Source organism: Balneolaceae bacterium (genome assembly GCA_034521495.1).
In the GTDB taxonomy this organism is placed as follows: Bacteria; Bacteroidota; Rhodothermia; order Balneolales; family Balneolaceae; genus Rhodohalobacter.
Map to the genome: position 1 here is coordinate 173,015 of JAXHMK010000022.1, position 90,508 is coordinate 263,522.

82 protein-coding genes (1 of these 82 only partly in view) are annotated in these 90,508 nt (G+C 41.9%); 54 read left to right on the top strand and 28 right to left on the bottom strand.

From position 1 onward, the window contains the following. Positions 1–125, bottom strand: the 5' portion of a protein-coding gene (locus U5K72_20160) for a DUF1572 family protein (protein ID MDZ7721147.1). 436 nt of this gene lie to the left of the window's left edge; 125 of the gene's 561 nt are visible here — the first part of the coding sequence; it begins with the start codon at positions 123–125; the stop codon falls past the left edge of the window. Positions 126–255: 130 nt separating this feature from the next. Here U5K72_20160 and U5K72_20165 point away from each other — a divergent pair, with 130 nt between their 5' ends. Then, complete coding sequence (locus tag U5K72_20165) at positions 256–516, top strand: hypothetical protein (GenBank protein MDZ7721148.1); 261 nt, start codon at positions 256–258, stop codon at positions 514–516. 222 nt (positions 517–738) lie between these two features. Continuing rightward, positions 739–957 (top strand): cold shock domain-containing protein, encoded by a 219-nt coding sequence (locus U5K72_20170; protein ID MDZ7721149.1) that lies wholly within the window; start codon positions 739–741, stop codon positions 955–957. 116 nt (positions 958–1,073) lie between these two features. Here the strand turns inward: U5K72_20170 and U5K72_20175 are convergent, their stop codons facing one another. From U5K72_20175 to U5K72_20190, 4 genes are all read right to left on the bottom strand, one after another. After that, positions 1,074–1,508: a TraR/DksA C4-type zinc finger protein gene (locus U5K72_20175; GenBank protein ID MDZ7721150.1), complete on the bottom strand. Its 435-nt coding sequence runs from the start codon at positions 1,506–1,508 to the stop codon at positions 1,074–1,076. 216 nt (positions 1,509–1,724) lie between these two features. Continuing rightward, the gene (locus U5K72_20180; GenBank protein ID MDZ7721151.1) at positions 1,725–2,681 is read right to left on the bottom strand and encodes a sugar phosphate isomerase/epimerase; all 957 of its coding nucleotides are present in this window, start codon (positions 2,679–2,681) and stop codon (positions 1,725–1,727) included. 158 nt (positions 2,682–2,839) lie between these two features. Continuing rightward, complete coding sequence (locus tag U5K72_20185; GenBank protein ID MDZ7721152.1) at positions 2,840–3,688, bottom strand: aminotransferase class IV; 849 nt, start codon at positions 3,686–3,688, stop codon at positions 2,840–2,842. 593 nt (positions 3,689–4,281) lie between these two features. Then, complete coding sequence (locus U5K72_20190) at positions 4,282–4,770, bottom strand: metallophosphoesterase (protein MDZ7721153.1); 489 nt, start codon at positions 4,768–4,770, stop codon at positions 4,282–4,284. A 275-nt stretch (positions 4,771–5,045) separates the two neighbouring features. Between U5K72_20190 and gatC the strand changes: the two genes are divergently transcribed. Then, on the top strand, positions 5,046–5,336 hold the full coding sequence (gene gatC, locus U5K72_20195; GenBank protein ID MDZ7721154.1) for an Asp-tRNA(Asn)/Glu-tRNA(Gln) amidotransferase subunit GatC: 291 nt from the start codon (positions 5,046–5,048) through the stop codon (positions 5,334–5,336). Between the two features lies 1 nt (position 5,337). Continuing rightward, positions 5,338–7,827, top strand: a complete 2,490-nt coding sequence (locus U5K72_20200) for a YfhO family protein (GenBank protein MDZ7721155.1) — start codon at positions 5,338–5,340, stop codon at positions 7,825–7,827. A gap of 15 nt (positions 7,828–7,842) precedes the next feature. Here U5K72_20200 and U5K72_20205 read toward each other — a convergent pair whose 3' ends face one another. Further along, positions 7,843–8,664, bottom strand: coding sequence for a sulfotransferase family 2 domain-containing protein (locus tag U5K72_20205; GenBank protein MDZ7721156.1), 822 nt, complete (start codon positions 8,662–8,664; stop codon positions 7,843–7,845). Then, the gene (locus U5K72_20210; GenBank protein ID MDZ7721157.1) at positions 8,661–9,491 is read right to left on the bottom strand and encodes a glycosyltransferase; all 831 of its coding nucleotides are present in this window, start codon (positions 9,489–9,491) and stop codon (positions 8,661–8,663) included. Before U5K72_20210 ends, U5K72_20205 begins: the two co-directional genes overlap by 4 nt. Before the next feature lie 292 nt (positions 9,492–9,783). Between U5K72_20210 and U5K72_20215 the strand changes: the two genes are divergently transcribed. The 6 genes from U5K72_20215 (at position 9,784) to murI (ending at position 15,838) form a co-directional block, all read left to right on the top strand. Beyond that, positions 9,784–10,644, top strand: coding sequence for an ATP-grasp fold amidoligase family protein (locus U5K72_20215; protein ID MDZ7721158.1), 861 nt, complete (start codon positions 9,784–9,786; stop codon positions 10,642–10,644). Continuing rightward, the gene (locus U5K72_20220; GenBank protein ID MDZ7721159.1) at positions 10,641–11,459 is read left to right on the top strand and encodes a hypothetical protein; all 819 of its coding nucleotides are present in this window, start codon (positions 10,641–10,643) and stop codon (positions 11,457–11,459) included. Before U5K72_20215 ends, U5K72_20220 begins: the two co-directional genes overlap by 4 nt. Positions 11,460–11,488: 29 nt before the next feature. Next, a complete protein-coding gene (locus U5K72_20225) occupies positions 11,489–12,430 on the top strand; it encodes a glycosyltransferase (protein MDZ7721160.1) in 942 nt (313 codons plus the stop codon). A gap of 137 nt (positions 12,431–12,567) precedes the next feature. Continuing rightward, entirely contained in the window at positions 12,568–14,046 is a 1,479-nt protein-coding gene (locus tag U5K72_20230) for an oligosaccharide flippase family protein (GenBank protein ID MDZ7721161.1), read from the top strand. After that, positions 14,043–14,912, top strand: coding sequence for an NAD(P)H-quinone oxidoreductase (locus U5K72_20235; GenBank protein ID MDZ7721162.1), 870 nt, complete (start codon positions 14,043–14,045; stop codon positions 14,910–14,912). The genes U5K72_20230 and U5K72_20235 overlap by 4 nt, the downstream gene beginning before the upstream one ends. A 122-nt stretch (positions 14,913–15,034) precedes the next feature. Then, entirely contained in the window at positions 15,035–15,838 is an 804-nt protein-coding gene (gene murI, locus U5K72_20240; protein MDZ7721163.1) for a glutamate racemase, read from the top strand. Between the two features lie 156 nt (positions 15,839–15,994). Here the strand turns inward: murI and U5K72_20245 are convergent, their stop codons facing one another. Next, entirely contained in the window at positions 15,995–16,588 is a 594-nt protein-coding gene (locus U5K72_20245) for a hypothetical protein (protein MDZ7721164.1), read from the bottom strand. Positions 16,589–16,616: 28 nt separating this feature from the next. Then, entirely contained in the window at positions 16,617–16,946 is a 330-nt protein-coding gene (locus tag U5K72_20250) for a hypothetical protein (GenBank protein ID MDZ7721165.1), read from the bottom strand. Between the two features lie 108 nt (positions 16,947–17,054). Here U5K72_20250 and U5K72_20255 point away from each other — a divergent pair, with 108 nt between their 5' ends. The 3 genes from U5K72_20255 (at position 17,055) to U5K72_20265 (ending at position 19,287) form a co-directional block, all read left to right on the top strand. Then, on the top strand, positions 17,055–18,521 hold the full coding sequence (locus U5K72_20255; protein ID MDZ7721166.1) for a PAS domain S-box protein: 1,467 nt from the start codon (positions 17,055–17,057) through the stop codon (positions 18,519–18,521). 126 nt (positions 18,522–18,647) lie between these two features. Continuing rightward, positions 18,648–18,896 (top strand): CopG family transcriptional regulator, encoded by a 249-nt coding sequence (locus tag U5K72_20260; GenBank protein MDZ7721167.1) that lies wholly within the window; start codon positions 18,648–18,650, stop codon positions 18,894–18,896. After that, positions 18,877–19,287: a PIN domain-containing protein gene (locus U5K72_20265; protein ID MDZ7721168.1), complete on the top strand. Its 411-nt coding sequence runs from the start codon at positions 18,877–18,879 to the stop codon at positions 19,285–19,287. Before U5K72_20260 ends, U5K72_20265 begins: the two co-directional genes overlap by 20 nt. Positions 19,288–19,332: 45 nt before the next feature. Here U5K72_20265 and U5K72_20270 read toward each other — a convergent pair whose 3' ends face one another. The 3 genes from U5K72_20270 to U5K72_20280 all read right to left on the bottom strand — a co-directional run bounded on the left by U5K72_20270 (position 19,333) and on the right by U5K72_20280 (position 20,530). Then, complete coding sequence (locus U5K72_20270) at positions 19,333–19,497, bottom strand: hypothetical protein (GenBank protein ID MDZ7721169.1); 165 nt, start codon at positions 19,495–19,497, stop codon at positions 19,333–19,335. A 609-nt stretch (positions 19,498–20,106) separates the two neighbouring features. Beyond that, positions 20,107–20,376, bottom strand: coding sequence for a DUF6036 family nucleotidyltransferase (locus tag U5K72_20275; protein MDZ7721170.1), 270 nt, complete (start codon positions 20,374–20,376; stop codon positions 20,107–20,109). After that, on the bottom strand, positions 20,324–20,530 hold the full coding sequence (locus U5K72_20280; protein MDZ7721171.1) for a hypothetical protein: 207 nt from the start codon (positions 20,528–20,530) through the stop codon (positions 20,324–20,326). Before U5K72_20280 ends, U5K72_20275 begins: the two co-directional genes overlap by 53 nt. A 138-nt stretch (positions 20,531–20,668) precedes the next feature. On the opposite strand from U5K72_20280, the gene U5K72_20285 reads away from it, so the two are divergent. Further along, positions 20,669–21,268 (top strand): hypothetical protein, encoded by a 600-nt coding sequence (locus tag U5K72_20285; protein MDZ7721172.1) that lies wholly within the window; start codon positions 20,669–20,671, stop codon positions 21,266–21,268. Then, positions 21,171–23,606, top strand: coding sequence for a hypothetical protein (locus U5K72_20290; GenBank protein ID MDZ7721173.1), 2,436 nt, complete (start codon positions 21,171–21,173; stop codon positions 23,604–23,606). Before U5K72_20285 ends, U5K72_20290 begins: the two co-directional genes overlap by 98 nt. Positions 23,607–23,794: 188 nt before the next feature. On the opposite strand, the gene U5K72_20295 is transcribed toward U5K72_20290, so the two are convergent. Further along, positions 23,795–24,178 (bottom strand): hypothetical protein, encoded by a 384-nt coding sequence (locus U5K72_20295; protein MDZ7721174.1) that lies wholly within the window; start codon positions 24,176–24,178, stop codon positions 23,795–23,797. A 376-nt stretch (positions 24,179–24,554) separates the two neighbouring features. On the opposite strand from U5K72_20295, the gene U5K72_20300 reads away from it, so the two are divergent. From U5K72_20300 to ggt, 4 genes are all read left to right on the top strand, one after another. Further along, complete coding sequence (locus tag U5K72_20300) at positions 24,555–24,710, top strand: hypothetical protein (GenBank protein ID MDZ7721175.1); 156 nt, start codon at positions 24,555–24,557, stop codon at positions 24,708–24,710. A 680-nt stretch (positions 24,711–25,390) separates the two neighbouring features. Next, positions 25,391–31,996, top strand: a complete 6,606-nt coding sequence (locus U5K72_20305; GenBank protein ID MDZ7721176.1) for a lamin tail domain-containing protein — start codon at positions 25,391–25,393, stop codon at positions 31,994–31,996. A gap of 162 nt (positions 31,997–32,158) precedes the next feature. After that, the gene (locus U5K72_20310; GenBank protein MDZ7721177.1) at positions 32,159–33,382 is read left to right on the top strand and encodes a DUF6051 family protein; all 1,224 of its coding nucleotides are present in this window, start codon (positions 32,159–32,161) and stop codon (positions 33,380–33,382) included. A gap of 27 nt (positions 33,383–33,409) precedes the next feature. After that, entirely contained in the window at positions 33,410–34,945 is a 1,536-nt protein-coding gene (gene ggt / locus U5K72_20315) for a gamma-glutamyltransferase (GenBank protein ID MDZ7721178.1), read from the top strand. Positions 34,946–35,185: 240 nt separating this feature from the next. Here the strand turns inward: ggt and U5K72_20320 are convergent, their stop codons facing one another. Continuing rightward, complete coding sequence (locus U5K72_20320; protein ID MDZ7721179.1) at positions 35,186–36,043, bottom strand: transglutaminase-like domain-containing protein; 858 nt, start codon at positions 36,041–36,043, stop codon at positions 35,186–35,188. Between the two features lie 561 nt (positions 36,044–36,604). Here U5K72_20320 and egtB point away from each other — a divergent pair. The 13 genes from egtB to U5K72_20385 all read left to right on the top strand — a co-directional run bounded on the left by egtB (position 36,605) and on the right by U5K72_20385 (position 56,112). Further along, positions 36,605–37,912, top strand: a complete 1,308-nt coding sequence (egtB, locus tag U5K72_20325; protein ID MDZ7721180.1) for an ergothioneine biosynthesis protein EgtB — start codon at positions 36,605–36,607, stop codon at positions 37,910–37,912. 176 nt (positions 37,913–38,088) lie between these two features. Then, positions 38,089–40,041 (top strand): glutamate-cysteine ligase family protein, encoded by a 1,953-nt coding sequence (locus U5K72_20330; GenBank protein ID MDZ7721181.1) that lies wholly within the window; start codon positions 38,089–38,091, stop codon positions 40,039–40,041. Between the two features lie 18 nt (positions 40,042–40,059). Continuing rightward, positions 40,060–41,961, top strand: a complete 1,902-nt coding sequence (locus tag U5K72_20335; GenBank protein ID MDZ7721182.1) for a CBS domain-containing protein — start codon at positions 40,060–40,062, stop codon at positions 41,959–41,961. Next, positions 41,948–43,105 (top strand): succinylglutamate desuccinylase/aspartoacylase family protein, encoded by a 1,158-nt coding sequence (locus tag U5K72_20340; protein ID MDZ7721183.1) that lies wholly within the window; start codon positions 41,948–41,950, stop codon positions 43,103–43,105. The genes U5K72_20335 and U5K72_20340 overlap by 14 nt, the downstream gene beginning before the upstream one ends. 106 nt (positions 43,106–43,211) lie before the next feature. Beyond that, complete coding sequence (gene scpB / locus U5K72_20345) at positions 43,212–43,937, top strand: SMC-Scp complex subunit ScpB (GenBank protein ID MDZ7721184.1); 726 nt, start codon at positions 43,212–43,214, stop codon at positions 43,935–43,937. A 48-nt stretch (positions 43,938–43,985) separates the two neighbouring features. Continuing rightward, entirely contained in the window at positions 43,986–44,354 is a 369-nt protein-coding gene (locus U5K72_20350) for a hypothetical protein (protein ID MDZ7721185.1), read from the top strand. A 572-nt stretch (positions 44,355–44,926) separates the two neighbouring features. Continuing rightward, the gene (locus U5K72_20355) at positions 44,927–45,376 is read left to right on the top strand and encodes a MerC domain-containing protein (GenBank protein ID MDZ7721186.1); all 450 of its coding nucleotides are present in this window, start codon (positions 44,927–44,929) and stop codon (positions 45,374–45,376) included. Then, complete coding sequence (locus U5K72_20360; protein MDZ7721187.1) at positions 45,363–45,695, top strand: hypothetical protein; 333 nt, start codon at positions 45,363–45,365, stop codon at positions 45,693–45,695. Before U5K72_20355 ends, U5K72_20360 begins: the two co-directional genes overlap by 14 nt. Positions 45,696–46,297: 602 nt before the next feature. Next, complete coding sequence (locus U5K72_20365; protein MDZ7721188.1) at positions 46,298–46,969, top strand: response regulator transcription factor; 672 nt, start codon at positions 46,298–46,300, stop codon at positions 46,967–46,969. 111 nt (positions 46,970–47,080) lie between these two features. After that, positions 47,081–47,347 (top strand): hypothetical protein, encoded by a 267-nt coding sequence (locus U5K72_20370; GenBank protein MDZ7721189.1) that lies wholly within the window; start codon positions 47,081–47,083, stop codon positions 47,345–47,347. A gap of 15 nt (positions 47,348–47,362) precedes the next feature. Further along, complete coding sequence (locus U5K72_20375) at positions 47,363–50,245, top strand: triple tyrosine motif-containing protein (protein ID MDZ7721190.1); 2,883 nt, start codon at positions 47,363–47,365, stop codon at positions 50,243–50,245. A gap of 822 nt (positions 50,246–51,067) precedes the next feature. Next, positions 51,068–54,244: a S41 family peptidase gene (locus U5K72_20380; GenBank protein MDZ7721191.1), complete on the top strand. Its 3,177-nt coding sequence runs from the start codon at positions 51,068–51,070 to the stop codon at positions 54,242–54,244. A gap of 89 nt (positions 54,245–54,333) precedes the next feature. Then, the gene (locus U5K72_20385) at positions 54,334–56,112 is read left to right on the top strand and encodes an SLC13 family permease (GenBank protein MDZ7721192.1); all 1,779 of its coding nucleotides are present in this window, start codon (positions 54,334–54,336) and stop codon (positions 56,110–56,112) included. An 8-nt stretch (positions 56,113–56,120) separates the two neighbouring features. Here the strand turns inward: U5K72_20385 and U5K72_20390 are convergent, their stop codons facing one another. The 7 genes from U5K72_20390 to U5K72_20420 form a co-directional block, all read right to left on the bottom strand. Then, positions 56,121–56,564: an RES family NAD+ phosphorylase gene (locus tag U5K72_20390; protein ID MDZ7721193.1), complete on the bottom strand. Its 444-nt coding sequence runs from the start codon at positions 56,562–56,564 to the stop codon at positions 56,121–56,123. After that, entirely contained in the window at positions 56,564–57,013 is a 450-nt protein-coding gene (locus tag U5K72_20395) for an antitoxin Xre/MbcA/ParS toxin-binding domain-containing protein (GenBank protein ID MDZ7721194.1), read from the bottom strand. The genes U5K72_20390 and U5K72_20395 overlap by 1 nt, the downstream gene beginning before the upstream one ends. A gap of 71 nt (positions 57,014–57,084) precedes the next feature. Then, a complete protein-coding gene (gene fetB, locus U5K72_20400; GenBank protein MDZ7721195.1) occupies positions 57,085–57,876 on the bottom strand; it encodes an iron export ABC transporter permease subunit FetB in 792 nt (263 codons plus the stop codon). Between the two features lie 10 nt (positions 57,877–57,886). Further along, entirely contained in the window at positions 57,887–58,504 is a 618-nt protein-coding gene (locus U5K72_20405) for an ABC transporter ATP-binding protein (protein MDZ7721196.1), read from the bottom strand. A gap of 92 nt (positions 58,505–58,596) precedes the next feature. Further along, entirely contained in the window at positions 58,597–58,947 is a 351-nt protein-coding gene (locus U5K72_20410; protein ID MDZ7721197.1) for a GntR family transcriptional regulator, read from the bottom strand. After that, complete coding sequence (locus tag U5K72_20415) at positions 58,947–59,714, bottom strand: hypothetical protein (protein ID MDZ7721198.1); 768 nt, start codon at positions 59,712–59,714, stop codon at positions 58,947–58,949. Before U5K72_20415 ends, U5K72_20410 begins: the two co-directional genes overlap by 1 nt. A gap of 7 nt (positions 59,715–59,721) precedes the next feature. Next, positions 59,722–60,558, bottom strand: coding sequence for an ABC transporter ATP-binding protein (locus U5K72_20420; protein MDZ7721199.1), 837 nt, complete (start codon positions 60,556–60,558; stop codon positions 59,722–59,724). A gap of 468 nt (positions 60,559–61,026) precedes the next feature. Between U5K72_20420 and U5K72_20425 the strand changes: the two genes are divergently transcribed. Next, entirely contained in the window at positions 61,027–63,120 is a 2,094-nt protein-coding gene (locus U5K72_20425; GenBank protein ID MDZ7721200.1) for an APC family permease, read from the top strand. Positions 63,121–63,151: 31 nt separating this feature from the next. Here the strand turns inward: U5K72_20425 and U5K72_20430 are convergent, their stop codons facing one another. Next, a complete protein-coding gene (locus tag U5K72_20430; GenBank protein ID MDZ7721201.1) occupies positions 63,152–63,580 on the bottom strand; it encodes a hypothetical protein in 429 nt (142 codons plus the stop codon). 136 nt (positions 63,581–63,716) lie between these two features. Next, entirely contained in the window at positions 63,717–63,971 is a 255-nt protein-coding gene (locus U5K72_20435; GenBank protein MDZ7721202.1) for a hypothetical protein, read from the bottom strand. Between the two features lie 42 nt (positions 63,972–64,013). Between U5K72_20435 and U5K72_20440 the strand changes: the two genes are divergently transcribed. Continuing rightward, positions 64,014–65,219: an anhydro-N-acetylmuramic acid kinase gene (locus U5K72_20440; GenBank protein ID MDZ7721203.1), complete on the top strand. Its 1,206-nt coding sequence runs from the start codon at positions 64,014–64,016 to the stop codon at positions 65,217–65,219. Between the two features lie 95 nt (positions 65,220–65,314). Beyond that, entirely contained in the window at positions 65,315–65,527 is a 213-nt protein-coding gene (locus tag U5K72_20445; protein MDZ7721204.1) for a DUF2442 domain-containing protein, read from the top strand. Positions 65,528–65,596: 69 nt separating this feature from the next. Here the strand turns inward: U5K72_20445 and U5K72_20450 are convergent, their stop codons facing one another. Continuing rightward, a complete protein-coding gene (locus tag U5K72_20450; GenBank protein ID MDZ7721205.1) occupies positions 65,597–66,496 on the bottom strand; it encodes a 3-methyladenine DNA glycosylase in 900 nt (299 codons plus the stop codon). A gap of 328 nt (positions 66,497–66,824) precedes the next feature. Between U5K72_20450 and U5K72_20455 the strand changes: the two genes are divergently transcribed. From U5K72_20455 to trmB, 7 genes are all read left to right on the top strand, one after another. Further along, positions 66,825–67,715: a UbiA family prenyltransferase gene (locus U5K72_20455; GenBank protein MDZ7721206.1), complete on the top strand. Its 891-nt coding sequence runs from the start codon at positions 66,825–66,827 to the stop codon at positions 67,713–67,715. A gap of 25 nt (positions 67,716–67,740) precedes the next feature. Further along, positions 67,741–68,370, top strand: coding sequence for a thioredoxin family protein (locus U5K72_20460; protein MDZ7721207.1), 630 nt, complete (start codon positions 67,741–67,743; stop codon positions 68,368–68,370). 6 nt (positions 68,371–68,376) lie between these two features. Continuing rightward, positions 68,377–69,567 (top strand): aspartate aminotransferase family protein, encoded by a 1,191-nt coding sequence (locus U5K72_20465; GenBank protein MDZ7721208.1) that lies wholly within the window; start codon positions 68,377–68,379, stop codon positions 69,565–69,567. Positions 69,568–69,700: 133 nt separating this feature from the next. Then, positions 69,701–70,177, top strand: coding sequence for a nucleotidyl transferase AbiEii/AbiGii toxin family protein (locus U5K72_20470; protein ID MDZ7721209.1), 477 nt, complete (start codon positions 69,701–69,703; stop codon positions 70,175–70,177). Between the two features lie 262 nt (positions 70,178–70,439). Beyond that, on the top strand, positions 70,440–71,486 hold the full coding sequence (locus U5K72_20475) for a PA0069 family radical SAM protein (GenBank protein MDZ7721210.1): 1,047 nt from the start codon (positions 70,440–70,442) through the stop codon (positions 71,484–71,486). 112 nt (positions 71,487–71,598) lie between these two features. Next, on the top strand, positions 71,599–72,177 hold the full coding sequence (locus U5K72_20480) for a thioredoxin family protein (GenBank protein MDZ7721211.1): 579 nt from the start codon (positions 71,599–71,601) through the stop codon (positions 72,175–72,177). A gap of 14 nt (positions 72,178–72,191) precedes the next feature. After that, positions 72,192–72,851, top strand: coding sequence for a tRNA (guanosine(46)-N7)-methyltransferase TrmB (gene trmB, locus U5K72_20485; GenBank protein MDZ7721212.1), 660 nt, complete (start codon positions 72,192–72,194; stop codon positions 72,849–72,851). A gap of 310 nt (positions 72,852–73,161) precedes the next feature. Here the strand turns inward: trmB and U5K72_20490 are convergent, their stop codons facing one another. Next, complete coding sequence (locus U5K72_20490) at positions 73,162–74,628, bottom strand: alpha-L-fucosidase (protein ID MDZ7721213.1); 1,467 nt, start codon at positions 74,626–74,628, stop codon at positions 73,162–73,164. A gap of 190 nt (positions 74,629–74,818) precedes the next feature. Here U5K72_20490 and U5K72_20495 point away from each other — a divergent pair, with 190 nt between their 5' ends. Together U5K72_20495 and U5K72_20500 are read left to right on the top strand one after the other, a co-directional pair. Continuing rightward, positions 74,819–75,406: a TetR/AcrR family transcriptional regulator gene (locus tag U5K72_20495; GenBank protein ID MDZ7721214.1), complete on the top strand. Its 588-nt coding sequence runs from the start codon at positions 74,819–74,821 to the stop codon at positions 75,404–75,406. A 12-nt stretch (positions 75,407–75,418) separates the two neighbouring features. After that, positions 75,419–77,917 carry an acyl-CoA dehydrogenase gene (locus U5K72_20500; GenBank protein ID MDZ7721215.1) on the top strand — a complete coding sequence of 833 codons (2,499 nt, stop codon included), beginning with the start codon at positions 75,419–75,421 and terminating at the stop codon, positions 77,915–77,917. Positions 77,918–78,019: 102 nt separating this feature from the next. Here U5K72_20500 and U5K72_20505 read toward each other — a convergent pair whose 3' ends face one another. The 3 genes from U5K72_20505 to proC form a co-directional block, all read right to left on the bottom strand. Next, positions 78,020–78,157 (bottom strand): hypothetical protein, encoded by a 138-nt coding sequence (locus tag U5K72_20505; GenBank protein MDZ7721216.1) that lies wholly within the window; start codon positions 78,155–78,157, stop codon positions 78,020–78,022. Positions 78,158–78,351: 194 nt separating this feature from the next. Continuing rightward, the gene (locus tag U5K72_20510) at positions 78,352–78,552 is read right to left on the bottom strand and encodes a hypothetical protein (protein MDZ7721217.1); all 201 of its coding nucleotides are present in this window, start codon (positions 78,550–78,552) and stop codon (positions 78,352–78,354) included. Positions 78,553–78,613: 61 nt separating this feature from the next. Beyond that, on the bottom strand, positions 78,614–79,423 hold the full coding sequence (gene proC / locus U5K72_20515) for a pyrroline-5-carboxylate reductase (GenBank protein ID MDZ7721218.1): 810 nt from the start codon (positions 79,421–79,423) through the stop codon (positions 78,614–78,616). 366 nt (positions 79,424–79,789) lie between these two features. Between proC and thrA the strand changes: the two genes are divergently transcribed. The 10 genes from thrA to U5K72_20565 all read left to right on the top strand — a co-directional run bounded on the left by thrA (position 79,790) and on the right by U5K72_20565 (position 90,303). Then, on the top strand, positions 79,790–82,264 hold the full coding sequence (gene thrA / locus U5K72_20520; GenBank protein MDZ7721219.1) for a bifunctional aspartate kinase/homoserine dehydrogenase I: 2,475 nt from the start codon (positions 79,790–79,792) through the stop codon (positions 82,262–82,264). A gap of 157 nt (positions 82,265–82,421) precedes the next feature. Beyond that, complete coding sequence (locus U5K72_20525) at positions 82,422–83,375, top strand: homoserine kinase (protein ID MDZ7721220.1); 954 nt, start codon at positions 82,422–82,424, stop codon at positions 83,373–83,375. Positions 83,376–83,503: 128 nt separating this feature from the next. Beyond that, the gene (gene thrC, locus U5K72_20530; GenBank protein MDZ7721221.1) at positions 83,504–84,811 is read left to right on the top strand and encodes a threonine synthase; all 1,308 of its coding nucleotides are present in this window, start codon (positions 83,504–83,506) and stop codon (positions 84,809–84,811) included. A 397-nt stretch (positions 84,812–85,208) separates the two neighbouring features. After that, a complete protein-coding gene (locus tag U5K72_20535) occupies positions 85,209–86,078 on the top strand; it encodes a hypothetical protein (GenBank protein MDZ7721222.1) in 870 nt (289 codons plus the stop codon). A gap of 131 nt (positions 86,079–86,209) precedes the next feature. Then, positions 86,210–86,737: an RNA polymerase sigma factor gene (locus tag U5K72_20540; protein ID MDZ7721223.1), complete on the top strand. Its 528-nt coding sequence runs from the start codon at positions 86,210–86,212 to the stop codon at positions 86,735–86,737. A gap of 6 nt (positions 86,738–86,743) precedes the next feature. After that, positions 86,744–87,145, top strand: coding sequence for a hypothetical protein (locus U5K72_20545; protein ID MDZ7721224.1), 402 nt, complete (start codon positions 86,744–86,746; stop codon positions 87,143–87,145). Continuing rightward, the gene (locus tag U5K72_20550) at positions 87,114–88,097 is read left to right on the top strand and encodes an outer membrane beta-barrel protein (GenBank protein ID MDZ7721225.1); all 984 of its coding nucleotides are present in this window, start codon (positions 87,114–87,116) and stop codon (positions 88,095–88,097) included. The genes U5K72_20545 and U5K72_20550 overlap by 32 nt, the downstream gene beginning before the upstream one ends. Positions 88,098–88,405: 308 nt before the next feature. After that, positions 88,406–88,879: a cytochrome c gene (locus U5K72_20555; GenBank protein ID MDZ7721226.1), complete on the top strand. Its 474-nt coding sequence runs from the start codon at positions 88,406–88,408 to the stop codon at positions 88,877–88,879. A gap of 19 nt (positions 88,880–88,898) precedes the next feature. Beyond that, positions 88,899–89,462: a YceI family protein gene (locus tag U5K72_20560; protein MDZ7721227.1), complete on the top strand. Its 564-nt coding sequence runs from the start codon at positions 88,899–88,901 to the stop codon at positions 89,460–89,462. Then, positions 89,452–90,303 carry a DUF5777 family beta-barrel protein gene (locus U5K72_20565; protein ID MDZ7721228.1) on the top strand — a complete coding sequence of 284 codons (852 nt, stop codon included), beginning with the start codon at positions 89,452–89,454 and terminating at the stop codon, positions 90,301–90,303. The genes U5K72_20560 and U5K72_20565 overlap by 11 nt, the downstream gene beginning before the upstream one ends. The last annotated feature ends 205 nt before the right edge of the window (positions 90,304–90,508 follow it).

Sequence of the window (90,508 nt, forward strand, 5' to 3'; positions counted from 1 at the left end):
TGATTTTTTTGAATCTGTTCGTGAATCCGATCATTTGAAATTTGGTTGATCGATTTCTCAGTTAGTGATTTGTAATATTGAAATAGTTGAATAGTGCCATCCAGTCGATGTTCATATTCACTCATAATATTCACCCTTTTTATTGAAAGATTTCCAGTACTATACAATAAGTAATTTGTTTGAGAGTATAATAAAGTAGAAGTTCTCAAGCAGAAGCTGATTTAAAGCAGATATTTATCCAAAGCAATTATTCAGATGATTACACTACACCGATATAAAGATGATGAACGAGCCGAAAAGATCGAGGAAAAATTACAAGATCTAATTTTGGCTTACAATATTGAAGATTTAGAGGATGAACAAGCGGAATCTTATATAGAGGATAGCGGGAAAAAAATTCGCGGAGAGGAGGAACTCGAAGCCTGGTTCAGAGAACTTGAAGATGAATTAAATTGGCAACGTTCAATTAGCGGAGATGGCTGTTATATTCACCCCGAATCAGGTAAAATTTGTTAAATGATTATTTCAGGAAGACTTTGAAAAACGTTTTTTAAAAAATTAATTTTCAGGTTTGTTTGCAATGCTTATAGCATTTGGTAAACAGAACTTATATATTCGCAATAACATAACACCTTAGTAAAGCCCTTCTCAGGACGAGTGAGTAAACCCAACTCAAGTTTTTTGAATCTTTTCTTGGGTGCAATCAACAATACATAATTTAATATCTAAGTAATAACAATGAGTCAACAAGGAAAAGTAAAATGGTTTGACGCTGAGAAAGGATTTGGATTTATCCAGCCAGACGACGGCGGCAAAGATATTTTTGTACACAGAAACAATGTAGAGAACTTAGGACCCAACCAAGGTCTTGAAGATGGAGAAGAAGTAGAATTCGATGTTGAAGAAACACCGAAAGGACTGAGTGCCGTAGAAGTACGTAGTCTTACCTACGAATAATTTTTTAAGTCAATTAAAAAAGGAAAGCCCGCCTCAATCCGAGACGGGCTTTTTTTTATTTCCGGAACCCCTGCCGGAATATTTCTTCTCGTTGATTTTTTCTCTCTTTTTGTACGTTAGGACATTACAACTCTCTTGTCTAATCCACTGTTTTTAGCAGCAATACTGTACCTGGTGTGTGGTGCAAATTCAAGGCGTTCCTTTTCAATAGGTTGCCCGGTTGCCCGGCAGATTCCATAGGTTCCGTTATCAATTCTCTCAAGTGCTCTGTTTAGCTGACCGATAAATTTTCTATTTCTCTCGATAAGTCGGTTTGTAAGATCTACGCTCTCTTCAATGCTCCCCATGTCGCTCATATGATGATCAATAGAAGATGCATCATCTGTTTCTGATGAACGTTGCTCTTCAAGTGAATTTAAAAGGTATTCCAGTTCATCCCGGGCCTCTTGTCTTTTACGAATAATCAGTGATTCAAAGTATGCAAGTTCTGTTTCGTTGAGAACAGTTTTAAGGTCTTCTCTTGTCTGAGGAAATTTATGTGCTTCCATCATCTTAGGGTTATGTAGTTGTTAATTTGTTTACATAACAATACCAAAAATGACTATACACAGTAATAAGGGAATCCCTTAATGCAGCCTGAGTGTAAGTATGACAGAGGGGTCTTTAATTACTTTAACGATTTGTTATCTGATTGAGCAGCCAGAATAAAGGTGAAAGAGATAAAACCCCGCCTGAATAGACGGGATTTACTTTTTTTGCCACTTCGTTCAGGCAGTTTTTCTCGCCGCTTTTGCAAGATTGTTTTCTATCAAATAGTCAATACTTTCTCCGGCGGCCTGGAATACATCGATCTCGCTTTCATCCAGTTCAACGACCATCCAGGTGTGAGAGTCGCCGCAAGCCTGGACTATCTCTTCAAAATTCTGTGTTCCCTGTCCAACGGGTACCATCGGATCATGAGGGCCTTCACCCAAATCTTCAGACCATTCGGCATCCCCATCTTTTATATGGAGAAACTCCACACGGTCGCCATATTTTCTGATGATATCCGCAGGATCCTGCCCGGCCGTTTTTACCCAATAAGTATCAATCTCAAAAAATATATCGTCGCTGATATAATTCACAAGCGTTTCAAACGGATAGGTGCCATTATCGCCTACTTTCATTTCCCACCAGTGGTTGTGCAGGCCAAACTGCAAGCCGTTGGATTGCAAAAACTCACTGGCTTCATTGTAAATTTCAGCAAGTTCTTTAGTTCCATCTTCGGTCTGATAGCGTTCATCTTCAGGCCAGCCGTGCCAAATAACCTTATCATTACCATAAGCTTCAGCTCGTCGCAATGCCCGTTCACCCACTTCACCGACCGGTATCTGGCTGTGCATAGAGCTTACCGAGAGGCCGGCATCCCTTAGCATTTGTCCTACTTCTTCATAGTTCATCTCTTCTGAAAAATCATAGGTTTCAACATATTTGTATCCCAGATCTGAAATTCGCCGGAGCGTTCCCGGAATATCTTCATTCAGTTGGTTTCGAAATGTGTACAGTTGAACGGAAACTGTATGCAGCGGATCGGATTGAGTCACATCTTGATCCATTTGAGCCGAGTCTCCCTCCCCGGAACTGCATGCGCTTAGCAAATAAGATGAGCCAAACAGTGCCGATACACTGCCAACCCCAAGATTTTTCAGAAATTTTTTTCGGGAATATTCTTTTTTGGATTTCATAGGTATGGTTTTTTAGAGGGTCAATTGCACATTGAACAGATCATTTGACCGTTCAGAGCACAACAATCAAGCTGATAGTTTTGCAATACGAAACAAAAAATGTAAAATAGATTCTCAAAGCAACCCGAGAAAAAAAGTAGAACTGGAATACTTTCAGACTATGCATGTAACAACTTCCAGTGTTCTTCCTGGATCGCTTTAACAACGGGCCCAGGTTTACCGGTACCAAGATTCTTCCCGTTAATTACAGTTACCGGTTGAATGTCCGTAGTCGTACCTGAGAAAAAGAGCTCATCAAGTTCAAACAGTTCTTCCTCGCGGATTGGGTTCAAGTGAACGGGAATGTCCAGTTTATCGGCAATTTCCAGAACAACTTGTCTTGTTATTCCACTCAAAATATAGTTTGATTCCGGATAGGTATAGAGTTCCCCATCTTTCACTCCAAAAATATTGGCATTCGGGCTTTCGGTAATCACTCCGTCGCGAATCAACAGTGCACTGTTTACACCTGCATCCTGAGCCTGTTGCTTGGCAAGGGTATTGGGGAGAAGCTGTACTGTTTTGATATTACAACGCGTCCACCGAACATCTGCAAGAGTAATGACATCCACACCGGTTTCATGCAGTTCGGTGTGTGGTGTAAACGCACTGGCTGATAGATAAATAGACGGTTTTACGGCAGGATTTGGAAATGTGTGAGTGCGTGGCCATGCTGTACCGCGCGTAATTTGAAGATAGATGGCTGCCTCTCCTTCAAGCAAGTCATTTTTTTCCAGGAGTTCACGGCTGATCTTCGGAATATCATCAAGAACAGAATGATTAATATTAATTTTAAGTGATTTTAATCCCTGCTCTAATCGTTCAAGGTGCTCCTTTTCCCGGAAGGGTTTACCATTTATAATTCGGGTTACTTCATAAACACCATCTCCAAAAATAAAGCCGCGATCAGCGACAGAAACTTTCGCTTCATTATGTTCAACAAATGATCCGTTTAAATATACCTGCATCGTATTATTTTAATTTGATATTGACTTGCAATGATAAATCTTTTCAGTCAAAATTGGTATTTAAATCCTGTATTAATCAAATAAAAAGACTGATATGAGCTTCTCCGGCCTCAACAAACAAGTATACTCATCTGATGATTTGTGGGTTAAGTTAGTAAGACTCGCCAGCCCAAAAACCCAATGAGCAGGCGAGGCAATGTACGCCGGACAGCTTGCCCGGCACGACAGATTTAGTATTGGCAACGTCCAGGTGTGCGTTTTAATAGATAATTCAGACATCCTGCTTCACCCGCATCAATAGTTTTGAGTTGATGAGTAACGAGCTGGCAGCCCGTTGTACATGTACGCCAGACAGCTTGTCCGGCACGATACTTAAAGATTAGGATAGAGAAAGTTGATGTAGGTTGTAGATCAACAAACAGGGATTCAACCCAGCGTATTTACCAATAATTTGGGATGGTCAGTAACGGGCAAGCTGCCCGTTGTACATGTATGCCGGACAGCTTGTCCGGCCACTGATTATTAAAATAAAATTTGTAGAAACGGATAGAGTCTGTCCCGAACACTTTGAGGGCTGCCCGATGCACTTTAAATTATCCCAACTCCTTAAACCGAACTTTTCGTGTTTCGGTATCAAATGTGGCAACCATAGGATCTGCATCGAAGCCATTCACACTTCCCGGGTTGATTGAAAGAGTATCACCAATGGTGTCCACCTTAGGCTCGTGTGTATGGCCGGATATCACAACATCATATTTTCCACACAACTCCAGGCTCTCCGTAATTTCCGGATATGTACCATGATAGACGCCGAATGTTATCCCGTCCTCTTCAATTCTGGAGAAATCACCGTAAAGTGTACCGTTGATCATATCAAATTTTTTCATCAAAAGGTATTTGTCACCATCATTGTTTCCAAAAACACCGTGCAGATCTAATTCCTCAAATAGGGGAATGATAAACGGACTGCAATAATCACCGGCATGAATTACCCGTTTGATCCTATTCTCCTTAAAAAAGGAAACTGCTTTTTTGACATGTTCTATGTGATCATGTGAGTCTGAACAGATACCTATTTTCATGATAATCGGGGTTTCTAAATTAATACGAATAAGAGTTTAAAGAACAAATCCACGGATCTTCATGAAGAATCACGCTTATGCTTTTATCAAATCTTTATTAACTTGTCCATTCAATTTAAAAGTACCAAAGACTTCCGAAGTCTGTGTAAACTTTTTTAAACTGATAAACGCAAATCAAAAAATAAACCGTTTTTAAAGAATCTGGAGACTTCGGAAGTCTGTTTTAATTAAATATAGCAACACAATTTTTCAACCAAGAATTTAGATTTCTGATCATGTCCGTAACAAAAGATGATGTACAATATGTAGCCAATCTTGCACGGCTGCAACTCACCGATGAAGAGGCCGAGAATTTCAAAGAGGATATGAATGATATTCTTGGATATATCGATCAACTGAATGAGTTGGATACAGAAGATGTGGAACCTCTGGAGCACGTGACGGAAATTACAGCCAGTAAATTCAGAGAAGACGAAGCCAAAGAGCCTATCAGCCACGAAGACGCCCTGAAAAACGCCCCGGACGCCGATTCTGACTATTTCCGTGTTCCAAGAGTCATAGAATAAAATGGCAAGACGTAAAGGAAAACAGGGTGGGCCGGAACCGGATTTTTGGGATAAATTGTCCACAGGAAAACAGCATCTGCTGGCTCTTGGATTTCTGTTTCTGCTGCCTTTCTTTTTACATTTTTCTTCCACTCTGGGCGGTCAGCAGTATATGGGGAGTGATGTTATTCAATGGCGTGCCGGTGCGGAGAGTTTAATTGAATATAAAGAGGAAACCGGAGAGATAGCCCACTGGGCTACCAATATGTTTTCGGGAATGCCGGCGAACACCATCTCCCATCCGCCGAAGGTGATGAACCTGGACAACACACTTCTCAGCTTTCTTGATTTTATCTACCCGGCCGCGCAGATGTGGATTTTGCTGGGTGGTGCCTATCTAATGTTTATTATGTTGGGCAGCCGTCCTCTCTCAGCTGTTTTCGGGGCGATTGCCATTGGGTTTACAACGTATGTTGCATTGATTATCGGTGCCGGCCATAAGGCAAAATTTGTGGCATATATCTATATTCCATGGCTCTATGTGGGATATCTGATGATTACCCGATCACAGAAAAACAGGTGGATCTCATTTTTTATATTTGCACTGGCGCTCACACTTCACCTTCGTGCATACCATCCCCAAATAACTTACTATTTCCTGTTTCCGCTCGGAACTCTTTTTATTTACGATTGGGTAAAAGCCATTAAAGAAGATCAGTCAAAAAAATTCCTGAAATATTCAGGGTGGCTTGTAGGAGCTGGTATTGTAGCTATTTTCATCACATTTCAGATGTACTGGAGTACACTGGAATATTCCCCCTACAGTATGCGCGGAGGAACGGCGGCGGCAGGTACAGATGGCTTGGCCAGGGATTACGCGTTTGGATGGTCGCAGGGTTGGGGGGAGCTTTTAACACTGCTGATACCCGGAGCTTACGGCGGATCTGAACTTTACTGGGGACCTAAATCATTTACCAGTGGTCCTCACTATTTTGGTGCGTTTGCCTTTCTCTTTTTTATGTTTGGTTTGATGAAATCTTCCCACAAATTTAAGCACCTTTTCCTCTGGCCGGGAGTTGCAGCGGTTCTCTTTTCACTTGGTGAACATTTCGGCCTGTTGAACAACCTGATGTTCGGGTTTTTCCCTTTGTTTGATAAATTCCGGGTTCCGGAAACCTGGTTAATCATGGCAATTTTCTGCTTTTCTGCAATTTCCGTTTTTGGCCTGGACTGGCTTATTACTGAGATCAGGAAGCGCATGCAGAAAGGGAACTGGAAGATGCCGCTATTTATCAGTTCTGCTATCGCTCTGGGTGCTATTTTGATTGCATTACAAGGACTCTCCTTTGAAAAACCGGGAGAACGCCAACAACTTGAACAGAGGGTTGCAGTTCAGAATAATGTTTCTGTAGATGATCCGAGAGTCTCTCAAACGGTATCGAATCTGCTTCAAACACAAATAATCCCCGAACGCAAAGATCTGGCTCAGAAAGATGCGATTCGATTTGCATTGCTGTTTGTGATCGGGGCTGGAATTATATGGGCAATGGGAGCCGGTAAAATACCGATCTCTGCCGGCGCCATTTCATTATGTGTGATTCTTGCATACGATTTAATGAGCGTGGACAAACGCTACATGAGTGAAAGTGCATTGGTTGATGATGACACATCGCGTGAGGAAGTCATACAACAGCGCCAGCGCGGACTGGACCAATTCGTGTCCGAGAATGTATCCCACGAAGAGGGTTGGGAATACAGGGTCTTTCCTATTCTCGATAACCCGTTTAATAATGCAATTCCCGCTTATTTTTATCCGTCGGTTGGAGGATATTCGGGAGCTAAATTGGGCTATTACCAGGATTTGATTGATAGATATTTTCGGGATTTTATTGGCCAGATGTACAGATCGGGGGCAACAAATGCCAATACCGGTGTTTTAAATATGCTGAATGTAAAATACGTGACCGCTCCACAACCGTTTTCTCCGCCGGGTTTTGAGGTTGTACATCCAACTGATCAGGGAGTGGTGATGGAAAACTTGAATGTACTCCCCAAAGCCTTTTTTGCGGATTCTGTGGCTGTGATGGAAAATCAACAGGAGGTTTTGAATCAACTAACGGGTGATTTCGATCCAACTAAAACTGCATATGTTACACAAGAATCTTCGTTGAATATTCAAGCGGATAGTACCGCCTCTGTTACAGTTACTGAATATAATCCAAATTATATTTCACTGGATATTTCCCGTTCTGAACCCGGTTTTTTAGTGCTTAGCGAAATCTGGTATCCCCCGGGCTGGACAGCTACTTTGAATGGAGAAGAGATGGATATCATCAGAACGAACTATGTGCTTCGGGGATTTGAAATTCCCGCTGGTAATCATACTCTTGAAATGACGCTTGAACCGGTTTGGTATACCACAGGAAAATGGATAGCGCGATTTGGGAACCTGCTTTTGTTTGGTATGGGGGCGATTGGGATATTTATATTCTTTAGAAATAGAGATACTTAAGTGAAGTAGTAATTCTTATTTCGTAGAGTGTTCAGTTCTATATCGTTTTAAAACGTCTTCACTTGAATAGAACTCGCTAAACAATTCGTAATCCTTTTTATAGAATTCAAGAAGGAACTGTAGCGAGGAATGACTTAAATCAGATAATTGAAATTTGGGTCCGCCTGATTTCCGGCTTTTCATTACGAGAGTGCTATCGTAACTATTCAGCATGTTTTGCAGGGAATTTAACTCTTCAAATGGGAAAGTCTTATCCGCGTATTCCAGTGTGCCTCCTAAAAGATTAGATTGCAGCTCGGTGTGGTGCCGGATACCGGGATTCATACGCCGGTATTCAACTAAGTTCAGTGCAAAAGTATCCAGGTCAGGTTCAGAAGAAAGCCCGATTCGATCGAGTTTATTTCTGCTTTTTTGAAGATCTCCCAGCTGTACAACTCTGTTTCCATAGCACGACAGAAACCGGTCAATGGGATCGCGAATGACTGTAAAACAGAATGCATTGTGTTTTTTTAATGCCTCAATACCAGTAAATGCGTCCCTTTGCTTATTATAAAAATCGTGCAAACTTTGATATCCATACTTTCGATAATTTGAGAGATCAAAAGATTCATGATACTCAAGGTAGTGCATGGCATGTTTTAAAGATGTACATGCATTTTTTGGTATAGGAATATAAATCAAATCAAGATTTTTCAGATAAATCTGGTGGACTTGATATCCGGATAAACCAAGTTTTCTTGCTGCCAATCTAAATATGTGGCGAATATTCAGATACAGACGAACTATTTGCTGTCGTATTCTTCTATGTAAGGAATGGATATTGCGTTTTCTGATCATAAAAGGTACTTATTGGCAACCCAGCGCTTCAGTTCTTTAAATAGTTTTTTTGGAGGAACCCAACCTAAAATATCAAAAAAAGACCTGATCTTTCCCTGGGCCAGCCGAATATTGTAGAGTTGATATCTCCGCTGATCCCGGTTCATTTTTGATTTGTGCTTTTGGTAGACCGAAAGATAACCGTGAAGCTGTGATTTAGAGTTCGAAATTCGCTCGGTTGATTTTCCCCGATGAATGGTTTGCAAAGGTTTTTGAATGACCTTAACAGGCCCAAATTTCTCACAAAGCCGAATCCACAAATCATAATCCTGGGCGGCCTTCAGGGATTCATCAAACCCGCCAATCTCCATCAATCTCACTTTTTTGGCGAGAACCTGATTACCTACGTAATTGGAATAAAGCAGATCATTCAAAGTAATCTTCTTTTTTTTGTGCCAGACGACAGAACGGTTTGACGAGACCATTTTATCATTTGATGTGATACATGCAAAGGAATCATCGTAGTTTTCTAACAGCAGGGTTATTCGTTCTGGATGCCACTCGTCGTCATCATCCAAACCGGCTACAAATTCTCCCTGTGCCCGTTCAATTCCCTGGTTTCGTGCCCTGCAGGCCCCAACGGATTCCTCATTTCGAATCAGAATGATGGAGTGTTCTTTTTGATATTCTGCAATCACGGCTGCAGTATCATCTGTTGAGCCATCATCCACCACGATTATTTCAATATTTTTATAGGTTTGATTGAGAACCGACTCAATAGCCCTCGGCAGTAGATCTGCCCGGTTTTTGGTAGTGATAATTGCAGAGACAAGTGGTTGGGAGTTCATGATTATTCAGTAAAAAAATTACTCTTATGAAGCCGTCCAAAAAGAATGACATTCTAAACTTGATACTCCAAAGGAGTCCTTGGGACAGAATCTCCAATCATTAATAAAGTTTGGAGATACCGGATCGTGATCCGGTAGAATAAAATTGAATTTATTTACTTAAAGTGCATTTTTTTGGACTTCCTCGAAGAGGCTGCGGACATTTGAAGGTTTTTAAACCAACATTCATAATGGATTATAATACTTCATTCTGTATCCATAGAATAATTACCTTTGGGATGGTATGAAAAAAATGGTCAAATATTTACTTAGAAAACTGTTTTGGGGATTTTTTCGCCACTTGCTGCCGGATGAACTCTACCTGAAGATTCGCTATTGGATAGAACTGGACGAGTGGCCGGACCTGAATCAACCCAGAAAATTCACTGAAAAGATTCAATATCTGAAATTGCATGAACAGTCCGGAGTTCGCAAAAAAGTGGCAAACCGAACCACTGCAAGAGAGTATGTCAAAGAAAAAGTTGGAAGGGACTATCTGATCCCTCTGATTGGAATTTACGATGAACTGACCCGCGAAATTTGGGATTCTCTGCCGAATCAATTTGTGCTCAAAGCCAATCATGGAAGCGCAATGTTAAAGATTGTGTTTGATAAAAGTCAGGAGGAATATCATGATCTGTATCATCAAACCGAAAAATGGAAAAAGTTCGATTATGCTGAGTTCGGTCGCGAAAGAGTATATGATGGCATTCCCCGAACCATTGTTGCTGAGAAGCTGCTGCTGGATAAAGATGGAAGTATTCCGCCGGACTATAAATTTTTCTGCTTTCATGGCCGTGTGGAGATTATCCAGGTAGATATCGACCGGTTCAACAATCAAAAAAGAAAATTAGTAGATCGGGATTTTACGGAGATCAAAGCAACTATTTTACATCCGAAATATAAAGAGGATTTAGAGTGTCCGGAAAATCTTGATGAAGCGATTGATCTGGCCGAGAAGTTGTCAGCTGATTTTAATTTTATCCGGGTGGACCTGTATCTGCTCGAGAATAAGATCTATGTTGGCGAGCTTACAAATTATCCGGGAAATGGATTCCAACCGTTCCAGCCCGAGTCGATGGAATACAAAGTAGGAGATTTGCTGCAATTATGAACCAGATACATATCGTAGGAGTGAGCCCCAGATCGGGTACAACATTGCTGGCTGAAGCGATGAAAACCTGTTTTAACATAGATTATTGCACTCCGCATGAAGATCGCCTGTTTACTCGTCCACCGTTCAGAACGGATGTATTCTTGACTAAACGCCCCAGGGATATAATGATAGCAGGGCCAAGCTTAAAGGTGGATCCGAATTTTTATGTGATCTGCCTGATCCGCGACCCTCGTGATATTATCTGCAGTAACCATCAAAAAGCCCCCGACCAATATTGGACCGGCCTGAAATTCTGGAAGATATATAGTAAAAAAGTAAAAGAGCTTGAAAAATTTTCCCGATTTACTGCCATTAAATATGAAGAGTTGGTATCTGACCCGGATCGAATCCAGGAACGATTAATGGAAAAAATTCCGATTCTGGAGAAAAAGATGAATTTTAGTGAATACCATCTGGCGGCGTCCGTTTCCGATTCTTCAAAAGAAGCGTTGAAAAGTGTTCGCCCTATCAAACCGACAAGCGTGGGAAAGTGGAAAGAGCATAAAGCACGGGTGGCGGGGCAGATTCAATTGCACGGATCAATCGCAGAAGATTTGATCCGGTTTGGTTACGAAGAGGATGAAGAATGGCTGAAAGAGCTTAGTGGTGTGGAGCCGGATCTTTCTGAAAGTTATCGCAGCGAGTTTGTTACATTGAAAGATCGAATCGGTTTCAGGGCCGGAAAATATGCCGAGGCCGCAAGACGAATAATCGAACGATTTCTTGGAACAAGAATACGGATTACACATCCCAAGAAGTGGTTTAAACCATAAAATTTTATGATGATTGACTAAATCCATTCATGCCAAAAAGACCTCAAATAACAATTGCAATTTGCACCTATAACCGTGCCGGCTACCTGAAAGACACGCTTGATGATCTTGCCACACAAAACGTGAGCCCCGGCAAGTTTGAAATACTCGTCGTAAACAACAACAGCAAAGATGGAACGGAAACAGTTTGTGAGATTTTTTCAAAAACGCAGCCGGAATACAATTTTAGATATGTATTGGAAAAACAGCAGGGGCTCTCGTTTGCCAGAAACCGTGCAGCAAGAGAAGCTGAAACCCCGGTATTGATTTACATTGATGACGATGTAAAACTCCCTCGTGATTTTGTAAAAACGGCAATTGATTATAGTAAGAAAAGGCCTTCAACGATGTGTGCCGGTGGCCGGATTCATGTAACATTCGACGGTGCAGATCCCGATTGGATTCCCGATGAACTGATGCCGATGTTTGGCCTACACGACCTGGGGGATGAGGATAAATTTTATCCGCCATCGAATTTTCCGAGAGGCGGGAATATGATGATTCGAAAATCTATTTTTGATGCATTCGGCTGGTTCGATACTCATTTGGGCCGAAAAGGTACTCAACTACTTGGAAGCGAGGAGAAGCACTACTTTGAAAAGTTGAGAAAGAACGGGGTTGAACTTCATTATTGGGCCGATCTTGAACTTACACACAGAATTGGCTCCAACCGGCTGGAAAAGGAATACCTGGAACAACAATCTGTAGGTATTGGCCGAAGTGAACGGATGAGAGTATCGGAAACAGAATTTGGAACGCTGAAAAAACTCGGAACTGAATTGGTAAAATTTTTGGGAAGTTTGTTATTGGCTGTTGGATATCTTGCAAAGGGAAAAACCAGGGCAGCGGGATTTATCATTCAGTTTCGGATTTGGGTATTAAAAGGATTTCTAACACCCGATCTTACGAAAATGAATCGGGATAGCAGTTAGAGCATCAGATCTTTTTTTCAAAAAGTGAAAAGTTGCAAAACCATCATCAAACAGCCTACCTTCAGGTTAATCCAATTACATAAATAGTGTCTCTTAGGACACGATGAGTTTTCTTACAAACACTAAAGAGCTGAATTTTGGGAATCATTGTTCGCCAGAGCATTTCTAATACTATAATTGCCTATGTGGGAATTGCCCTGGGGTTTGTACTTACAATCTTAATGTTTCCGCACATTCTTACTCCTGATCAGTACGGGCTGACCAGAGTCCTTATTTCAGCTTCGTTTATCAGCTCACAGTTTGCACATCTGGGCTTTCAAAACCTGGTGATTCGCTACTATCCGTTTTTTAAAAAAGCCGCTCCCAAACGCCATGGATTCCTGTTTTGGATTATCACGATTCCTGTTGCCGGGTTTATCCTTTTTACAATTATCTATCTGCTTGCCAGCGATACTATTATCCAATATTACAGAGAGCGTTCTCCCCTGTTTGTAGACTACTACCTTTGGGTGCTGCCTCTTACGTTATTTATCATCTATTTTGAGGTGCTCAACAACTATTTACGATCCCTTCGAGATTCCACAACAGGTTCGTTTGTAAACGAAATTCTGCAGCGTTTTATATCCATTCTAATACTTGCTGTTTACTTTTTTGAGTGGATCGGATTCCAGCAGTTCATAGCATTATTTATTTTCAGTTATCTTATTCAGCCATTAATTATCGGCATTCAAATTTGGCGGAAGAGAGAATTACAACTGACTCCTAATTTTTCAATCATACGAAAAAAACTGGTGAAGGGAATGGCCAGTTACAGCCTCTATTCCATGCTCGGTGGGCTCACAACGGTTTTTGTCTGGAATGTTGATATTATGATGCTCGGTTCTATGGCCGGTTTGGATGATACTGCCGTATATTCTATTGCATTCTACATTGTCTCAGTGATTACGGTTCCGCAGCAGTCAATTCATAAAATTGCGGCGCCTCTTATGTCCGATTTTATAAAAAAGAAGCAGTGGAAAGAGGTTGAATCCATTTACAAAAAATCTTCCCTGAATCAGCTTATTCCCGGTCTTCTCATTTTTGGTTTGATATGGATACATCTCGATAAACTATATATGCTTCTTCCCGAGGTATATGCCGCCGGTGTATGGGTGGTTTTTATTGTTGGAATCGGGAAACTTACAGCAATGATCAGTGGATTAAATGGAGTGATACTATCGAACTCAAAACACTATCGTGTCAGCTTTTATACCAATATTATCCTGGTAGCCATAACAATCATCGCCAATTACCTGCTGATTCCGACATATGGAATTGAGGGAGCGGCACTTGCTTCGGCGATGGCAATCATCATCTACAACGCCGTAAAGTATTTATATGTACTGCTAATAATGGGATTGCAACCGTTAAGTTCAAAAACTTTCTGGATACTGTTATTAGGAGCATCTACCATCTATATTACACATGTTTGGGTTGATTTTTCCTTCATTTGGCTGGATATAGCTATAAAATCGATCATTTTTCCCTTCACATTTATGGCGCCAATCCTTTACTTTAAGGTTTCTCCAGATATCAATAAACTTTTAGAATCGCTTCGGTCCTATTTAGCTCGATGAAAGCACTACTGATTGATAAGGATTCAGATCAGCCGGTGATGAAGGTTGGTGAATTTCCTGATCCCCATCCGGAACCCCATGAGATTCTCGTGAAGGTTGAAGCAACTGCACTCAACCGTGCTGATCTCCTCCAGAAAGCGGGAAACTACCCTGTTCCCGAAGGCGCTTCGCCAATACTTGGATTAGAGATGGCAGGTGTTGTAGAAGAGACCGGATCAGAAGTCACAGAATTTAAACAGGGAGATCGTGTATTCGGACTGCTACCCGGCGGCGGATACGCTGAGTATTGTACGATTCATCAGGATATGGCAATGACCATTCCGGATGAGCTTTCCTTTGAAGAAGCTGCTGGAATCCCTGAAGTTTTTTTGACCGCTTTCCAGGCAATTGATTGGCTGGGAGAATGTTCAAAAGAGGAAACGATTCTGATTCACGCCGGTGCCAGCGGAGTGGGAACGGCTGGTATACAACTGGCTAAGCATTTGTTTGATGCACGCGTCATCACAACGGCCGGAACGAGTCAAAAGAACGAACTGTGTGAAAGTTTGGGCTCTGATCTCTCCATCAACTATAAAGAAGAGGATTTTTCTGATGTGATTGAATCGGAGTTTGGAGAAAATTGTGTGGACTTGATTATCGATTTTGTGGGGTCGCCTTATTGGGAGATGAATATCAAAATTTTAGGGTTGGATGGGCGTTTAGTCTATCTGTCGATGTTAGGCGGAGCGAAAGTCGATCAGATGAATTTGGTGCCGATTTTGAGAAAACGATTGACGATCAAAGGCTCAACCCTTCGAAACAGAAGTGATGAGTATAAGATCAAACTCACAAAAGAGTTTAAACAAAATGCGCTCGATCTATTTTAAGGACGGAACAATCAAGCCGATTATTGACTCTGTGTTTGATTGGAGCGATGTTGAGGACGCTCATTTGAGAATGAAGAATAACCTTAACGCGGGAAAAATTATTTTAACGGGAATGTAAATTCATGAATTACAGTAAGGAAGCACCGATCGGGATTTTTGATTCCGGTCTTGGTGGGTTGACAGTTGCGAAAGCGGTATCCGAGGCTCTCCCCAATGAGGATATCATTTATTACGGAGATACAGCACGGGTACCGTACGGCATCAAATCACAACAAACCATTCGAAATTATTCGGTTGAGATCAGCCGGTTTCTGCAGGCGAAAGGGGTAAAGATGATTATTATCGCATGTAACACAGCCTCAGCTGCAGCCTACCACGGAGTTTGTGAAGCAGTTGGCGATATCCCCGTGCTGAATGTAATTGACGCCGGAACCATCTCGGCTATTCGATCCGAAAAGAAGCATATTGGAGTGATTGGCACGCTGGGAACCGTTGGATCGGGAGCGTATGAACTTTCACTGAAAAGAGCGAATGAGGAGCTGATCGTAAAATCACAGGCTTGCCCATTGCTGGTGCCATTGGCAGAAGAGGGATGGACCGATAACTCAATCGCAAAACAGACGATTGAGATCTATCTCCAGCCATTTCGAAACAATGGAGTGGAGGCACTTATTTTGGGTTGTACCCACTATCCGCTATTCAAAGAATCGATCCTGGAATATTTTGCCGGCAAACCGATTGAGATTATCGATTCGGCAGAGGCCGTCGCCGAAATGGCAAAGAACAAACTCTCGGAACTAAATATTTTAAATTCGTCGGAGAAAAAGGGTGAGTTGACATGCTATGTAAGTGATCGCCCTCAACGGTTCCGGGAACTGGCAGAACGGTTTATTGGGCGGGAGATTGATATCAAGACAGCGGATTGATTGAATATTCGCATAAATTATAACATGATAGCGCCCCGAAGCCGGGGTGCTCTACATCACGGGCACGAGCGGGTCTACTACGCCAAAGGCTTCGTTGACCGAGGACGCTCGCGCCCATCTGATCGCACAAGTTACAAACTTGCGCGAGTACCAAAATTAATCCTTCGCCTTTTTCTTTTTTGAACTGATGATATAGTTCACAAACAGGAACTCAATCGCGGCGGATTCATAGCCATTCCAGCTTTCGATCATCGATTCAAATTCCTCTTGGCTTGTATTTGAGGGATCGCCCCCGTAGCTCATGATAATCCATTTTCGCAGTCCCTTTTCTTCTCCTTTCGTCATATTACTGGGAAAAACGGCATCCGTTCGTTCACGGAAGAGCATCAGGTCCTGTCCCGTAGTGGGTCCAATACCCCTGATTTCGGAGATTTTGTCGTAGAATTCTTGCGGTTCAGCTTCTTTGTCCAGGTATTCAAGATCAACCTCTCCGGCCAGAATATCCTGTGCCAGTCCCACCAAATATTCTCCCTTTTTCAGCGTAGGTCCGAGTTTTCGTATTTGAGCGGGATTAGCCTTTGCCAATTGAAACGGACGTGGCCAGGCCGGAATATTTTTTCCTTCATGAACCAGATGCGTTCCATAAGCGTCGCGGACTTTAAACACCATCTTTTTAGCAGTGGGTTTATGCGAAAGCCTCATCTGCACAATACGGTTGATGATATCTTCCAGCAAATTGCCGCGAGCCATCCGTTTCAACCCATAAAATTCATTTAGCTTAGGTTCCGAGCACGGGATCTTCTGAAGCCTGATCATACAATGGCCGCAGATCAATATTGGTGCCAAGAATTCGGGCTAAAACGTGATTGGCCTGTTTAATTTCGTCTTTCGAGAGACTCTCAGTTGTTTCAACATTGAATTCAGGATTTTCAGGATCTCCGTTAAAGAATACCGATGCGATGATATCCCTGTCATCCAATGAAAGTGGCCGGGTAAAACCCTTCTCAAAAATTTTCTCGGGGTCATGTTCGTGATCGAAATATGGATCAATATCGAGGCAGATAAACCAGTCGTGGGGCGGTATCGATGGCAATGACCAAATGGACATAAAGAAACGATTAACAAAGTAAGATTAAAGTTTTGTTTCTATAGATTTTGTAATACATCTTTGATGCGAAAATTAGTGATGATTTGAACCTTGATAAATATATCTAATATGAATGAATATCTAAGATCTATTATTAACGCTTTTCAGGATTTAATTTTCATTTTTGATGAGGATGGTACCATAATCGAGTATTTGCCACCAAACCAAAGAAGTGAATTGATTGCGCCACGCGAAGCCTATGTAAATAAAAAATATCAGGATGTACTCCCATCAAGTATCATTAAAGAACTGAGTCTTGCATTTGAGAAAATCCGGAATGGAGTACCAAGTGTTGAATTTGAATACTCAATTGTTAACAAAGACGAAATATATTGGTATTCGGCAGTTATCTCGAGTATGATTGAGGGTAATAATTCCCGCTTCCTCTGTGTGGTTCGAAACATTACAAAAAGAGTACGATCTGAAAAAGCGTGTAAAGAGAGTGAAAAAAAATATCGACAGATTTTGGAGAACGCTCTTGATATTTTCTATCAACTTGATAAAGAGGGAATTATACGTGAGATAAGTCCCGCTGTAGAACGCTATTTAGGTTATAAACCGGAAGATGTGATTGGCAAGCCCGCAGTGATTTTTCATCAAAATGAGGAGGTATGGTTTCAAGGTTTGGAAATGTTGAAAAAAGAAGGCGAAGTCATTGATTTTGAAGTTCAGCTTCAAACCAAATCGGATAATTTGATTTATGGCTCAATAAATGCTCATACAATGTATGATGATGCTGGCAACATTAAGGGCATACAAGGTTTTATCAGGGAAATTACCAAGCGGAAAAAAGCTGAGGAAGAGTTGATGAAATCTAACGAGGAACTTCAAAAACTCAACAGGCAAAAAGACAAACTCTTTTCAGTGATTGCACATGATCTGAAGAATACTGTAACAGGACCTTTGGGCTTGTATGAACTTATTTTCAATGATTACGAATCGCTTTCAAAAGAAGAGTTACTCGAATACTTGCAAATGCTCCGCAAAAGTACAATCAATCAGTCCGATCTTTTGAATGATCTTCTGATGTGGTCCAGGAATCAGTTTAAGGATAATAAAGTAAATCCGGAAAAAGTGCACCTTGCAGAAATTGCAAATACCGTTTTAGAGCATATGGAAACCTCAGCAACCGATAAAAACATAAATATTGAAAACCACATTGGGGATGATATTTTTATTTATGTAGATCCAGATATGTTAAAAACAATTCTGAGAAATCTTGTAAATAATGCAATTAAATTTTCACATACCGGTGGATCTGTCCAGATTAATGCCCAAGAAAAGGAAGACAAGGTGAGCGTTTCGGTATCAGATAACGGAGTTGGAATGAGTGACGAGGCCGTTGAAAAAATCTTCAACAAAGACGTTCATTATACAACTCCCGGAACAAAGGGCGAAAAAGGATCAGGACTTGGCTTGGATCTCTGTGTAGATTTTGTTGAGAAACATAATGGATCAATTCATGCAAATAGCCAACCGGGTGAAGGGACGACTATTACATTTACTTTACCACAAAAACAATTTGATAAACAGTAAATTTACCGAATATCCGTACCCCTTTTTTCAAGAGTGCCTGTTGTAAAACCCATAATAAATTCAATATTTGCAAACGAAATATAATTGTATTACATTATGTAACACACATGAATAAATACAAAAGCTATGCGTTCCGTTCGATTATCAGAAGATATTGAAAAGGAGTTAAAGTCTCTCTCAGATCAAAAGAAAGTATCCCGCTCCAATATTATCAAAGAGGCGTTGGTAGAGTATATCTCAAAAGAGAAAGAATACAACCGGCCTTTTGAAACCGGTAAAGAGTACTTCGGCAAGCGGGGAAGTGGGGAGAAAGACAGGTCTGTCACCTATAAATCAAGAATAAAAGAGAAAATCCGTGAAAAACAGCCTGATTGACGCTGGTCCCGTGATTGCCCTGTTTGATAACAGCGATCAATATCACTTAAAAGTGTTGAATTTTCTGAGAGAGTACGAGGGTCGACTCATCTCTACATGGCCGGTACTTACCGAAGTCTGTTATATGTTGGATTTTAGTACCAAAACCCAACTCGATTTTTTGGATTGGGTTCGAGACGGCGGCATTGAAATTCATAATTTAGAGCAATGGCAGATTGGCGGAATTCGGGAGAAGATGGATACCTATGCCGATCTCCCGGCCGACTTTGCTGACACCAGCCTGATGGAAGTCGCAGAATCAAGAGATATTGAAAACATCATTACGATTGACAGAGATTTTAGTATCTATCGCTTATCGGGAAATAAAACATTTACGAATCTTCTGAGATAAAATTACTGAGTCATTAAGATATACGCGTGAAATGTAATTTTTAAATCAATCGAGTTTGTCGAGATCTTGCTGATCAGAGTTTCTGCCGGTAGCTTTCTTATTTTTTTGGAATTCCGCCTTTCCTATAAAATAAACCATTTGATCGCCATAGGGTCCCTCTACTTTATGATTCCACGCTTCCTGGAACGTAACACCTGAAATTGAAGTCAAGAAATCAACGCGGTAGGGACAGAAGTTACCCTGAAATTTTTACTTATTAATCCATAAACTAAATAATATCAACAAATTGTAGAGTCTTATAAGTGGAAACTGGGAAAATGAAAACGAATGTACCTTGATACAACATAAACATACCTACAGCATTTCTTCCCTATTACTTTTGTACCGGCAAAAGTAATCAAAACCTCTCGGCTGTGAAGAATCTGTGGCGGCTGATTGTTCAGCGCGGCACCCTTCGAATGGTCCATCTCGGTTGTAAGTAGAATCAAGTGTATCACCGGTACCGAAGGCTGCCACAGCGCTTCACAATCCAGCCTGTTCCCACAGATTCTTCAAGGCCGAATATATTGACTACCTATCATCGATCAATCAAGGGTTGCGGGAATAGTGGGAAAGCCTTTGGAAACGGTAAAAAAAGAAGTGAAAGCAAATCACAGTTTAAAACTATAAACCGTGAAAATCTCTATTCTCGATGCGTTCTTCGTCCCTTTTTTCGCATTAAAAAAGGGACTACCACAAAACGTGATATATTTCGGATGAACAATGACAAGCAGAGCACTTGGGATTAGGTTCTGTAAGGTGGAGTAAAAATGGGGTAACTCATCGGTAGGGAGGGTTACCAATTTGGATTACTTGATCCGGTTCCAGAAAATCATTTACAGATAACTGTAGAGAAGAAAAACCAAACTCATCAAGCGTTTGAACAATCTTCTGAGCATTTTGAGGATCTCTTTTTATGAATAAATCTAAATCCTTTGTAAATCTTGGTTCAACATGTATTGCAAATGCATAACCTCCGACTACCAGATAGGAGACTTCATTTTTGTTTAACAGTTCGAATAATTCTTCGAAGTCTTTGTTTATCTTCATGATGATTTGGATAAAGTCCTAATTTAATGGCATCCTGCCGTAAAGATTCAAGAATTTCAATTTTGTGTTCAAATGATTGATTATCCCAGTACTGTTTATCGTCAATCTCTTGTTGATTATCATTTAGATGATATTTTTTTAGAACCTTATCCATGAAGAGCTAATTTGTTTATTGAATTTGGATATTACAATATACGTTTTTTGCTGATTATCTGATAAATTCGTCAAATATCGGTTTTAGTTTATAAAGCTTGAAAAAATTAGAATCTATTTCTAAACATTATTTTTAAAGATGAAAAAAACTCTTCAAATAGTACTGTTTATCTTCTTTTTTTCATCTGACCTTTTTGCCCAAGGCTTTAACATTTTCAACAGCCGAAATCACCCTCACCTGGATTGGCAGGTTGTTGAAACGGAGCACTTTAAAATCATCTATCCCGATCGAATATCGGGGATTGAAACACTTGCCGGAACGATTGCAGAAGAATCCTACGATGCACTTTCCAAAAATATGGGCGTAACCTTTACAGAGAAGGTTCGCCTTTATCTTTCGGATGAAGACGAAATTGAAAACGGATTTGCTAATCCTATCGGCCGGGGATACTCCATGATGTGGGTGAATGTGAATGGATTCAGAGCGGGTAGAAACGGAAGTGTAAAATGGTTGAGGCATGTGATTTCTCACGAGCTCGGCCATATTTTTCATTATAAAGCAGTATGGTCCGGTATGGGAATGCTGCAATACATCATTGCAACCCCTATCGAGCGGCATTGGACGGAAGGCCTGGCACAGTATGAAACAGAAGAGTGGAATTCGCAGCGGGGCGACCGCTGGCTGCGGAAAGGCGATTTTCGACAGCCGCCCGAATTTTCGGGATGGAAATTCAATTGAAAATGGCGCGTTGATGTATGCCGTTGGAAATTCGCAACTGCGCTACTTCACGGAAAAATATGGCGACAGCACCTTGGTTGATATGCTCTCCTGGCGGGATAAAAAACTGGGACTACTTGAATATCACGATTTTGAAGAGTCGTTTGATGAATATGTAGACGGTGGTTACGATGCGTTTTACGAGGATTGGCGTAAACACATGAATATCTATTACAACACGCTCGCCTCAGGTATGGAAAGAATCGATTCGTTGGACACAGATTCGTTTGAATTACCGGGCCAGTTCTATCTGGATATGAGTGTTAGTCCTGATGATAGCCTGATCGCAGTTCAATCCCTTCAATCACTGGCCAGGCCGGTCCGATCGCTTTATATCGTAAAGAACGATTCAACAAAAGAGAGTCGGAAAGTAGCTGAGGGAAATATAAACTACGATATGAGATGGAGTCGTGATGGCAGCTCACTTTATTATTCTCGCCTCTCAAGGGGAGAGTATTCATCTTTGTATAATGATGTGTATCGGTTAAATATCGAAAGCGGTGAGGAAGAGCGGATCACCAAAAGCCGAAAAGCAGCCTTTCCCGCTCCGGGGCGGACCGGGGAGGAGATTGCCTACATTGTAAATGAGGAGGGCACCGGGAATCTATTTGTCAGAGACCTGACGACGGGCAAGGAGGCACGAATCACAAATTACCAGGCCGATATTCAACTCAGTTGGCCAACCTGGTTAGCAGACAAAAACCGCTGGCTTCTCTATAAGTTTGATGAGGATCTGAATCGTCAATTTATTTTGTTGAATCCTGAAAATGGAGAGGAAACCGTTCTTTTGGATGATGGAAAGGGCGATAATCACCGACCGATTGTAAGCCCAGACCATCAACAGTTTGCCTACAGTTCATTGGAAGATGAGGTGCCGAATGTTTTTGTGTATGATTTTGAATCCGATTCATCCCGGCGCGTTACGAACCTCTTTACGGGCGGAGACCTGTACGGCTGGATTTCAGAAACCGATTCAGTGGATCACGAGCGCATCTTGATTGAGGCGAGCGAAACCAAGCGTCGCGATCATGCCTACTGGATTGATGTGAATCGAGAACCGGCATCGCAACCGGTTGAAGTTCCCGAAGCCTATTCAAGCTGGCGGTTAAAAACTCCCCCTAATGTCATTCCGTTTGATATAGAGGAAGATCCGTCTGTGGTAGTAAATCAGTATGAGTACCGGCCGTTTCGTAACATCACGCATGCAGCGACAATTGCCCTTCCATATTATGCCGGGCCGGATCACTGGGGAATTGGCGGAACCACGAATTGGCTCGAACCGATTGGAAAGCATCTGTTTACGGCTTTTGGATCGCTTTCATTTCCTAATACTCAGGAAAATTCGTACGGTGCCATCAATTACCAGAACAACCAGCTTTACCCGAGTCTTACATTTTCGGCGTATAATCTTCCTGCAAATTCGCGCTTTTACGGCAGCCGCTATCTTGTAGAAAAACTAATTGGAGGAGAGGTCTCCGCAACTTGGCCGATCGATTATTTCAGTAAGTCGTATCAATCTTCATCTTTTACTGCTCGATTTCGTCATGTTCTTGTCAATCCGATCGATCGAGAGAAATTCGAAAACGGACCTCTGCTTCCAACGCCTGTAAAAGGACGCCAAACTGATCTGAAAATTGAATGGTCACTTCAAAAACAGAAACCGTGGAGAAATAATACCATTCATCCATTGGATGGATATGGAATAAAAATGAGCCTGCTTGGGGCTGACAAAATATTGGGCTCGGATGTTCGCTATCTCGAAGCGGATCTCAATACGTACGCAACGCTGCCTTCCATCGGAACTCAACGACTTTATCTCCAGGCACGATATCAACAGCAATGGGGAACCCCGTTTCCGCAAAATGATATTGGGTTGAGCCGGTACGACAACATCACCATTTCGCTGCCAGACCAGGTATTCGTTCAGTTTTTTAACGATTCGGAACGGGTTCGCGGTTATCGCAAATATGTGGCAGGAAATCGAGTGCTGTTTGGGAGTGCTGAATACCGAATGCCGTTTATTCCATCCCTTCAAACCGAAATACTTGGGTTGATTCGGTTGGGAGCCACATCACTGACTCTGTTCACAGATGGCGCCATTGTTGGCGATACCATTCAAGAAGATGGATCAACCAAGACCATTGATCGATGGGGAGCTGGTGCAGAGATTAAAAATGAGTTGCAAATTTTCGGGTTGAGCTTTGCACATTCTGTCGGTGTTGCACAACCGGTACATAATCTGTTTGAGGATGATTTTGTTGATCTATATTACCGGGTAAAAGCAGTGGTTCCGTTTTAGTCAGGTATGAGTACTGAGATATGAGATCCATAGAGCGATTTTCTCGTTGTGAGATAGCGCGAGCGTCTCGCTCGTGCTCTGAAAATAGTCAAAAGCGAGATGACTTCGCCTCATGCATCTGAGATCAGATAGTACCAATCGCCAGCCGAGAATCAATCTCATATCTCACATCTCAAATCTCAACTCTGTCATTCATCAAGCTTATCCAACTTGTATTCAGAAAGTGCTACCCGGGCAGAACTGATTGATTGTTCTGCCTGATCCCTATGCTTTCGTTTTATTTTCAATTCACAACGCCCTTGTTCAGATTCGGGTAGCTGTTCAAACGTTCGCATGGAACTTCCCTCGATTTTAACCGATGCCCCCCAAAGTCCTTTTTTGTAAGTAAGTGATTCAATTTCATCAAATGGAATATCGATCTCTTTCAAATCCGATTTGATAAATCCACCAAAGGCATCTTTGATCTCAAATTCAAGAACAAGTTTATTCTTTTTGATATGAATCAACCCCTGAGCTTCAGCAAAGCCGTGATTGACATTAGAGATATGAAATGGGATCGGCTTTTTCTGCAAAATTTTAGAAACTGAAGTTAATATTGAGAGACAAAATAATTTTTTTTAAAGAAAAGTGAGAAAATTTTGTAAGGTTTTCCGCATTTATGGTTCATACTACTGAGAACACGAACACAAAGAGAAAATTGAGAAGTGATTGAGCACACTTCTCAAGTCCTTCCGGGAGTTGTGGTGGATAACCGCAACTCCTGATTTTTTCGTTGAGTCATTTCTTCATTTATAGTATGTTAATGTCAGATTTAACGATGTGTACCTGACTTTTTTGGGGGCTAAAACTGATTGATTTTTCTTTGATTTGGGTGTAGGCCCGGATTGATCAGTTTTTTTGCAAAACGCGTATAGAATCTTTTCATCAGTAACAACTTACAGATCTGTTTTGAATCGAGGCGCTACTTTTCGAAGAATATTACTTTTCATTTCGGTCATGCTGCTTGTTGGAGCAAACGCTGCCGCTCAGCAAACTGTATTAGAGGATGATTTTGAAGACGAAGACCTTACCCAAAATCCGGCATGGACCGGGGATGTTGGATGATTTTACTTACAGATGAAGATAATGGGAATAATCTTCTAAGATTGAATTTGTCAGACGAAGGTACTACTCCATCTACGTACACAAATCAGACCACCATCATAGCGGCGCTTGGGAATTGTTTGTTGATCTGAAGTATCCAACCATCAGGATCTTTCAACCGTGTTTACGTGAAATTTTCTTGATCGCAGATCAGACGGACTGAATATTCTGATGACGAGATGTAAATGGTTACGCGATAAGATATGGAGAAGGTGGATCAGACGACCGTTTCAGACTTCTGAGATATACAAACGGAAGTGATGTTACAGAAATTTTGGCAGGAACATCAGACATATCATTGGATGGACCAGGATATCAGGTCAGAGTAACCAGAGAGCGACATCTGGTGACTGGGAATCTGTATTAGTCTTCAGTGATATGGCTAGTAGTTCAACACAGTTTGGCTGATTCGTAAACGGCAATTGATAACACTCATACAGACCTCAAGTTATTCTGGAATTTTATCTGCGAATACACTTCCGCTCGATGCCGATAAATTTTTCTTTGATGATATATGCTATCAGAAAGTTCAGAAGCCTTTTGCAGTGTAGCGTCTGCACACAGTAGCATCCGCAACCGAAATAGATGTCACCTTCAACTACCAAATCGATGATGGAACTATTGAGACGGGTGATTTTTCAGTGGATGGCGGGCTTGGAAATCCCACATCAGTTAGTCTGGAAGACGATTTTACGGTTCGGCTTTCGTACGGATCTGTTCTGCCGGATGGCAGCTATACCGTAACGGTCAACAATGTAGATAACATTTACGGCGGCACGATTCCTGCCAATTCAGGAGCGAATTTTTCAGTCTCCAATCCATTTGATGTCGCTTCTGTTGATGTGGAAACAGCCAGTCGCATCTCTGTTGAGTTTACAGAACCACCGGATGAAACGTCATGGAGTTTAACTGATTTTGAGTTAACTGAAGACGGAACTACCACGGGCGGTATCAACCCAACCTCTATCGACTACGATGATACCTCCGAACCCAACACCATCTACCTGAATTTGAGTTCTTCGTTAGCTATTGGTGATTATGATCTTTCCATTCAGAATGTAACGAGCGCCAATGAATGGCCCATCGCTGGTCCTACGGAATTCGATTTCACAGTCTCGAATCCATTTTTCGTCACAGATTTTGAATATCTAAGCCGCTCCGAGTTCGACATCACATTCTCGCAGGATGTAGATAATGCAACTCTTGATGAGGAGGATTTCGAAATCACAGATTTTGGTTCACCCAATAGTGTAAATCGTGAGGAGCCAAATCGTGTACGAATAATATACAGCGCGCCGATTGATGTAGGTGATCAGGAACTCATCATAAATAATGTATCAAGCACTTCGGGCTGGGAAATTGAAACCAATACATCCGTAGAATTTACACTGTTTGATGAGTTTGAAAGCGGAGATCTGGTTATCAGCGAGTTTTATTATCGTGTTCCCATCAGTTGGAGAACTTCTACATACGACCGCCCGCAGTATGTAGAGATCTATAACCGCGCGGATAAACTGCTGAATCTGCGGAATTTTACCATCAACGATGAGAATATCAGTATTGATAAAGATCTGCCGATTGAATCCGGCGAATACCTTGTCATAACGCGAGGGGTTCCGGTTTTTGAGGATCAGTTTGGCGAGCGAAATTTTATAGAGGCTGATGAATTTCCAGAACTTGTTTTAACAACCTCGGATGATATTATTCTTGAAACGAATGAAGACGAAGAGGTAGAATCCTTGACTTATGATGCCGGTGAATGGGGTGGGAATGAGATTTCGCTGGAGCGTTTTTCGTTTGATGTACCCGCTTCTTTTCGGGATAACTGGGCCGAATCGGAAGATGTTCTGACCGGCTCGCCGGGTCTGCCGAATACCATCACAGAACCCACCAATCCTCCCGAAGCGGTTGAAGCTTCGTTTCCCGCACCGCAAACGTTGCAAATCACATTTTCCAGAACACTTGCAGAAGATGCGGTTGACAACCTCGCCAACTTTACCCTGAACAATGGAGAAGTGATCAACAATGCAGAATTTACCTCAGATCCCCGAACGCTCGAATTTGATCTGGATGACACGATGGAAGATCAGTTCGAATACACATTCAGCTATCAAAACGTAGAGGATATTTTTGGGAATGAAGTCTCAGGCACACAGGAGTTTAATTTTACGTTTGAAAATCCATTTCGAATTCTGTCCGCTGAAGTGGAAAATGACACAAATGTTCTTGTTCAATTTACACTTCCACTTCAGGTTTCAACTGTTCAGCGTACTGATTTTGAATTAGGTGACGGAACCGTTCCGACAAGTCGTGATTTTGTTAATTCAGAAACTGTTAGGCTCACCTTTAGCGATTCGTTCTCAACCGGCAGTTACGAAATTGTAGTCAACAACTTGGAGAGTTTAACGGAGGGCTGGCAGATAGAGAATAATTCCACGGCCGAGTTTTTCCGGTTTGATGAGTACCAGGACGGCGACATTTTGATAACCGAATTTATGTACAATCCACCGAATGAATATCCTCAATATGTGGAGCTGTACAATCGGTCGAGCCGGTTTCTAACAATCAAAGATTTTGAACTTCTTCGGGCGGAAGGTTCAACAAGTTTAGGCGGAGCAATTACTGAATTCGACCAACCTATTGAGCCGGGCGAATATCTCGTAATCACGGAAGATTCAGAACTTTTGGAGGATCAGTTTGGCTCGGGGCCTTGGTTTGAAATGACCGAATTTCCGGGATTTACACAAACTGTATCAGACCAAATTCGTTTGCTTGATCCCGATGGAGATCCGGTAGAAACAATCGAATACGATCCGTCAACCTGGGGTGGTTCTGACATTGCTCTCGAACGGCGCAGTAATAGTGCTCCGGCAAATAATCCGAACAACTGGGGCGAATCGCTGGATGAGGATCTGGGCACTCCCGGCGAGGATAACACAGTCAGTCCGGATGATGGGCCGGCTCTTGTATCCGCGGCGTTTGTGGATGCAGAAACGGTTTTGGTCACTTTTACCGGATCGCTGGACACGGATGCAATTTCAACAGGAAATTTTGACATCAACAGAAGTCCCTCCATCAATGGAGTGACATTCATCAACTCAACACAGGCAGAACTTTCTTTGGATGAGGAGATGAATTCAGGGCAATCCTACACAATTACGGTCACCAATATTCCCGACATTTTTGGCAACGAACTGGATGAAGATCAGGCCTCTTTCACCTACTATTTTGTGGAGACTGCCGGTCCGGGAGATATTGTTATTAATGAGTTTATGTACGATGAACCGGATGGTTATACGGAGTATGTGGAACTTTATAATGTGAGTGATAAGGTATTCAATCTTTCCGGTTGGCAACAGGCGAATGATACCGGAACACGCCGGGTGCTGACCGAAGAGCAGGTCTATTTCCCGCCCGGATCATATATGGTAATTTTGCCAAATGAAGAACTGCTCAGCATTTTTCCTGATATCGATTTTCTCAATGCAGGGAGCAGCTTGCCGGCACTGAAGAACAGTGGGGATGAGATTGTAATTACCAATGCCGAGAATGTAACGCTTGATTCACTCCGATATAGCTCAGAATGGGGCGGAGATGAAGTGGCGCTCGAACGTATTGATACCGATGCAATCAGCTCCGATATTAACAACTGGGACGAATCTCTGGCGGTACTTAAAGGGACTCCGGGTGAAGAGAACTCTGTAGATGTCGATACGGATGGCCCGCAGCTTCTGAGTGCCGATTTTATCAACCAGGAAAGTATCAGGGTCAGCTTTTCCGGCGCACTTAACCGATCAGAAATTTCAAGAGGAAACTTTGACCTCAGCGGCGGTATTTCCATTGATGAAGTCACATTTACCAGCAGTACGGAAGCCGTTCTGTTTTTGGATGAATCCCTGAATTCAGGTCAGACCTACACCGTTTCGGTCAATGATATTCCCGATATATTTGGCAATGAACTGGAACAAGCATCCGTCTCTTTCACCTACTATCTGATTGAAACAGCTGAACCGGGCGATGTCGTGATCAACGAAATTATGTACGACGAGCCGGAAAATTACACCGAGTATATCGAGTTGTATAATGTGAGTGATAAAGCAATTGATCTGGCAGGCTGGCAGCAGGCGAATGATACAGCGACGAGAAATACGCTCACAGAAGAGCAAAAAATACTGCCGCCAAATTCCTACATCGCCATTCTGCCGAATTTCAATCTCCTGAATATCTTTCCTGATATCCCTCACCTCAATGCCGGTACGGGACTCTCAACCCTGAAAAATGGTGGGGATAATGTGGTGGTTGCTAATGCTGACGGTGTGATTATTGACTCTTTACGATACAGTCCGGAGTGGGGCGGCGATGACGTTTCGCTGGAGCGGCGGCGGGCCAATCGATCCTCACTCTATTCAGAAAACTGGGCTGATTCACCAAGCGATCAATTTGGAACACCTGGAATGCCGAATGAAGTAGAGAGCGATTTCAATTTTACAGCGACAGATGTTCGGGCGTTATCACCAACATTGGTTCGGGTTGAATTTAATGCAAATGTAAGAGACAGCGATGTTGACCCCGCATTTTTTGCAGTAGACGGCACCAATCCAAATTCAGTTTCTGAGGAAACGAATCGAATTCTACTCCTTGAGTTTTCTGATCCGCTGGAAAGTGGTCAGCAAACGTTGGAGATTGATGATGATTTGAGATCGGCGAGTGGATTTTCAGTCGGTGAGACATTGGAAATTCAGTTTACGGTTTTCGATGCATTCAGTGGTGGAGATATTGTCATCAACGAATTTATGTATCGCCCACCATCCGGCTATGTGCGGTATGTGGAACTGGTGAACACTTCAAACAAACTGCTAAATCTTAGAAACTGGCGGTTACAGCGCAGGGATGTTTCCGGGGATTCGGAGCGGATTATATCTGAGGATGATTTGGCACTGGAACCCGGTGAACTGGTTGTATTGTCTGAAGATTCGGAGGCTCTGGAAGAGATTTTTGGTGAACGAAATTTCTTTGAACTTTCCAGTTTCCCGAGTCTCACAGTGACCGTGGCCGATCAAATTCGTCTTTTTACAAACGAAGATGCCCTTGCCGATTCACTTCAATATGAACCTTCGGAGTGGGGAGGAAATGGAGTAGCTTTGGAGAGGTTGAGCCCAAATGTTTCGTCCACCTTTCAGGAAAACTGGGCCGAATCACCCAATGAATTACTGGGAACACCGGGACTGCCGAATGAAGTAGAGCTCGATTCAAGTCCGCCTGAAATTGTGAGAGCAGTTCAGTATCAGGACCAGGGATTTGTGCTGACCTTTAATGAGCGCCTCAACAGCAACCAGGCAACAGACGATGAAAACTACAGTATCACACCAAATTTGCCAATCTCAATGATTGCACTGGATCAGAACGAAGTGATTCTCTTTGCCGGAGAGGAATTGGTGAACGACCAGATATATGAGATTACAGTCAGCGGAATAAGCGATATTTTTGGAAATGAGATTGAATCTGTAACCGTATCCATTCGATATCTCGAATTCGGAGATGTAGCACCTGGTCAGGTTGTGATTAACGAAATTATGTATGAACCGTCCGATGGATCGGGTGCAGAATTTATCGAGATATTCAATCGAACAGATGCAAATTACGATTTGACCGGCTGGCTGTTGGGAGATTCAACAGATGAAACCGAAATACCTCGGGGCGTTTTGATTCGTGAAAATGAAACTTTGGTGTTTACCGATTCTCAATCGTTTGCATCCGAATCCAACAAGTTCGTTTTCATTTCAAATTTTCAATCGCTCAACAACAGCGGCGATGCTGTTATATTGAAAAATACAGCTGGTATAGTGATTGACAGCCTGTTCTATCAAGCCGACTGGGGAATTGATGAACCCGGAATTTCACTGGAGAGGAAAGATCCGGCGGGCCTGTCAACCGACCCCGGAAATTGGGCATCCAACACCTCAGAGAGGGGTTCCACACCAGGCCAGGAAAACAGTGTGTTTGAAATTGATGAAATGGCCCCGGAAATCATCTTTGCCAATTTTATTCATCCCGATTCGATTGAGGTTGAGTTCAACGAATATGTGGAAATTACATCGAGTGAAGGCGATCAAATGGTGAAAGGGGGAGGGTTTAAAAAACAATCACAAACCAACGCACAATTTCTTTTGAATGGCACGCCGTCGGATCTACTTTTTTACGATGAAGATTCAGGAGACCGTGTCATCCTGGACGGATCGGTCGTTTCCCAGGGAGAAGAAATTACTGTAAGTGTAGAAAATCTGGGTGATTACAAAGGCAACATCGCAAACCGTTTGGAACAGTCGATAGCCCAGCCCATTTCTGAGGGAGATATCATTTTTAATGAAATTATGTTTGATCCGATTTCTGATGAGCGCGACGGTTTGCCGGACCAATCCCAGTATATAGAAATTTATAATCGTCGACCCTATGCTATTTCACTCGAAGGATTTGTTCTGCATGATGAACCGGATGAAGATGGTGATATTTCTATTATTGAGCCGATCCGAAGTAATCGTCAGTGGCTGCCGGCAAATGGCTACGCGCTGATCTATCCCGAACCGGATGATGTTCCGTTTTCGAACAGCCGGGCTGCAGAGTTCTTTGATCTGTCCGGTGAGATGGATCAGTTTGCCATTCAAATCGACCGAACCACTCTGAGTCTGACAAATACCGGCCGCCAGATTTACCTGGCTGACAGCACTTTGCAAATCATTGATATGGTGGATTATGTCCCCGAATGGCACAACCCGAATATCGTGGATACAAAGGGAATCGCGCTCGAACGGATCAACCCAAATTTTGAAACCAACGATGAAGCTAACTGGGGATCCAATTCTACGCCGCTTGGTGGTTCTCCCGGATCAGAAAACTCCATCTACCAGGGTTCAGAACAGACGATCTCCGGGAATGATATCGCCTTCAGCCCGAATCCATTCTCTCCCGATGATGATGGATTTGAAGACAACCTGCTGATCAACTACTCTTTTGATGAACCCGACTATCTAATTAAAGTGCGAATTTATGATCGCTACGGCCGTCTGGTTCGGAAACTGGCCGAGGCCAAACGAGCCGGGTTTGAAGGATCCCTGGTCTGGGATGGCAAAACCGATGACGGACTTCGAAATCGGGTGGGAATCTACATTGTTCTGCTTGAAGCTTACAATAGTGCCAATGGAAAAAATCTCTCCTTTAAAGAAACGGTGGTGATTGCCCGGAAGTTTTAAACTATATAGAAATCTGTAAAGTTTAGCTCTCCTTTATACGTTCTACTTGTTTAATTTGTAGATAACAGATTGTAGTTTTTTGAATCGGTTTTGAATGCATGGTTCCAGGTTAAGAAGTAAAAAATCATTGTTCCTGCATTCTGAATAATTGAAGCAATATTTATGGATTATATTGACTCTTACACCAAACTGCGAAAAGTTTTCTCTGCCGTTGATTCTGAAACCACATATGGAAATCTTTCAATTCACAAGATCGGCTTTCGGTCGGGGTTTTATAATCTTTTGCCAGGCAATACCAAATACCGCTGTGAACGGCACAATTTGGAATTTGATTCTCTTTCCAACTACTATAACGATGTTGGTACAATTCAAGATGATGTACACCAGGAGGATTTTTTAGTAGAGGAAAACCGAAATTTTAACTATTTCATCCTCAAGCCGCGAAAATCCGAGAACATTCAAAAAGTAACTTTTCTTTTTCACGGATTTAACGAAAAAAATTGGGATAAATATTTTACATGGGGAGAAGCTATTTGTGAAAAAACACAAAGTGCAGTCGTTTTTTTCCCCATTGCCTTTCACATGCAGCGCGCTCCGGAATATTGGAGCAATCCCCGTAAGATGTACCAGTTGTGTGAGAAGCGGAAAAAGAAATTTCCAAATATCATAAAATCTACATTGTTCAATGTGGCTATCAGTATGCGCCTGCAATCGATGCCGCAGCGATTTATTTGGTCGGGTTTGCAAACCTATTATGACGTTATTCAGTTTGTAGAGGAATGTAAAAAAGGAGAAAATCCCGTCATCGATAAAAATGCAACGTTCGATATTTTTGCTTTTTCCATCGGCGGATTGTTAGCAGAGATACTCAAACTTTCCAATTATCACAATTATTTCAGCGATTCTAAAGTATGTCTGTTCTGCAGCGGAACGGTTTTTAACCGCCTCTCTCCGGTGTCTAAATTTATATTAGACAGTGAAGCCAGTGTGGCTCTGTACTCATACCTTATAGAACACTTCGATAGTTTTCTGAAAAATGATGATCATCTTCGCCACTATATTGAGGAAGATCATTTTGAAGGGGAAATTTTCCACTCAATGCTGGAATATCAGAAAATGCGAGAATTTCGGGAAGAACAGTTTAAAAAAGTAGAAAACCAGATTTATGCGATACCCCTGAAACAAGACACTGTTATCCCTTCCTTTGAGGTGGTCAATACGTTGCAGGGAGCTTTCAGAAATATTAATATTCCTGTGGATGAGATGGATTTCAATTATGAATATATTCACGAGAATCCATTCCCGCTTAACCATAACGAACCCCGAAAAATAAATAATGCCTTTAACCGGGTTTTCGATAAAGTAGGTACTTTTTTTGAAAGCTGAGTTTTTCAATTCTGAACAAAACAGTTAATGAATCATTATAAAGGAGCGGTATCGGCAGGTCACCAAACTACAGCGGAAACGGCTGCCCGAATTCTAAAAGCGGGCGGAAATGCATTTGATGCTGTTGTAGCTGCACACCTGACCGCTTGTGTTGTGGAGCCAGTTCTGACATCCTTCGCCGGAGGTGGATTTTTATTAGCCGAAACCGGAGATGGTAAACAAACACTTTACGATTTTTTCGTCCAGACTCCATATAAAATCAAAAAGAGAAATGAACTGTCCTTTTTTCCAATATCCGCCGATTTTGGATATGCAAAACAAGAATTTCATATTGGGCCTGGATCTGTTGCCACTCCGGGAACCGTAAAAGGACTGTTTGAAATTCATCGTGATCTCTGTTCCATGCCATTTCCCGTTCTTGCTGACTCTGCAATAAAATTGGCAAGAGATGGTGTGAAGATGAACTCCTTCCAAGCCGGTGCCATCCAGATTACGGAGCCGATTTATGCATCAAATCAGGAAGCTTCAGAGATTTTTAGCAGCCGAAAAGAAGATGGAATGTTTATTTCTGAAGGGGAATGGCTCACGCAGCCTCAACTTGCGAATTTTATACAAGAATTGGCAAGTGACGGGGAATCCTTTTTTTACGAGGGAGAAATAGCTGATAAAATTTGCAGGATTTGTGAAGAGGAGGGAGGGCATCTCACCCATGAGGATCTGGAAAATTACAAGGTTGAGAAGAGAAAACCACTTCATTTGGAGTATAAGGGTAATTCTCTGAGTATAAATCCGCCTCCGAGTTCCGGCGGTCTGTTAATTGCATTAGCACTGAATCTGATGGAATCTCCGGGGCGTGATTTTTCCGATAAGTCCTTTTCAGAACTACTTGTAGAAGCTCAGGATATGGCTCACAGGTCACGAATTGAGAATGTAATAGAAAACCGAAATCCTAAAGGGATACTTCATGAACCTTTTGTTGAGATGTACAAAAAGCAGGTGCAAAATCGGAGAAAGGCATCGAGGGGTACCACACAGATTAGCGTGGCGGATGCCAAGGGAAATATGGCAAGCCTAACAACCAGCAATGGATCGGGCAGCGGGGTGATGATTCCCGGCACCGGTGTGATGATGAATAACATGCTGGGCGAAGAAGATCTCAATCCGGAAGGATTCTACAACTGGCCCACAAATCAGAGAATCAGCTCGATGATGGCACCGGCAATTCTTCGATTCAAAGATGGGAAAAAAGTGGTTCTCGGTTCCGGCGGATCAAACCGAATTCGTACGGCGATCTTACAGGTTCTGCTGAATTTGATTGATCATGGAATGGACTTGGAAGAGGCGATTCAGTCTCCCAGAATCCACTATGAAAATGATTTTCTGAATATTGAAAAAGGGTTTTCTGAGGAGATTATAGATCTATTGACTCAGAAGTATAAAGATCATAAAACCTGGGAGCCGGGTAACCTGTTTTTCGGAGGAGTTCATGCCGTTTTGGAAAAGAAGGGTGAGTTTTCGGGATTTGGCGATCCGCGGCGGGGTGGTGTTTCGATGACATTGTAAATCGGCTCGCCGAACCGATAAGATGAATGGGAGAGTTTAAATGGCAAATGGTGCGAGCATCTCGGTCGTGTTCTTCATATGTAGCACAAGCAAGATGCTTGCGCTATCACATGTCTGGTGTTGAGGTTTTGAGGATGGCGCGAGCGTCCCGCTCGTGACCTTCGTAGACGTAGCACAAGCGAGACGCTTGCGCTATTTCATATCGAAATACTTTCCCGGCTCAGCAAGCCGGACTACCATTTATCCATCCAACTCTGCCATATTCAGCAATTTTCTCAGGTCGTCTACTCGTCTCTCATCTTGCAATTTAGCATAGCTGTGTATCAAATTTCGAATACACCGAACCAGAATTTCCGATTCATCCGCTTTTTGGAGATGTTCGGGTTTCGGTTCAATTCCGTTCTTTTTCAGGAAATAGCAGCACTGATTGTATGTAACAATCGTTCCGCCGTCAAAAGGATCGATCAGAATTTCCTGGTTGTGAGTTTGGTACATCAGCATAAAATGGATCGGCATGTTTACACCATAGAATGGAAGGTCCAGCCGACGTGCGATAAACATCACTATGCAACTCAACATAATGGGCAAGCCCTTTCTTCGATCAATCACACGATCCAGATAGGCATTATCCGGATGATGATAATCGCTTGAATCCCCCCGGAATCTCAAATCCTGAAAAATATATTGCAGCATAATCTTCATTTTTTCATTGATAGAGGGCGTATAGGCAATATCACTTCCAATTTGAGCAGCAAGATCGTCCAGTTTTTTTCTGTACTCCCGGACCCGAAGAGTTGGATTTCCAAATTTACAAAGTATTAAAAGGGCGTTCTCAAGTTGATTGCGGTCATATATACCCTGCTCAATAATTTCAGCAAACTCTTCAATAACCGTACCAGCAGTAATATTGTAGATGATATTGTTGATCGTTTCTTTTTCGGAGTCTTTAACCGACTCAGATCGAAATTGATCTAACATGGGCACGGCATGCTCACCTAACTCTTTGAATCGTTCCTTTACGCCATACTGCACTTCCGGATCGGGATCGTCCAAAAGATAGATTAACGACTCTATTTCTCGTTTGTTTGATTTCTTCATCTGTAGATTTTTTCCATTTTTTGCATAACAGAATAAGTGTTCAATTTATTCCGCAATATTCATTTTTATAAATGGAGTTTAAAAAACTGGTCTTCCAATGAAAATATTGTATCAAATTACAAGGGTACAGCTACTCAATGAAGATAACAACTTACAATTGTTATTCATTTAGGTTTGATGGGTAAAATCTTGGATGGTGCCATTGTAGTGGCTGTGTTCAATCAGAAGGTCCGGTGTGCGCCTGCGAGTTATTTTTCGGTTTTAATACAACACGTTGAATCAACCAGGCGTACCCTGCGAAACGCATTTAGTTGCGATCACTTGTTAGGGTTACCAACCAGATGCTCGCAAAGCATGGCAAACAGGAAATTTTCAGAGAGGATTGGTTTTTGAAAAAAACTGTCTTTAGATGCATCCATGTGAGGTTATGTGTACATCTTGAAACGGTTTGGACAGTACTGTTGTAAGATATTGAAACGGAGATGCATCAGTTTAAAGAAATGATATTTTCTTTACATTCATTATATAAGTGTGTGATATTAAACAAGAAAAAAAGATGAAATGAGTACAGAAAGAGCTCTGAAAACACCAAAGATTGATGATCTCAACGCTGCAAAAAACCGAATTAAAAAGAGGTATGATGAGGTACGCTCCCAAACTGAAAAATTAACGGAGCCGCTCGAAACGGAAGATTTTGTAATTCAGGCGATGGAAAATGCCAGTCCCACAAAATGGCATTTGGCACATACAAGCTGGTTTTTTGAAACATTTATACTGAAAAAAGCGGATGAGGATTTTGATTCTCTCCATCCTCAGTACGGATATATTTTCAACTCTTATTACGTTCAAACCGGTGATCCGCATTGCAGGGATAAGAGGGGGAACCTGTCTCGCCCGACTGTTAAAAAAGTGTTCGAATACAGGGACTATATCAATAAAAATATGCACCAGTTTATTGATAGTCTCGATGAAGAGCAGCTCGGGGAGTGGCTGCCGGTTATAGAAGTGGGTATTCATCATGAACAGCAACACCAGGAACTGATGCTGACCGATATGAAGTACATGTTTGGTCAGAATCCGCTCTATCCTATCTATAAAGAAACGAAACGTCCCAAACGATCCTCCATACCGGGAATGAATTGGATAAAATTTGACGAAGGTGTTTATGAAATTGGCCATAAAGGCGATGGTTTTGGTTTTGATAATGAATTTCCATCGCATAAAACCTATATCAACAAATTTGAGATGGCAGACCGTCTTGTAACCAATGGCGAATATGCGGCATTTATTGAAGATGGCGGGTATACAGATCCCAAATATTGGCTGGATGAAGGATTTGCTACCGTTGAAAATGAGGAGTGGAACTGGCCACTCTACTGGGTAAAAAGAGATGATGAATGGTATCATTTTACTCTGAGCGGATTGGAGAAATTAGATCCTAACGAACCGGTTTGCCACATAAGCTATTTTGAAGCCGATGCGTATGCACGCTGGGCTGGATCTCGTTTGCCAACTGAGCAGGAGTGGGAAGTAGCAGCGAAAGAACTGCCCGTTGAAGGGAATTTTGTTGAACAGGAATATTATCATCCGGCCTCTTCAGAAAAACAATCAAAAAGTCTGAAACAGATGTTCGGGGATGTTTGGCAGTGGACCCGCAGCTCTTATTCGCCTTATCCGGGGTTTAAACCTTTCCCGGGTAAATTGGGTGAATACAATGGGAAATTTATGGTCAATCAGTATGTGTTGAGAGGTGGGTCGTGCGCTACTCCAAAATCCCATTTCAGGAAAACATACCGGAATTTTTTCCATACAGATGCCCGATGGCAGTTTACAGGAATTCGGCTTGCGAAAGATAGAGATGTGAAGTAGATAAACAACGATTTATCCGGTTCAGACCCTCTCCCCAAAGAACTGTTTGCAATACCATCTTGTAAAAAAATCATTTTAGATTGAGATTTCCGTGTTTGTTCCGTTTCAATTAATTTGGTATTAATAGGGCGGTTCCCGTTTCGGGTCTGAATTCAAATTATCTGAACCAAAAATCTATGGGTGTTGAAACAGTAAAACTGGCAGAAAACAGAGAACAAACCCAGGAGTTTATCAAGTATCTCTTGAATGACATCCGTGCAATGGAAAGGATGTTGAATAATGACCTGTTTGAAAAAGACACCGTTCGCATTGGCGCTGAACAGGAACTTTGCCTGGTTGACAGGTACGCTAAACCTGCTCCTATTTCCATAGAACTTCTCGAAGCTCTCGATGACGATAAATTTACAACGGAGTTTGCAAAATTTAACCTGGAGACAAATTTAGATCCGTTGAAATTTGAGGGAGCGTGTCTCTCAAAAATGGAACAAAACATTGTTCGCCAGTTGGATAAAGTCCGGGAAACAATCCGGGAATTTGACGGCGATATTGTGCTGACCGGCGTCTTGCCAACTATCCGGAAATCTGACCTGGACATAGAAAACCTTACACCACTCCCACGCTATAAAGCGTTGTGTGCAGCTATCAATAAACTTCGGGGTGATGAGTACGATTTGCGAATCCAGGGAATGGATGAGTTATTGATGCGCTTTGATACTCCTCTTTTGGAAGCTTGTAATACCGGATTCCAGGTGCATATGCAGGTATCGCCCGAAGAGTTTGTACACAAATATAACTTGGCACAAGCTATTACCGGGCCTGTATTGGCCAGCGCAGTGAACTCTCCTCTTCTTTTTGGAAAACGACTTTGGTCGGAAACAAGAGTAGCTCTTTTTCATCAATCCGTGGATACCCGGAAAGTGGGAGGTCATTTGAGGGAAAGCAGTCCGCGTGTGACATTTGGGAATGAATGGCTGAAAGACAGTATCCTGGAGATCTATAAGGAAGATATTGCGCGCTACCGGGTAATGCTCAGCTCAAATATTACCGAAGATGTCGATGAAATCCTGGATAAAGGAGAGATCCCAAAATTGATGGCGTTGCAGGTTCACAACGGAACGGTGTATCGGTGGAATCGGCCCTGTTATGGAATCAGCAATGGCGTCCCTCATCTTCGAATTGAGAATCGGATCTTCCCCTCCGGTCCAACTGTAATTGATGAAATTGCAAATGCTTCATTCTGGCTGGGCTTGCTGAATGGATTGGATGAAGCCTACGATGACATCACAGAAAAACTGGATTTTGATGATGCACGCATGAACTTTTTTGCGGCCTCAAAACTGGGCCTTGATACAAAGTTTAAATGGGTGGACGACAAGCGGTATTCAGCCGTGGAATTAATCACAAAAGAGTTACTGCCGCTGGCCAAAAAAGGGTTGGAAAATGCGGGTGTGGATGACGGGGACATTACGAGTTATCTCGATATTATTGAGGAGAGAACAGATGTGGCTCAAACCGGCAGCTACTGGATGGTAAAATCATACAACTCCCTGATGAAAGATATAAGCCGGGAACAGGCATTAACGGCTGTGACCAATGCGATGATCAAAAATCAAAAGAAGGGAGAACCGGTGCACAAGTGGGGCTTGGCCAAGCTGGATGATATGGAGATGTGGCAGCCGTCGAGTTTACTGGTGGAGGAGTTCATGACAACCGATCTTTTTACTGTTCAAAAAGATGATATTATTGAACTGGTGGCAAACCTGTTTGAGTGGAGGCGGATCCGGTATATACCCGTTGAGGATGACAGCAAACACCTGGTTGGGTTGATTACCATGAGAATGGTGTTCAGAGAGTTTAGTAATATCATTCATAATAAAGGATCGTCCAGTAAGTCGGTGGAAGAGATTATGATTAAAAATCCTATTACCATACATCCGGAAGCATCTATTTTGGAAGCGATTGATATTATGGACAGTCAGAAAATTGGGTGCCTTCCGGTTGTAAAGAATAATCGGTTGGTAGGAATTATTACCGAGCAAAATTATATGACGATAACTTCACGGCTGTTGAGACGTTTACACAGTGATGATGATAAAAGTAAATCTGAATCTGGGAAATCAGACGGATAATATTGAGTTAGAATAGCTATGGGAACGCAGAAGTTATCAATTGCAAAGGATCCGGAATCGCGAAAACAGTTTTTGAAGCATCTGTTGCATGATGTGGAAGCGATTGACAAGATGCTGCAAAGCAAACAGATTGAATCTGGTATTACAAGGATAGGGGCGGAGCAGGAATTTTGCCTGGTTGATAAGTATTTCAAGCCATCCATGAACGCACTTACAATTTTGGAGAAGGTTAATGATGATCATGTAACACCCGAGCTGGCCAAGTACAACCTGGAGATTAACCTCGATCCCATTGAACTGAGCGGGGACTGTTTTACACAGTTTAAATTGCAGCTAAGCCAGATCTTAAACAAAGCAGAAAAGGCTGCAAACAGCCTGAATGAAACGATTATACTCAGCGGCATACTGCCATCAATCGATTTTAGAGCCGTTCAGATGGAGTATATGACACCCAAACAGCGATACGAAGCGCTGGCAAATATTATTTATGAACTCAGGGGAGGAGAGTTTGAACTGAATATTACAGGTGTAGATGAACTGATACTTACGCACAACAATATTCTGTTTGAAGCTTGTAATACCAGCTTTCAGTGTCATTATCAAATAGAGCCGGATGATTTTACCGATATGTATAATTGGGCTCAGATGCTTTCGGGGCCGGTACTTTCGGTGGCTTGTAATTCACCGCTTCTGTTTGGAAAGCAGTTGTGGGCAGAAACACGAATTCCGTTGTTCCAGCAGAGTATTGATACGCGGGGGAAAGGGTATCACCTGAGGGAACGCGAGCAGCGGGTTACATTTGGAAACCGGTGGATTAAAGGCGTTTCGGATGTTTATAAAAATGATATTGCCCGGCACACACTGCTGTTTCTTACAGATATTGAGAAAGACTCTTTGGAAACACTTGAAAAAGGTGATATTCCAAAATTAGAAGCATTGCAACTTCATAACGGCACCATCTATAAATGGAATCGCCCATGTTACGGGATGTTAGACGGAGTTCCCCATCTGCGAATTGAAAATCGATATCTGCCGTCTGGCCCAACTATTAAAGATGAAATTGCAAATTTTGCATTTTGGGTGGGATTAATGAGCAACCTGCCTGAGAAATACCGCAATATCTGGGAACGTATAAATTTTGACGAGGTGAAAGAAAATTTTTACAAAGCAGCTATGTGGGGAATCCAAAGCGGTATGGTTTGGGATGGTAAGCTGATGTCGGCCCGAAGACTCATACTGGAGGTTCTTATTCCGATGGCTCGCGAAGGCCTCCAAAAAAAGGGAGTGGATGAAGAAGATATCAACAAGAATCTTAATATTATACGTGCCCGTGCAGAAAATCACGCAACTGGTTCCCGCTGGACTGTAGACAGTTATCGAAAGTTACGGGAGCATTTAGATCGGGGTGAATCGGCAGTGGCTCTTACAGCAATTATGCACAAACGGCGTGCTACAGATCAACCTGTTCACGAGTGGAAACTGGGGGACTACAGTGAGGTAGAGGGGTTCGAAATTCAGTACGACATGGTGAGTAACATCATGACGACGGATCTTGTGACTGTTACCGAAAACGATATTGCAGAACTGGTACTGAAAGTGATGGAATGGAGGAATATACGGCATCTGCCTGTAGAAGATAGTCGCGGAAAATTGCAAGGAATCATTACAAAAAATCGGTTGGTTCGTTATCTTGATGATCCTGAAAAAGACGGCCTTGCAACGGCTGCTGATGTGATGGATAAAGACCCGATTACAATCAGCCCGAATGATGATATTAAATATGCCATGCTATTAATGATTGATAAAGAGGTGAGCTGTCTGCCTGTTGTTGAAAAAGATGCACTTGTTGGCATTATTACAGATAAGGATACGCAGGATATCTGGAATAAGATGAAGAAACGTACGGATGCAAAAGACTAAAATCGAGACAAAAGAAGAAAAAAAGATAAATCGTATACGATGGTCGAAAACCGGAAATCAAGAGGGAGCTGTCATTGTATTTTTTGTTGGAATTCACGGCAATGAACCCGCGGGAATTGATGCAGTTGATCGAGTAGCTGAAAAATTTACAGCTGGAAGTAATGAAATCCAGGGATCTGTATATGCAATTACAGGGAATATAGAGGCTGTAAAGCTGGGAGTTCGTTTTCTGGACACCGATCTGAATCGTCTGTGGGAGCGGTTTAATACCAACCAGGATTTTTCCTTTCGTAAAGCCGAAAACAGACCGGTGGAATACCGGGAGAGCCTGGAGATCAAAAAAGCTGTTGATCACATTATCGACAAACATGCAGGTACGGCAAGTGAGTTTATATTTATAGATCTCCATACCACCTCTTCGCAAAGCTGCGCATTTATTCTTTTGAATGATACTCTTGCAAACCGTAATCTTGCACGTAAATTCCCGGTTCCCCAAATACTGGGAATTGAGGAAAATATTAAGGGAACGCTTCTCAGCTACATCAACAACCTTGGTTTTAAGGCGATCGGTTTTGAGGCCGGTGCCCATGAAGCCATAATCTCTGTAAAACGTTGTGAAGCTTTTATTTGGCTGGTTCTACATCGCCAGGGATTTTACGAATTGACGAAAGAGGAAGTGCGGCAGAAAGAGGAAATATTGAGAAACAGTAACGGAGTGCCAGACACGTACTACGAAGTGATTCATCATAAAATTGTAGAGGATTCACGCAAGTTTGATATGATCAGTGGATTTGAGAATTTTAATTTTGTCGAAAAAAATACCCCCCTTGCATATGAGAATGACCAACTGATAAAAGCTCCTGTATCGGGACGAATTTTTATGCCCCTTTATCAAAAAGAAGGACGCGACGGATTTTTGATTGTTCGGGAAGTGCCGGAATTTTGGCTTACACTTTCGGGCTATTTGAGGCAAAGCTTTTTCCATAATTTACTTAAATATCTACCGGGTGTGAGTAAACTCAGTGATAACAGCTTTGAAGTGGATACGAATACAGCTCGATTCCTGGTGAAGGATATTTTTCACTTGCTGGGATATCGTGTTACGCAAAAAGACGAAAATACGTTAATATGTTACCGGCGTTAAGAGAACTTAGTCATCGGATGAGTGTTCTGTATCGGAATATTGATAGTGCTGAGCACACTCATCCGATGACTGTAACGAGTTAATTTTAAACTGTTTTAAAACCTGAATGTTAGATTACCGATTTGTCGACGGAACCCGACTCACTTCTGTGATTGAGGCTCTAATATTTGCCAGTCCTGAGCCAATTTCCTGGGAGAAATTGGCCGATATTATCAAAGAGAGCGAGGAAGAACTGGAGCTGGATCAAACAGTGATTCAAAAAATTGTGGATCAGCTCAATTCCCGGTTTGAAGAGAACGATCTTTCATTTCGGATTGAAGAAACCGGTGGCGGATATACATTTGTAACTCAACCAAGATATCATCCGTGGCTTAGTATATTTCAGCATGAGAATGCGTATCGGAAACTGTCTCAGCCCGCTATTGAAACACTGGCCATTGTGGCATATCGCCAGCCCATTACCAAACCGGAAGTGGATGGAATACGAGGTGTGGATTCAGGATACATTCTTAGGCAACTATTAGAGAAAATGCTGGTAAAGGTGTCGGGCAGGGCAGACTCACCCGGAAAGCCATTACTTTACAAAACAACCAGTTACTTTTTGAAGCATTTTGGGATAAATTCTGTAGATGAACTTCCTAAACCGCGTGAGATTGACGAAATTCTGAAAGATGACGATATGGCTGAACATCGCCGGTTGCTGATGGAGCGGCAGATGGAACTTGAAGATGAGGAAGCCCGTGAACTGTTTGAAGATTTTGCTGAAGAGATTGATGAGACGAATGAAAATGGCGAGGATGGGGAAGAAGACTCAGAATCTGCCAAAGAATGAGTTTGCCGAATACTACCAATAACAAAAACGAAAAATAGAGATACAGATATGAAGAAAAGTATTTTAATACTTACTACAGTTATTTTTTCAATAGTAACGATTGGCAGTTTCCAGGTCATGGATGGCCTTTCGGGAGCCTGGGCGTTTAACGTAGAACAGACAATGCCTGAATACCGTAAGGGAAAAGTTGTATTTGAAGAGGGAGAAGAGGAAGAGTACACCGGCAGAATTGAATTTGATACCGGCCGGGTAATTAGCATCAGTTCTGTAGATGTGGAAGCTGACACCGTTACATTTAGAGCCTACGTAGATGGTGGATTGGTTACAACAATTTGCACAATTGAAGGGAATGAATTGATTGGTTCGGTGCGCACGCCGGATGGAATGTTACCCTTTGAAGCGACAAGGGAAGAATAAGAAAATCAATTCGTTTACTTGTCTGACCGCTTTGATACCTGTTTAGCGTGTTTGATGGTTGAACGGGTAGTCTTGTTGATCCTGTATATTCGCGTCAGTTTGCCCGCTGCACATACCGATTTTTAACACCAGCAGCAAAGTTTCGTCCGCCTGCCGGATTTGGTCTTTAGACAAAATAGCGTGCAGACAGTAGTATGATTTTTGGCCAATTATTTCAAAAAAGTGTTCATTTGATCATTAAGCCGGAGCCACTTGGAGAAGGCAGAAACAGAAAGGCTACATAGAACCCAAGTCCCATTTTACGGGACGACAGGCAGTAGCCCTCGGTTTTTAACCGAGGGTTTATGTCAATGCTACCTACCAAAAGTCCGCCTGGCGGACGACACCTGATCCTCGCCATAACATGCTTACAAGCAGTGCCGTACTAATTTTTACCACAGTTGTATCTTTTTAATCATGCTAAACAGATACCCGCTTTGATCGGTCTGACGGGTAGCCAGACACTTCTCTTGATCGGTGTGTAAATAGTGTGTACTTTAATACACACTTTAAAACGCTTAATGAAATTCGCTTTGTCAGAAAAAAGTTTTACAGCATCAGCTCTTTGGGATAGGCTGGGAATCGGCATCTCAGGAATGTGTGCCATTCATTGTCTTTTAGTACCGGTGCTTATAGCCGTTCTTCCTTTATGGGGGTTTACCACTGTAATGCACGAATGGCTGCACCCTATATTTATAGTACTCATTTTACCGACCATATATTTCGCCTCAAAACGGAGTCATTTTGACAAAAAGATCACGCGTCTTTTGTCGGGCGGATTTTTACTGGTTTTGATAGGCTGGTTCCCCGGGCATTTTTTTATCGGACTCTGGTTCGAAACCACTTTAACTGTTATTGGGAGTGGATTGTTAATAGCCGGACACTGGTTTAACTATCGCCATCATCAAACCTGCGATGTAAAAAAGCATAATCACCATCCCATCCTGGAAGAAGAAAATCATCCGCATCATGAAACGTCTTAACTTTACACTTGATAATACTACAGTTGGCCTGCTTCAGGAACTCGCTGATAAATTTTACAGCGGCAATAAATCTCAAACCGTGCGAGCGGCATTGGAAAGCCTTGCTTCTCACCAGGGACACGACGGCTGGGTGATTACCGGATATACACCACTTCGGATGGACCACGAGGTTAGCTGTCATACCTGTGGTAAAGAACATGATGAAGGAAAAGTACTTTTCAAACCTGTTTTTGAGCGAGGCAACAGTCCCAAGGCGATCCAGCACATTCCAAGTGAAGAGTGGGTTGAGTGTACCGCGTGCGTTGAAAAAACTTCTTGATAATCACCTGTACCTAATTTTTGATTAACCCTATAAGGAACCGAACTTAATAAATTCCTGCCATTTTGAACTTGATTCAGAATCTCCAATTGTTAATCAGTGTGGAGATACCGGATCGGGGTCCGGTATGACAAAAATGAGAATATTGATTTTCCTTACATCCTTTTTGACAGTCTCGATTCAGAGATTTGACCATTGAAGAAGCCCGAATGGGGTTTCCCAAGGGATGTCTTTGGCGCAATAAATACCCAATTATTTCTCAATAATGAATATTTGATCCATTCGGGGTCTCTCGGAATTCGCCTGCTGCCACCCCGTATTTCATGCAGGACTATATACATTCAAACCTCTTATCATGGGTTTGGGGATTCAATTCAGGAACCCTATAAAACTGTTCCTGGCGCGTTAAAAAGAACGATTCTTCTTAATTTTTAAAATGGTTAGGACAGCTGTGAGTTAGAATATTTAATATGCTCAGACGGACTTTGAAAATTTGAAAAACGTGAGACTTGAATTCCACTCCAGTTTGGATTATCTAAAAGAAACTACATACCCATGTAGTGAATGGCTTTCAAATGATAGCCATTTTTAAATAAAAACTGATGGAAGAAAACGGACAAGAACCGAAACTGATACGTGTCGTCATTGTAGAGGATAACCAATATATTCGCGAGGGATGGGAGACCATTCTGGATAGCGATTCTCAAATCGTGGTAAAGAATACATTTCGCGATTGTGAGTCGGCTCTTGAATCCGATGATATTGCCTGGTGTGATATCATTCTTTTAGACATTCAGCTTCCGGGAATTTTGGGTACAGAAGGCGTCGAGAAGTTTTTAGAGATCAATCCTAAACTCTCCATCATTATGATTTCGGTGATGGAAGATTCCCAGCATATCTTTAAAGCTCTGCAGAACGGGGCTATTGGGTATCTCATCAAAAAAGTGGGACCGGATGAACTGATCCAGGCGGTAAAAGATGCGTATGAAGGAGGTTCTCCCATGTCTCCGATTATTGCCCGAAAAGTGATCGCTTCTATGCAGACTCAACCCAAGAAAAAGAAGAAACTGGATCTTACCGACCGGGAGCAGCAGGTCTTGCGATTGTTGGCAGAAGGTAATTCCTATTCAGCTATTGCCGATAAAATCTATCTGTCTGTGGATGGTGTAGGCTATCATATCCGAAATATTTACCGGAAACTACAGGTAAACAGCAAAGCGGAAGCGGTGGCAATGGGGCTTGCAAATGGCCTAATAACGATGGCCAGGGAATAATTGTAAACTAACTGCAATTATTATTTTTTAGAAGTACTAAAAAAATGGTACTCTCTAACGGGATTTCTATTCAACACAACATGGTAAACTAAAAAAGAACAGGTGTACATCGTGAATCCAATCGTTAAGGCTGTAGAAAATAAAACGGATGCTGAGCTCATCATTAAAGACAAAACCAAAGCGAAGTCAGAATCTGTTTCTCCCCATTCAAGGAAAAAGCTTACAAATGAAAACCTGTTCGACTTAACTTTTATATCAGAGACAAAAAGCCCCATATATATTCGAATTAAGTCTATTCCCCGAGATAGTGATCTCGGAGACGGAAATGATCCTGTAATTGTTGAAGCAGGAGATCCGGAAGAAGTTGAAGATTTATAACCAAATGGTTTATTAATGATCAGGTGGATAAGCGTTGTTCTGCTTACTCTTCTTTATCCTTTAAGTGTATGTGGACAGGGTGTGCCTCTTATCCACCATTACAGTTCAGAAGAGATCGGTACCCATCCTCAAATTTGGTCTGTAACACAGGATGATTCCGGGTTTCTCTATTTTGGAAGTCAGGGAGAAACGATACAAGAATTTGACAGTGTAGATTGGGAGAGCTTACAATATAAACCCGATACAGGGGCTATTCGGTCGCTTCAGTTGTTTAATTCAAAGATCCATTGGGGCGCTGTTGGAGATTTTGGATATCTCGAAAGCGATTCATTAAATAAGTTTAGATTAGTTTCCCTGAAAAACCAGATTGACTCTACTCGCCGTTCGTTTGCTGATGTTTGGCAGATAGTTGAGTTTGATGAGAAGCTGTATCATCGCACATCGGATGCTATTTTGATATTGGAACAGGATACGGTAAAAGTTGTGGAGAGCGAAGAGAGACTCCGGGGAATTTTTAAAGCAGGCGATGAACTTTGGGTTCAACGAGAAGCCAGCGGATTAAACCGGATGGTGAATTACCAATGGAAACCCATTGAAGGGTCTGATCCATTTACCGATGATCGATTGATCGAAATACTCAAATACCCCGATTATAAACTGTTGATATTCAGAAATCACGGTTTTGTGAAATACCAAAATGGACGCTTTACTGATCTGTCCACCGGTGCAGATGACTATTTACAGGAACATTCTCTTTATAGGGCAACTGCTATCAATGAAACGGATATTGCACTGGCGTTTCTGAATGGGGGAGTGGTGGTGATGAGTAATGATGGTACGATTCAACATATTCTAACCGAAGAAAATGGACTTCCCACAAATGTAATTTATGAGGTTTATAAAGACCGGGAAGGGACACTTTGGGCAACATCATCAGACGGAGTTATAAAAATCCTGGCTAATAATCCACTTACCGCTATTCAAGAGCAAAATGGGTTTGATGGCAGTACAAAATTTATAGAGTCCTTAGAGGGTACGGTATATATTGGGTCGACCCATGGATTATTTCTTCTTGAAGATGAGAATGAAGTTCATAAACATCCCGGTATAGATGAATTGGTGTATGATGCTATTCAACTAAACGGGACTCTCTATGCTTCGTTTCCGTCCGGCTTGTTTCGAATTTTGGGTAATGAGTCTGAAAATATTCTTAAGGAGGGCAGCTACAGAAAACTGGAAATTCCCGGTAACAGCGGAAATACTTTTTTTGGAGCTCATCGGAATTCCATCGAACAGATTACCATAAGTGAACAATCCGTTGATCGTTCGGAAGTGTTATACAGCGAATCAGAAATTCGCCAGTTTTATGCAGATATCGATGGAATTTGGGCCGTTACTTTTCAAAATGAAGTTCTGTTTACCTCATTAGATGGTAATCAGACAAGAAAATACATCCCTGATATTGAGGGTGAATATTCCACCATCAGAAATATCTCTTCGATAAATGATAAGATAAGCCTGGCGACAGATGGCGGGCTATATATATTTGATAAAGAATCCGATTCATTTTTGCCAGATACCAGTTTTAATTTGTATGAATCTCCTTCCGGTAACTCAAATATTGTGACATCCCAGGTCTTTTCATTTGAGCAGTGTTCAGATGATGAAATTTGGTTTATAAGTGGCCATAAAATCAAAAGGGCGATTCGTGTAAATCATTCATGGGAAATTATTGAAAAGCCGTACAGTCTGATTGGAAATGAGGGTTCAATACAGGAGATTCATTGTAATTCTGATGGAAGTCTCTGGTTTGGCGGCTCCGAGGGGCTGTTCCATCTGTCTGATACTGATTGGAGTTACGAATCCGATTTTAACACAAACATTACCGGTGTTTTTATGCCCAACGATTCATTGATCTATGGCGGGCACGGGGAACTCCCAGATATACCAGAGTTTACATATGAAAACAATGATCTTCGTTTTACCTATGCCGCAGCCAGTTATATCGATCCGGCGCTGAATACTTATAGAATAAGGCTGCAGGGATATGATGACCAGTGGAGTGAATGGACGGAGGAAATGCAGAAAGATTATACATTTATACCGGAAGGTACCTATACATTCCAGGTTCAGGGAAAAAATGTATATGAAAAGGCCGGGAGTATCGATTCATTTACGTTTACCATTCTGCCGCCCTGGTACAGAACCATCTGGGCGTATATAGGATATTTGTTGATTGCAGGCGGAATTATTTATGGCGGCTATCGAATACGATTGAATGCCATATTAAGAGAGCAACGAATTCGCGATGGTATCGCACGGGATCTTCATGATGAATTAAGTTCAACGCTCAGTAGTATAAATTTTTTCGCGGATGCCATCAATTCCAGGAAACTTGGAGAAAAAGAGAACAATCGATTTCTGTCATTAATCACAAAATCATCCCGCGAGGCGAAAGAAAAAGTCAGTGATATTGTATGGGTTATCCACTCCGAAAACGACGATTGGACGAACCTGTTTCTGCGTTGTAAACGGTTTGCAGCCGATATGCTGGACGCACAAAATATTAAACATGAGTTTACATATCCCGATGAATTTTCGGGCCGTCCCACCATTACTGAACGCAAAAATATCTGGCTGATTTTTCGGGAGATCCTCACCAATATCGCCCGCCATTCAGAGGCTAATCATGTAGTTGTTCAGTTTCAGATGATCTCGGGAAGACTGCATATTCGAATTGAAGATGACGGCATTGGATTCGACCCGGAAAAAATAAGAAGTGACGGTTACGGAGTGCAAAATATTAAAGAGAGAGTTGAGCAATTGAATGGAGAATATAATCTAAAAACAAATCCCGGTAAGGGAACCCACTGGCTGATTAAAGTGCCGGTAGCCTGAGGCCTCTCTCCTCTGCTAATTCTATGTTCATAATTATCGCTGATACAAACAAAAACTGCATAGATATGTAGTGTTTAATGGGGGTGATGAAAGTATTTTCAATAGGAAGAGAAGAAGTTATATGCTTTTACGATATAAACCTTTCAGCCTGCAGAAATGAAAAAACTTTTAAAACATCTAAATCAACACAGATTAACAAGGGTCTTTGTGCCCGTCATCCTGGGATTGGTTGTTCTATCAGCATCCTCAATTTTTTCTTCGGGAAGTAACCATTATTTACATTTTCAAAAAGATCCATCTGCTGTGATAAAAAAATCGAAGACCCTGTCTGTAACATATGCGGTTAAAAAAAATTTTGGGCAGCATGAATCTCTTACATCGGGCGGAAGTTTTAACTGGAATTCAACATCAGAAGTTATTCCATAAACGAATAAATATGGTATTGAATACAAAACTACATAGTTATGTAGTGAGATTGGAGAAGATTAAGGATATGCTTCAGGCAGAGAATAATTCATAACCCAACCTTTAAAGTTACATAAAGCGAGGTTGTGTAGCGGGCATGGAGGTGCCTGTAAAGTGAAGGTTGGGTTAGATTTTCTCAATGGAGTTATTACGTTGGTTTTTTTGGGTAGAAAATTGCTAATCACCCATTAAACCTCTTTAACTCTATTAGCTTATCATATATGATAACGGAGAGACAAAACGGCGGACCTGATTGAGCGCAGGTCTGCCGTTGCTTTTTAAAGTAATGATCTATCCTGTCTTTGTGTTAATTCGTAAATTGTCAGTCTCACAACTTTGTAATCAATCTCAAAATCTATGCTTCTATTTGATAAGCGATTCTTTCGGGCCGTTTCAATGTTGCTTTTGACTTCTTTTTCTACGCTTGCAATGGCAGTTCAGAACGAACCTTATTTTACCAGTCATCCAACCTTAACCCCGGATGCCCAAACCATAATATTTAGCTATGAAAGTGATCTGTGGAAAGTACCGGCAGATGGAGGAATAGCTACAAGACTAACAGCAATGGATGGCGTTGAAACCCGTCCGTCTGTTTCTCCGGATGGACGATGGATTGCGTTTTCATCAAACCAGTATGGAAACCAGGATCTCTATATTATGCCGATAGAAGGAGGGGATCTGCAGCAACTTACATTCCATCAATCAACAGATGAAGTAGAAGGTTGGTCCTGGGATTCCGAAACGATCTATTTTACATCCGACCGTGAGAATCGGTTTAGTACGTGGGAAATATCAAGAGAAGGTGGAACTCCGGGCAGAATTTTTGCTCATTATCACAATACCGATCACAACCTGGCGATGCATCCAAACGGGTCGTTCTACTTTAATACCTCGTGGGAGAGTAAAAATCAGGATCACAGGAAACGATATCGCGGCGAATTTGCCCCTCAAATTGAGGTATATGATCCCGAAACGGAGCAGTACCGGGTGTTGACAGAGTTTCGCGGTAAAGATATGTGGCCAACCATTGATGAAAACGGCACAGTTTATTTTATCTCTGATGAATTAAATGGAGAGTATAATTTGTATCAGTTTAACCTGGGAGTGAAAGAACATCTGACAGAGTTTTCATCATCCATCAAATTTCCGAATGTAAGTGCGAATGGTGAGAAAGTTGTTTTTGAAAAGGATTACCAGCTTTGGATCTACCATGTTACAACGGGTGAGGCAAACAGGGTGCCGATTTCGGTGTATGGAAACAACACATTAGCCAAAGAACAGGATTTTAATGTGCAGGGAAATATCACGGCATTTGATCTATCACCTGATAAAGAGAAGTTGGCGTTTTCATCAAGAGGAGAACTGTTTATTTCTGACGCAGAAGGTAAATTTGTGCGAAAACTGCCAACAAGTGTGGATGGCCGCGTGAAGGAAGTTCTTTGGATGAACGATAACAAAACCATCCTGTTCAATCAGACAAAAGACGGATATCAAAATCTGTTTACTATCTCGGCTAATGGTGCATCAGGGGAAATCCAGGTTACGGATGAGATGCAAAATAATCGATCTGTTTCCCTAAACAGTGACCGGACAAAAGCTGTATATCTGAGTGGAAGAGGTGAAGTTCGAATCATGGATCTACAATCGTACGAGAGCGAAACTGTAGTTGTAGATGAAATTTGGGACCTCTTTTCTTCGCCTCCAATTTTCTCTCCCAATGATACCTTTATCGTTTACACGGCTTTCAGAAATTTCGAACAGAATCTGTATCTCTATGATATTGAAAACGAATCGGTTATTACAATAACTGATACCTTTGTCTCAGAGACAAATCCGGTATGGTCTCCCGATGGGAAATATATCTACTTCCAGACCAATCGAACCCAGCCAAACTATCCGTACGGTCCACAAGAAACAGATATCTATCGAATAGCCTTAGATTTGATTGAACCAGAATTTCGGTCGGAACAAGTAGATAAACTGTTTGAGGAAACCGAAGATGAAGGGACAAATGATGAAAATGGAAACGGTGAAGAACCTGAAGAAGATAGTATTGAAATAACCATCCGGGAAGAGGGACTGCGGGACAGATGGGAGCAGGTTGGAACACAGTTCGGTACACAAACAACACCGCAAATTTTTAAAAAAGGTGAGAAGACATACCTGCTTTACAGGTCGAACCACTCCCAGGGAGACACCAGTTGGTGGAAAACGGTATTTGAACCTTTTGAAACTCCTAAAACTGAGAAAATTGATGGAACCGAGATGGAATCAAGTGGGGTTTTGAATGTGGATGATTCTTACTGGGTGCTCCTGAATGGTGATATCCACACAATGAATATTGAATCCGGCAGTGTTGAAAAGATTGAGATCACTCACACGTTTCGGCGGAATCTTCGGGATGAGTTCAACCAGATGTTTGATGAAATGTGGGCAAACCTGGAAGAGAATTTTTACAGCAGCGATTTTCATGGCGAAAACTGGGAGTCTGTTCGCAATTATTACCGGCAATTTTTGCCGCATGTGCGTACAAGAAGCAATCTGAGAGAGCTGCTGAATGATATGGTTGGAGAGCTGAACTCTTCACATCTTGGTTTTTATTCATCGGGGGATGAAGAAGATCTCTATTATGGAAGTTCATCCCTGGCGACCGGTATCTTGTTTGAGGATGATGATCCCTATATCGTTCAACGGGTCGTCGATCAATCGCCAGCCTGGCAAACAGATGGAGAGGTTCAGCCCGGCGATCAGTTAATAAAAGTGAATGGATTGGAGGTTGATCCATCACAAAACAGGGAGTATTATTTTACAAAACCATCCATGGACGAGGAGATGATTTTGACATTTCGCCGTGGATCAGCCAATCATGAAGTAAAACTAAAACCAAGCTCTTATACCTCTGTTCGGGATGATATATATGAGGAGTGGATTGGCCAACGTCAGCAAATTGTTGATGAACAATCTGACGAAAGAATTGCTTATATCCATATGAAAAATATGGGAGGCGGTGAACTGGAGAATTTTAAAGAAGAGATGGTTTCTGAGGGTGAACAGCGGGATGCTTTAATTCTCGATCTGCGATATAATACCGGTGGAAATGTCCATGATGATGTTCTCCGGTTTCTCTCACAACGACCTTACCTGCAATGGGGATACAGGGAAGGCGAGTTAACAACTCAATCGAATTTTACTCCGGCCTCTAAACCGATCGTTCTGCTTGTAAATGAACAATCTCTGAGCGATGCTGAACTGACCGCCCAGGGATTTAAGGAACTCGGCCTGGGAACAATTATCGGTACAGAAACCTATCGGTGGATAATTTTTACCTCCGGAAAGAGACTGGTTGATGGTTCCTTCTACCGTTTACCTTCATGGGGTGTTTACACACTCGGTGGCGAAAACCTTGAAAAAACAGGAGTTGATCCGGATATCTATCTAAAAAATACATTCAAAGATCGCTTAGAGGGAGAAGATCCGCAGCTTCAATTAGCTATTGAGCACGTTATGCAGGAATTGAATGAGCAGAAACCTTAAATAGGTAATTTTTTATTCCTATTGTATAAAGTCGGTAAATCTTGTTTTTTTGGGAGAGTTGATTTTGAATTTTACAGATTGCAAAAAGAATGACCTTTGAAATAGCTTTTGTATTTCTGCTGTTGGTTGTAGCCGTTTTTCTCTTCATTACCGACTATGTAACCTTCGATGTTACAGCTATTATCATAATGGCGTGCCTTTTAGGATCGGGTATTCTTACACCTACAGAAGGCCTCTCGGGATTTAGTAATCCAGCTACCGTTACTGTGGCAGCAATGTTTGTATTAAGTGAGGGGATGAGGCGAACCGGTATACTAAATACCGCAGGTGATTTCTTTTCAGAGAAGATGCAGCAGAATTTTAACTACTGGTTTTTTGCACTTCTTCTTTTCATTTGTGTGATTTCTGCATTTATCAATAACACGGCGGCCGTTGCAATTTTTATTCCCGTGATTATGGGAATTGCCTCAAAAGTTGGAGTGAGTCCCTCCCGAATGCTAATGCCACTCTCTTTTGCCGGAATGATCGGTGGAACTACAACACTGATTGGTACATCCACAAACATCCTGGTAAGCTCAATTGCTGTAGATAGGGGGATGAGTGCAATCAGTATGTTTGAGCTGACTCCAATGGGGCTCATCTTTATTGTATCAGGTTTTATTTTTCTCTTTACAGTTGGGATAAAGATGATTCCTGAGCGTAGAAAAGAGGAGGAGCTGACCAAAGAGTATGAGATGCAGCATTATCTTACAGATATTAAAATTAATGATGATTCTTCACTCGTAGGCACATACCTGGATGAAGAAGATTTAACAAAAAACCTGGATTTGGATGTGATTCGGGTTTTTAAACAGAACGATGATTCATCAGCAAAAAGGAATCAAATCAAGATTGAGGGCGGAGATATTTTACGAATCCGCGGAAATGTAGACGAGATGAAAAAGTTGATGAAAAGTGAAGATGTTTCACTGCTTCCCTCAAGAGAATGGATGGATAAAGACCTTGAACACGGCCGCGATGCGATTGTTGAGGCCGTTATTGCACCTGAATCATCCCTTGTAAAAACAAAACTGGGAGACTTTCCTTTCTATGAAAATATTGGGGCAGTGCCACTGGCTATTCGTCAGCGGGGAGAAGTTAAGCATGATGACTTAGCAGATATAGAGCTTTCAGGAGGAGATTCAATCTTGTTGAGTATGAGTACTGAGAGATCAGCAGAGCTTGAAGATGAACCGGCATTTGTGTTGGTTTCAAAAATCGACACCATCTTGTATCGCGAGGAAAAAACATATTGGGCACTTGGAATCCTGGCGGGTGTGGTATCAACAGCTGCTTTGGGTATTACTTCTATTGTAATAAGTGCCGTGATTGGAGTGATCCTAATGATTTTAACGGGGTGTCTTCGAACGGACGAAGCATACGAGGCAATTAACTGGAAGGTTGTAATGCTTCTTGCCGGAGTGTTGCCGTTGGGCACAGCAATGGATAAGACCGGTGCCGCTGAATTAATGGCCACAGGTATGGTGGATACACTTGCAACATTTGGCCCAACGATATTGATGTCCGGCTTTTTTCTGCTAACGCTTATCATCACTGCTGTTATGTCTAATAATGCATCGGCAGCTCTTCTGGCACCCATCGCAATTGAGGCTGCGTCAACCATCAATGTAAACCCGCAAGCTTTCTTGTATGCTGTTACATTTGCTGCTTCACTCAGCCTGATTACTCCATTCGGATATCAGACAAATACCATGATTTACGGGCCGGGCCACTATACAATAAAAGATTTTTTCAAAATCGGACTCCCTCTCAATATCATTTTTTGGATTCTTGCAACAATCTTTATCCCCATGATATGGCCGTTTTAAGTGATATTTTATAATCTCTGATCAAAGCTAAATGGTGTGATATTGTGAACTTTTACCTTAGAAAATTCAGCGTGCTGCGGATTGATCAGAATATTGGTTTCCTCCCGAATAATGGAAGAAGGTACTTCCAAAAGCAGAGATTCGGAAGTTTCTATCCATTGGTCACCGATTTTCTGGCATTGATGATAGTTATCCATTTGATGCCATCCATCCGGTAAATTTTCTGGTTTGATCAGTTTTGCTGATATATGATCCGGAATATAAATTTCTGTGATTTTAAACTGCTGATTCAAGCCTTCCCCGGATCGGTGTACCAGATTTTCCAGGCATGCGAGCGCGCGCGAGGAAGCTGTATAAATAATATCTGTTCCTTTAGAATTCCATCGTGCAGGATAGCCGGATGCCGTTAACACACCTGCCCAGCGTTTTGTAGTGATGCGAAAAACAACCACTATGCCAGTGTGCCAAACTCAATGCGAATGACCTCTTCGCGAACCAGATCAATACCGCCGGATGTTTGCATAAGTGAAAACGGCTTTTGCCCGCCAAGCCCGGGTGCAGGTTTTTGAAGCCAGCGATTGAACGATTCGAGAGAGCCAAATACCTGTTCTGCTTTTTGATACAGTGCGATTATTTTTAGCAACTGCTCACTGTTTTGTGCACTTAAATGCTTCCCCTCTTTTTCGTAACGCTGAATAGTTTTGAAGGAGACATTTAAAAGGCCGGAAAGCTCTTGATTGGAAAATTCTGTAATCTCCTGAAGATCGAAGAAGGCAGATGCAGGCAGGCCAAGTTGTGCCTTGTTTACCAAACTAAACTGGTTTTCTTCGTTAACTTCGTATTTGGTAGCAACCTCTCTGACCAAATTTTTCTCTTTGTTGTACTCTTGCTTGTTATCCATAACAGTATTTTAAATAGAAATATGTCTATTATTATAAGACATTTTTCTATGTTTTAAAAATACCTGTTAATCTAATTTTTATAAATGGTTGGATCGGGCATGTCGTTTTCAAAGAAAACAAACCGGTTACTAAATATAATGGCCAGGAAAACGGAGAGTATAGTACCGGTAAAAATTGCCAGCATTATCATGATTTGGTACTGGATGGCTGTCATAGGCGAACTTCCACTTAAAATCTGACCGGTCATCATTCCCGGGAGAGAAACAAGCCCGATGGTTGCCATACTTGCCAATGTAGGGTTTGCTGATTTCTGAAGCGCCCGCTGAAAAAATGGATAGAGCGCCTCTGATCGTGTGGCCCCCGATGCAAGATAAAACTGGTATCGCTCTTTATTTTCCTTCAAATTATAATAAAAATCATTGATGCCAATTACGTTACTTCGAAGACAATTGCCTAAAACCATTCCTGTAATCGGGATGGCATACTGAGCTTCCAGAATTGTTCGAAGCTGAATCACCACTTCAAGAAAAAAGAAATCGATCATAACAATTCCGAAGAATGTAGCCCCAAAGATGGGAATGACTAACGAAGCTTTTTGCCTTAGATCACTTCTGTCAATGGTGGCAAAATCGGCCACAATAACCATGACAAGAATCCAGGCCAGGTTCAGCCAGGGATTGTCGTACTCAAAAATATATTCCAGGTAATATCCAACAAAGAGCAGCTGGAGTGTCATCCGAATGGTGGCGATTACCATTTTTCGGTTCAGCCCTGTTTGATACCACCAGAGAATAGCAGCAGGAATCAATAGACTCAGGAAGCCAATTGCAAGCTGAAACCAACTAAGCTCAATAATTTCCATAACAATTTGCTTATTGCATTTCGATGATTCGATCACACCGTTCCACCCAAAACGGATCGTGGGAAGTGGATAAAATAGTCCGGTCTGAATTTAACAACAGATCTGCAAGTTTCTCTTTGGATTCACGATCCAGCGCCGAGGTCGGCTCATCCAACAGCATCAGGGATTTGTCCATCAAAATGCAGATTAAAATTCCAACCCGCTGACGCTGACCGGTGGACAAATCAGAGAATGTTTTTTCGAGAATTGATGACTCCATTCCCAAGTCATCTAATAAGTCTTCAATCGATTTTATATCAGGTTTTTTTGTAGAACTGTTCTTGAATTCAAAGGGGTAATGAATAACTTCTTTCACGGAACCAATTCCGATATTCAAATCCTGTGGAAGCCAGGCAGTTTCTTTTCGGAATGATTGCAAAGTCCCATCTCTTAGGATAGTACCATTGTATAGAAATTCACCTTTATCCGGAGATTCAAAACCAAGAATGAGTCGAAATAGAGTGGATTTCCCACTCCCTGATTCTCCTTTCAAGACAAGTTTTTCACCTTCTTTTAATCCAAAAGAGAAATCATTAAAAATGATCTCATCGCCATATTTAAAATGGATATTTTTGCCTTCGAGTAGCATAAGGTAGTTTGTTTATTTGCCAATAAGGTAGAGAAGCTTTTGAGTTTGGCAAAAAAGAATATTGAGCAGTGAAGTACGGCTAATGGAGAATGTTATTCACCAATCATCTTTTCAAGTTCATCACAAGAAAAACCCAGTAGTTTCATTTTCTGAAAGAACACGGGTACGTCATGTTCAATAAACTCTCTGCGTTGCAGCTCAAGTGTTTTTTGATAGGCTCCCTCTGCGATAAAATGACCAACACCACGCTTATTTATTAAGATTTCTTCATCCTGCAGGATCTGAAAGGCCCGCATTGCTGTATTTGGATTGACCTCCATTTGCACGGCAATCTCCCGAACGGATGGAACGCGGTCATCCGTTTTCCACTTTTTTTTGAGGATCTGTTTACAGAAATAGTCTGAGATCTGTTTATAGATCGGTTCTTTATCTGTGAAATCCATCAGGCCACCTGCTTGTTTTTGAGTTGCAAATAACTGAGCCAAATAAAGAACAGGGTGAATCCAATACCGAGAATATACTTGATCGGCGTAATCCATTGTTGTGCATCTAACTGTATGTTGATAGAGAGGTCTTGATTCTGAGAAAGGCCAAATATCAACATTCCAATATTCAGTATAAAAATAGTACCTAACACAAAAACGATGATAACAAGCAGTGTTTTTATGAACGTATTCTTCTTGAAATAGACAGCTCCCAACAGAAAAATGCTCTGGTAAAAGAAAAATCTGAGAACCATTGACAAAACATCTGCGGAAAATGGATTGAAGAGATTAAAAGGAGTCCAATGCCCGGTATTAACTCCCTTTATGGTTTCGATTAAAAGACTCAGAGCTACTATGGCCACCATAGATACTACAGTATAAACAACGGATCCTGCAAACCAAGCGGCAAAAAGTTTTTCCGAGGTTGTTGAAGGAAGTGTAAGAAATTGGAAAGCTTTTGTTGGCGAGTGGACTTCATTAAATATCATGCTTGTCAGGATCAATCCGCCCAGCGTGTAAAGAGAAAGTGTAAGTCCGCGAATGGCAATGAAGCCCGGCCGATCTACACTGAACATGGTTGAAATGGTAGGAAGTACAGCAATTGCTAAAAGGAAACCCGCGATGCAGAGAAACCCGATCAGCCAGGTTCGCTGGTTCAGGGCCACGTATCTCTTTAAGACCAATTGAAACCGGGAAATAGAAAATTGATTATTTATTGTACTCATAATTCAATCAAGATTTAAACTGGTTGTTGATCAGATCTTGCTTTTGGATAATTCCGTTGAACAGGAGTTCAAGATCAATCTGAGTTTCCTTAGAGCTTTTATTTTTTTTAACGATGGCGGCTTTTCCTCCGAAAGCATCTTCGCTGTACAACACAATCCTGTCGCTGTCATCTGATATTTTTTCGAAGTTGAGCGTCTTCGAAATATTGATTACGCTCTGGTGGAAAATGATTTTGCCATTGTTCAAAACTATAATATGATCGATAATGCTATCGAGATCCCGAACCTGGTGGGTAGAGATCAAAAAACAGCGTTCGGACTGATCAGTGCCCGCCATTATTTTTCGAAACTGGCTTTTAGACGGAATATCGAGTCCGTTAGTCGGTTCGTCCATCAAAACCACTTTGGAATGGGTAGACAGGGCAAAGGCGATTAAAAATTTCTTTCGCTGGCCGTATGAAAGTTCGGTGAGATTTTTCTGTCTGTTGACCTGGAATTCGTCAAGAATTTCAACTAAATAGGATCGATCAAACCGCGGATAGAAAGGAGCATGCAAATCTACATACCTATCAGCGTTCATTTTTGGCAGATCGAACTGTTCCGGTAGGATATAAATCTCACTCATTGTCTCAGGGAGACGTTTTCTGACGTTTTTTCCAAGTACGTTGCACGATCCCTTTTTTGGAAACAACATTCCTGAAAGATGATTCAGAAGAGTAGTTTTACCGGCTCCATTCAAGCCAAAGAGCCCATATGTGTTTCCCGGCTCAAGAGTCATATTTAAACCGGTAAAAAGGGGTTGGCTTTTATTAAATGCAAATGTCAGATTTTCAACAGTAACCATAACTTTATAAGTTTATTATCTTATAGTATTAGTATACTAATACACATAAACAATAGCAATCTGCAGAAATGTTCAGTCCATTGATCTAAAATAGATAGTTCTTAGTGCCAAACCGGATTAATATTCACGGTTAAAAATGAACTATTTCGGGCAGAGCCCACGAGGTATCAACTTATAATCCAAATTTTTTAAACAATCTATGCACTTATTGTGAAGTGTCCCCACTTTGAAGGGGGCAATGGGGGATGAACTCCTGTGTCTCAGAACCAAGGTCTGGACACTTCAAAACTCAGATAGTCATCCCCCAGCTCACTCCGCATGCTTTTCCCCTTCAAAGGGGGACTTAAATCTTTTCCGCCCCGGTGAGTCGTGGAATTAAACCACTTAAATTAAAACATTTATCTTAGTTACTGCTTTCTAAATGAATGTAGGTTCAATGAAATAGAGGCAATTCTTGTTATACTATTTATGGCTGCCGGAACAGAAAAAAAACATAAAAAACTTGAGCGTACTCTTGGTTTAAGTGAGGCATTAACCATAGGAATCGGTACAATGGTTGGAGCCGGAATTTTTGTTTTTCCGGGTTTAGCAGCCGGAGAGGCAGGAGTTGCAGCAATATTATCCTTTGTTTTAGGTGGAGCAATAGCACTTCTTGTAGCACTATCCAGTTCAGAGTTAGCAACAGCCATGCCTGAGAATGGTGGGGCTTATTACTATGTGTCACGCATTTTTGGTGCTAATGCCGGATTTATAGTAGGTGTGGGGCAGTGGGTCGGTCTTGTATTTGCAAGTGCTTTTTACCTGACAGGATTTGCTCAATACATGATTGAAATATTGGAAGAGGTGGGATTGAATTTGGGTGACCCGATGGTACTCATTGCCTTTCTTATTGCCATAATTTTAACGCTCGTTAATGTGTTGGGTACCAAGGGGGCAGGTAAATTGCAAAATCAAGTGGTGATTTCATTAGCTGCTATTCTTGTTTTACTATTCGGGTATGGCATTTTAGATGCCACCGGTTTGATTGGAGAAGCAGCAGTGCCTGACACTTTTGCTCCCAAGGGGTATTGGCCAGTTCTAACCACAACCGCTCTTATTTTTACTTCCTATCTTGGATTTGTACAGATTGCAAATGTAGCAGGAGAGATTAAAAATCCGGTTCAAAATCTGCCTCGTGCAATGATCGGAAGCGTAATTGTAGTAATGTTACTTTATGTGGCAGCACTGTTTGTTAGTACAAGTACGTTATCAAACGAAGAACTGGGTCAACTCGGTGAAACTGCAATGGTAGGTGTTGCGCGGGAATTAATAGGAGATTTTGGGGCCCTGGCAATTTTAACGGCGGGGCTTTTGGCAACTTTATCGAGTGCAAATGCTTCTATCTTAAGTTCATCACGTGCTGTTTATGCACTGAGTAAAGACGAAATGATACCCAAATCAATCAGCAAGGTGAACGACCGTTTTGGTACTCCGCATATAGCTCTGATGGTTGTTGGAGTTCCCATGACAGGATTAACATTGATGGGCAGAATTGAAATATTGGCTGAGGTTGCTTCATTTTTACACCTCATTATGTATGGAATGATCTGCATAACCTTAATTAGAATTAAATACAATCGTCCCTGGTGGTATCAACCGGCTTTTCAATCCATGGGAAAATGGTCTGTGCCCGTATCGGGAGCGATTTTCAGTTTTGGATTGATCGCTTTTATGGAACCGTTGTCTATTTACCTGGGTTTTGGAGTGCTGGTCCTCTCTTTGATCTGGTATCTTCTTTTTGTTCCAGAAATTGTTTTTTCACTACCAGAAACAGCTCAGAAGGCTTACCAAATTAAACATCCCAGAGTTACAGTGGCCGTTGATATAGAAAATCCTAATGCTTTACCGAAAGCACTTTTAAAGGCTTTTAAAAATTTAAAGTTACTTGTATTAGGCTACAGGTTGGTTCCGGAGCAAACAAGTCCCGAACAATCGAGAAAGGAATTTGAAGATGAAGCACAGGAAAATCTGAACGATGTTTTGAGCGATCTTGAGGATCTGGACATAGAGATGGAAAGCGAACTTGTGTTTACACCTAATCTTCCCAAAACCATAAAGCAATATTCAGATGAATATGACAGCCACGCGGTTTTAACAGCACATCCTATAGAATCTGTAGATCGTTTATTAGTACCGATCTATTCAAAAGGCCAGGTAAACAGGCGTATTGCTTCAGTACTTCGGGAATTATCCAAGTCAAGTGAGCTGCCGATATCGCTTTTGTTGCTGTCGGGTCGGGGGTCAGAATCGAAGGAGAATAAAGAGATAGAACAATTGAAACAAAATATGATCACTGAATTGACACAGGCTGGAATTGCTGAAGATTTCATACGGGCAAGTAAAGCAGAGGTGAATAATATCGCAAAGGCGGTCTCAAAAATATCCGACGAAAATGATGTTCTTATACTCGGTGAACCGGAGGATATCGACAGAAACAGTTTCTTTAGAACTATACATCAAAAAATTGAAGATGCAGCAGAATGTCCTGTTATGGTAGTTTTAAAGGAAGAAGATTCCGAGTAGTCAGTATTTTAAAAATATCAGTGGATGGTTTTTATAAATCTACTTCTTTAAGTACACGGGAATTAAAAGGACAAAAACGGCCAACATTATCTACCCAGTAGTTGAGCTCATCTTCAACAAAGCCTGGCCGTCCGTCACACACCTCGGTTGATAATTCAACAAGATCCCACTCGTTCTCCACAAAATGCCAGCTCCAGCTACTGTTATACCCTGGATTTCCACGTACGATAGGGCCGTTTATGTGCAAAGTTCTCTCCTCAAATGGCAGCGATAACTCCTGTTCAGCTTTGGCAATGACTTCCTCGTTTGTAGTTTTTGCGACAATTGTATAATTGACGTCATCACTTTGGTGTGTGAATTCAAAGTAACGGGCATTATCATCGTCAGTGTTAGTACTGCAAGCCATCATGAAGGAAAGAAGAAAAACAGAAGTGAGGTAAATTGTTCTATAAAGAAACATCAATTCTGATTGATTTATCCATTATCATTCTAACAGATTTTTGAACGGTCTGATAAGGATGATATTTTGCCAAAATTTAAGCTTGTATACTATTCTAATCCACCATCAAAAAGTGGTTTTAAGAATCAGATGAATCTTATTTACTATTTAAGGGAAGAAGAATAATATCTTCAAAATTCAATTCACTGACTTCCAATACAGGTTCGGCGATTTCAACAATTTCATCATCGGAGTATTCATCCAGTCCTTCAAGTTCAACATAGAGGATGTCGTTCATCTCATCGACATTGTATTGCGCGTCTGTTGCTTCAAAACTCTCTTTTAATGTATGGACCAGGAACTCTACATCTTTGATCCATTCTTGAAAATCCGATTCGGTTTCTTCAGGCATCTTTGGTATGATTCAGATATGATTTTAATGAAGTGATAAAATATGAATCCATCGATAAAAAAATTAGCCGATCTGGCAGAAAAAAAGTCTCGAAAAATTATTGGGTTGATGTCCGGCACCTCGCTGGATGGCCTCGATATAGCTCTTTGTGAGATTCAGGGAAGTGGAGAAAATACAACTGTCGAACTGCTGGAATTTGAGACAATTCCATATTCTAAAAAGATCAGAAAAGAGTTAAAAAAGATTACATCGGTTGAAAATGTGAAGTTAAAGGAGATCAGCTATTGGCATACACGACTGGCCCATTTGCATGCAGATATGATTTTAAAGGCTTTGGAGGAATGGAAGGTAGACCGAAATCATGTAGACTGTATCGCCAGCCATGGCCAAACGATCTATCACTATCCTGCGAGGGATCAGAAAGGGATTGATGATAAAGTAAACAACACCCTTCAAATCGGGGATGGAGATCATATTGCATCAAAAACAGGAATTCTGACCATCAGCGATTTTCGTCAAAAACATGTGGCTCACGGCGGCGAGGGTGCCCCAATGGCCGGGCTGGTAGATCAAATATTATTCACTCATCCAACGGAAACCCGAATTTTGTTGAACATTGGCGGGATTGGAAATTTTACCTATTTGCCGCCCAAAAAATCATCAAAAAAATCCTTTACAACGGACACCGGTCCCGGTAATACATTGATCGATGCACTTGCAATGCACTATTTCCAAAAACCGTATGACAAAGATGGGAAGATCGCTTTTTCCGGAAATGTGAATGAAGGATTGTTGGATGAGATGTTAAACGATTCCTGGTTTGATGAGAACAGATCCAAAACAACGGGACCGGAGTATTTTAACCTCGAATGGCTTCAAAAAAAGACGGAGAGTTTGGGAATATCCGTAAATGAACTTCAACCGGAGGATTTGGTTCGAACGGCATCAGAACTTTCAGCAAGAACCATCACAGAAAACATAAAACAATATGTCGATGAAGATGAATCAGCTACTCTTTATGTAAGCGGGGGTGGTGCACACAATCCCTACCTGATGAAGCGGATTGATGAGCTGCTGCCGAGAGTGGAAATCAGAACTATTGATGAATTAGGAATTACAGCAGATGCCAAGGAAGCTGTACTCTTTGCTGTTTTAGCGAATGAGATGCTGGCTGGAAATGGATATGCGATGGAAACAGATGGAAAGACAAAAAAAGTAAATTTTGGGAAGATTTCGTTTGCAGAATAACACCGCAGAAGTACAGAAGAAACCCAAAAAGTATCTCTGTGAATTTCTGTGTATCAGTAGCAAAGAATTAAATTATTCACAATACAGTTGAAACAATGTTAAAAGCAACCAGTATTGAGTTTACTGAAGATGCATTGAAGGTATTTCTTGAAGATGGCCGTGAAATAACTGTACCAATTGAATGGTTTCCAAAATTGCGAGACGCTTCACCTCAAGAAAAGAATGATTGGCGGTTTATTGGTAATGGAGTTGGAATTCACTGGGAGTCATTGGATGAGGATATTTCAGTACAAGGTCTTCTTTCCTGATTGATAGCCACAGAAACACAGTGCCGCACAGAAAACTATTTTAAATTTCCGTGTTTCCGTGGCAAGAAATCAACTCACGGTTTGAATCACTTCTTGATAAGCATTAATCAACCGATACCGAATAGGTTGTGAATTCTGATAAATCTCCATTTGCCGTTCTACGTATTTCTTTCTCCCCGTCTCTGTTTCAATTTTGATAGGATCCAAGCCAAACTCCGTAGCATCGTACGGACTTGCCTGCATATCCACTTTTCGGGTTTCCAGTGCATTGAAAAAAGCCTCACGAATAAGCTCGCTTGAAACCCACGGATGTAGTTTAAACGCCCACTTGTAAAGATCCATATTGGTGTGAACGCAACCGGGTTGCTCGGTATCCTGGAATGTTTCGCGGCTGAGTTGATTCTTATTCATCGGTTGGGCTTTATCCGTAAAGAACCGAAATGCATCAAAATGAGTGCAAACCAGCGGACGCGATTCCACAAACTCAGCAATCTCATCGTCCGAGAGCCGTAGCGGAATCTGTTGATGCCGAACATTCTCTGCGCGATAGACCATCGCCCACTCATGCATTCCAAAGCAGCCAAACATCGGTTTTCGTTCGGCACTTTTTTCGAGAAGCTCGAGAGTCCATTTGGCAGATCGAACTCTTTTTTGAGGAAAGAACGTAGGATCGAGTCGGGCAAGACCATTCGAACAGCTCAGTTCAGAAATTTCAGGAAGGTTAGATTTATCGCTGTATTGCAGAGTAGTTCCAATTCCGGGCGACCATCGCATCAGATGTGAGGGACGAAATGCGTAATACTCGAAAAGGAAATCGAGAACCGGGTCTTTCTCCTGGCGTGATCGTTTTTCAAGGTAGGGATCGAGTACTTCGGAAAGAGACTCCTCGTGATCATTCATTTGAGCCACCCAATCCTCTTCCTGTAATACAGAAGCATCCGGCGATATCTGTTCGAAAACTTTTAACATCTGTTAAAAATATGATTCTTATGTTTGGGATGTAAATGTGATTTTAAAGATCCGCGAAGTTTCCAAAAACTTCGCGGATCTCCATGCCATGCATAGCGCGAGCGTGCTTGCATGGCACCGACATTCAAGTAGCTCCTGACGAGTTGAACTGAAATCCTTTTAGCGGGCGATTTTAATCTAGATCAATTAAATTGAAGCGGAGCTTCCAGGGCTTCGGAACGAGTGATCGATTATAAGTGGATACGCGAGGTCCCTGCTTGCAACAGGGTCCCTTTCGGGGCGCCATCAGTCCAGGGAAATCATGCCAGAAAACATAGATTTTAGATCGATGTTCCAAGAAATCAAAAACTTCATCCTTCATCTCCGGCTGCATTACCAGTTTTTTATCCTTTCCGGGGGATATCTTTTGGGTGGATTGCTGGCAGATCAGATGCAGTTTTCGCAGTTTTGGCTTCAATTTCTGAATGTTCATGTACTCCTTTATGGCGGTGCAACGGCTTTTAATTCTTATTGGGATAAAGATGAAGGTCCGATCGGAGGGCTTAAACATCCACCCAAAATGACTTCCTGGATGCACCACGTTTCTTTGTTGATGATGTTTGCCGGTTGGGCGTGGGCACTCAGCGCAGGTTGGTCTTACTTTATAGTTTATGGAATCAGCTTGATACTTTTCTGGCTCTACTCAACTCCTCATGCAAGGTGGAAAGGAGATCCTATTCTGAGCCTTATCGCCATTGGAATCAGCACAGGTTTGAATTCGGTCTTTTTGGGTTTTTGGGCAGCCGGTGGACTATTTTCTTTAGAAATTTTGTTGAGTGGAATAGGAGCATCACTCATATTGCTAAGTCTTTACCCGGTCTCACAAATTTACCAGGCTGATGAAGATTCAAAGCGGGGTGATGTAACGTTCTTTGTAAAGTTCGGCCAACATGGTGTTCAGCGATTTTTTCAATCTACATACCTTTTGGGATTGATGCTGCTGTGTGCCGGTTTTTACCGGATCTACAGTATTCCCGCTGTTGTCCTCTTCATCGTAGGTTTATGTTCGTTCATTATCATAAACGGATTTGTTTCCGGATTGGAGGGAGGTCAGGAAGAATACCAGGAGGTGATGAATATTAAATTTTTTGCATCGTTATCCTTCGTAATTTTCTTGTTGATATCGAACATCATTAGGTACGAATGGTTCGGACAAACATTTTTATCAAACTATTTTTAATAAGATTTAAGATTTTGGAAGTACAATGACAGATGTAAAAACGGCTATTATTTCTCGAGACGTCATAGAAAATGCATATACATACGACGAGTATCGTGAGTTAGTTGATAACTTACTTGAAAAGAATAAAACAACCGGCGAAAATCATTCCGATTCTATGCTGCACTACACCAAGATGAATGTGCACAGAATGAATCGCCTGGACCGCCGAACGGAATTAAAAGAGGAACTCGTCGAGAAACTGGAGCAATTGGATCGTTCGTTAACGTGGTTAATTCTTACTGAAGGCTGGTGCGGAGATGCCGGTCAAATAATTCCGGTAGTCCAGAAAATGGCGGATCAAACAAAAATGATCCAAACGCGGTTTATTTTAAGGGATGAACATCTTGAAATTATGGATCAATTTTTAACCAATGGCCGGGCCCGGTCAATCCCGAAGCTGATCTGCCTGGATTCAAAAACATTGGATCTATTGGGCGAATGGGGGCCGCGACCCGATGAAGCTCAAAAGCTTTTTGAAGACTTAAAAGATAATGACGAATACTCCTCGCGCGAAAAAGCGGAAAAACTGCACAAATGGTACGCCGATGACAAAACAGCTTCCGTTCAGGATGAATTTATTGCATTGATAGAGAAATGGGGAAACAGGGAATAAAATTAGATGATGTCTGAGTCGAGCCAATCGTTTTATAATCATGTTGCTCAAACCAGCGATGATCCGATGGGGCTTGAAATTGACCGGGCGGAAGGTCCGTATATCTATACAACGGATGGCAGAAAGTTTACAGATCTGATTTCAGGAATTGCTGTGAGTAGTCTTGGACATCGCCACCCGAGTGTGATAAAAGCGATTGAGAAACAGTTGGAGAAACATCTCCATGTGATGGTGTACGGCGAATTTATCCAGAATCCGCAGAGCAAGTTTGCTCAGCTTTTGTGCAATCAGCTTCCCAAAAAACTGGATCGTGTCTATTTTGTTAATAGCGGAACAGAGTCCGTGGAAGGAGCTCTGAAACTGGCAAAGAAGTTTACAGGCCGGAGTAAATTTGTAGCTTTTCACAACAGCTACCATGGGGATACTCACGGCTCGTTAAGTGTAACCGGGCGAGATGTTTATCGTGATCCGTATCAGCCACTTCTGCCAAATGTTCATTTTTCTGAATTCAATTCTGATACAGTATTTGATCTGATTGATGAGGAGACCGCGGCGGTTATCATGGAGCCGATTCAGGGCGAAGGCGGAATCATTCCTGCTGAAAAAGAATGGCTGCAAACAGTGAGGCAGAGATGCAATGAAACCGGATCACTCCTCATTTTTGATGAAATTCAAACCGGGTTTTTCAGAACAGGGAGTTTGTTTGCATTTGAGTTTTATAATGTAGTTCCAGATATCATCTGCCTGGCAAAAGCGATGGCAGGGGGCATGCCGATGGGGGCTTTTGTATCCTCATCCGAAATATTTGAGGTTTTCAAAAAAGATCCGCCGCTGAATCACGTGACGACGTTTGGCGGTCATCCGGTCAGTTGTGCTGCTGCTCATGCCAGTCTTCAAACGCTGTTGAGTGATGATTTTGGAGCAAAAGCAACCGAGATCGAAAACATCGCGAGAAACATTTTAAAAGGAGAGGGAATTGTTGAGGTTCGCGGACGCGGAGCCATGCTGGGACTTCAGTTACGAGATGCTGAACTCACCCAAAAAGTAGTTAAACACTGTTTTGAACAAGGCCTGATTCTCGGCTGGACGTTGCATTCAAATTCATTGATTCGAATCGCTCCGCCATTGATTATTGAGCGAATACTTCTTGAAGAATCTCTTCAAGTTATAAGGGAATCAGTATTAAATAATTTGTAATGCTCTTTCAGATCCAGAAATCTGTTTATCAAGCAATTCATTAATTCCACGTACCTGAAGAGTTACTTTTTATGAATTTTAGAATTGGAGCGGGTATATTAACTATGAATATTCGTGTTCAGGAAATGGTTTTATGGATCTGTATGAAAATTTTTTTAGCGTTATTTCTGCTCTGCAAAAAGAAAAAGTAGAGTATGTTCTGATTGGTGGATTTGCAGTGGTCCTACATGGATTTCCGAGAGCAACTCAGGATATAGATCTATTTCTCAAGCCCACAGAAGAAAATATTGCCAGACTAAGAAAAGCCCTTCACCAAGTGTTTGATGATCCGGCTATTCAGGAAATTTCACTAAATGAATTAAACAAGTATCCGGTTATTCGATATGGAACTCCGGATGGATTTTCGATTGATTTAATTGTTAATATCGGTGAAATGTTTTCGTATGATGATATTCAATTTGAACTGCGCAACATAGATGATCAGCCTATGAGAATAGCCACACCTCGTTCACTTCTTGAAATGAAAAGAAATACATACAGGGAAATCGATCAGCTTGACGTAAAATTTCTCCTGAAAAAAATTGAAAGAGAGGACAATGATGGGAATTGATAAATTCAGTTCGTTTGAACAAGCTCGCAGGGATCAATGGGTATTTTCGCCCGGAAAGGATTACTATAAAAAAATCCACAATTTATACCGATTTGTGTTTCGGCTCCACCCACCACAACATTCTAAGGGTCTTTTCAGATATCGCAGTATCGATGAGAAAAGAAAAGATTCTGACAAAATAAGTTATTAGAGAAAACGAAAGACGGGTTGATTACCAGAGTTTTAGCCCATACATTTTACATGTATAAAACATGTGTATGTTATGGAACCAATCAAAGGCAGAGGAAGTGCTCACAATCCTAAAAACAGATTTTTAGATACCCATCTTGAGTATGATGTGGATGAAGAGACCGGAGAGATCGAACGTCCGGATACGCAATTTCTGACTGATCACACTTCAGAAATCATATCAACCAACAAAAGCCCGGATATCTCATTTGATGTAAGCGTAAATCCCTACAGGGGATGCGAACACGGTTGTGTCTATTGTTACGCCCGGCCGACTCACGAATATCTTGGAATGAGCCCCGGGTTGGACTTCGAATCCAAAATTGTGGTGAAGTATGATGCGCCAAAACTCCTGCGGCAAAAACTGGCAGCGAAAAGCTGGAAGCCGCAAACATTGGTCATGAGCGGGGTTACGGATCCTTATCAGCCCATTGAAAAGAAACTTGAGGTTACAAGAGGCTGTATTGAAGTATTGGCGGAATGTAATCATCCGTTAGTTGTTATTACCAAGAACTACCAGGTTACGCGAGATATCGATCTGCTTTCTAAATTGGCTGAAAAGAATGCGGTAAAAGTAGTTCTGTCTATTACCTCTCTTGACAAAACGCTTACCGACACGATGGAGCCTCGTACTTCCAGGCCGAATCGAAGGCTTAAAGCTGTGCGTGAATTGACAGAAGCCGGAATTCCGGTGAATGTAAATATTGCACCGCTTATTCCCGGATTAACGGATGAAGAACTTGTACCCATCATGGAAGCATCGGCAGATGCTGGTGCTGAATCAGTTGCGGTTGTTCCGCTGAGATTGCCTTACGCTGTTAAAGATCTGTTTGTAAAGTGGCTGGAGGATCATCACCCCAATCGAAAAAAGAAGGTGTTGAACCGTATTAAAAATATGAAGGATGGAAAGCTGAATCGTTCGGAATGGGGAGAGAGATTTAAGGTTGACGGACCTTTTGGAGATCAAATTCGACAGCTTTTGCAAATTCACACGAAACGGCTGGGGTTAAATCAGAAGAATCAACCACTGGAAACCAAACATTTTAGGAGACCTTCCACAGATCAGCTCCGTTTATTTTAAGAATATGGTTGCTGCTTACAAACCATCAAAAAATTCTTATTTTTTATTAGTTTGAATGAGATGCAAACGCATATTGTTATATAATAAATGATAATTAAACCAAACTATTGATATGGCAGTTGAATCGACAATGCTGGAACTTGGAACCAAAGCCCCGGATTTTACACTTCACGATGTAGTCTCGGGCAGAACCTACAAACCTGCAGACTTTGAGAGAAACAGAGCTTTTTTAGTCATGTTTATTTGCAATCACTGTCCGTATGTGAAATTGATTAAAAAGCACCTTGTAGATTACGCTACAGATTACATGCCAAAGGATGTGGGGATTGTTGCGATCAGTTCGAACGATATTGAAAATTATCCTGAAGATGCCCCGGATAAGATGAAAGAGGATGCAGAGAAGTTTGGCTATCCGTTTCCTTACTTGTTTGATGAAGATCAGGAAGCTGCACACGCCTATAAAGCGGCCTGCACTCCCGACCTGTTTCTGTTTGATGAAAAGCAGGAGCTTTACTACAGGGGCCAATTCGATGATGCCCGTCCCAAAAATGGCATAGAACCTACCGGTGAAGACTTGAGGAATGCAACGGATCGTTTGTTGGCCGGTGAACCTGCTCCTGAAAAACAGATTCCCAGTATGGGTTGCAACATTAAATGGAAGAAGGGAAATGAGCCGGCCTGGTATGGTTAACGGTTTATCACTTTATGGGGAATAAAAACAAGCTTCAGAGATTTGAGGATATTGCTCGTTTTCAAAACGTGTTTGAATATACCGATTTTGAAGACGAGCCAACTCCGAAAGGAGAATGGCATAAAAAGATTTTTGAGAATGATAATTCTATTGTTCTCGAATTAGCCTGTGGAAAGGCCGAATACACCATCTATTTTGCTGAAAATAATCCCAATAAAAACTATATAGGGATTGATCTGAAGGGAAATCGAATCTGGAAAGGTGCCAAATACGCTCTGAATCAAGAACTGAATCATGTTCGGTTTATTCGAATGCTGATTGATCACCTTGAGGATTATTTTGAGAAGAGTGAAGTGGATGAAATCTGGATCACCTTTCCCGATCCGCATCCAAGAGGATCACGATCCAGGCAAAGACTTACCTCACCAAAATTTCTTGAGATCTACAGAAATGTTTTGAAACCCGGCGGTTTGATTCACCTGAAAACTGATTCAGATCTTCTCTTTAATTTTACACTTGAGACTATTGAGGAGGAGGGCTGTGAAATCATCAAAAAAGTAGATGACATCTATAAGGAGGAGCCTGATAACGAGCTGCTTACTCATAAGACATTTTATGAGAAAAAGCATCTGAAAGCCGGAAAAACTATTCACTACGTCAGTTTTACGCTGTAGTTGATTACTTTTACTCGTTCCGAAGCTCTGTACATGTTTAGCGGTTTAAGTCAAACAACCTGACAGAGCACCGTACTTTTCGGTTCCTGTCAGAGTTGTGGGATAAGGTATTCCCCTCGAAAATCGATCCATGCGACTCTGGCAGGAGCTATTGCCTGGCAGGACGCTAAACAGATACGAAGCTCTCGGAATGTCAAATAGAAGCTCCGCTTCTCGATAGTGAAAAGCCGGGAGAATTGAGGAGCTTCAGGGTCAGCGTTCCAAAGAAGACCTTTGGAACGAGTGACTTGTATGACGAGTTAAAATTTGATTAATACACTTCAATATTTGAAATCACGGGACTGGCTTTCGAATCCTCAATGTTGATTCGAATCCGATCAGTGGTTACCGGATCAATTTCAAGAATGCGTTTGTAGCCGATGGTGGTTTGATCAGCGACTTCTTGCCATTCGCCATCTTGCCACACATCAATGGAGAAAGATTGAACACGCTGGCCAAGCTGTATATATTCCTGCACCACTATATAATTGATCTCCCTGGGTTCGTCCAATATAACTTCAAGCTCGCCGGTTGAAATACCATCATCAGTAGCCCAGTAAGTTTCGTTATCTCCATCTGTGAGATGTTCAGGGGCATAATCTTCGTGTTCTCCCCGGTAAGAATCAGCCGTAGCTTCAGCATTTTCAGCAACATTTGTTTCGAATGTTTCATCCAGCATGCTTCTCCACTCTCTAAGAGCGGCAACATCATTTTCGTGGATCAGTCCACGTCTGTCGGGAGGAACATTCAGCAGAAGATTCGACCCGCGGCCAACGGAAGTCATATAGATATCAAACAATTCATCAGGTGTTTTTACAAGTGAATCTTCTTCGGGATGATAAAACCAACCGGGACGAATCGATACATCCACTTCAGCTGGTATCCATTTCTGGCCATCTTCCGATCCGGTTGCAAGCAGATCGTTAATTCCTGACTGACCTGCATAAAGCGTATCGTTGTTGATGGTATTCCAGTTGGTTTCATTCACAAATCCATGTTCGTTTCCAACCCAGCGAATATCAGGCCCGGCATCGCTGAAAAAGAGAACTTGTGGCTCGGGTTGCAGATCTCGAACAAACTCAATGGTTGTGGGCCAATCGTAGTAGGTTTGCCGGTCGATAGTTCGGGTTTCATTTGCACCGCCGTAATAACCATCACCGCCATTTGCGCCGTCGAACCACATTTCAAAAATAGGTCCGTAATTGGTGAAAATTTCTTCCAGTTGATTTCTGTAATAATCGATGTAAGAAGGCTCTCCATAATCAGCCCGGTTTCGATCCCACGGCGAAAGATAGACGCCGAATTTCATTCCATGTTCTCGTGCTGCTTCTGAAACTTCTTTTACCACATCTCCTTCTCCGTCTTTATAAGGGCTGTTTGCTACATCGTGTTCTGTATATTCGCTGGGCCAAAGGCAAAATCCGTCGTGGTGCTTTGCTGTTAAAATCACACCTTCAAAGCCAGCATTACTCAGGGTGGTCATCCATTGATCAACATCCATTTCTGTGGGATTAAAAATGGATGGACTCTCATCGCCATATCCCCATTCTTTATTGGTAAATGTATTGGTGGTAAAGTGTACAAACGCCAGGAGTTCCATTCTGTGCCAATCGAGTTGGGCTTCGGAAGGAACGGGGTATACGGGAGCCGGAGGAGCAACCTCTCCAACATCAGAGCTGCATGAACTGACAACAAAAAGAATTACAAATAGAAATAACGGTGTAGAAAATTTTTTCATTAAAACTATAGATTGGGTTTTTGGGATGTTCAAACATAAAAGATTTCAGAATGATAAAGAACAAAAATATCAATTCGTTTGATCTTAATGGCAGATAAACCTGAATGAGAATAGCATGTAAATATTGACATTAAACACAATTTTGATAATTTGTTAGAGTTAACTTAACACTGTTAACTTGATTGAAAAGATGTCACTAAGAACAGAAATATTAGAAGTCAGCCGGGAACTTTTAGTTGAGGAGGGGTTCGGAAAACTGTCGATGCGGAATATCGCAAAACGTGCAAATGTAACCGCAACAAGTATCTACCTTCATTTCGACAATAAGGATGATCTTCTCCTGGCTTTGATAGAAGAGAGTATTGAGCATTTAAAGGAAAAACTACTTGAGGAGATTGAGGACTCAAAAGATTTCATCCGGCAATTGGAGGATCTGGCAAGATGTTACATTCATTTCGCTCTTGACCATCCAAAAGAGTATGAAATTATATATATGGTTCGGCCGGAGGAGATGCCGGAGTATCCAAAAGAAAAATATCAACAAATTCGGAGTGCTTACGAATTACTGGCAGAGATTATTGAAAATGGAAAAAAAGAGCATTTGATTGATGTTGAAAATCCAATGATCAGTGCATATACCCTATGGGCTCAATTGCATGGGGTAGTTTCTGTTATTTTAAGTAAAAGACTCGATACCCGCATACCTCAAAAGAAATTTATCGATCAGGCAATTGATCACATTATTCAGGGATTTATCATACAAAAAACACCCGCATAACAGGAGGACATTATGGAAGCTTTATTGGAGCAACTCACTTTTTTTGAAGGAATATCCGGATGGATCGTTGGTGGATCTGTCATTTTCGTTCTATTGCTATTTGGATATACCGGCGCCCCGCTTTGGCTGTGGGCAATTGCAGGGCTGGCAGCCTTAACGGGACTTGGCGCTCCTACTTGGTTATTGGCTGTTTTTGTTGTGCTCGCTTTGATTTTTAACATCAAACCAATTCGGAGAGCGGTTCTATCCGGACCTTTAATGAATCTGTTAGAGAAGTTGAAAATACTGCCGGTAATCTCTGAAACAGAGCAAACGGCGATTGATGCGGGAACAGTTTGGGTAGAGGGTGAACTCTTTTCAGGTAAACCTGACCTGAAGAAGTTGAGGAAGGAGGAGTATCCCAAATTAACAGAGAAGGAACGAGCGTTTATGGATGGACCGGTAGAAGAGTTGTGTTCTATGGTGTCTGACTGGGATGTATTCCAGCGCCGCGGGTTTGATGAAAAAACCTGGGAGTATTTTAAGAAAGAAAGGTTTTTTGGATTGGTAATCCCTGATGAGTATGGTGGACATGGATTTTCGGCGAATGCCCATAGTGCAATTATTGCAAAACTGGCTTCGCGTTGTGGACCTCTGGCAACCACAGTAATGGTTCCAAACTCTCTGGGTCCTGCCGAACTGTTGATGCACTATGGAACCAAAGAACAGAAAGATCATTACCTGCCGCGACTTGCAAAGGGTGAGGAGATCCCATGCTTTGCATTGACGGAACCAAATGCCGGTTCGGATGCCGGAGCGATGCAGAGTCATGGTGAAGTTTTTAAAGGAGACGATGGCGAACTTTACATCAAGCTAAACTGGGAAAAACGGTACATCACGTTGGCAGCTATTTCAACGGTTATTGGTTTGGCGTTTAAGCTTTATGATCCAAAAAATTTGCTTGGAAAAGGCGAGGAGCTGGGAATTACAGCAGCGTTGATTCCAAGTGATACCGACGGAGTTGTTCTTGGAAAACGTCATGATCCGCTTGGAGTACCATTTTACAACTGCCCGATTCGGGGGAAAGATGTTGTGGTACCGATAAGTGCGATTATAGGTGAAGAAGACGGAGCCGGAAATGGCTGGCGAATGTTGATGGAATCACTTGCTGTGGGCCGCGGTATCTCACTCCCTGCACAATCCGTAGGCGGAGCAAAAACGGCAACCCGTGCTATCGGGGCATATGCTGCAATTCGTCAGCAGTTTGGCTTAAATATTGGAAAGTTTGAGGGAATTGAAGAGCCGATGGCCCGAATCGGAGGGTACACCTATCTGCTGGATGCGGCTCGAACCTACATCTGTGGAGCGCTCGATAAAGGAGCTAAGCCGGCCGTGGTTACAGCCATCGCCAAGTACAACTTTACAGAACTGGGGCGTGAAATTGTGAATGATGCAATGGATATTGTGGGTGGTTCCGGAATCTCGCGCGGGCCCAGAAATATTTTTGCCCATTCTTATATTGCGATGCCGATTGCCATCACGGTGGAGGGAGCCAATATTCTTACCCGAACACTGATGATATTTGGACAGGGTGCCATTCGCAGCCATCCGTATGCGCTGAAAGAGATTGAGGCGTTGATGAATAAAGACGTTAAAAAATTTGATAAAAACTTTTGGAAGCATATCGGTCATGCTGTACAAAATATGATTCGATCGATAGTATTGAGCGTGACAAGAGGCCGATTGGCGAGCTCGCCGGTTAGCGGATCTGCTTCAAAATATTACAAGAAGCTGGCTTGGGCATCGGCAACCTTCGCATTTATGGCGGATATTGCTCTTGGATCATATGGTGGTGCGCTCAAAATGAAGGAGAAACTCTCCGGCAGGTATGCGGATGTTTTAAGCTGGATGTTGCTTGCTACGGCTACACTTCGCCGGTATGAAATGGAAGAAAAACAGGAAGAAGACAAAATTTACTTTGAATGGGCGATGGAAGAAGCATTTTCCCGAATTCAAACCGCATTTGATGAGATCTATTCAGAGATACAAGTTCCTGGATTAAGTTGGTTGTTCCGGGGTCCTGTTGCACTTTGGTCGCGCATCAACAGGATCGGGAAGAAGCCATCCGACAAGCTTGGACATAAAGTGGCTCAAGCCATGCAAGTCCGCGGCGAACAAAGAGACCGAATTACGGATGATATCTTTATTCCGACAAGCCGGGATGAAGCGATTGGTAAATATGAATATGCACTCGAGTGGATTGAAAAATCCTATCCTGTTTATAAAAAACTATATAAAGCTACAAAAGCGAAGAAACTGGAAAAAGCTCATGTATTAAAACAACTCGACTCTGCTCTTGAGCAAAATATCATTACAGAAGATGAAGCCAAGATGGTTCATAAAACCGAGGAGGCACGATATGACACCATCTTGGTGGATGAATTTACGTTAGAAGAATACAAACGAAGTGCTGCGGATCCCAAGAAGCAAACAGGATTGGAAAAACCGGATAAAGATACCGTTCTCTTGTAAACTTTTACAGAGTTCCCAATCCCAACCCACAGGTCAGTACGACTGTGGGTTTTTTATAAATGTTCTAAATCATCGAGATCTTTATGCCTTCCGGATGATTTCTTATTCTTTTTCAACATAGTACGGTTGATCGTTTTTAATAGGTATATCATCCACGTGGAATAGTTTTTTTTTGGGAGTAGCAATCTCTAAAATTAACTTCATCTCCTGAGGTAATAAGAACAATCCTGAATGGTTCATTTCCAAGTTGAATGATTTGATCTGGTTTGGTGAAATCGTCAGTTGTAAGATTTAGGGAGCCAAAACCAAACTGAATTAAAACATCAATAACTTTCTATGCATTGCTGTGAGTTGGCTCAATCCAAAAATCAATATCTCCGGTGTACCTGGGATATCCGTGAAGAATTACTGCATATCCGCCAACAAGCAGGTAATTAACCTTTTTTTGATTGAGTAATTTTAAGAACTCTTTGAAGTCGTTGTTTAACATCGATTCCTTTTATTTGCATAAATTGGTGGCGCAATTTTTCTGCGGCGGCTAAACGCTCTTCGGGAGATTTACTGAGCCAATAGTCTTTTTCGTCTGCAATTTGGTTAGAATCATGCAAATCATAAATTCGAACTTTCTTATCCATAAGTACATGTTTTAAAACAAAATACAAATTTCATAGTTTTTGGCCGATATTGCTCTTGCTTTTAATATAACTTCTCAGCCTTCTCCGCGGATGTCAATATTCCCTTAATCATAGCCGAGCTAAAACCACCGTGTTCCATCTGGTTCAGGCCGGAAATGGTACAACCTTTTGGAGTGGTCACCCGATCAATCTCATACTCGGGGTGATTCTTCATCGAACCAAGAAGAGATGCCGCACCTTTTGCGGTTTGAGTAGCCATGGAGAGAGATTCATGAGAACTGAAACCAATTTCAATTCCTCCTTGAGAAGCTGCCCGGATCGCCCTGAGGAAAAATGCTATTCCACAAGCCACTAATGCCGTGGCCGAGGACATCTGGTCTTCCTGGATTACCAACGTTTCACCAACCGTATCAAAGATAGCTTTTGTGGTTTCAATAGTTCCGTTATCCAGTGATTCTGAACAGATACAAGTCATCGATTCACGAATGGCGATGGCTGTATTGGGCATGGCGCGAACTACCACCACTCCATCAGGAATGATCTTTTTGATGTCCGCTATCTTTGCACCGGAAACAACGGAGATCAAAAGATGTTTTTCGGGGTCCAATTCAGGCGAAATCTCTTTGAGAAGACCATCTAACTGGTGTGGTTCAACGCAGGCAATAAGGATGTCTGAACTTTTAACGGCTTCAATATTATCTGAGGTTACATTGTAACCTTTCTCTTTGTATTCACTGAGTTTATCGGTTCGTCGCCGTGTTAAAGTTTGTTGGGATGGCTTGAAGATTTCTGAAGCTGTCAATCCGTTGGCGATGGAGCACCCAATATTTCCGGCGCCCAGTATAGCAGTTTTTTTATCACTAAAATTCATTTTGATAGTTTTTTATTTTCGAGCAATGATTTAATAAAGTTACGAAATTGAACCAATCAATATTTCATGGATCAATTGTAATCATTCAAATTACATATGGTATTGGAACCAACTAAAGGAATAGATGTTCAATCTACAACCATGAAAGACCAAAAAATAGAAGAAAAAGTGGAAGCGCTTTTACAACTTTAATTGGAGAATTATAAAAAAATCTTGGTTACGGCCTAATGAATAGCTAAAATTAGGGTTATCTGCCTTTTGGGTGTTTGAATAAAAAATAAAGAATCTATGGTACACCCAACGGACCGCTTTGAGCGATCTGATAGGTAGAACCGTATTGGTAATTGCTTAATAGAAACCATTTTCATGAGGATTTTAAAATTTGGCGGGAGCTCGGTGGGATCACCGGATGCACTGCGTCGTGTCATATCTATTATAGAATCAAAGCAGAAAGATCGGCGCATAGTTGTGGTGGTTTCCGCTCTGCGTGGAATTACAGATCAATTGATTGAAACCGCAAGTCTTGCTGCTGCGGGTGATGAATCATTTGAGGACCGCCTGGAAGAGATTGACAAAAGACATATCGATACGATAAATGACCTGTTTCCGGTCAGTAAGAGAAGTGAAGTGATCACATCGTTTAAGTTATTACTGAATGAACTTGAAGATGTGCTCCAGGGAGTGTCTCTAATTCGTGAACTCACCAAAAAAACACTGGATTTTATCGTTGGATTTGGCGAGCGATTTTCTGCCCAACTCCTTTCAGCGGCTCTTCAAAATGAGGGAATGGATACTCTCTACACAGACACAAGGGATCTGATTAAAACCGATAAAAATTTTGGATCAGCCCGGGTGCTGACGGTTCAAACATTTCAAAATATCCAGAACTACGTTCAAGAGAATGATAATAACATTCTGGTTGCAACCGGATTTATCTCTTCAACTGAAAACAAAGAAAGTACAACGCTTGGCAGAGGAGGATCTGATTATACAGCGTCGATTTTTGGAGCGGCATTAAAAGCCGATGCTATTGAGATCTGGACCGATGTGGACGGTTTGATGACCGCTGATCCCCGGAAAGTAAAGAATGCGTTTTCTGTTGAATTTGCATCATACGAGGAAGCGATGGAGCTATCGCATTTTGGCGCCCGGGTTATCTATCCACCGACAATTCAACCTGCACTGAAATCCGAGATTCCGATTCTCATCAAAAATACCTTCAAACCGGAACATCCCGGAACGCAGATTAAGAAAGAGATCAAAGAAAGAGGCGGAATTATTCGTGGGTTATCCTCAATTGAAGATGTATCTCTGCTTACCATTAAGGGCAGCGGTATGATTGGGGTAACAGGAGTGGCTTCACGAATATTTGGGGCTCTGGCAGAGAAGAATATAAATATCATTTTAATTACGCAGTCCTCATCCGAGCATACCATTACATTGGCCGTGTTACCGGAATTTGCCGATGCTGCCAGGGAGTCCATTACCGAAGAATTTTCTGAAGAGTTTAAGGCAGAAATTATCGATGAAATTCGAATTGAAAACGACCTTTCTATAGTAGCTGTAGTGGGAGATAATATGCGTCAAATTCCCGGAATTGCAGGACGTGTATTTAATGCATTGGGTAGAAACGGTATTAATATTGTGGCGATTGCACAGGGTTCATCAGAACGAAATATCTCGTTTGTGATCGATCAAAAGAACGAGAAAAAAGCGATGAATACATTGCACGATGCCTTTTTCTTATCGGGAGTGAAAACGATGAATCTGTTCTTAGTCGGAGTTGGATTGATTGGAAGTACATTGCTGAAAATGCTGAGTGAACATGCCGAAGAGCTTTACAAAGAGTACCAGATTGATGTAAATATCAAGGGGCTCGCAAATAGCCGGCAAATGTTATTAAGTGAGGAATCGATCTCGTTTTCTGATTGGGAAGAGCATTTGAATAACGATGGCAAAGAGACCAATTTAACCTCTTTTGTAGAAGAGATGAAACAGATGAATTTGCCGAACAGCATTTTTGTGGATTGTACGGCAAGTCCTGAGTTAAAGTCGTTTTACAATGAAATTTTATCTGAAAGTATTTCAGTTGTAACACCGAACAAACTTGCAAATTCAACCAGCCAGGAGTTGTTCGATGAATTGCATGAAACGGCCAAGCAGCACAACGCTGCCTATAAATATGAGACGAATGTGGGTGCCGGGCTTCCGGTGATCGCCACAATCAATGAGATGGTAACCACGGGCGATCATATCCATAAAATCGAGGCGGTTCTCTCCGGTACGTTGAGCTATCTTTTTAACAGCTTTGATGACTCCGTTGGGTTCAGCGACCTGGTGAAGAAGGCGAAGGAGATGGGATACACGGAGCCCGATCCCCGGGAAGATCTTAACGGGTTTGATGTAGGCCGGAAACTGTTGATTCTGGCTCGTGTATCTGGTTATGAACTGGATTTTGATGATATTGAGATACAGAACCTGGTTCCTGAAGAAGCCCGGGATGCTGCAGATATTGATGAGTTTTTTGCGAAGCTGAAAGAGTTTGATGAGGAGTTCGAATCGATGTGGAAAGCAGCCGCCGATGAAGGAAAGAAATTATGTTATATTGCACGGTTTGAGAACGGAAATGCAGAAGTAAAACTGGAGACCATTGGGTCCGATCATCCATTTTACAACCTGTCCGGCAGCGACAATATTTTAGCGATCCACTCCTCAAATTACGATGAAAATCCGTTGGTTATCAAAGGACCAGGTGCCGGCGCTAAAGTTACCGCTGCGGGAATTATCTCTGATATATTGCGAGTGGCGAATACCAAGGCGTATAGCAATGCGGGGTTTTAGCTTCCCCTCTTGAGAGGGGAATGAGGGGTGTGTAAACTTTGAGACGTTTGGCCATCCCCCTTACCCCCTTCAAAGGGGGATATTTTACTTGTTCCGTAGCTCTGCTGCGGAACACTCAAATATGAAGCTCAGCTTCATGAAACATTGAATCATAGAAATGACAGCAATCAACTCAAAAAAAATCAAAGCGTTTGCGCCTGCAACGGTTGCCAATGTTGCCTGCGGGTTTGATGTACTTGGTTTTGCCATTCATGGTTTGGGAGATTTTGTAACGGCATCATTTTCTGATGAAACGGGATTGAGAATTACAGCCATTTCAGGCGATGATGGAAAATTGCCGAAGGAGATTAAAAAAAATACAGCGGGACTTGCGGCCCTTTCGCTATTACAAAAAGCAGGCCGAGAGAATGAAATTGGCATTGATCTCGAAATCGAAAAGAAGATGCCATTGGGCAGCGGACTCGGCTCCAGCGCAGCCAGTTCTGCCGCCGCTGTTTTTGCAGTGAATGAACTGCTGGGAAATCCATTTTCACGGAATGAACTTTTGCCATTTGCAGTGAAAGGAGAGCTCGCGGCCAGTGGTACGGCTCATGCGGATAATGTTGCAGCAGCGTTGATTGGCGGATTTATTTTAGTGAAAACGCATCAGCCGCCGGATGTAATTTCCCTGAATACACCTGATAAATTACACTGCACAATTATTCATCCCGAAATTGAGATTCAGACCAAAAACAGCCGCAAGATTTTAAAAAAACAGGTTTCGCTGGAGAAAGCCGTCACGCAATGGGGTAATTTAGGATCGCTGATCGCCGGACTTTATACCAACGATTATGATCTGATCGGCCGATCTCTGCATGATGAAATTATCGAACCGGTTCGCTCCGTATTGATTCCCGGATTTTCAGAAATGCAGAAAGCTGCACTTGATCACGGAGCACTGGGTTGCAGTATTTCCGGTTCGGGGCCGTCCCTTTTTGCGTTGAGTAAATCCAAAGAACAAGCCGAAGAGATTGGAAAAGCGATGGGGACTGTCTTGAAAAGTATCGGACTGGAATACAATCTTCATATATCAAAAATCAACACCGAAGGAGCATCTGTTGTACAGACTTGAGATGTGAGAAATTCTGAAATAGCGCGAGCGTCTCGCTCGTGCTTCCAATTTTGGTACCCTGAGGTTTCGGAGCACAAGCATATTAAGTGAAAAATCCATCCTGCAACTTGAACCCTGCATCCTGAAACATGAAATTCATAAGCACAAACGGACAATCCAAACCCGTAACCTTCCTCGAAGCAATGCGAAAAGGGCTGGCTCCCGATGGCGGTCTGTATATGCCGGAGGAAATACCTGTTTTACCTGATTCTTTTTGGAATTCATTGAAAGATCTGAGTTTCAATGAGATCGCTTTCGGGATGGCCAAACCCTTTTTCGGTGATGACCTGTCCGATAAAGAACTCCGCTCCGTGATTAAGGATGCATTCAACTTTCCGGTTCCGTTGACTGCTGTCGAAGAGGATAATTTTGTACTTGAACTATTTCATGGACCCACACTTGCATTTAAAGATTTTGGTGCTCGTTTTATGGCTCGTCTTTTCTCGGAAAATGCCCGAAAAGCTCAAGAGGAAGTGACGATTTTGGTGGCTACCTCCGGCGATACCGGAAGTGCGGTGGCTCACGGGTTTTACAAAGTAGAAGGTGTCCAAGTCTGTCTCCTGTTTCCAAAAGGAAAAGTAAGCAAATTACAGGAACAGCAGATGGCAACGCTCGGAGAGAACGTAACTGCTTTGGAAGTAGAGGGTGTTTTTGATGATTGCCAGCATCTTGTGAAGCAGGCATTTACAGATGATGAGTTGAATGCTAAAATGCAGTTGAGTTCGGCAAACTCTATCAATATTGCCCGGTTATTACCACAATCGTTTTACTATGTGTACGCGGTGAGTGAACTTCAGAAGCAAGGAATTGAAAACCCGGTTTTCTCTGTGCCAAGTGGAAATTTTGGAAACCTGACGGGCGGGCTGCTGGCAATGAAAATGGGAATGCCTGCCAAACATTTTTTGGCCGCTACGAATGTAAATGATGTAGTTCCTGAATATCTGAAAGGAGAAGAATTTCAACCAAGAGATTCTGTTCAAACCATCTCCAACGCGATGGATGTGGGAAATCCAAGTAATTTTGCCCGAATAAAATACCTGTTTAACAATTCAGATTCTGCAATTCGAGATCAGATCACCGGCTATTCCTACACAGATGAAGAGACCCGCGAAACGATCCGGCTAATTTATGATAAGTACAAATATCTTCTTTGTCCGCATACAGCTATTGGGTATCGGGCGGCCAGAGAATCTCAAGCAGAAAAAGGAGAGAATGCCGCGACTGTGACACTCGCCACAGCACACCCGGTTAAGTTTCGTGATGTAATTGAGCCGGAAATTGATCAAGAGATAGAAGTGCCGGAGCGTTTGAAAGTTTGGCTTCAGAAAGAGAAGAAGTCAACAACGATTGGGAGTGATTTTAAGGGGTTTAAGGATTTTTTGATGAATCGGGATTAGCTTCTTTTTCTCGCAGAGTTGCGCTGATTTAGCGCAAAGTTTCACAGATTTTTTTGTTTAAAATCTAAGATAGTACAAGTGTTTTGTACGTGCTGAAAATCCATCTCTTCAAAAAAACAAAGAGTTCATGAAAGGGGCACAAGTGGGACACTTGCGCCAGCTCTTTTCTTCTTTGTGCTCTTGGTAAAAGATAGCGCAAGCGTCTCGCTTGTGCTGCAAATCCATCTCTTCAAAAATCTATCCTGATCAAGGAAACTTTAGCGTAGTTGACAAAAATTTAAAATCAAGAGGCAACCCTTTTCTCTTTTTTGCTGTATGGACAAGTAAAGGAAGGACAAAATAGTGAATTACACTACAGATTTCCTTTTACTAATCAAATGCAAAAATGAGGAAAAGCATGATATTTTTTAAGAATAGTACTTCGAGATTTATAAAAGTTTTAGTTGTAGGAATCTTAACTGTCGCTGGAATTACTTTCACCGGTTGCAGCGACGACAGTAGTGGCCCCGACGATGAAGAGAATTATTTACAAGTTACTTCCACTCAATCTCACGGAAATATTCTTACGGATGCAGAGGGGAATGCCCTCTATTTTTTTGCACCTGATGTAAAAGGCGAGAGTCAATGCGAAGGCGAGTGTATTGCCAACTGGCCTGTATTTTTCTCGGAAGATGCGGAAGCGGGGAACGGTCTTGATGTAGCCAACGTAGGTACCATAACCAGGGCAGATGGTTCATCACAAACAACATATCGCGGGTGGCCTCTATATTATTTTGCAAATGATAATCAGGAGGGTGATGTTAACGGTGATGGTATAAATGGTGTATGGTTTGTAGCCAAAACCGACTATTCTCTCATGATAGCCAATGCTCAACTGGTTGGGGAGGATGGCAATAATTACACAAGTGATTACGAAGTAGGCGAAGGAAATACTACATATTTTACCGATGCCGAGGGAAGAACTATCTACAGTTTTGCCTTTGATGTATCAAATACTAATAACTTTACCGAAGAAGATTTTAGTAACAATGGTGTTTGGCCCATTTTTTACACAGATATAGAATCACTGCCCAACGGAATGGAGAAAGATAATTTTGGTGAAATTACTGTCCACGGTGAAGAACAGCAACTCACGTATAAAGGTTGGCCTCTCTACTATTTTGGACAGGATATCGATCGCGGAGATACGAAAGGTGTCAGTTTTCCCAAACCGGGTATATGGCCTGTAGTAAATATGGGTGTTCAGGAAGCACCGGAACCAGAATAATACCGGAGTTAAAAAATACTTTTTGAAAATATTCAGAGGCAACCATTTACTGTGTTCTGATCTATTATTAAATAGAAGCAGGATTTAATTGCTTTAATCATAACCACATAATTACCTGTAATCCAAACGTCTTGCTGAGCCAAATCATTGACGGTTGCCGCAGAAGGGACCGAAAAAATCAAAAAGAGCTGTACCAGATGTTTTATGCTTACGGGATGAGCATTACGATGCGGTATGCTGATTCCCGGGACAAGGCTGCGGCCGTTTTGAATGATGCGTTTATGAAAGTGTTCGAAAACATCAAGAAGTACGACCGGCACCGGCCGTTCAAACCGTGGCTGCGTAAGATTATTGTGAATACGGCGATCAACCATTTCCATGCCAATAAAAAGTACGAGAACTGGGAAGGGCTTGAGGAAAGTGGTGCTGATATGGGCCGAGAGGAAACTATTATCAGCGGCCTGACTTATGATGAAATTATTGAAATGGTTCAGAAACTCAGCCCGGCTTACAGAACAGTTTTTAATCTCTATGTGATTGACGGATTTAAACATAAGGAGATTGCTGAGTTGCTGGGAATCTCGGTGGGAACGTCGAAATCGAACCTGCATAAGGCAAAAAAGAATCTCAGGGCTATGCTGGAAAAAAACCTAATGTAAACAATTATGAGCGACGAACAGAATCATAACGATCCTCTTGAACGGCTTTTCAGGAAGAAAGCTGAGGAGTACAATATTTCGTACAGAGAGGAAGACTGGCTGAAGCTGGAGAAGCAGCTCGATGCCCGGGATATGAAGCTCTACTACCGGCGCCGTTTGCGATGGCTGGCGGCTGCGGCCATACTGATTTTTTCTCTGATTGGGTATTACACCGTTCAAAATCACAATAAAATCAACGAGCTTACGGAGCAGTTGAACCAGAATGAGGCGGTTGAGCAAAATGATCAGCCTCTGAGTTCCAATAGCCAGGGGGATACTGCGATAGCTGAAAATCAAATAAATGAGTCGGCAGGTGGGACTGAGGGTGTTCAGGAAAATGAAGATACTGTGCCAGGGAATGTGGAGTGAAGGTGCCGGACAAGATGAGCAGCGAAATGCGATTGTGAATGATGAACCGGGAGCGGCTTCTACCAAAGAGCAATCTGAAGCAGATCAGTCTGGAAATTTCCCGCGAGGAGCATTTGCAGAAGCAACAGAAACCATTCAACAGAAACCAGTTGATCCACATCAATTTTTTGAAAACCGTGCTTTGATACCGGAATTTGTCAGATTTAAAAATCAATCCGCAGAAGTAAGGAAGCAAGGTTCTGGCTTCGCATATCAACCCATCAATACTGACTCGAATGGAGGTTCGAGTGCGATTCAGCGAATACCGATTGCAGCGACTAACAGTTTTTCCGGTACACAATCAAAAAATAAGGCAGGTTCACGAATAGCGGTTGGAGTTGTGCTTTCTCCCGATTTGAGTACAGTGGACGGAGTTTCCAATTTTGATACCCCGGGATTTAAGGGGGGAGTATTGGCAGAGTATTCACTTTCTAAACATTTTTCACTGATTAGCGGTGTAGCCATTTCTAATGTAAAGTATAAGGCAAACGGGAGTGAATATAATCCACCGCAAGCCTGGAATAATGGTGTGATGCCCGATCAAACTTCCGCTATGTGTGTGATTTTAGATATCCCTGTCAGCCTGAAGGCAAACCTGTTCAATTTCGACCGATCCCGGATTTTTGCAACTGCGGGTCTGTCCTCCTATATCATGATGAATGAGGATTACCAGTTTCAATACGATGGTAATCCGGCGGGTATGGAGAATTCATGGAGTGAGGCGACTGGGACGCGTCATTGGTTTAGTAATGCCGGTTTTTCCATTGGAATAGAATACGATCTATCGCCAACCTGGTCGATCCGGGCGGAACCCCATCTCAAAATTCCCCTGAAAGGTGTAGGCTGGGGAGATGTTGAACTCTATTCGATGGGCAGTTTTGTATCGCTGAATTACCGATTCGGCAATCTATAAAAATCTAAAATTAATCTGCTAATTCCGAAATCCATTGAACTATGAAATCAAAAGACAGCTTCTTCAAAAACTTTAATATTAAATCAATTAGCCGGCTGCAATGCTGTATTGTTAAATCTTTAAAAAAGTATAGTCAATCAGGTAGCCACAAAAACACGAAATCACAAAATTATTTGTGTTTTTGTGTGGCCTCTTCTCAGATGGGCTATTAAAATTGATTGATCCTGACGCTATATAAATTTACTGGTTACTACAGTAGCTCTTTTTTTCGCTGGAAATGGATAATCTCAATTAATCTCAATAGAAAAATGAATAAAAAAACTAAACGATTTACAATTTCACAATTACTCTCTACGATACCTTTTTGGGTAATTTCGCTATCGTTGATTTTAATGACTGCCTGCAGCGACGGAGGAAGTACTGCTCCAAACAATAATGATAGTAATACGGGCAATAATAACAACAATAATAATGAGATTGGGTTGGAACCGACATTTACAAACGTAGTGCAGATCTTCACTCAAAATTGTGGGTCTTGTCACATCGGGGGATCTCAAAATGGTGTACGGCTGGATAGCTATGAAAATGTGATGAATAGTGTGGGCGATCAATATGGAACTGAAGTCGTTCAGCCTGATAATGCAGATGCAAGTCCGCTCGTAGATAAGATTGAACCCAATCCGCAATTTGATTCGAGGATGCCGGAAGGAGGTCCTTTTTTGTCCTCAGACAGAATCGATCAAATTAAAGAATGGATTAACCAGGGTGCGGAAGATAATTAGAAATCAAAGGATCAATATTATGAGATTATTAGCCCTGTCAGTCGTTGTTGTAACCCTGATTTTCTCATCAGAAGTTCAGGCCCAATCCTATATCACGGAAACCGGTCATGTAGAGTTTACCTCGAGCGTGCCACTGCATTCATTTACCGGGACATCCGATCATTTGACTGGTCTTATCGATTTTGACGAGAACCTGGTCGATTTCTATATCGACTTGAAAACACTGGATACGGGAAATGGCAAGCGTGACCGGGATATGTACAGCACGCTCGAAACGGATGAGTTTCCGTTCGCTGAATTTACAGGTACGCTCCAATCGTCATTTGACCTCGCATCCACAGATGAGCAAAATGTAACTGTAGCAGGTGATTTTACGATCCATGGTGTTACTCATTCCATTGAGGTAGATGGTTCTCTTCAACATCGGAATAATACGCTAAGCCTGGAGGCTTCGTGGATTTTAAACCTCAATGATTATGAGATTGAACCTCCGGGCATTCTGTTTTACCGGGTGGATGAAAAGATTGAAATTCGAATTGACGCACAACTTGAACCTCAGGATAATGAATCAAATGAAATGTAATTCCATCGTTTTTTTGATTGCTGGAATATTTCTTTTTCTGCCAGCACTTTGTAATGCTCAACTGGAACGTGAGCGGGTGGTCACCTCATCACCTGTTGAGGATACGTTCTGGGCTACAAAAAATGTGGGCATTAGCACCACTGTAAATCCCTCCGGGAAAGATCTGCACTCATCTGTTCTTCACACATTTGGCCTTGTAGATGGCGGTATTGACCGGTTCTTCGGCCTGGATGATGGTGCAAATACAAGACTTGGATTGATATACGGTATTACGGACCGTGTGTCGTTAGGGCTGGGACGTATGACATTCAGGAAAGTGGTGGATATCTCAACGAAGATAAATCTGCTCAGGCAACAAACAGATGGCTCCGTTCCGGTAAGTGTTGCTGTAAAAGGAGCAACCGGAATTTCAACGCTTTCCGGAATTGGATTGGAGTTTTCGGATCGATTGAGCTATTTCACATCCGTCATGATTGCAAGAAAATTCAATGGTTTTTCACTTCAGCTCAGCCCAATGTATTCTCATTTTAACCGGACTCCCGGACAAGCCCAAAAGGATCTGTTAGGCCTTGGTATATTGCTGAATGTAGAGTTAAATGAGCGGTATGCATTGAGTGGAGAGTATCTGCCGGTATTTGGAGATCGGAATCCCGGAACGGATGATGCAATGGCCATTGCGCTGAACATTAATACCGGCGGGCATGTGTTCCAGATCTTTTTTGCCAGTTCCCAGTGGCACAATGAGCAGTTTATTATGGCAAATAACAGAGATCGATTTTGGGAGGGAGATTTTCGATTTGGATTTAATATCCACCGGGTATTTGGCCTCGGTGGACAATAGACGAGCCTTGGTGCTGGGAAATAAATCAGTCCATAGATTTGTATTTCCCAACGCGACCTCCGGAGGTGAAACTCCGGGGGTTGATTTTTTTGACATTGTATTTTTTAATACTGGTATAAAATATTATTCAAATCTCTTTTCGCTTAGTGTTTGAAATGCGTTGCAATGGTAAGAAAAATACAATGTCTGGGGCGCGGAAAGCTCT

Excerpts from the sequence above, each read along its gene's own strand:
- U5K72_20450 (MDZ7721205.1), bottom strand. The coding sequence starts at position 66,496 with ATGTTAAAAGTTTTCGAACAGATATCGCCGGATGCTTCTGTATTACAG.
- U5K72_20235 (MDZ7721162.1), top strand. The coding sequence starts at position 14,043 with ATGAAAGCACTACTGATTGATAAGGATTCAGATCAGCCGGTGATGAAG.
- U5K72_20525 (MDZ7721220.1), top strand. The coding sequence starts at position 82,422 with ATGACAGCAATCAACTCAAAAAAAATCAAAGCGTTTGCGCCTGCAACG.
- U5K72_20430 (MDZ7721201.1), bottom strand. The coding sequence starts at position 63,580 with ATGTTTCTTTATAGAACAATTTACCTCACTTCTGTTTTTCTTCTTTCC.
- U5K72_20565 (MDZ7721228.1), top strand. The coding sequence starts at position 89,452 with ATGAAATGTAATTCCATCGTTTTTTTGATTGCTGGAATATTTCTTTTT.
- U5K72_20360 (MDZ7721187.1), top strand. The coding sequence starts at position 45,363 with ATGAAACGTCTTAACTTTACACTTGATAATACTACAGTTGGCCTGCTT.
- U5K72_20440 (MDZ7721203.1), top strand. The coding sequence starts at position 64,014 with ATGAATCCATCGATAAAAAAATTAGCCGATCTGGCAGAAAAAAAGTCT.
- U5K72_20330 (MDZ7721181.1), top strand. The coding sequence starts at position 38,089 with ATGGGTGTTGAAACAGTAAAACTGGCAGAAAACAGAGAACAAACCCAG.
- fetB (MDZ7721195.1), bottom strand. The coding sequence starts at position 57,876 with ATGGAAATTATTGAGCTTAGTTGGTTTCAGCTTGCAATTGGCTTCCTG.
- U5K72_20180 (MDZ7721151.1), bottom strand. The coding sequence starts at position 2,681 with ATGAAATCCAAAAAAGAATATTCCCGAAAAAAATTTCTGAAAAATCTT.
- U5K72_20340 (MDZ7721183.1), top strand. The coding sequence starts at position 41,948 with ATGCAAAAGACTAAAATCGAGACAAAAGAAGAAAAAAAGATAAATCGT.
- egtB (MDZ7721180.1), top strand. The coding sequence starts at position 36,605 with ATGAGTACAGAAAGAGCTCTGAAAACACCAAAGATTGATGATCTCAAC.
- murI (MDZ7721163.1), top strand. The coding sequence starts at position 15,035 with ATGAATTACAGTAAGGAAGCACCGATCGGGATTTTTGATTCCGGTCTT.
- U5K72_20460 (MDZ7721207.1), top strand. The coding sequence starts at position 67,741 with ATGACAGATGTAAAAACGGCTATTATTTCTCGAGACGTCATAGAAAAT.
- U5K72_20290 (MDZ7721173.1), top strand. The coding sequence starts at position 21,171 with ATGAAACAGAAGAGTGGAATTCGCAGCGGGGCGACCGCTGGCTGCGGA.
- gatC (MDZ7721154.1), top strand. The coding sequence starts at position 5,046 with ATGTCCGTAACAAAAGATGATGTACAATATGTAGCCAATCTTGCACGG.
- U5K72_20395 (MDZ7721194.1), bottom strand. The coding sequence starts at position 57,013 with ATGGATAACAAGCAAGAGTACAACAAAGAGAAAAATTTGGTCAGAGAG.
- U5K72_20545 (MDZ7721224.1), top strand. The coding sequence starts at position 86,744 with ATGAGCGACGAACAGAATCATAACGATCCTCTTGAACGGCTTTTCAGG.
- trmB (MDZ7721212.1), top strand. The coding sequence starts at position 72,192 with ATGGGGAATAAAAACAAGCTTCAGAGATTTGAGGATATTGCTCGTTTT.
- proC (MDZ7721218.1), bottom strand. The coding sequence starts at position 79,423 with ATGAATTTTAGTGATAAAAAAACTGCTATACTGGGCGCCGGAAATATT.
- U5K72_20380 (MDZ7721191.1), top strand. The coding sequence starts at position 51,068 with ATGCTTCTATTTGATAAGCGATTCTTTCGGGCCGTTTCAATGTTGCTT.
- U5K72_20170 (MDZ7721149.1), top strand. The coding sequence starts at position 739 with ATGAGTCAACAAGGAAAAGTAAAATGGTTTGACGCTGAGAAAGGATTT.
- U5K72_20260 (MDZ7721167.1), top strand. The coding sequence starts at position 18,648 with ATGCGTTCCGTTCGATTATCAGAAGATATTGAAAAGGAGTTAAAGTCT.
- U5K72_20535 (MDZ7721222.1), top strand. The coding sequence starts at position 85,209 with ATGATATTTTTTAAGAATAGTACTTCGAGATTTATAAAAGTTTTAGTT.
- U5K72_20455 (MDZ7721206.1), top strand. The coding sequence starts at position 66,825 with ATGTTCCAAGAAATCAAAAACTTCATCCTTCATCTCCGGCTGCATTAC.
- U5K72_20425 (MDZ7721200.1), top strand. The coding sequence starts at position 61,027 with ATGGCTGCCGGAACAGAAAAAAAACATAAAAAACTTGAGCGTACTCTT.
- U5K72_20385 (MDZ7721192.1), top strand. The coding sequence starts at position 54,334 with ATGACCTTTGAAATAGCTTTTGTATTTCTGCTGTTGGTTGTAGCCGTT.
- scpB (MDZ7721184.1), top strand. The coding sequence starts at position 43,212 with ATGTTAGATTACCGATTTGTCGACGGAACCCGACTCACTTCTGTGATT.
- U5K72_20445 (MDZ7721204.1), top strand. The coding sequence starts at position 65,315 with ATGTTAAAAGCAACCAGTATTGAGTTTACTGAAGATGCATTGAAGGTA.
- U5K72_20225 (MDZ7721160.1), top strand. The coding sequence starts at position 11,489 with ATGCCAAAAAGACCTCAAATAACAATTGCAATTTGCACCTATAACCGT.
- U5K72_20220 (MDZ7721159.1), top strand. The coding sequence starts at position 10,641 with ATGAACCAGATACATATCGTAGGAGTGAGCCCCAGATCGGGTACAACA.
- U5K72_20205 (MDZ7721156.1), bottom strand. The coding sequence starts at position 8,664 with ATGATCAGAAAACGCAATATCCATTCCTTACATAGAAGAATACGACAG.
- U5K72_20215 (MDZ7721158.1), top strand. The coding sequence starts at position 9,784 with ATGGTCAAATATTTACTTAGAAAACTGTTTTGGGGATTTTTTCGCCAC.
- U5K72_20435 (MDZ7721202.1), bottom strand. The coding sequence starts at position 63,971 with ATGCCTGAAGAAACCGAATCGGATTTTCAAGAATGGATCAAAGATGTA.
- U5K72_20350 (MDZ7721185.1), top strand. The coding sequence starts at position 43,986 with ATGAAGAAAAGTATTTTAATACTTACTACAGTTATTTTTTCAATAGTA.
- U5K72_20375 (MDZ7721190.1), top strand. The coding sequence starts at position 47,363 with ATGATCAGGTGGATAAGCGTTGTTCTGCTTACTCTTCTTTATCCTTTA.
- U5K72_20480 (MDZ7721211.1), top strand. The coding sequence starts at position 71,599 with ATGGCAGTTGAATCGACAATGCTGGAACTTGGAACCAAAGCCCCGGAT.
- U5K72_20410 (MDZ7721197.1), bottom strand. The coding sequence starts at position 58,947 with ATGGATTTCACAGATAAAGAACCGATCTATAAACAGATCTCAGACTAT.
- U5K72_20285 (MDZ7721172.1), top strand. The coding sequence starts at position 20,669 with ATGAAAAAAACTCTTCAAATAGTACTGTTTATCTTCTTTTTTTCATCT.
- U5K72_20335 (MDZ7721182.1), top strand. The coding sequence starts at position 40,060 with ATGGGAACGCAGAAGTTATCAATTGCAAAGGATCCGGAATCGCGAAAA.
- U5K72_20175 (MDZ7721150.1), bottom strand. The coding sequence starts at position 1,508 with ATGATGGAAGCACATAAATTTCCTCAGACAAGAGAAGACCTTAAAACT.
- U5K72_20560 (MDZ7721227.1), top strand. The coding sequence starts at position 88,899 with ATGAGATTATTAGCCCTGTCAGTCGTTGTTGTAACCCTGATTTTCTCA.
- U5K72_20200 (MDZ7721155.1), top strand. The coding sequence starts at position 5,338 with ATGGCAAGACGTAAAGGAAAACAGGGTGGGCCGGAACCGGATTTTTGG.
- U5K72_20165 (MDZ7721148.1), top strand. The coding sequence starts at position 256 with ATGATTACACTACACCGATATAAAGATGATGAACGAGCCGAAAAGATC.
- U5K72_20420 (MDZ7721199.1), bottom strand. The coding sequence starts at position 60,558 with ATGGTTACTGTTGAAAATCTGACATTTGCATTTAATAAAAGCCAACCC.
- U5K72_20475 (MDZ7721210.1), top strand. The coding sequence starts at position 70,440 with ATGGAACCAATCAAAGGCAGAGGAAGTGCTCACAATCCTAAAAACAGA.
- thrA (MDZ7721219.1), top strand. The coding sequence starts at position 79,790 with ATGAGGATTTTAAAATTTGGCGGGAGCTCGGTGGGATCACCGGATGCA.
- U5K72_20365 (MDZ7721188.1), top strand. The coding sequence starts at position 46,298 with ATGGAAGAAAACGGACAAGAACCGAAACTGATACGTGTCGTCATTGTA.
- U5K72_20500 (MDZ7721215.1), top strand. The coding sequence starts at position 75,419 with ATGGAAGCTTTATTGGAGCAACTCACTTTTTTTGAAGGAATATCCGGA.
- U5K72_20275 (MDZ7721170.1), bottom strand. The coding sequence starts at position 20,376 with ATGAAGATAAACAAAGACTTCGAAGAATTATTCGAACTGTTAAACAAA.
- U5K72_20505 (MDZ7721216.1), bottom strand. The coding sequence starts at position 78,157 with ATGAACCATTCAGGATTGTTCTTATTACCTCAGGAGATGAAGTTAATT.
- U5K72_20465 (MDZ7721208.1), top strand. The coding sequence starts at position 68,377 with ATGATGTCTGAGTCGAGCCAATCGTTTTATAATCATGTTGCTCAAACC.
- U5K72_20490 (MDZ7721213.1), bottom strand. The coding sequence starts at position 74,628 with ATGAAAAAATTTTCTACACCGTTATTTCTATTTGTAATTCTTTTTGTT.
- U5K72_20190 (MDZ7721153.1), bottom strand. The coding sequence starts at position 4,770 with ATGAAAATAGGTATCTGTTCAGACTCACATGATCACATAGAACATGTC.
- U5K72_20550 (MDZ7721225.1), top strand. The coding sequence starts at position 87,114 with ATGAAGATACTGTGCCAGGGAATGTGGAGTGAAGGTGCCGGACAAGAT.
- U5K72_20245 (MDZ7721164.1), bottom strand. The coding sequence starts at position 16,588 with ATGGCTCGCGGCAATTTGCTGGAAGATATCATCAACCGTATTGTGCAG.
- U5K72_20280 (MDZ7721171.1), bottom strand. The coding sequence starts at position 20,530 with ATGGATAAGGTTCTAAAAAAATATCATCTAAATGATAATCAACAAGAG.
- U5K72_20185 (MDZ7721152.1), bottom strand. The coding sequence starts at position 3,688 with ATGCAGGTATATTTAAACGGATCATTTGTTGAACATAATGAAGCGAAA.
- U5K72_20510 (MDZ7721217.1), bottom strand. The coding sequence starts at position 78,552 with ATGGATAAGAAAGTTCGAATTTATGATTTGCATGATTCTAACCAAATT.
- ggt (MDZ7721178.1), top strand. The coding sequence starts at position 33,410 with ATGAATCATTATAAAGGAGCGGTATCGGCAGGTCACCAAACTACAGCG.
- U5K72_20415 (MDZ7721198.1), bottom strand. The coding sequence starts at position 59,714 with ATGAGTACAATAAATAATCAATTTTCTATTTCCCGGTTTCAATTGGTC.
- thrC (MDZ7721221.1), top strand. The coding sequence starts at position 83,504 with ATGAAATTCATAAGCACAAACGGACAATCCAAACCCGTAACCTTCCTC.
- U5K72_20470 (MDZ7721209.1), top strand. The coding sequence starts at position 69,701 with ATGGATCTGTATGAAAATTTTTTTAGCGTTATTTCTGCTCTGCAAAAA.
- U5K72_20555 (MDZ7721226.1), top strand. The coding sequence starts at position 88,406 with ATGAATAAAAAAACTAAACGATTTACAATTTCACAATTACTCTCTACG.
- U5K72_20405 (MDZ7721196.1), bottom strand. The coding sequence starts at position 58,504 with ATGCTACTCGAAGGCAAAAATATCCATTTTAAATATGGCGATGAGATC.
- U5K72_20495 (MDZ7721214.1), top strand. The coding sequence starts at position 74,819 with ATGTCACTAAGAACAGAAATATTAGAAGTCAGCCGGGAACTTTTAGTT.
- U5K72_20250 (MDZ7721165.1), bottom strand. The coding sequence starts at position 16,946 with ATGTCCATTTGGTCATTGCCATCGATACCGCCCCACGACTGGTTTATC.
- U5K72_20310 (MDZ7721177.1), top strand. The coding sequence starts at position 32,159 with ATGGATTATATTGACTCTTACACCAAACTGCGAAAAGTTTTCTCTGCC.
- U5K72_20210 (MDZ7721157.1), bottom strand. The coding sequence starts at position 9,491 with ATGAACTCCCAACCACTTGTCTCTGCAATTATCACTACCAAAAACCGG.
- U5K72_20320 (MDZ7721179.1), bottom strand. The coding sequence starts at position 36,043 with ATGAAGAAATCAAACAAACGAGAAATAGAGTCGTTAATCTATCTTTTG.
- U5K72_20255 (MDZ7721166.1), top strand. The coding sequence starts at position 17,055 with ATGAATGAATATCTAAGATCTATTATTAACGCTTTTCAGGATTTAATT.